Origin of the sequence: Corynebacterium sp. MSK122 (assembly GCF_030229435.2) — a bacterium.
Classification (GTDB): Bacteria; Actinomycetota; Actinomycetes; order Mycobacteriales; family Mycobacteriaceae; genus Corynebacterium; species Corynebacterium marquesiae.
The window spans coordinates 1-115,343 of the sequence record NZ_JASPHV020000006.1 but is presented as its reverse complement, the minus strand read 5'-3'; the positions used below and the strand labels follow the sequence as shown (position 1 = coordinate 115,343).

Genomic DNA, 115,343 nt, shown 5'->3' with positions numbered 1-115,343 from the left:
CCGCTTAGTTACGCCCAAAGTGGGGCGCCACCTTCCAACGGTTCTCGCTCCGGACCAGGCCGGCGAGCTTATGGGCAATGCGGTCTCAGCAGATGAGGTCCACTTCCTTCGCGATAGTGCCATCCTAGAGTTGCTCTATGCCTCCGGTATGCGCGTGGCGGAGTTGGTCCGGCTAGACCTAGGCGATATTGATTTTCAACGCGGTACCTTGCACGTCACCGGTAAGGGCAATAAGCAGCGCGTAGTGCCTTTCGGGCACGCAGCGGAAGACGCTTTAAAGCAGTGGATTGACAAAGGCCGTGGAGAAATCGCCACGGCTGAAACTGAAGCGGTTTTTGTTGGCAGCAGGGGAGGGCGAATCGATCAACGCCAGGTGCGCCGCATTGTAGAAAAGGCCGCCAAGGTCACTGGTGCACAGGGGCTTACCCCGCACGGGGTGCGCCACTCTGCCGCAACCCACCTTTTGGAAGGCGGGGCAGATTTGCGCGTAGTGCAAGAACTGCTGGGGCACTCCTCGCTTAATACCACGCAGATTTATACCCACGTATCCGCGCAGCGCTTGCAGCGCGTATACGACCAAGCCCATCCCCGGGCTTAAAGCGGTTTGAGACGAATTACCGGCATATCCAGCAGGGTTAAAGGATCGATGTAGGTATCTTTTGCGATGAGTGCACCCCAGTGCAGTCCGGGATAGCCATCGACCGGATTGCCTAAACGGCCTATCACTTGGCCCTCGCGGACTTCTTGGCCCTGCTTTACGGAGCCGTGCACGGGCTGATACGTCGTTCTCACTCCATCCGCGTGGGCAATGGAGACAACTGGTTTGCCGGCCACCGTGCCCACAAAGGCGACTTCGCCGTCTTCGGCGGCTACTACCGGCGAGCCTACTGATAGGGCCATGTCGACGCCGCGGTGGCCAGGGCTCCACTTTTGTTCTGGGGCGTCGAATCCACGCAACACCCGCGCCGGGCTAGGTTTGCCGGAAGCAGGGTCGACATAGGCCGTGCCCGGTGGGCAACACAGAATAAGAAGCGAAAGAAGGGTGAGGAAAGTGGTGGGGAGGAAGGTGGGGCGTCGGCAAGCAGGAAATGCGGAGGGGGAAAGGAACTGATTCATGGGCACAGTGTCAGCCGGAAAGAAGCGTTTCGGGAGTCCGTTCTCTTTTAGCTGTGGACAACTTGGGTTGCATGATGTGATTGAGCCGGATGTGACGATTGATGCAATGTGGCTGCGGCAAAGTTGTGGATAAGCTGTCTTCGGTTTGGAAAAACCAGCTTAAGGGGATTATTCTTTGGAGCAGCAGTGTGTCCACCTCGTGGAGGCATTGACTACGCGCGGCGAAGTTGTCGCTTCCTGCTGGAAGGAAGAGACAGCCTGACGGCTGACGTGGTCCTTGGAAACAAGGTGTCAGCGGGGCCTTCGTTGCTAGGGTGCGGAATAAAACACCGCACAATTGGAAAACCGAAAGACAAGATAAAAGAAAGCGAGCGAATCATGGCAGTTGTAACCATGCGCGAGCTCCTCGACGCTGGTGTGCACTTTGGCCACCAGACCCGTCGCTGGAATCCGAAGATGCGTCGTTTCATCTTCACCGACCGTAACGGCATCTACATCATCGACCTGCAGCAGACGCTGACCTACATTGACGAGGCTTATGAGTTCGTCAAGGAAACCGTTGCACACGGCGGCACCATCCTGTTCGTTGGTACCAAGAAGCAGGCTCAGGAAGCAGTTGCTGAGGAAGCAACCCGCGTCGGTATGCCTTACGTCAACCACCGCTGGTTGGGCGGCATGCTCACCAACTTCCAGACCGTTTCCAAGCGTCTGAAGCGCATGAAGGAGCTTCAGGCAATGGATGAGCGTGAGGACGGCTACAAGGGCCGCACCAAGAAGGAAGTTCTCATGCTCAACCGTGAGCGCGCCAAGCTCGAGCGCGTTCTGGGTGGCATCTCCGATATGGCCAAGACCCCATCCGCACTGTGGATTGTTGATACCAACAAGGAGCACATTGCGGTTAAGGAAGCTCGTAAGCTGAATATTCCGGTAGTCGCCATCTTGGACACCAACTGTGATCCGGATGAAGTTGACTTCCCGATCCCAGGCAACGACGACGCCATCCGCTCCACCAAGCTGCTTTCCGGCATCGTTGCTTCCGCTGTAGAGGAAGGCAAGAAGGCGCGCGAGGAGCGCCAGCTGGCTGCAGCTAAGGAAGCTGCCGGCGATTCCGCTGAGAAGGAAAAGCGCGATGCTGAGGCGGCTGCCGCAGCTTCCGACCCGGCTTCCGCGGAAAAGTCTGAGGAAGCATCCGCAGACAAGACCGAGAAGTAGTCTTAGCTTCTCGCTAGGAATTTTCCTCACCCGCGTTTAACTGAATACCCCACGCACTTTTGGTGTGGGGCAGCAAGGGAGTAATTCCTGCCCAAGGCTGTTTACCAACCCCCGCCACCGTGCTGTAACGGCGGCGGGGGTTGGTTTTATCTATGCTGGGTTCTGCTGAAACCAGCTCCACTTTCATGCATAGGTGGGAAGGGGTGGTTTCTGCCACCCTAAAGCGGCGCGATTTCACCGCGTCGACTACGCTGTTTGAACGAACACTGTTTGATTTTCAAGGAGGATCGCCCCAACTATGGCGAACTACACTGCTGCAGACGTCAAGGCACTGCGCGAAGCTACCGGCTCCGGCATGCTCGATTGCAAGAAGGCTCTGGAAGAGTCCAACGGCGACTACGATAAGGCCGTTGAGTACCTGCGCATCAAGGGCGCTAAGAACGTCTCCAAGCGCGCTGACCGTGAGGCTACCGAGGGCCTCATCGCCGTTTCTGGCAACACCATGGTCGAGATCAACTGTGAGACCGACTTCGTTGCTAAGAACGAGGCTTTCAAGACCTTCGCAGCCAAGATTGCTGACGCTGCTGCTGAGGCCAAGGCAAACTCCGCTGACGAGCTCAACAACATTGAGATCGACGGCAAGAAGGTCTCCGAGGTCGTGGACGAAGAGTCCGCAAAGACCGGTGAGAAGCTGCAGGCACGCCGTGCCGTTACCGTAGAGGGCGACAACGTTGCGGTTTACCTGCACCAGCGTTCTGCTGATCTGCCGCCAGCAGTGGGCGTGTTGGTTTCCTACGAGGGCAGCGAGGAAGGCGCTCACGCTGCAGCCCTGCAGATTGCTGCTATGAACGCTGAGTACCTCACCCGCGAGGACGTTCCTGCAGAGGTCGTTGAAAAGGAGCGCGAGATCGCTGAGGCCACCACTCGTGAGGAGGGCAAGCCAGAGGCAGCCCTGCCGAAGATCGTGGAAGGCCGACTGAACGGCTTCTTCAAGTCCATCGTTCTGCTGGAGCAGGCTTCCCTGTCTGATAACAAGAAGACCGTAAAGCAGGTTGCTGAAGAAGCTGGCACCACCATCACCGGCTTCGTTCGCTACGAGGTTGGCGCTTAAGCCCACCCCTGTTTTAACGACTAGCCCACGAAGGACTATCCTTCGTGGGCTTTGTCGTGCGCTCACCGTACCGACTAGTGCGGATTGTCTATCCGTAGGAGAGGGACCGGCACGTAGCAATTGCCTACTGGCTTGCACCGGCGGGCGGTGTGAGGAAGCGAAAGATATATGGGTAAGATAGGGCGGAGATTGAAACTGCCCCGCGTTAAGGAGACGAAGTAGGCGTGACTGCTGCAGATATTAAGCGAACCGGATACAAACGAGTAATGCTGAAGCTGGGCGGTGAGATGTTCGGCGGCGGCAAGGTCGGCATCGACCCAGATGTGGTTGAAAACGTAGCCCGCCAAATCGCCGAGGTTTCCCGCCAGGGAATCGAGATTGCAGTGGTTATCGGTGGCGGAAACTTCTTCCGCGGCGCCGAGCTTTCCCAGCGCGGCATGGATCGTGCTCGCTCGGACTACATGGGCATGCTGGGCACGGTAATGAATTCCCTCGCACTGCAGGACTTCCTCAAGCAGCAAGGCGTGGACTGCCGCGTGCAGACCTCCATCAACATGGCGCAGATTGCCGAGCCGTACCTGCCGCTGCGCGCTGACCGCCACCTGGAAAAGGGCCGTGTGGTTATCTTTGGCGCCGGCATGGGCATGCCGTACTTCTCCACGGATACCACTGCCGCGCAGCGCGCCCTGGAAATTGGTGCCGAGGTTCTTTTCTTGGCCAAGGCAGTCGACGGTGTCTACTCCGATGACCCACGCACCAACCCGGATGCGGAACTGTACTCTGAAATCACTCCGCGTGAGGTCATTGAAAAGGGCCTTAAGGTTGCGGATGCCACGGCCTTTAGCCTGTGCATGGACAATGATATGCCAATTTTGGTCTTTAACCTGCTGGAAGAGGGTAATATCGCCCGCGCCGCCGGCGGTGAAGTTATCGGCACGCTGGTGCAGTCCTAATACTGTAAGGGCTGCGAACCTGCTACCTTTTTATACAGCCACCCCTATTCGTTTAAGGATGATTTAACCTCATGATCGATGAGATTCAGCTCGAAGCAGAAGAGCACATGACCGCTTCCGTCGAGCACACCCGCGAGCAGCTGGTGACCATTCGTACCGGCCGCGCGAATCCCACTATGTTCAACGGCTTGGTAGCCGAATACTACGGTGTACCTACCCCGATTACCCAGATGGCTACCATTTCCGTACCGGAGCCGCGCATGCTGCTTATCAAGCCTTATGAGCAGTCCATGATTCATGAGATTGAAAACTCCATCCGCAACTCGGATTTGGGCGTGAATCCCACCAACGATGGTCAGGTTCTGCGCGTTACCGTTCCACAGCTGACGGAGGAGCGTCGTAAGGAAATGGTGAAGCTGGCCAAGAGCAAGGGCGAGGACGGCAAGATTGCTATCCGTAATATTCGCCGCAAGGCCATGGAGCAGTTGAAGAAGCTGCAGAAGGACGGCGACGCCGGCGAGGACGAGGTCATCGCAGCGGAAAAGGAAATGGAAAAGATTACTTCCGGCTACATCGAGCAGGTGGACAAGCTGGTAGAAAATAAGGAAAACGAGCTGATGGAGGTCTAAGACCTCACGTCATTGCCGCCGTGCCCGTCCCCGGCCGGCGGCGCTTTTTCTGTTCCGCGGCCTACAGTTCCGAAGTTTGGAGTAGGGGAGGTCGAGCAGTGGAAGTTAGCGAGGGGGCGCAATAGAAGCAGTGAAAGGAGCCGGTCACGGTGAGTGACGCCATTAACCGCCGATTGCCTCAGCCGAAGAATGGCGCAGGCCGCGATTTGCCGGCCGCTATCGGCGTCGGCGTAGGCCTCGGCGCACTTGTCGTGCTCGCCGTATGGGCCGGCCCACTCGCGTGGTACGCGGTCGTGGCCCTTGCAGTTGGCGTTGCTATGTGGGAGGTGCTCAGCCGCCTGCGGGAGCATTCCTACTATATTCCGCGGACGTTGCTCATTATTTTGGGCCAAGCTATGGTGTGGGTCTCGTGGCCACTGGGCGCGCCCGGCCTTGTCGCGGTCTATGTCACCGCTGTGCTGGCGCTTATGTTTGGTCGCCTCTTCCATAATGGTCGCCATCGCCCACCAATTAACTACCTGCGGGATATGTCCGTCGGCATTTTTGTGCTGACATGGATTCCGCTTTTTGCCACCTTCGCAGCAATGCTGTCGCTGGTGTCGACCCCATTTGCCAGTGGCGCCGCCTCCATCGTGGTCTTCATGTTGTGCGTGGTGGCCTCCGATACTGGTGGCTATATCGCTGGCGTGATGTTTGGCTCGCATCCCATGGCCCCTGCAGTAAGCCCCAAGAAATCGTGGGAGGGCTTTGCCGGGTCCATCCTCTTTGGCGTGGTCACCGGCGCGCTTACCGTTAAGTTCTTGCTCCATCACGATGCCTGGGTGGGCGGCCTGATGGGGCTTGGCCTTGTCATTTGCGCCACCTTGGGCGACTTAGTGGAATCACAGTTTAAGCGTGAGCTGGGAATCAAAGACATGTCGGCCCTGCTGCCAGGCCATGGGGGCCTGATGGACCGCCTAGATGGCATGCTGCCTTCCGCCATGGTCACCTGGGTGGCCATTAGCTTCCTGGCAACGTTCACGCCATAGAAGCAGTGGGTACGCAAAAGCCGCCTCTCCCCAATAGTCCGTCTCCTAAGAAGGCAGGACAGGGGGAGAGGCGGCTTTTAAGACCTATACCTGCTGAGCCTGCTTGCGCAGTTGGCGGCGCAACTCAAACATGCGCCAGCCACCCACTAGCGCCATGATGAGTGCTCCGCCAATGGCGAAGATGAGGAAAGCGATTCCAGCAGGGAACTCACCGGACCAGCCTAGGAAATTCATGGGGACCGCGTGCTGGTTTTGCATGATGAAAACAATGAGAACAATCAGTAGCAGGAAACCTACGATGAGCGCGATCCACGTGCTGGCTGCGAAAGATCCCTTCGCCTTGCCGGAAGGCTGGGTGGAGTGAGAAGTAGAGTCAGAGACCGTCGGCTCTAGGCTAGAACCGGTCTCCGGTGCAGAAGCGTTCATCTCCGTCGAGGAGAGGTCTGCGTCGGAAGAAGAAAAGTCATCTGCGGGGTAATTCGGATTTGTCATGTATCCATTATTTCTTTAAACCTGTCGATTATGCCACTTGGCACGGCTTTCAATTGGAAAAACCCACGCAGAGCGTGGAAAGATGGGCAACACTATGGCTCAACCAGTGAAACTTAACTTCTCCGCCCCGCGCCGCGGACTTCCCCCTAAGCACTTCGCCGACCTGACCGAAACTGAGCGCATTGATAAGCTCGCAGAAATTGGCCTACCTAAATTCCGTGCAAAGCAGCTGGCTAAGCACTATTACGAGCACTATACCGACAATGTGGAGGATATGACCGATATCCCCGCCGGCAAGCGCGAAGCAGTTAAGGAAGCCTTCTTCCCTGAGCTCATGAAGCCTATCCGGACTACTTCCACGGATGACGGCGAGACCACTAAGTCCCTGTGGCGTTTGCATGATGGCACGCTGCTGGAGTCGGTTCTGATGCGCTACCCAGGACGCGCTACGTTGTGTATTTCTTCCCAGGCCGGCTGCGGTATGGCCTGCCCGTTCTGCGCTACCGGCCAGGGCGGTCTGGACCGTAACTTGTCTACGGGCGAGATTGTTGAGCAGTTCCGCCATGCTGCAGCCGCAATGGCGGCAGAAGGTGGCCGCCTGTCCAACGTGGTCTTCATGGGGATGGGGGAGCCGCTGGCTAACTATAAGCGTGTGGTGCAGGCCGTGCGGCAGATTACCGGCCAGGATGGTGCCGGCTTTGGTCTTTCTCAGCGCAACGTGACTGTGTCCACCGTGGGCTTGGCTCCGGCAATCCGTAAGCTGGCGGACGAGGATTTGGCCTGCACTCTCGCCGTCTCCTTGCACACTCCGGATGATGAGCTGCGCGATGGCCTCGTTCCGGTCAATAACCGTTGGTCCGTCGATGAGGTGCTCGATGCTGCGCGTTATTACGCGGATAAGTCTGCTCGCCGCGTGTCTATTGAGTATGCCCTGATTCGCGATAAGAATGACCAAGATTTCCGCGCGGATATGCTGGGCCGCAAGCTGCATCAGAAGCTGGGCTCCAAGGTTCACGTCAATGTCATTCCGCTGAACCCCACACCGGGCTCGGAATGGGATGCGGCCCCGCAGGACCGCCAAGACGAGTTCGTGCGCCGCGTACAGGCCCAAGGCGTTCCTTGCACGGTGCGCGATACCAAGGGCGATGAGATTGCGGCAGCTTGTGGTCAGCTCGCAGCGGATGAACGGGAAGATAAGTCCGCCTAACTGATAAAATTGGCGGATATGATTATTCCGAATTATCCGCCGCTTGCAGATGATCCCACCGCGCAGGCCTTTGCCGTGCGCGGTCTGAATAAATCTTTCGCTGGACGCCCCGCGGTGTCGAATTTGAGCCTCGACATCCCGCGGGGCTCTATTTATGGCATCGTTGGCCCTAACGGCGCTGGCAAGACCACCATGTTGACCATGGCGTGTGGCCTGCTGCGCCCAGATAGCGGTGAGGCGTTCATCGCTGGGCACAATACGTGGCAGGAACCGATTGCGGCCAAGGCAGCGATGGGCCTGCTCATTGATGGCGCTCCCGTCTTTGACCGCTTGTCCGGCCCAGAGTACCTGTTTTATCTAGGCGCTTTGCGCAGCATGAACCAAACCGAGGTGGAGCGCCGCAGCGCACAGCTGCTAGATGCCTTGCAGCTTGCCGAAGCCGCCGATAAACCCATCGCGGACTATTCCGCCGGCATGACTAAGAAGATCCTTTTGGCAGGTGCGCTTTTGCATAATCCGGAAGTCGTGATCCTCGACGAGCCTTTGGAAGCGGTGGACCCAGTCTCGGGCCAGCTCATTCAGGAGCTCTTGCGCGCCTATGTCGCCCGCGGTGGCACCGTAATCCTGTCTTCACACGTTATGCAATTGGTAGAAGGATTGTGTGATCATGTAGCCATTATCGCGGGAGGACAGGTGTTATCTGCTGGTCACGTCGAGGAGGTGCGCCAAGGCGGCAGCCTGACGGATGCCTTCATCCACTTTGCCGGTGGGAGTGACTTTGATGCGCGCTCTTTCGACTGGCTGCGTCGTGAAAGCGGCGAGCCGCAGCGTGGGGAAGGGGAGGCGTAGGTTCAATGACTTCGACGCTCCTCAAGCTGCACCGCACACTGTGGGCGCGCAATCTCAAGGCGAATGCCGCGGCGGTCATGATCCCTATCTGCCTATTGCTCTACGGACTCTTAGGCCTTGCGTCGCTAGGAGCTCTTGCTGCGGCAGATATCTCCATCGGCACTGGAAAAATGCAAGCGCTGGCCGTGGCCCCCGCTGTAGGCACGCTTGCCTATATCGTTATCACCCTCATCATGCCCAGCGGGGAGAATAAGCTTTCTGCCCGTGAACTTTCCGCGTTGCCGGTGCGGTTAAAAGACATCACACCGGCACTAGCTATTGCCTCAATACTCAATCTGCGCGCTCCAGTATCTGTCTTGCTCTCCATCGCCTATGCGGTGGCGGGAAGTGTGATCTTGGCGGCCAATGGCAAAGCATTGTTCATCGTGCCCTTCTGCCTGGGTATGCTCTTTGCCCTAGTGCTGACGCTGGTTTTAGTGGACCTCGCGGTCTATGTCGGGGCTACTGTCGCGGAGCTAAGCTCGACCTCCCTTAAAGTTTTGGGTGCGCTGGCGGTGTTCTTACTCATCTTTGGTTCTAATCGGCTTGCTTTCCTTGCTGGCTCTGACTTCCCATTGGGAACTGTCGGCGAGGGGTTGGCATGGACGCCCGTAGGCGCACCAGTGGGCTGGGCGCTCGCGCTCGCCCAAGGCCAACTGGCGGTGGCACTTGCACAGGTCCTCATCGCCGCGGCGTCGTTGGGCGCAGCCGTGTGGGCGTGGCACCGGTTGCTGCGCCTGCAATTCGAGCGCCGCACACTCTCCTCTCCGGTGCACCAACGCCGCGAAAAGGCCAAAGGGGTAAGCCGCTTTTCCTTGGGCACCTTTTCCTATCGCGGTCCGGCTGCCATGGAATTTACGCGCTCGCTGCGCTACATCTTCCGTGACTCTCGCCTTATCGGCACCATCATCATGCAGCCGATTTTGGCAATCGTCTTTATCATTCAGGGCTTTACTACTGATTCCGACTTGCCGTCTATAGGAGTGCTATTTCTGGGACTCTTCGGCGGAATGGTAGCCACTAATGATTTTGGTTACGACGGTCCAAGCCTGTGGGTAAAGATGGCCGCCCCAGTTCGTCCGCGCACCTTGCTCTACGCGCGGCACTGGGCGCACTTGGCGCCCACAGCCATAACCTTCGTCCTCTCGGCGGCGGTGCTTTTCACAGTGAGCGCCGACAAAGCGCTTACCGGGTGCTTGATGGTGGTAGCACTGGGAATTTTCATTTCTTCTGCGGGATTGTCATTGCTGCTTTCCACCTTTAATCCCTTTGCCACCGCGCGGCCCGGTGGCAGTATGTGGGCGGATAAATCCGGCTACTCGGCCAGCGCGTTCTTAAGCGCAATCTTGAGCCTGTTTATTGGCTGGACGCCGATTATCCCTGGCGTAATCCCAATGGCCATCGGCTACGGCTCGAATATGGCGCTGGTTGTGCTGGGGTTTATCCTAGTCATCGCGGTTCCCGTTGCGTGCTATATCGTTGCCCTCCGGGTAAGCGGCAAACGCGTGGACAACTCCTTGCCTGAGATATACGCCAAGGTGGGGCACTGGGTGTCTTAACCCTCTGGTCCCCGCGGCAGTGGCCGCATCGCGGCCCTCGCAGGCGCGGTTGGGTTCGTCGGGCTGGGAGTGGGGCCTAAACGACAGAATGTGTTGGTGAGTAGGAGGGGCGTCGCCAAGCGGAGGCATAAAGAAACCGCCGGCCTTCGCGGGGAAGGGCGGCGGTAGCTAAAGCGTACTAAAAGCTTAGAGCGCGTGCTTGCCGGAGGTAACCGGGGTGGCGTTGTTGGTGCCTGGCTCAACGCGCAGGTGAGAAACGCGGGAAGGCTCAATGTTGAGGGCGCGCAGCTGGGAATCGGTCAGCTCGGCATATACGCCGGTGTTGGTCTTCTGGTCGTAGACCCAGTCCGGCTCCTGGTGGCCCACCGGCTGGTTGCGAGCGGTTACGGTGCGAACCTGGTGCAACTTAGGCTGGAAAGCGTGGATGAGCAGGCCAACGGCGAGCAAGATAGCCAAGGCAATGAGCCAGATGGTCTCAACGTGACCGTGGTGGTTACCAAAGTTGTAGGCAAGCAGGAACAGGACAGAGATCCAACCGGCGATCTGTACGCCAGAGCGGCTGATGCGGGACCAACCGAATCCTGCGGATGGAACGTCCTCAGTAGAAACACCGTCAAATACCTGCGGTACCGGCTTGTGGGAAGACACTTGCTCTCCTTCGCTTCTGCGTGTGTCCGTCTGTGCGATGGGCATGCGGGCACACCAATGCCATTTGTCTGCTACACATTCTAAAACATCGCACCTTAGATGGCGATTAAACACCCCCGTCGCAGTGCGACGTACCTGCCGCGCCCGCCCAATGGTGGTGGGCGCTAGGGTGGAAGCGTGACTACTCAGCGAATACTCATTCTTGGTTCCACCGGTTCAATCGGCACGCAGGCTCTGGAAGTCATTGCGGATAATCCCGATAAATTCGACGTCGTGGGAATCGCTGCGGGGGGCTCCAACCCGCAGCTCATCATCGAACAAGCCCGTAGCCTCAACCTTTTGTTTGACCACGTTGCCGTGGCCAACGAGGGCGCCGCGGCCGAGGTGTCGGCTGCTTTAGGCGGTTCGGTTTTGAGTGGCGCCGACGCTGCAGAGGACCTAGTGCGCTCAACCCCGGCCGATACGGTACTCAATGCCTTGGTGGGTTCTTTGGGGCTCAAGGCCACCTTGGCCACCTTGGAGATGGGCGAGTACCTAGCCTTGGCCAATAAGGAATCCCTCGTCGCGGGCGGCACGCTGGTTACGCAGAAGGCGCGCCCTGGCCAGATTATCCCTGTTGACTCAGAACACTCCGCCATGGCGCAGTGCCTGCGTGCCGGCGAGGAGGGGGAGCTGGATAAGCTCGTCCTTACCGCCTCTGGTGGCCCCTTCCGCGGTTGGTCGCGCGAAGAGATGTGGGATGTGACCCCTGAGCAGGCAGCGCAGCACCCTACGTGGTCCATGGGGCAGATGAATACCCTTAACTCTGCCACCCTCATTAACAAGGGCCTGGAGCTTATTGAAGCCACCCTGCTCTTTGACATCGCCCCAGAGCGCATCGACGTCACCGTGCACCCGCAGTCCATCATTCACTCCATGGCCACCTTCAAGGACGGCTGCACGATTGCTCAGGTCTCGCCACCGTCGATGAAGCTGCCCATTTCGCTAGCGCTGAATTGGCCGCACCGCGTACCAGGTGCCCAGCCAGCCTTGGACTTTGCGCAGGCGCATGATTGGCGTTTTGAGCCGCTTGACGATGCCGCCTTTCCCGCCGTCAACCTCGCCCGCAGGGCCGCGGCTGAGGGAACAGGGGTCATCTACAACGCCGCCAATGAGGAGGCAGCGGCCGCGTTCTTGTCCGGGCGCATCCATTTCCCGGAGATCGTGGACGTCGTGGGCAGGATCCTTGATTCCGCATCCGAGTTTGCTGGTGTAGTCTCTAGCCTCGATGAAATCCTCGCGGTGGAAGGCGAGGCGCGCAGGCGCGCGAATGCGCTGATTGATTCGCTGGCTGACTAGAAAGCTTTCACACCATGGCAAACTTGCTGGGCATTGTGTTTTTCGCCCTCGGCATCGGGCTTACCGTAGCGCTGCACGAAGCAGGCCATATGCTCACCGCGCGTGCCTTTGGCATGCGCGTGCGCCGCTATTTTATTGGCTTTGGGCCGCGCCTTTTTTCCTTCCGGAAGGGCCACACCGAATATGGACTTGCGGCCTTCCCAGTAGGCGGGTTTTGTGATATCGCTGGCATGACCGCGCAGGATGAATTCCTCACTGAGGAAGAAGAGCCCCATGCGATGTATAAAAAGCCGTGGTGGCAGCGCATAATCGTGATGGCCGGCGGCATCGCTGTCAACCTGATTTTGGGCTTTGTCATCCTCTATTTTGTGGCGATGACGGCTGGCCTGCCCAACCCGGATGCTGATGTGCGCCCGCGTGTGGGCGAGGTGACTTGCTCGGCCAATCAGAAGCCGAACCAAGAGCTAGAAACGTGCACGGGTAAAGGCCCTGCTGGAAAGGCCGGCGTGCAGGAGGGCGATATTATTGTGGCCCTCGATGGTCAGAAGCTGGATTCTTTTACCCAGCTGCGCGATGAGGTAATGCAGCGCCCTGGCGAGACCATCACGCTGACGGTCGAGCGCGGTGGGGAAGACAGGGACTTCTCAGTCCACCTCGATACGGTCAAGCGGTTGAACCAAGATGGCGAGTTAGTAGACGCTGGCTCAATCGGGCTGAGCAATCAACTTATCGATGTCGTCGAAAAGCACGACGCCGTCGACGCCCTACCGGCAACCTGGCGCTTTAGCACCTATTCGCTGGGCGCAACGGTCGATGGTCTCAAGCAATTCCCCGGCAAAATTCCGGGTGTGGTGGCCTCCATCTTCGGCCACGAACGCGAGGCCGATGGCCCGATGTCCGTCGTCGGCGCTTCTCGCGTGGGCGGCGAATTGGCGGAGCGCTCCCTGTGGTCAATGTTCTTTATGATGCTGGCTACACTGAACTTCTTCCTCGCACTCTTTAACCTGATTCCGCTGCCGCCTTTCGACGGCGGACATATCGCAGTCATCATCTATGAAAAGCTGCGCGATGGCATCCGCAAGCTGGCAGGTAAGCCCGCTCTGGGCCCGGCCGATTACACCAAGTTGATGCCGGTGACCTACGTTATAGCCGCGCTGCTAATGGGCGTTGGTGTCATCGTCATCGTCGCCGATGTGGTCAACCCCATACGGCTATTTGGCTAGCCGCCGTAGCCCCCGCTGCGTGCACTTCAGGCATAAAGCAAGCAGTGCTAGAGTGGGGGCGTTAATCACCCACCGTATGTACTTACTGTGCTTCAACAAGGAGAATTCATGTCGACCCCCATCGGTCTAGGGATCCCAGATGGCCCACCACCAGTCCTGCACCCACGCCGCAAGACTCGTCAGCTGCAGGTGGGCCCGGTCGGTGTCGGCTCTGACTCACCAATTTCGGTGCAGTCGATGACCAATACGAAGACGCACGACATCAATGGCACGCTGCAGCAGATCGCGCAGCTGACCGCTTCCGGCTGCGATATCGTGCGCGTGGCTTGCCCTAAGCCCATCGATGCGGAAGCGCTTCCGGCCATTGCCAAGAAATCTCCCATCCCGGTGATTGCGGATATCCACTTCCAGCCTAAGTACATCTTCCAGGCCATCGATGCTGGTTGCGCCGCCATCCGCGTGAACCCAGGCAATATCCGCGAGTTTGATGGCCGCGTGAAGGAAGTTGCTAAGGCAGCCGGCGATGCCGGCATTCCTATCCGCATCGGCGTGAATGGTGGTTCATTGGACAAGCGCTTGCTGGAAAAGTATGGCAAGGCCACCCCGGAGGCACTCGTCGAGTCCGCTATTTGGGAGGCTGGCCTGTTTGAGGAGCACGGTTATGGCGATATCGCTATTTCCGTTAAGCACTCTGATCCGGTTCTGATGGTGGAGGCCTACCGCCAGCTGGCGGAAAAGACTGATTACCCGCTGCACCTCGGCGTGACCGAGGCCGGTCCGAAGTTCATGGGCACCATCAAGTCTTCGGTTGCCTTTGGCGCACTGTTGGCAGAAGGCATTGGCGATACCATTCGCGTGTCCCTGTCCGCTCCGCCGGTAGAGGAAATCAAGGTGGGCGACCAGATTCTGCAGTCGCTCAACCTGCGCCCGCGCAAACTGGAAATCGTTTCCTGCCCGTCCTGCGGCCGCGCCCAGGTGGACGTTTACAAGCTAGCGGAGGAAGTTACCGCCGGCTTGGAGGGCATGGAGTTCCCGCTGCGCGTTGCCGTGATGGGTTGTGTTGTTAACGGTCCGGGTGAGGCCCGCGATGCCGACCTCGGCGTTGCCTCCGGCAATGGCAAGGGTCAGATCTTTGTTAAGGGCGAGGTCGTTCGTACCGTGCCGGAGGACAAGATTGTGGAAACCCTCATTGAAGAGGCCATGCGCATTGCCGATGAGCAAGGTATGGAAGCCGTGGAAGGCGCCAAGGCTGAGGTTCGCGTAACCCGGTAATTTACCCACTTTGAGCAGACTGCCCCGCACTTCGGTGTGGGGCAGTCTTTTTTGGCGCTTGCGCTGCTAGAGTGCCAAGACATGAAGAAGTTGGTCGCGCTGGTTGCAACTATCACGCTCGCCTCCACCAGCGTGGTTGCCTGTACACCGAAGCCGGTTTCTGCGGAACCGGTCGCGGAAGAATTCCTTCAGGGGATGGAATCCCGCAATAATGACGGCTTAGCCGCGCTTACCGATGCCCCCTCCGACGCCACCTCCGCCCTCGATGCCACCTACTCCGGCCTGCAGGCCGAGGGGCTCGACATTGAGCTTGAAGGCGTGGACCAAGATGAGAACCTCGCCACGGCGAACTACAAGGTCACCTGGGATCTGCCTAAGGATCGTACCTTGAGCTATGACACGCAGATGACGCTGACCAAGACTGAGGATGAGTGGACGGTGCGGTGGAAGCCAAGCCTTATCCACCCCGATCTGGGAGCAAATCAGCACCTAGAGCTGCGCGCATTGGAAGCAAAGCGTGCCAGCGTGGTTTCTTCCAACGGAGTGGAATTGATGAGCCCGGGGCTGAACTACCGGCTGGTGGTAGATACCAGTTCCTTGGAGGATGTGCGCCCTACCGCGTCAAAGATTAGCGGCGCGTTGGCAGCGGCCCATCGCCAGGATGATTCAATTGCAGAGATTGATGCCAAGGATTTGACCAAGAAATTGGAGGATGCAGACGGTTCTTACTCCGTAACTATGTTCACGGAGGACCAAGCCAAGGCGGTGCGCCCGAAGGTGGAGGGCATGGACGGCGTGCGCCTTAACGAGGAACCAGCCTTGGTTACCCGCGACCGCGGGTTAGCCCCCGATCTTATGTCGCGCGTGCGCTCTGCGGTCCAAGACGAGGTCGATGGTCAAACTGGCTGGTCCATCTCCGTGGTCAATGAGAATGGTGCGGCGCTTTCGGACGTCGAGAAGCATGCGCCTAATGCTGCGCCGTCGATTAAGGTGGGCCTTGATTACGACGTGCAGCGCGCCGCACAAGAAGCGGTAAACGAGCGCTCGGATTCGCAAGCTATGCTCGTAGCCATCCGGCCTTCTAATGGCGATATTTTGGCCGTCGCCCAAACCGAGAAGGCCGATGAGGACGGCGACGTAGCCCTCCAAGGCCAGTACCCACCCGGCTCAGTGTTCAAGATTCTCACTGCCGCGGCGGGTGTAGAAAACCAGGGCCTTAATACCGATTCCATCGTGCCGTGCCCGGGCACCATGGACATCTTTGGCCGCGTGGTGACCAACTATAATGCCTTCACCCTAGGCAGCGTTCCGCTCAGCCAAGCCTTTGCACAATCGTGCAACACTACTTTCGCGGATATCTCCACCAAGCTTAAGCCTGGTGAGTTGAAAGACATGGGAAAGAAGTTCGGCTTCGGAGTGGAATACGATATCCCAGGCCTTACTACCATTACCGGTTCCATTCCGGAGGGCAAAGAAGCACTGGAGCGCACTGAAGCTGGCTATGGACAGGGTTACGACTTGGCTAGCCCTTTCGGCATGGCGCTTGTCTCCGCAACGGTTGCCAATGGCAAGACGCCTACGCCCACGCTTATCGAAGGCCACGAAACCAAAGCCTCCGATAAGCCGCAGCAGATTTCGAAGCCCGTGCTAGATAACGTCCGCGGCATGATGCGCCAAGTAGTCACCAACGGTACTGCCCGCAGCATGGCAGCGGGTGGCACGATTTACGGCAAGACCGGTGAGGCCGAGATTAACGAGGGTTCGCACGCTTGGTTTACCGGCTACCGCGAGGAAGACGATATTGCCTTTGCCACCCTCGTGGTCTTGGGTGGCGGCTCCGATGTCTCGGTCAATATCACTAGCAACTTTTTGCAGAAGGTCGATGACTACCGGTCCGGACCGCACGAGGGTGCGGCTCCGCCGGCCGAAGGGTAGAAACCCCGCCTGTCCTCGTGACCCCGGCTGCTGCATTATGGGCGTGGAGGACTACCATGGGAAACCATGAGTAACCGAGGAAAGCTAAAGCCAGGCAAGCCCACTCCGATCCTTACCGTGCCGGAGAGCATCGAGCGCCCAGAGTACGTGTGGAAGGACGAGGTGCAGGAGGCCGTAGGCGAGCCCTACGTCCAGTCCCCAGAGGTCATTGAGAAGATGCGTGAGGCCTGCAAGATTGCAGCCAACGCCCTCAAGGAGGCAGGCAAGGCCGTGCAGCCGGGCGTAACTACCGATTATGTAGACCGCGTCGCGCACGAGTACATGTGTGACCACGGCGCTTACCCGTCTACGCTAGGCTACCGCGGCTTCCCCAAATCCAGCTGTGTTTCCCTCAATGAGATTGTTTGCCACGGCATCCCGGATACCACCGTGATTGAGGATGGCGACATCGTCAATATCGATATCACCGCTTATAAGAATGGCGTCCACGGCGATAATAACGCCACCTTCCTCGCCGGTAATGTTTCCGAGGAACACCGCCTGCTGGTAGAGCGCACCAAGGAGGCCACCATGCGCGGTATTAAGGCCGCAAAGCCCGGCCGTGAGATTAACGTCATCGGCCGCGTTATTGAGTCTTATGCCAAGCGCTTCGGCTACAACGTCGTGCGCGATTTCACCGGCCACGGAGTCGGCCCAACCTTCCACAACGGTCTTGTGGTCCTACACCATGACTCGACGGTGTACCGCGACATCCTTGAGCCTGGTATGACCCTGACTGTTGAGCCGATGATTAACCTAGGCTCCTTGGACTATGAAATTTGGGATGATGACTGGACGGTCCAAAACACCGACGGCAAGTTCACCGCCCAGTTTGAGCACACCCTTGTCATTACCGAGGATGGCAACGAAATTCTCACCATCCCCGACGAGGACTAAAACTATTTAACAAAGGCTGCCTCCACACGGCCCTTGGCAGGGAGGTGGAGTCGGCCTTGCGTATGCTTGCCGGCGCCTTGTGGAAACCAACCCGTCCTAAGTAGTGAACAGGCGCATAGTAAAAGGGTCTCCTTCTAAGAAGGCAACCGCGTGTAAGCCTTAGCTTTCTAGCCCCAACATGTCGCCAGCAATTAGCGGAGGATTATGCCCAGAACTTGTGGATAGATCCGTTGTTATGGCGAAGTTATAATCACCGGTCACATCTTCGAAGTGTGGAGTTTTGGCCGAGAAGAACCGGGCGTAGAACACGACTCGCTATCCACTTGGTGCAGGTGGCAGTTGCCGGTCACTTGCGAGTCTTTCGCTAACTGTTGAGCCGATTTTAGAGGACGAAGACGTGCACTCGAAGTCGCCAGCATTGAAGTCCTTGACAACTTAGAGTGGCCGAAAAACTGGGCTGATCTTGCCATTACGCAGAGCGCTGATCCCTGTATGGCGCTGGCCCTGGAAGACCATTTGCCCACGCAGGATCGCGGAAAAGTCCTTGGAGGAGCCAATGACGCCAACGCCTTTAACTGCTCATTGCCGTCGATCTAATTGTAAACCCTAGATTACAGGGAAGGGGAGCAGTTGCCCGGATTGGGTTTTGCTGCCTTTTCTGTCTTGAAACGGTTAGCCCGCTCCAAATGATCTGCTCTACTTGGGTCAATCGGTCAAGTCAGCGGAGACAATGACGGTGTCGCCGAATGCGAGGGCGACTGCGGTAGCTATATCAAGGTTGGATATTTCAAAACTACCTTTAAGGGTATTAGCAATGTTTTGCAGTGGGGGAACCAAAATGCAATTGAGAATCTGGCAGAATTAGTAAAAGCGATGACGCGTGCCTATCGGCTTGGGCCGGTATTTCGAGTGAATTTAGTAAAACTCCCGTCCTTTTGCGCGTCAAAGACTGGAATTTCAGCGATTAGATTAATTTGGGCCCCTTTGTGGTGGTGAATTGCCTGTAATTGTGAATGGGGCTTCCTTGGTGTGAAGTGAAAAACGACCTAAAACCTGGGAAGAAACTGGAAGAATATGAGAAAGCTTACGTAACGGTTCACTTATTCCACTCCAGTCCCAAAAGGGCATTTTCCACTACTTCGGGCAGCGCAGGGTGGATCCAATATTGGTTGCGAGTGAACTCCCGCATGTCCAACTTGTAGGCCATCGCGGTAATCAATTGCTGGATTAGGGTAGAGGCCTGCGGACCCATGAGGTGAGCGCCGAGAAGCTGCCCAGTGGAGCGGTCTGCTACTAGCTTGCAGATGCCTGTGTGATCTTCCATAGCCCAGCCGTAGGCAACGTCGCCAAAGTTCTGTACCTTGACGGTGACGTCGAAGCCCTTCTGGCGCGCCTGCTTCTCAGTTAGGCCCACTGTGGCGATTTGTGGATGGGTAAAGATCGCAGCGGGGACATTGTCGTGGGGAAGTGGGCGGAGATCCTCTGGGTGGAGCATGTTGTGCTGCACGGCGCGGGTCTCGGCATTAGCAACGTGCTTGAGCATGTACGGCGAGGAGACGTCGCCAAGCGCCCAAACGCCCTCGGCGGTGGTGCGGCCGAACTCGTCGGTGCTTACGCGGGCGTCGGCAAGCAGCTCAATGCCTGCCTTGTCCAGATCCATCTGATCGCCGTTTGGGGTGCGCCCGGTTGCAACGAGAATCGCTTCTGCTTCCACGGACCCACCATTGTCGAGCTCCAACCGCACTCCATTGCCGGTCTTTTCGAGCTTGGTGCCATTGGCTATGCACACGTCGAAGCGATCGCGAGCAATCTGGTTGAAGCGGCTGGACACGTCATCATCCAAGTGGCGCAGCAAGGTCTCGGAGCGATTGACCACGGTCACCTTGGTGCCGAGGCCGTCAAAGACATGGGCAAACTCCATGGCGATATAGCCACCGCCTACCACAATGAGGCTTTCTGGCTGGTGGTCCATGCGCATGATGTCTTCATTGGTGTAGTACTTCACGCCCGAGTTGGCATAGACCTCCGGAATCACCGGACGGGAGCCGGCGGCAATGACGATCTGGTCGCCGCTGATGACATGTTCGCCGGTCTGAATGGTCTTCGGACCGACAAAACGTGCGTGCTCGTCGTACACGGTGATATTTGGCGTTTCCTCACCGCGGCGGTACTGCTCGCCGCCCTTGGCAATTTGGTCAATGCGGTTGGTAAAGACCCGGTCCACGATGGAATCCCAATCCACGCTATTGACCTGAGCATCTAGGCCTAGACGGCCGGCCTCGCGCGCCGCTAGGGCAATATCGGCGGCATAGACATACATCTTGGTGGGAATGCAGCCTACGTTGAGACAGGTGCCGCCGAAGGTGCCCTCTTCAATGATGGCGATTTTCTGGTCGTCAAAATCCGGGCTAGGGATGGAGTTTCCGGAGCCGGTGCCGATGATGATGAGGTCGAAATGTTCCTCGGCAGCGGGCGTGTGGGACTGGTGTGAAGTAGTCACGTTTATTCCTTATATATAGGGACTAAATTACTGAGTGGATTGTGGAGTATCGAGGACGGTGGGCAGCCACTTATCACAGGTATCAAAAGCTTCTTGGAGCGGGTCCGGAAGCGATAGGAACACATCGTGCCTAGCACCCTTGATGGGATGCAAGGTGTAGTGAGCACTGAGTTCCTTTGCCCAGCGTCGCGTTTGCGCAACGTCGATGATGACATCCGCGTGGTTCACGCCGTCGGAGTACGGCTGACCCAATAGGGTTCGGGTGGACTGCAGCGTCAAGATGGGGACGCCGGCATCAACGCGGCCGCTGTGGATAGCATCAAAGCCATGGAACACCGCGGCTATCCAGCCGACATATTTCTTATGGCCGGCCAATGGCTTGAAGCGAAGATCAAAATCCCAGTCGCCGTAGAAATCCTTGTGTACGGACTCGCCATAGGCGGTGAGGTTGCCACCGGGCAGGGGAGTCATGGGCGCTATGCGGCCTAGCGCATAGAGCAACGGCTTGAGGGGGGTGAGAATCTGGCCAGGCACGCCCATCATGTCGAGCCATGGACTATTAAGGATGAGGCCCGCTAAGCGCTGGTGGCGTTCTTGGTCGGTTCGGCGCAGATGATCCATCCACAGCGGGGCGATCAAGCCACCGGTGGAGTGGGCGATGAAGACGACCTCATCATTGGGGATGGCATCGAGTGCGGCGGTGAGGTCAGCGAAATAGAACGCCAAATCCGATACATAGTGCCACGACTGGCCCGAGCGGCGCGAGCGGCCGCACTTGCGCAGATCGATGGCATAAAAGTCATAACCCTTGGCGGCAAAGTGCTCCGCTACGTGGGTGTGGAAGAAATAATCGGTCATGCCGTGTAGCCACACCAGCGCCGGGCGTGACGGGGTGGCTGACTGACGTGCAGTACCTTCCGCCTGCTTCGGCGCGTAGTGCACCAGCGTGGTGACCACGTCGCCCTCGCCATCGGGGTCCGCGCCTAAGTCAATGGTGGCAGCTTCATAGTCAGGGCCAAGTTTGTCTGGGCCCCATACCGGAGAGTGTGTAACCATGCCTCGATTCTAGGTGCAATTAAGAATTTATGGTGCTGCCGGTGGGGGTTAAATACTGGGGGCAGAAATTCCCACATTGTTGTCACTGGTCTGGGGGAGGAATCCCAAATTGGATGAGAAAAGCGTAGAGTAAGGCCTTAATGCGTGACGCACTACCAGGTTGTCATAGTGCAGCGATGGTGGCGCGGGGCGCTAAGCGCTAAAAATCAAGGCGTAGACCGCGCCGATGGATATCTATTTTCAATTCGAAGAGGTAATAACACAGTGTCCTCCGCTAAGAAGACAGCACAGGTTGTAGACGAGGTCGATGTAGCACTTATCGGTGCTGGCATCATGAGCGCCACCCTGGGTGCTATGCTCCGCGAGTTGGAGCCCAGCTGGACTCAGATGGTCTTTGAGCGCCTCGATGGCCCCGCATTGGAGTCCTCCTCCCCATGGAATAACGCCGGTACCGGTCACTCCGCGCTGTGCGAGCTGAACTACACCCCGGAGAAGAATGGCCGCATTGATATCTCCAAGGCTCTGGGCATCAACGAGAAGTTCCAGAAGTCTCGCCAGTTCTGGTCCCACCAGCTCAACAACGGTATTCTCACCGACCCGAGCGAATTCATTAACCCGGTTCCGCACGTGTCCTTCGCACAGGGTGAAATCCAGGTAGATTACCTCAAGCGCCGCTATGATGTGCTGAGCGAGAAGCACATGTTCCCGGGCATGCAGTTCTCCGCAGATGATTCCGACTTTGCTGAGAAGCTGCCGCTGATGGCGAAGGGCCGTGACTTCTCCAATAAGGTGGCCATTTCCTGGACCGACGCTGGTACTGACGTCAACTTTGGCGCGCTGACCAAGCAATTCCTGACCGCAGCTAAGGCCTCCGGCACCGAGATCCGCTACGGACATGAAGTCATCGATATCAAGCGTGATGGCTCCGCGTGGAAGGTGTACTCCAAGAACAAGCACACCGGTGACATCACTGTAGTTAAGGCAAAGTTCGTCTTCGTTGGTGCCGGCGGTTACGCCCTGGACCTGCTGCGCAAGGCAAAGGTGAAGGAAGTTGCCGGTTACGCAGGCTTCCCAGTATCCGGTCTGTGGCTGCGTTCCAAGAACCCTGAACTTATTGAGCAGCACCAGGCAAAGGTCTACGGCAAGGCCGCTGTGGGCGCCCCGCCAATGTCCGTGCCGCACCTGGATACCCGCGTTATCGACGGCGAGAAGGGCCTGCTTTTCGGTCCTTACGGTGGTTGGAGCCCGAAGTTCCTGAAGAAGGGCACCTACCTGGACCTGTTCAAGTCCATCCGCCCAGACAACATCACCTCTTACCTCGGCGTTGCCGTGCAGGAGTTCGGCCTGACCAAGTACCTGGTGGATGAGGTGCGCAAGAGCTTCTCGGACCGTGTGGAGGCCCTGCGCGAGTACGTACCGGAAGCAAAGGAAAGCGACTGGGAGACCGTTATCGCTGGCCAGCGCGTCCAGGTGATTAAGCCTGCTGGTGCTCCGCAGTTCGGCTCCCTCGAGTTTGGCACCACCTTGGTGAATAACCAGGAGGGCAATATCGCCGGCCTGCTCGGCGCTTCCCCGGGTGCATCCATTGCCCCGGCCGTCATGCTGGAGCTGCTGGAGCGTTGCTTCGGCGAGCGCATGATTGATTGGGCAGACAAGATCCGCGAGATGGTTCCGTCTTATGGCGTCAAGCTGCGCAACGATGAGAAGCTGTACGACGAGATGTGGGAGTACACCCAGAAGACCCTGAAGCTGGACCGCTAAAGCCGGCTTCTGTCTCGTTAGCCCCTGCACCGCTGCCGTTGTGGTGCAGGGGTTTCGTGCGCTTTGGGCAAGGTGGGGATTAGGTGCCGCAGTAGGTGAGGTAGCCCTCGAGACCATTAGGATCCGGCGATTCGAACGTTGGATTGGGCTCCCACGGGTGGGTGACCGCGTGGAGAAGCTCCTGATACGGGCCCAACTCCCCGCGTTCGGCAGCATCCAGCGCGGATTCTACGGCGAGGTTGCGCGGGATGACCCGCGGCATGGCCCTATCAACACGGGAAGGATCGGGAGAGGACGCAAGGTAGTCGTCCAAGAAGTCTCCCTCAGCAAAGAGCTCGCGGGCGTGGGTGGGGTGACCGGCGGCGGCGTCGGCAAGAGCGCGGTGAGCCAGCGTGATATCTGGGCCGTTGAGCTGCATGGCAGCCGCATAAGAAGAAGCGACTTCTTGAGAGGTATCCAAAGCCTTTGCTAAATCTTCCCTGTGCTGGTCCTCAAAGCGCTCGGTAAAGCCGTTGATGGATTCTTGGGCAAAGTCCATGGCCTTATTCATGTCTATATCAAAAAGCGGCAGGAGGGATTCCGCCAAGCGGGCCAGGTTCCATCCCAGGATGGAAGGTTGATTGCCAAAGGCATAACGGCCTTGCCTATCGATGCTGGAAAAGACCGTCGCGGGCGAATAGGCCTCCATGAAGGCGCAGGGGCCATAGTCAATGGTTTCGCCAGAGATGGTGGTGTTATCCGTATTCATCACGCCGTGGATAAAGCCCAAGCGCATCCAGCGGGACACTGTGCGGATCTGCGCATCCATCACCTGGGTGAAAAATTCCTGGTAGTCCGCGCCAGGGCAGTGGCGCGCAATGGCATAGTCGGCCAACTGCCGGGTGTAATCCGTCTGCGCGGCTAGGTGAAAGGTGCCGACGCGGATATGGCTGGCTGCCACGCGTACCACAATCCCGGCCGGTTGCACGTGCCCGCGCTGAATGGGCCGTCCGGTGGAGATAACCGCCAGCGCCCGGGTGGTGGGAACACCCAAGGCATGCATAGCCTCAGAGACTAGGTACTCGCGCAGCATGGAAGACAGCGTTCCGCGGCCATCGGACCCGAGGCGGGAAAAGGGAGTAAGTCCAGTTCCCTTGGCATGGAGATCCCATAGCCGCCCGTCCTTATCCACCTCGCCCAAAAGCATGGCTCGGCCGTCTCCCATCTGCGGGTTAAACGCACCGAATTGGAAGCCGGAATAGGCCATGGCGTGGCCGCCCGCGCGGCCGGTAAGGAAATCCATGCCCTCGGAGGAGCGCAGCCAGTCCGGGTCGAGTCCTAACTCCATGGCGAGTTCCTCGTTTAAGATGACCATCTCTGGGTTCGGCTGCTCCTCACCCTCGGTGGGGCGAACCAAGTGGGGAAGCTTCTGGGCAAAATCGTGATGGAGCTGCATCTAAACCTCCAGTGCTCCGCGCACGCGAATCTGGGCGCGACCGCCCACCCAAATATCCGTGCCGTCATCGTTGATAAATACTTCGCCCGCCCGGCCTATTTGGCTGCCTTGTGTTGCGGTATAGCGTGCCGGCACCAAGTTGCGCGAGCGCATAAACTGTGCGGCGCCGCCATTGAAAGAACCGGTGACTGGGTCTTCGAATTGGGTGGTAAAGGCCCGCACCTCGTAGGCCGGCTCGCTCTCTGCGGCGTTGGGATTAAGGCCCACAACGCCGACCTTGGGGCGCTTGCCCTGGGGCTTAACCGCACGCACCGCCTCGGCATCGCGTAATTGGAGTAGGCGCCAGCCCGGGCCATTGTCCACCCAGCCATGGTCCACAATATCCGACCCATCTAGCCCCAGCCCACCGCAGGCCTCCTTCAGATCCGCTGGGCTTAGCGGTTCTTCGCGGCGCAGCGGCGGGGTAGCAAAGGACAAGACTTCGCCCTCTTCGCGGACGGTCACCAACCCCGCGCCGCACTCCTGGACGATACGTCCCTCCGTCCCCGGCTTGTTGCCCAGCGCCCGCCACGCGGCAGCGCTGCCCAAGGTTGGATGGCCAGCAAAATCAAACTCTTCATAGGGGGTGAAAATGCGCACGCGGTAGTCGGCGCGGGCGTCACTGGGCTCTAACAGGAAAGTGGTCTCAGAAAAGTTAGTCCAGTTCGCGATTGCCTGCATCTGCTCGGTACTTAGGCTATCGGCGCCCGCAACCACCGCCAAGGCATTACCGTTAAAGGCACCCGTGGCAAAAACATCAACCTCAAAGAACTCGTGCTGCATGCCCGCCAGTCTAGTCAGCCCTAGGGATGAGGACTATGGCCTAGAGCCTGCGCTAGCCTAGAAAGCCATGAAGAAGCTATGGCCGGATGCGGTTCGTGCCTGGGTAGGCCCGCCGTGGAGAATTATTATTCCATTATTCTTCTGGATATCTGCCTTTCCTTATGCTTCCGATGTGATGGACAGGAATTCCTTTTATCACAAGGGCGTCCTTGTTCTTTATGGCACGGTTGTCCCATTGGCGTTGTGGCTGCATCCTAAATTAAAGGAGAAGGCAATAGGCGCACTCGCCATAGTTTTTACCTTGTGCCTTTTTACTCCACTGGCCGCGTTGAGTAACGTCCATGCTTTTCCCTTGGCGTATTGCGTCTTTCTCATTGGAGCGCATTCCCCGAAACGCTTGCGCCGTGTATGGATCGCCTGGATAGGCGTAGGCACCCTTTTCTCTGTGTGGGCGCAGCACTTTGGCAATCTGATCTTTAGTGATATTGATTTTGGGCTCGAGGGGGCAGAGATTGAGCCCCTAACGTCCTTAGCCTCCGTCGTTATCTTCGCGTGGCCGGTTATGGGCTTTTTCTACTTGCTTGGCACCAATGACCGTAAAAAGCGTGAGGACCAGCAGCTGCTGGTTGAACGTGCGGAGATGGCTGGCGCGGTAGAGCGCAACCGCATTGCTCGCGAGATGCATGACATTGTGGCGCATAATTTAGCGGGCGTTATCGCTCTTGCCGACGGCGCCCGGTTCGCCGCTGCCAAAAATCCTGCAGCGGCCACAGAAGCCTTGGAAACCATCGCCTCTACCTCCCGCGATTCCCTCAAGCAGATGCGCGGTTTGCTCTCCGTGCTGCGAGATGGTGATTCCCGCGCCGATACCAAGGCGCCTGGTGCAAGCGATATTGCAGGACTTATTTCGGAAGCGCGCCGGACCGGTTTCGATATCACTGTGCACGGGCTGGAGGATCTGCCGACCGAAAGTGACGAGCTATACCAGTTCACCGTCTACCGCGTGGTGCAAGAAATTTTGACCAATATGATCAAGCATTCGCGCGATAAAAGGGGAGTACTGCGCTTCCGCTCTACTGGAAACGGCTTAGTATTGAGCGCCAATAACCCGGCCGCACGCATGCCGGATACTCACAAGCCCGGCTACGGACTTATTGGAATGAGCGAGCGTGTCAAGGCCTATGGTGGCAGCGTTGCTACCCGCACCGAGGATGGACACTTCTTTATTACCGTGGAGGTACCCAATGACTAACCCTGAGCAGCCAACAGGTGCGCCCGCTGGCCCCATCCGTATCGGCCTAGTCGATGATCAGCCCCTCGTGCGCGCCGGGTTCGCCATGCTCCTTGGCTCCCAAGAGGATTTGGACGTTGCCTGGCAGGCATCCGATGGCGATGAAGTCCTCGACCTCGCCCGCGCGCAACCTGCCGATATTGTGCTCATGGATGTCCAGATGGCCCGCGTTAATGGCATCGCCGCCACAGAAAGGCTGCTGCCGGAATTCCCGGACACCCAGGTCATTATGTTAACCACCTTCGATGACCAGAATTTTGTCCACGGAGCAATTTCCGCTGGGGCCTCCGGATTCCTGCTCAAAGACGTCGAACCGGAGGAACTCCTCGCCGCTATTCGTACCGTACATTCCGGCGAGGCCGTCCTATCACCGCGCATTACTGCCCAGGTGCTGCAGCAACTACGCAGCGAGCAGTCTGCAGCACAGCCCGATTCACATGCCACCTCCGTTGCGACAGCAGCTACCGCCCCTCCAGCCGAAGATCTCACGCCACGCGAGCTGGACGTCCTCAAGCTGATTGCACTGGGGTATTCGAATACCGAAATCGCGGAGTGCGAGTTCGTCTCCATGGCCACGGTCAAGACCCATGTACGCCATATCTTGACGAAAACCGGCTCGCGCGACCGCGTGCATGCTGTGCTCTACGCCCTTACTCATGGCGTGGTTTCGGTGGAGGAGCTGCTGTCTCATCCCTAGGTATGACCTGCTAAATCACTCTCGAGGATGGTTACTTCGTGCTGGTCAGGCGGCACGATGGAAACCATGCTCAAAGTTTCACACCTTTCCAAGAATTTCCGTTCCTTTAAAGCAGTAGATGACCTCTCCTTTGAGGTCCCAGACGGCCAAGTCACCGGTTTCCTCGGACCGAATGGTTCTGGCAAATCCACCACCATGCGCATGTGCGTGGGGTTGGAGAATCCGACTTCCGGGACCGCGACTTTTGATGGCACGCCCTTCCGCGGGCTGTCCAATCCCGCTACCACGGTGGGCACCTTGTTGGACGCCAACTGGTTCCACCCGGGCCGCAGCGCCCGTGCTCACCTGGGCTACATGGCCGCGTTGCAGGGCGTGTCCATGAACCACGTGGATGACACCCTGGACCGCGTTGGCCTTACCCAGGTAGCCACCAAGCGAGTGGGCGGCTATTCGCTAGGCATGAAGCAGCGCCTGGGCCTTGCTTGTGCGCTCATCGGCGAGCCGAAGCACTTGCTTCTTGACGAACCCGTCAACGGCCTCGACCCCGAAGGTGTGCACTGGATGCGTGCCCGTATCCGCGAATTTGCTGAGGCTGGTTGCTCCGTGCTGGTTTCCTCCCACCTGCTTTCGGAAATGCAGCTCACCGCAGACCGCCTCGTGGTCATCGGCAAAGGCAAGCTGCTGGGTGAGGGCACCGTGGAGGAGTTTGTCAACGGCACGGGAGGCGCAAGCCTCGAAGTGATTGTGGACCAGCCCGATGAGCTCCTGCGCCTGTTGCACGGCACCGATGCGGAGACCTCCTTTGACGGTGAGATCCTGCGCGTGCGCGGCCTAGAAGGCTCTGACATTGGCCGAATCTGCCTGGATAACCGCATCCTCATCTCCAGCTTGGAACGCAAGCAGCCATCCCTGGAAGAGGCCTACCTCGGCGCGACAGCCGACCACGTGGCCTACCGCTCTGCCTAAACGCACAACCCAACCTTAAGGACAGATTTCTATGAATACTGTGGTTTCAGAATCCCGCAAACTCTTTTCCCTGCGCTCTACCTGGGTCTACCTCGCCATCGTGGCACTCGGTATCGCCGCCGGCGGCGTGCTCATGGCTTGGGGCTATGACTTTAATGGCAGCGTGGATGGCAAATTTCAATCTAGCGATATAGCTATTGCTAGTGAACTCGCTGTTGTAGTCATGATTTTCGCATCCGCGATGATGGTCGGCGGTGACTTAGGAAAAGGAACCGTTGCATGGTCTTATCTTTCTTCCAACCGCCGTGTTGGTATAGTGCTCAGCCAATTTGCAGTCATCCTGGTAGCACTCTTGCTCGCAGCAACATTTGGCATGGCCGTGGGCGCCCTGCTGATTGCGGCATTCGGCGGCGATATTAACTTTGCTAGCTTCACCCAATGGCCGGATTGCAACCAGATTGTGCTGGCTTATGTTGAATGGACCGGTTTCACCTTACTTGCTATGGGGCTGGCATATTTGCTGCGCAGTGGCACCTTCGCTGCGATGATCTTGGTAGTGGAATTCTTCGTGGTAGAAACGGCACTTATCGCCTTCAATACCTCGTGGGCTCAATCCATCTTGAACGTCATGCCATTTGTCAATATGCAAACCTTGGTCCTTGGCAGCGAGTTAGGCGGCTTGGACCATTCCCGCGGTGTGTGCGCATTGATTCTCGGCGTGATGCTCGCGGTCTGCGTCGGGGGTGCATGCGTGGTATCCCGCCGCCGGTCCGTCGCCAAATAGTGCCCAGAAATAACTACGCTGGTGGGCATGAGTGATGCACTTTTTGCCCGCATAGAACCCATCCAGACCATGCGGGATGGCACGGTCAAGCAGGTCAACCCGTTCTCCGGGACCGAGGTGTGGACCGTGCCGGGCCGGGGCAACCGCCCCTTGTCCACACCGGTGGCTAACCCGCAGCCCTTGCACGAAGAAGACTTCACCCACCGCTGCGCCTTTTGCTCAGGTCGCATGACTGATACCCCGCCGGAAAAGGCTCGCATCCTGCCTTCCGGCGGGATTGTGCGTGGATTACCTTTGAGCGAATACAGCCACACCGTGCCGGCCTTTCGTCGCATCCCCAATCTGTTTGAAATCGTCTCCTATGACTACTGGCACGCCAACTACGGCTTCGACATGGATGCTGAGACCCGACAGCGCATGGACAACTATCTTGCCGATCCTGCCGGCCGGGAACATGTGCTCAATATCGTGCGCACGAAGCGGAAGGCGGCGCACCTGCCTGAGGCAAGCGAAGAGGAACTTATAGAACAGGCGGCGGGCTTCTTCGCAGGAGGCCACGACGTCATCGTGGCCGGCCGCCATTTTGAGCGCGGTGCACAGGATGATTCGCACGTGGTATCTTCCGGCACCCTAAGTGCCGAAGAGCACCTGCTTTTTATGCAGCTGACTATCGATGCCATGCGGGATCTCTACGAGCGCAACCGCTACGCTCCCTATGTGGTGGCCTTCCAAAACTGGCTGCAGCCAGCCGGCGCCTCCTTTGAGCACTTGCACAAGCAACTCGTTGCCATCGATGACCGCGGCATGGCTTCCCACCGGGAGGTACAGATGCTGCGCAGCAATATGAACATGTACAACGAGTGGGCGGTGGACTATGCCGCTAGCCGCAACCTCATCGTCGCGGAAAATGACCATGCCGTTCTCTTCGCCGGCTTTGGGCACCGCTATCCCACCTTGGAGGTCTACTCCAAGTCGGCGACCTGTGAGCCGTGGCGGCAGTCAGAAGAGGAAATCCGCGCCATGAGCGACCTTGTTCATGCCGCCCACGCCGCAGTAGGCCGCGAGGTGCCCTGCAATGAGGAGTGGCACCACAAGCCTGCCGACGTCGACGTCGCTCAGCCATGGCGCATCCTCATCAAGCTCCGCATTTCCACCCTTGCCGGATTCGAAGGCGGAACCAAAATTTACCTCAACACCATCTCGCCCTGGGATCTGCGCGATAGGGTAGTAAGCCAGCTTTATCCCCTGCGCGAGTCCGGGCATGTTGCCCGCTCGGTCCGCGTGGCTACCGAATGTTCGGTACAGCGCAACAGCCTGCTGTATAACCCACAGCTGCGTTAGGCAAGCTGTGCTGAGTAGTTTGCGGTGGGCTTAGCGCTTGACGACGAGCGTGAGCTCACTCGACCCAGGCCCCGGCTCCTCAACTGTCATACCCGCGGCGCGCGCAATGGCGGCAACGTCGGCGGCGCAATAGGCGTCAGCAGGCGAGAGCGCTAACTCGCGGGCTAAAAGGCCCTTGTAGTGCTTATTGAAGTGGCTGACCACCTTGCGCGATCCATCGTCCTGCACGCTTTCCACCCGTACCGTTACCGCATCCTTTACGCGGCCGAGCTGCTGGTAGGTGCCCGAGCGCAGATCCACAAGAAGCTCGTCTACCCCCTCGAGCGCCTGCGTGATCTGTGTGCCCCAGCGTGACTTCATGGTGCGGCCGCCTAGCTTCGAGCCTCCCGAAAGCCGGTAATGCGGAATGGGGTCGCTGGCGCGGAGGACTCCAAAGAGGGCGTCGCCAATAGCAAGGCGATCCCACGTGGGCAGGGAAGGGGCATCCAAGGCATCAAAAAGCACGCCGGTATAGCGCAACACGGCTGGCATGGTGGGGGTGGTGAAAAGCCCCTGGTTGGATTCGGCCTCACCGCGCAGCTTTTCCGAAAGCTTGAGTACCTCCATGGCCTCGTCTACCGGAAGAGACTGCAGTTCAGCAGCAATTTCTTGCCGGGTGGCATGCAATTGCGGAAAGGACAGCTGGCTGAAGTCAAGGGGCTGTCCCGTACCGCCATGAGCTTTAGTTTCTGAAGGAGGGAGGATAATGAGCATATATACAGGGTAGCGGGGTATATTTTGGTGCATGATTACCCGCCTTTCTGAACTATTTCTCCGTACCCTTCGTGAGGACCCCGCCGATGCCGAGGTTCCTAGCCACAAGCTGCTCGTACGCGCCGGTTATGTACGCCGCGTCGCGCCGGGCGTTTATACCTGGCTGCCGTTAGGGCTGCGCACCCTGCGCAAGATTGAAGATGTAGTCCGTCAGGAAATGGACGCCATTGGCGGCCAGGAAATGCTATTTCCTGCCCTGCTGCCGCGCGAGCCTTATGAAAAGACCAACCGCTGGGTGGAATACGGCGATAACCTCTTCCGCCTGAAGGACCGCAAGAACGCAGATATGCTGCTTGGACCTACCCACGAGGAAATGTTTGCCAGCGCGGTCAAGGATATGTATTCCTCCTATAAGGATTTTCCGGTCACGCTGTACCAGATTCAGACCAAGTACCGCGATGAGGAGCGCCCTCGCGCTGGTGTGCTGCGTGGCCGCGAATTCACGATGAAGGATTCCTACTCCTTCGACATGACCGATGAGGGCTTGGACGAGTCCTACGGCCGCCACCGCAAGGCGTATCAGAATATCTTCAACCGTCTAGAGATTGACTACGCCATCTGTAAGGCCACCTCTGGTGCCATGGGAGGCTCTGCCTCCGAGGAATTCCTCGCCGTCTCTGAGGTGGGAGAGGATACTTTTGTGCGTTCCACCGAGGGTGACTACGCAGCCAACGTCGAGGCCGTGGTGACCCCAGCACCGGCGGAGAAGGATATTGAGGGCCAGCCAGAGGCACAGGAGTATGACACCCCGAGAGCAGAGACCATTGAGAAGCTGGTCGAATGGGCCCAGGGCGCAGGCATTACTGTCGACGGCCGCGAGGCCACCGCTGCAGATACCCTCAAGTGCATGATGGTCAAGCTTTTCCACCCGGCCGCGGAGAGCGAAGAGCGCGAGTCGGAGTTGGCGGCCGTTCTCATCCCTGGCGATCGCGAGCTGGATGAAAAGCGCCTTGAGGCCGCACTCGAGCCGGTGGAGTTTGAGTTGGCCGGGGACAAGGACTTTGCTGACAATGCCTTCTTGGTCAAGGGTTATGTTGGCCCGCGCGCCTTGAACGCCAATGGCATTAAGGTCTTGGCCGATCCGCGCGTGGTCAAGGGTACGGCGTGGATTACCGGCGCCGATGCGAGCGAGCGCCACGTGGTTGGCTGCGTGGCCGGCCGCGATTTCACCGTGGATGAGTTCATTGAGGCCGCAGAGGTTAAAGAAGGAGACCTGGCTCCTGATAACCAAGGCACCTTGACCTTGGAGCGCGGCATTGAGCTCGGCCATATCTTCCAGCTGGGCCGCAAATACACCGAGGCCTTTGACGTGCAAATCTTGGATGAGAACGGCAAGCGTGCCGTTCCTACCATGGGGTCCTATGGCATTGGTATTACCCGCATGCTGGCCGTCCTGGCCGAGCAGCGCCATGACGACAAGGGCCTCAATTGGCCGGTTGCCGTCGCTCCTTACCAGGTACACGTAGCCGTGGCCAATAAGGACGCCGCCGCCATGGAGGCCGGCGACAAGCTGGTAGAGGAGCTCTCTGCCAAGGGGCTCGAGGTGCTTTTCGATGACCGTCCAAAGGTCTCCCCAGGTGTGAAGTTCAAGGATGCAGAGCTCCTTGGCATGCCCTTCGTGGCCATCTTGGGCCGTGCCTTCAAGGAAGGGAAAATCGAGTTGCGCATCCGCGGTGGTGAGACCCTCGAGGTTCCAGCCGAGGACATCGTGGACAAGATCCTCGAGCTCGTGCGTGGTTAAATAAGACCAACCTCTGCGCGGCGGGGTACCGTGGAAGGCATGAACTTTCAAAAGAATGGGCTTTCCACCGTGCTTTCAGCAATGGGCGTACTGCACTTTGTGAAGGCGAAGACTTTCGAATCCATTGTTCCGCCGCAACTGCCAGGCCCTGCGCGCTTCTATAACTTTGCTTCGGGTCTGTGGGAGATTGCCACCGGTGCTTTGCTTCGCCGCCGCGCCACCCGCGGCTTCGGCGGTGCTTCCGCACTCGCACTCTTTGCTGCGGTGTGGCCGGCTAATATGTACCACGCTTGGATTGAGCGTAAGGCAGGGTGGCCAAAGAAGATCTACCACATTATCCGCCAGCCGCTACAAGTGCTGTTGATGATGTATGCCTGGAATATCGCCAAGCACGAGGCCTAAAGTCACCATGGCTGCATGTTAGCCATTTAGATGAAGCACATAAAGCCGGCCTCCTCCCCATCCCGCGAAACCCCGCGGAGTAAGGGAGGAGGCCGGCTTCGTGTTAAATGCCGAGGCTAGAAACTAGCCGGCGACGGGACCGCCGCAGTTGGGCCAGGCGCCAGCACCCTGGGTGGCTAGGACGCTTTCGGCCACGGCAATCTGCTGCTCGCGGGTTGCCTGGTCAGCGGTTGCGGCGTACTGGGTGCCGCCATTGGCGGCCCAGGTCTGCGGGTTAAACTGCAGGCCGCCCTGGTAACCATTTCCGGTATTGATGTGCCAATCGCCGCCGGACTCGCAGGCGGCTACCTGGTCCCAGGCGCTAGCCGGTGCGGCGGTAGCGGCAGGCGCGGCCAAGCCAGCAAGGCCGAGTGCTGCGGCGGATACGGTCAACATGGTCTTCTTAGAACGCATTGAGAGGAAACTCCTTCTCTTTGTGTCTGTTTAGCTTGCGGAATCTCCTGCAAGCTCATGGTGACCCAACCTACGCACGCTAGAGGAACCGAGGCAATGCATAGGGCCGTAGAGGTAGCTGTCATTTCGCTGGCCCATTGCCAGGGGATGGACAGGTGGGGCTGGCTGGGGGCGGCTGTGGTCTAGCGCATGCCGTGGGACTCCGCCGCGATGCCAATGAGCCAAGTAACCCATTCCTGATCTGGGGACTCTTCTTGCGCTGCACCCGTAGCGGCCGCGGACCACTTGCGGCCGTCGTGGTCGGCAAGGCCATCGATAAAGGCCAGGGCGGAAGCAGCATCGTGGGGCAGTTCTTGCTCTCCGGAGGTATAGGCCGGCTCCGGCTGCGGCGTGTTGCCGTAGCGGGCTAGTGCGTCCTGGAGGGCGTCGATGCGGCGATGATGAACGGCTAGGCGATGATCCACCTTGTCCTCGTGTTCGGGGCCAACGTAGGCGCGGGCGAAATCTAGGCCGTATACCTGCTCATACTCCCAACTCAAGAGATCAGCAGCGCTCTTTTGCTCCGGTTGAGAAAGCTCGGGAATATCGGGGGCATCGCCAGGCAGCCAAGCATTGAGCGCGATGGCCTGCTCGGTAACTAGGGTGCGCGATTCGACGGTGACTTCATCGGCCGCCTCTGTTGTAGCGGAGGCGGCATTTTCCATAATTTCGCCAGAGTCTGCGGCGTGATTGGCCTCGGTAGGACGCTCTACCTCGCAGGAGCGTGGGGGATTGCCAGCATCATCCGTGCCACATAGCCGTGTAATTTCGGCATAAAGGGCGTCCGCCTGGGAGTTGCGCAGCTCTGCGGCATGGTCATCGACGCCGCTGAGGGACAAGGCGTCGGTGGCGGCGGCGTCGGCAAGCGCCAGTAGCCTGCTTTCTGGCCGCGGGCCAAAATAGTCGACGACGGAATCAACCGCTTGGCACCCAGCCAAGGCGGGCAGGGCGGCGGTTGTGGCTACGAGGGTTAAAGCTATTCGTCGGCGGTTCACGCAAAAGACTGTACCCCGTAGCACGTAGGCTAGTGCACATGGCTTTCCCAGATGCACAACAATTGACCGATCTCCTACAACCCAAACTGGCTGAGCGGGGATTGGACGTAGAAGACATTAAAACCACCAGGGCGGGAAAGAAATCCCAGGTCATTATCCGTATTGATGGCGATAAGCGTCCTAGCTCCGATGTGCTGGAGGAAGTATCCAACGAGATTTCTGCCTTCTTTGATGACAAGGAAGCGCAAGGAGAGCTGAACTTCGGCGCAGGCTATACCTTGGAGGTCTCCACCCCCGGCGTGGACTTGCCGTTAACCGCCCCGCGCCACTGGCGCCGCAATCGGGGGCGCAAAGTCTCCTTTGACCTTGGCGATGGCAAGACTCACTCGGCGCGCATTGGCGCGCTTAACGACGCCGCCGATGCCGTAATCCTCATCACGGCAAGCAAAAAGGACGTGCAGGCGCGCGCCGAACGATTGGAAAACATTGCCCGGGCAGTGGTAGAAATTGAGTTTGCACAGCCGTCCGAACAAGAGTTAGAGGCAGTGCGCAAGACGTTTGAAGAAGCCGAGAATTAACCGGCAACCGAGAGGAATGACAAGTGAATATTGATCTACAGGCACTTCGTACCATCGAGTCCGAGCGCAACGTCCCCGTAAAGGACTTGCTGGAAGCGATTGCGGGTGCCTTGTTGTATTCCTACCTGGATTACCGCGAGTCTAATGCTGGCGGCAAGGTAGAAGGCGCCAAGTCCCGCGTCGATATCGACGCCACCACCGGTGCGGTCAGCGTCATTGTCTCGGAGCGCGACCCAGAAACTGGGGAAGTAACCACCGAATATGATGACACCCCGGAAAACTTTGGACGTGTGGGCGCGCAGGCCGTGCGCGAGGCCATCCTGCGCAAGCTGCGCGAGGCCGAGGCAGAGCGCACCTACGATTCCTACTCGGAGCTTACCGGTCGCGTTGTCAGCGGCATCGTCCAGCGCGATGCGCGCGCTAATGCCCGCGGCATCGTCGTGGTCCAGCTGGGCTCTGAGCTGGAGTCCCAAGACGGCATCTTGCTGCCGGCCGAGCAGATTCCGGGAGAAAAGCTCGAGCATGGTGACCGCATTAAGGCCTATGTCGTAGGCGTTAACCGCAACGGCGCCCAAGTACAGATCAATCTCTCCCGCACCCACCCGGAGCTGGTGCGTGGCCTTTTCGAGCTCGAAGTTCCAGAAGTTGCTGATGGCACCGTAGAAATGATTGCCATCGCCCGCGAGGCAGGCCACCGTTCCAAGGTGGCCGTTGTGGGCCATGCCAAGGGCCTGAACGCCAAGGGAGCCTGCATCGGACCGCGCGGGCAGCGCGTCAACAACATCATGCGCCAGCTCGGCGGTGAGAAAATTGACATCATTGACTTCAGCGAGGATCCAACGGTCTACGTAGGCAACGCATTGGCTCCCTCGAAGGTGGTCAAGGTCACCGTTGTAGACAATGAGGCGCAAATCGCGCGCGTGGTGGTACCGGATTACCAGCTGTCCCTGGCTATTGGTAAAGAGGGGCAGAATGCCCGTCTAGCTGCCCGTTTGACCGGTTGGAAGATCGATATTCACTCGGACGCTGACGCTAATTAAGGATCTGCGCTTTTGTAGCGTAGGCTAGTAAACGGCCCAGTTGCAGATTGGGGCATATTGGCGACGCGAAAAGTAAGGAGTTGAATGTCTGAGAGACTAAGACTCCGGACCTGCATCGCTACTCGCCGCCGCCTGCCAGATACGGACTTGCTACGGGTGGTCATTGACCACGATGATCCGCACGGCCGCCGTCTGGTAGCAGATCCACACCGCCGGCTTCCCGGCCGCGGGGCGTGGATTAGCCCCACTCTTTCTGCACTCGAGCTAGCGGAGCGCAAACGCGCCTTCAAGCGCGCGCTTCGCACGTCCGCACCCGTGGACACAGGTCAGGTACGGCAGTACTTGGAAGCGCATAGCGGACAGGTACCTAGCGCGGAATACGCCGCGTTGGATTCGTACGAACCAGAGTTACAAAGGAAGACCGAACACTGATGAGCGCACAACGATGAAGCATCAGCGATGAAAGTCCTACACACCTAACTAGGGGTCAGGCCAGTTTCCGCGGCCTTGACTCCTAGTCGATACCAAGAGGAGACAAGTGCCCGGAAAGCTACGTGTTCACGAGCTCGCAAAGCAGCTCGGAGTAACCAGCAAGGAACTGCTCGCCACCCTGAAAGAACAGGGTGAGTTTGTAAAGACTGCTTCTTCCACCATCGAACCGCCGGTGGTTAAGAAGATGCGAGCTCATTATGAAGCACAGTCCGGCGGCGATGACGCCGCCGAAAAGAAGCAAGACAATAAGGCTGCCAAAGGCGCCGCTAAGAGCACCGCAAAGGCGAGCGCCCCTAAGCCGGTTGCGAAGTCTGCTGCCCCCAAGCCAGGCGCAGAGGCGCCAAAACCAGGCGCGAAGGCCGCTGCACCGAAGCCTGGCCAAGGTGCAACGAAGCCGGGACAGGGTGCTGCTGCTAAGCCCGGCGCAAAGCCAGCTGCCCCGAAGCCGGGTGCTCAGGCGCCGAAGCCTGGTGCTAAGCCTGCTGCACCGAAGCCTGGCCAGGGCGCACCGAAGCCAGACCAGACTGGCGGCAAGAAGTCGGGCGAGCGCCCGACCCCAGGCAATTCCATGCCTCGTCCAATGCCGAAGCCAGGCGGTTCCCGTCGCGTAGCCAATAACCCGTTCTCCACGGGTGGCGGCGACAACCGTCCGGGCCCCCGCCCAGGCGGTTCCAAGGGTCAGCGTGGCGGCAATAAGCCAGGCGATAACCGCGGTAAGCGCGGTGGCCAGAACGAGGGCGGAAATAACCGCCAGGGTGGCAATAACCAGGGTGGCGGCGGTCGTCGTCCATCCCCGGCCATGATGCCGTCCCACCCGAACCCTGCGTCGATGCCGTCTAAGGCACCGAGCGGCGGTGGACGTGGTGGTCGCGGTCGCGGCGGTCGCGGCGGTCCGGGTCACGGTGGCCCAGGTGGTGGCCGTCCAGGTGGTTTCCGCGGAGGCGGACGCGGCGGACGTCGCGGCGGCACCGCGGGTGCATTCGGCCGTCCAGGTGGCGCTCCACGTAAGGGCAAGAAGTCCAAGCGTCAGAAGCGCCATGAGTACGAGGAGCAGCAAAAGCATGTCGTAGGCGGCGTGCGCTTGCCAGATGGCAAGGGCCAGACCGTCCGCCTGCGTCGTGGCGCATCCCTGTCTGACTTCGCCGAGAAGATCGGCGCGGATCCAGCAGCACTGGTGCAGGCACTGTTCAACCTCGGTGAAATGGTGACGGCAACCGCTTCCGTATCGGAAGATACGCTGCAGCTGCTTGGCTCCGAGATCAACTACAACGTTGAGGTCGTCTCCCCTGAGGACGAGGACCGCGAGCTGCTCGAGTCCTTCGACCTGAAGTTCGGCGAGGACGAAGGCGGCGAGGAAGCACTGGAGAATCGTCCTCCAGTCGTCTCCGTTATGGGTCACGTTGACCACGGTAAGACCCGCCTGTTGGACGCCATCCGTAAGACCAACGAGGGCGCCCGCGAGGAAGGCGGCATTACCCAGGGCATTGGTGCCTACCAAACCACGGTGGACGTGGACGGCGAGCGCACCATCACCTTCCTGGATACCCCGGGCCACGAGGCCTTTACCGCCATGCGTGCCCGTGGTGCTAAGTCCACCGACTTGGCCATCCTCGTGGTTGCCGCCGATGACGGCGTTATGCCACAGACCGTGGAGGCCATCAACCACGCCAAGGCTGCCGATATTCCGGTCGTCGTGGCTGTGAACAAGGTGGATAAGCCGGAAGCTCAGCCGGATAAGATCCGTGGCCAGCTTACCGAGTACGGCCTAGTTCCGGAAGAGTACGGCGGTGACACCATGTTCGTGGATATTTCCGCGAAGCAGGGCAAGAACATTGACCAATTGCTTGAGTCGGTCATCTTGACCGCGGATGCCGCCTTGGAGCTGACCGCTAACCCAGACATGGACGCACAGGGCGTGGCCATTGAGTCGCACCTGGATCGCGGCCGTGGTCCGGTGGCAACGGTCATCATTCAGCGCGGTACCTTGCATGTGGGTGACTCCATCGTCGTCGGTGATGCGCACGGTCGTGTCCGCCGCATGCTCGATGAGTTTGGCGAAGATGTCGAAGAGGCTGGCCCATCCCGTCCGGTACAGGTCCAGGGTCTGTCCGGTGTGCCGGGTGCAGGCGATAACCTGCTCGTGGTGGAAGACGACCGCGTTGCCCGCCAGATTGCTAACCAGCGTGATGCTCGCAAGCGCTCTGCCCTGCAGGCCAAGCAGCGCAAGCGCGTCTCCCTGGAGGATCTGGACAAGGTATTGCAGGAGACTTCGACCCTCAACCTCATCCTCAAGGGCGACAACGCCGGTTCCGTCGAGGCACTGGAAGATGCCCTGCTGGATATCAAGACCGAGGACGAAGTTGAGCTCAACATCATCGACCGTGGTGTTGGTGCTGTGACCGAGACCAACGTATCTCTTGCAGCGGCTTCCGACGCCGTCATTATTGCCTTCAACACCCGTGCGGAAGGCAAGGCGACCGAGATGGCCACCCAAGAGGGCGTGGATATTCGCTACTACACGATCATCTACAAGGCCATCGAAGAGGTCGAGGCTGCGCTCAAGGGCATGCTCAAGCCGATTTACGAGGAACGCGACACCGGTGCGGCCGAAATCCGCGCCCTGTTCAAGTCCTCCGCGGTGGGTACCATCGCCGGCTGCATGGTTACCGAGGGCAAGGTTGTCCGCAACGGCAAGGTTCGCCTGCTGCGCGATAACAACGTCATCACTGCCGATGCCAAGATTGAGTCTCTGCGTCACGAAAAGGACGACGCAACCGAGATCAAGGCCGGCTACGAGTGCGGTATGGTGCTCTCTTACCCGGATATTCAGGTAGGCGACATCATCCAGGCCTACGAAGAGGTCGAGGTTCCGCGCGACTAAACGTCGCCGTCTCAAGGCCCGCTTCCGCTCCCGCCGTCCCCACTGCATGTGCTGCCAGCACACAGTAGGGAAGGCCCGGGGAGATGGGAAGCGGGCCTTGTGCTATTTCTGCGTCTGTGAGTTGAGGGCGCCGTGGGTGCCGCTGCCTACAGGCGCTGCCGCCACGGGTTTTCATTGTCCGCGATTCGGCACTAAACTGGTGGTTTCTTCTACCGGTTGGCGGTAATTTTAGAGATAGATTCTTTTTGAGCTGGGAGGTTCACATGGTCGATCACGCACGCGCAGCGCGCATGGCCAAGCGCATTCAGGAAATCGTGGCAAGCGCCATCGAACGCCAGATTAAGGATCGCCGCCTTGAGTTGGTGACCATTACGGATACTCGAGTGACGGGCGATCTGCACGATGCCACCGTTTTTTATACCGTGCGCGGAAAAGACATCGACTCCGAGCCAGACTTCGCACAAGCAGAAGAAGCCCTCAAGCGCGCTAAAGGTCAGCTGCGCAAGATTGTGGGCGATCAACTCTCGGTGCGGTTTACCCCGACGCTAACCTTCGAGGTCGATACCGTTCCGGAGGCCTCTGCTCATATGGAAGAACTTCTGGCCCGTGCTCGCGCCCGCGATGAAGAACTGGCAAAGCTGAAGGAAAACGCCCAGCCGGCAGGGGATGCGAACCCGTATAAGACCTCCGATGAAGACGAGGCTTAAGTGACCAAGAAGCAATACGAGCCGGCAGTTGCCGCTTTGCACGATGCTCATAGCATCTGTATTGTGACGCACCTGCGGCCGGATGCCGATGCCATCGGCTCTGCTGCGGCGTTGCTGCTCGCGCTGCGTCAACGGGGCAAAGACGTGTGCGCCGTTGTGGGCCAGGAGCGGGAAATTTCCCGTAACCTTTACACCATTCCTGCCGCCGACGACGTCACCACTAGTCGTAAGCTGCCGGAAGGCTATGACCTCTACGTCACCGTTGATTGTGGTTCTTTGGACCGAACGGGGTTCTTTGCGGATCGGATTGAACAGCTAGCCCAGCAGGGCCGGGTTCTGTGCATTGACCATCATTCTTCTAACCCAGGGTTTGGTGCCATCAATGTGGTGGACACTGAATGTGAATCCACCACCGTGGTATTGCTGAGAATCCTGGATTCACTGGAGATTCAGATTGACCGTCATATTGCGCACTGCTTATATGCCGGTTTGATGACCGATACTGGCAGCTTCCGCTGGGGTAGGCCGGCTATGCACGATATTGCCACCCGCCTCATGCACTACAATCTTGATACCAAGCAGATCGCAGCTGACCTTTTAGATTCCACCACTCCGGACGATCTTCAGATGATCGGTAGGGTATTGGCCGGTTTGCGCCTCGAAGAAGCAGGGGAGCACACCCTAGGCATTCTCGTCGCGCGGCTGGAAGATATCCAGGGGCACTCCGATTCGGCTGTCGAATCACTAGTGGAGTTCGTTCGCGCGCTTGAAGGAACCACCGTCGGCGTGGTGTTTAAGGAACAAGCTCCGGAGGTGTGGGCGGTTTCTTTGCGTTCTTCTTGCATTGATTGTTCTTCGGTGGCGCTAACCTTCGGCGGCGGCGGTCATGTACCGGCTGCGGGCTATACCGCCCACGGGGCCCCAGAAGAGATTATTAAGGAATTGGTGGCCGCTATCCAATGAGAAATAGGCAGACGGATGGAATGAACGCTCAGGATCGCTCCACCGCCGGCACGGTAACCGCACGCGAGGTCTTTGGCCTCGCGTTTCCCGCGCTTGGCGTACTTGCGGCCATGCCGCTCTACCTTTTGCTAGATACCGCGGTTGTCGGTCGTCTTGGTGCCCAAGAGCTCGCCTCGCTTGCTGCAGCCACCACAATTCACTCCGTGGTGACGACGCAGTTGACTTTCTTGTCCTACGGCACGACCGCTCGCTCTGCTCGGCTTTTTGGCTCCGGCAAGCGCGAAGCTGCGGTTGCTGAAGGCGTGCAAGCCACCTATGTGGCTCTAGGAGTTGGCGGGCTGCTCGCGGTAATCATGTGGATTTTCGGCGGAGTATTTGCCCGTGCTCTAACTGGTGATCCCACTACAGCCGCCGGGACGGCCTTGTGGCTGCGTATCGCAGCTCTGGCTATTCCCGTTACTTTGGTGGAAATGGCCGGAAACGGCTGGATGCGCGGTGTCCAAGATACGAAGAAGCCACTGTACTTTACTTTGTCTGGCATGATTCCCGGCGCTATTGCGGTGCCTATTTTCGTCCATTTTTGGGGGCTGGCAGGCTCGGCCATTGCCACGGTATTAGGCATGAGCATTATTGCTGCGCTATTCGTCCGCGAATTGCACAGGGAACATACCGGCTCCTGGCAATTTCAGTGGCATGTGGTACGCGAACAGCTCATCTTAGGCCGCGATCTTATTTTGCGTTCGGCTAGCTTCCAGGTGGCGTTTCTTACCGCCACGGCTGTGGTTTCCCGCGTTGGTACCGCTTCTTTGGCCGGTCACCAGATCATGATGCAGCTGTGGAACTTCATGTCCCTCATTTTGGATTCGTTGGCCATTGCCGCGCAATCATTGACTGGTGCTGCACTAGGTGCTGGCTCTGCGCGGCACGCACGAAGTGTAGGCAGCAAGGTGGCGTTGTACTCTACGATTTTCTCTGGCCTCTTGGCTGTCATATTTGCTGCTGGTGCAGGGATTATTCCGCGCATCTTCACCTCCGCTCCGGAAGTGCTCGATGCCATCTCCCAGCCGTGGTGGATCCTGGTAGCCATGGTTATCGGTGGTGGCGTGGTCTTCGCCTTCGATGGTGTCTTGCTGGGCGCGGGCGATGCTGCGTTCCTGCGCACGCTGACCATTTCTTCGGTCCTGGTGGGATTTTTGCCGGGCGTTATCTTGGCGCACTTCATGGGTACAGGCTTAACCGGCGTGTGGTGTGGCCTCGCCGCTTTCATTGCTTTCCGCATGGTGGGTGTGGTCTACCGGTTCCGTTCGATGAAATGGGCCGTAGTACAGGAGCGCTAGCTGCGCTAAAGTGGGCGTGTTCATACTCTCGCGCGGTGCTCGGCTCCGTGCAGCGCGCAGATTCTAGGAAGGCGGGTGAGAAACCTATGCCAACAGTGTGGGCGGTTTCTGACCTGCATGGAGCGGTCAAAACCAATAGCGAGCGCATTGATCAGCTCACCCCGCCCGATCCCGCAGATTGGCTCATCGTGGCCGGGGACGTTGCAGAACGCACCGATCTCATTATTCGTATTTTGCGCCAGCTCAATGATCGCTATGCCAGGGTCATCTGGGTGCCGGGTAACCATGAGCTATTCTCCCGCTCCCAGGACCGGTATCAAGGCCGAGAAAAGTATGCGCACCTGGTGGAAAGGTGCAGGGAAATTGGAATTATTACTCCCGAAGACCCGTATCCGGTATTCCACGGGACCACTATCGTTCCGCTATTTACTTTGTATGATTACAGTTTCCGTCCGCATGGCCTTACCGTGGACGAAGCTATTGACGCGGCGCGCGCAAAACAACTGATGATGACCGATGAGTTCGCCATCGCCCCCTTCGTAGACGTGCGGGCGTGGTGTTGGGACAGGTTGGCCTATTCCATCAAGCGCCTTTCCCGAGTACATGGTCCTACCGTGTTGGTTAACCATTGGCCGTTGGTCCAAGAGCCGACAATGTTATTGCGCTTTCCTGAAATTGCCTTGTGGTGCGGAACCAGGCATACGCGGTCATGGCCGCGGCGCTATAACGCGCAGTCCGTCATCTATGGGCACCTGCATATGCCGTCTCGTATGAATGTGGACGGCGTTGACCACATCGAGACGTCATTGGGATATCCGCGTGAATGGCAGGGGCGTGAGAGCGCCCAGGCGTGGCCCTATCCGGTACTGCGTTCCTTTGTAGAGGAGGGAACACGATGATGTATCCAGAGCTATTTCCAGAAAGTGCGCGCTATTGCTACGTACGCACGGACTCTAGCTATACGGATTTGGCCAATTTTGAAGAACTCGCGGCCGAAGAAAAGTCTCTGGTTTCCCAGGCAGTTGATGTCCGCAAGGCCGAGTTCGGAGATGCTCGGTGGTGTGCGCACCGAGCCTTGCAGGAATTGGGGGCCAGCCCGGCGACGCCGATTCTGCGCGGCGAGCGGGGCATGCCGCTGTGGCCCGAGGGTTTTGTAGGCTCGATGACGCATACCGAGGGCATGCGGGCTGCGGTGGTTGCCCCTACCTCAGCCTTAAAATCCGTAGGCCTGGATGCAGAACCCGCCGAACCGCTGCCGGATCATGTGCTCACCATGATCGCCCGAGCGGGGGAGATGCAGCAGCTTTTGCGGCTTCGTGAGGCGGGGATTACCTGCCCGGACCGATTGCTTTTTTGTGCCAAGGAGGCCACATATAAGTCGTGGTTTCCCATGACCTTTCGCTGGCTGGACTTTGACCAAGCAGAAATTGACCTGCGCGAGGATGGCACGCTTATTTCCTATATTTTAGCTAGGCCCACACCGGTGCCTTTTATCACTGGGCGCTGGGTAATTCGAGACGGCTACGTTATCGTCTCCACCTCGGTTCCGGCTTTAGACTTTAGCCACTAAAGGGTAGAGGGCCGTGCCACAAATACGGTGGCCAGGCGCTTGCCTTTTTCTTTAATGAGCGCCACGGCCTGGCCATTAGGGGCCACAGCAGCGTGGACGCCCTTGAGTCCGCGGGGCTCAAGCCACTTGCCCATGGCGAGGGCGGCTGCCTCCTCCTCCGTGACGGAAAGGACGGGGAAGCAGCGAGCCAAGGCCTCATCCAAGCTGAGGGAAAGGCGAGGGGATTCGGCAAGGGCGTCGAGCGAGAGGGCGTCGGCAAGTGCAAAAGGGCCCACCTTAGTGCGGCGCAAGGCGGTCAGGTGTCCGCCCACCTGCAGGGCCTCGCCCAGATCGCGGGCCAGGGAGCGAATATAGGTACCGGAAGAACAATCCACCGTGACGTCTAGATCGATGTAGTCACCCTCGCAGCGCTCTGCCAGAACGTCAAACCTATCTACCGTTACTGGGCGGGCGGGAATGTCTACCTCCTGGCCCTCGCGTACTAGCTCATGGGCGCGGCGGCCGTTAATTTTAATAGCGGATACGGCCGCGGGCTTTTGCATAATATCGCCGGTGAGCTTGGCAATCTCTGCCTCGATTGCGGTGCGGTCAATGGCCGCAGCGCTAGCGCCCCAGCAGTGTTCTCCCTCGGCGTCATCGGTTGTGGTGGCGGCGCCGAGGCGAATGGTGGCGTCATAGGACTTAGTGGAGGCAACCATGTGGGCCAAGAACTTGGTGCCACGCTCCACGCCAAGGACAAGCACGCCGGTGGCCATGGGGTCGAGAGTGCCGGCGTGGCCTACCTTCTTGGTGTGAAAGTACCTGCGTAGGCGGCCGACAATATCGTGGGAGGTCATGCCGGCGGGTTTGTCTACGATGACGAGTCCGGAGTTTGCGAGCACATCAGTCATAGCCTCTAAGTCTATGCTCTACGATGGTCTGCGTGGATATTTGGTACGGAATCGATGACATCCCCGCGGAAATGGGCCCAACGTCAGTAACCATCGGCGTCTTTGACGGCCTGCACCGGGGCCATCAGCAGCTCATCTCCGCCTGCGTGGAGCATGCACGCGCTCATGGTGAGCGCCCTGTCATGGTGACCTTTGACCCGCATCCGGTGTCGGTATTCCTCCCGGAGCGTGCGCCCTTGGCGGTGCTGAGCTTTGAACGCCGACTGGAATTGGCCGAAGAGATGGGCATTGCAGCCGTGCTCGTTATTGACTTCACCCGAGACCTTGCTGGGGTGGAGCCACGGCCCTACGTAGAGGATTTATTGGTAGGAAAGCTCGCAGCACAGCACATCGTGGTAGGCGAGAACTTCACCTTTGGTGCCGGCGCCACCGGAACCGCCCAGGCTATGCAGGACTTTGGTGCCGAGTTCGGCTTTAGTGTCGAAATCGTCCCACTGCTGGATGATGAGGGCGTGCGCATTTGCTCCACCCACATCCGTGAGTGCCTTGCGCAGGGGGACATCGAATCCGCAAACTGGGCTCTCGGTCGCCATTTCACCGTGACCGGCCCCGTAGTGCGCGGCGCAGGCCGTGGCGGCAAGGAGCTCGGATTCCCCACTGCCAATCAGTATTTCCCGGATACGGTGGCCATCCCGGCCGATGGTGTGTACGCGGGCTGGTTCATCGTGCACTCTGATTTCTCTATCGAAGGGGATATGCGCCCTGGCGTGGCCTATGCGGCCGCTATTTCCGTAGGCACTAACCCCACCTTCGGCGATGAGGAGCGCTCTATCGAGTCCTTTGTGCTCGACCGCGACGCTGACCTGTACGGCTACGAGGCCACGGTGCACTTTGTGGGCCACCTCCGCGATATGGTGAAGTTCAATTCCGTAGACGAGCTGCTAGAAGCGATGGCCAATGACGTAGCCGAGGCCCGCGAGGTGCTCGCTGCCGATGCTAAGGCACAGGGCTGGACCGCGAAAGACTACTTCCTGCGGGAGAAATAAATGAAGGCGATTCTCGATCTTGATACCGGCATTGATGATGCCCTAGCGCTGGCGTACGCCATCGCCCATCCGAACCTGGACCTAATCGGCGTGACCTGCACGTACGGCAACGTGACCGTGCCCTTAGCCGTGCGCAATACACTGGCCCTTCTAGAGCTATTGGGTCAAGACGATATCCCAGTCTTTGCCGGGCTTAGCCCGGATGGTTTTCGGCCAAGCGAGATTTCTTCTTTTATCCACGGTCACAACGGCGTGGGGGAGGTCCTTCTTCCGCCGGCAACTACCCAGGCGCAGCCACAACCTGCGGCCGATTTCCTTATCGAGGCTGTGCACGAGCACGGCGATGATGTAGTAATCATTCCGACCGGCCCGTCCACCACGATTGCTGCCGCCATGCAGCAGGATTCTTCCTTTGCCACGGCCGCACACCTGGTGATGATGGGTGGGGCTCTCACCGTTCCTGGCAACGTCACGCCGTGGTCTGAGGCCAATATCTCCCAGGATCCGGAAGCTACCGATTACCTCTTCCGCCACACTAGCGATACCACCATGGTTGGTTTGGATGTCACCTTGCGCACGCTTTTGACCACGGCGGAGTCGGCTCGTTGGCGCGCTACCGGTACCCGCGCCGGCCGCATCTTTGCGGATATGGTGGACTATTATATCCGCGCTTATGCCACCACATCGCCCCACTTGGGCGGGTGCGGCCTGCACGATCCATTGGCCGTTGCGGTGGCGGCAGATGCCTCGCTTGTCGACGTCCTTTCGATAAATCTCAAGACTGACACCTCCGGCCCTACCCGTGGACGGACAATCGCGGATGAAACGCGATTGGATGCGCCGCCCACCGCCCGTGTGGCTGTGGGTGTGGATAGTGAGCGCTTTGTGCGAGAGTTTGTCGAACGCCTTGAGGCGCTCTTCAGTGAGCTCTAAAAGCACAGCCTAGAAGCCATGTGGTTTTGATTTTTTCTGCCTGGGCGCTGTAAGGTGTTTGTTTGGCTTAGCGACTGCGGTTCACAGCAGTTGCGGCACGCACAAGTACTGCGCGCAGCGCAGGCTTAAGCGTCACGATAATGTGGACTGAAATAAAGGAGAAATACTCATGGCATTGACCACTGAGAAGAAGGCCGAAATCCTCAAGGAGTACGGCCTGCACGAAACCGATACCGGTTCCCCTGAGGCACAGGTTGCCCTGCTGACCTCCCGCATCAATACTTTGACCGAGCACCTGAAGTTCCACAAGCACGATCACCACTCCCGTCGTGGTCTGCTGCTGATGGTTGGTCGCCGTCGTGGCCTGCTGAAGTACCTGGCTGAGAACAACGTCGATCGCTACCGTGATCTGATCTCTCGCCTGGGTCTGCGCCGTTAAGTTCGGCCCAGCTTCGGCTACCTCGCCCCGCCCTTTGGCGGGGCTTTTGTGGTTTTTCTGTTAGAATTTGACAGCGTTGTCATAGACAAAATCGACCAGGCGGCATCGACGATCGCCCAAACCACTCAAGGAGACATTTTTTAATGAGCGTTCAGAACTCCGTCGAGTTCAATATTGACGAGGACTTTGGCATTACCGAGGCCATTGCCACGCTAGACAATGGTGACTTTGGCACCCGCACCCTGCGCTTTGAAACCGGCCAGCTGGCCCGGCAGGCAGACGGCTCCGTGACCACCTACTTGGACGATGACACCATGTTGTTGGCCACGACTACCGCGTCCAACCAGCCGCGTGAGGGATTTGACTTCTTCCCGCTGACTGTGGATGTAGAAGAGCGCATGTACGCGGCCGGCAAGATTCCAGGCTCCTTTTTCCGCCGTGAGGGACGTCCTTCTTCTGAAGCCATCCTGGCATGCCGCCTTATCGACCGCCCGCTGCGCCCAACCTTTGTCAAGGGCCTGCGCAACGAGGTCCAGGTCGTTGTCACCGTGATGTCCCAGGATCCGGAAGAGTACTACGACGTCGTTGCTATCAATGGCGCTTCCGCCGCCACCCAGCTGTCTGGCTTGCCCGTTTCCGGCGCTGTCGGCGGTGTCCGCATGGCACTGATCGCTGATGATAAGCACCCCGAGGGCCAGTGGGTGGCCTTCCCTAACCACGAGCAGCACGAGCGCGCTCTCTTTGAGATGGTCGTTGCCGGCCGCATTGTCAAAAAGGGCCGCAAGGACGACGTAGCCATCATGATGGTCGAGGCCGGTGCCGGCACCAACGTTGCTGAGCGCATTGCCGACGGCGCTCCTGCACCGCAGGAAGCAACTGTTGCTGAAGGCTTGGAAGCAGCAAAGCCATTCATTAAGACCTTGTGCGAAGCCCAGAACGGTCTCGCGGAGCGTGCCGCCAAGGAAACCCAGGAGTTCCCACTCTTCCCGGCATACGGCGACGATGTCTTCGCTGCAGTGGAAAAGGCTGCTAGCAAGAAGCTAGAGAAGCTGCTGACCATTCCGGGCAAGCAGGAACGTGACGACGCCACCAATGAATACATGGAGCAGGTCGAAGAAAAGCTCTTGGGCCAGTTCGAGGACTTGGAAGAGGCCGATGCGTCTAAGCAGATTCGCGGCGCTTATAACGCTTTGATGAAGCAGATCGTACGCCAGAAGATCCTCTCCGAGGGCTTCCGTATCGATGGCCGCGGCGTTACCGATATCCGTGACCTTTCCGTTGAGGTGGACCTGGTTCCGCGTGCTCACGGTTCCTCCCTGTTCGAGCGCGGTGAGACCCAGATTCTGGGTGTTACCACCCTGGACATGCTCAAGATGGAGCAGCAGATTGATTCCCTGACCCCGGTGGAATCCAAGCGCTACATGCACCACTACAACTTCCCGCCATTCTCTACTGGTGAGACTGGCCGCGTGGGCTCCCCGAAGCGCCGCGAGATCGGCCACGGTGCATTGGCCGAGCGCGCTCTGCTTCCGGTCATCCCATCCCGCGAGGACTTCCCGTACGCCATCCGCCAGGTCTCTGAGGCCTTGGGCTCTAATGGCTCGACTTCTATGGGCTCTGTGTGTGCCTCCACCTTGTCCCTCTACAATGCCGGTGTTCCGCTGAAGGCTCCGGTAGCTGGCATCGCTATGGGCCTGGTCTCTGGCGAGGTAAATGGCAAGGAAAAGTTCGTCGCCCTGACGGATATCCTCGGTGCCGAGGATGCCTTTGGCGATATGGACTTTAAGGTTGCCGGTACCTCTGAGTACATCACCGCCCTGCAACTGGACACCAAGTTGGATGGCATCCCGTCTAAGGTCCTGGCCCAGGCTCTGGAGCAGGCTCGCGATGCTCGTTCTACTATCCTGGAAACCATGGCTGAGGTCATTGATACCCCGGATGAGATGTCCGGCCTTGCTCCGAAGATTACCTCCGTCAAGATCCCGGTTAATAAGATCGGCGAGCTTATCGGACCAAAGGGCAAGACCATTAACCAGATCACCGAGGAAACCGGCGCCGATGTCTCCATTGAGGATGATGGAACCGTCTACGTTTCCGCTGCTACCGGTGAGGCTGCGGATGCTGCCATCGATAAGGTGAACTCCATTGCAAACCCACAGCTGCCGAAGGTTGGAGAGCGCTTCCTGGGCACCGTGGTAAAAACCGTGCCGTTCGGCGCATTCGTTTCCTTGACCCCGGGTCGCGATGGCTTGATCCACATTTCTAACCTGGGTGGCGACGAGCGCATCGAGAAGGTAGAAGACGTCATCAACGTTGGCGATAAGGTTCAGGTAGAAATCGCGGATATCGATAACCGCGGCAAGATTTCCCTGGTTCCGGTGGAGGACTAATTCCTAAACCCAAAGAAGGCTCTGCCTTCCAGCTCACTCGCTGGATGGTAGAGCCTTTCTTCGTAGATGTGCACCATTTAGAGGCGCCGCTAAACGTTAGTTCTGGAAGTCGATGACCACGCGCGAGGGGTCCTTCAGATACGTCACGGAGTAGGCAGTCTTCTTCTCTAGCCCAATAATAAGCTGTGTTTGTGCCTCAAAGGTGGTGGTGTAGTTGACTGCGCTGACCACCCCGGCACCAGGGGTAGTGCCTGGCTGCATGTACTTTTCTTTTAGCTCTGGGGTAGAAGGCCACGGCGTTCCCTCAATGCCTAGGTTGAGGAAGGTATTTCCTTGGACCTCAACCGGCTTTCCGGATGCCTGTTGGGCAGGGCTATCAGTATAGGAAGTAAACCACCCCGGTTCACCTTCGCCCTCCATGTCAATGACGACGCGGGTGAACCCATCGTGCGCCCCCACCCGCACACCCGTGGGGACGAAGTTTCCGAGACTCTTTGGCATATGCTGTTGGTCCTCGAGAGAGGCCGTGCCCATACCGGCGAACGCCATTGAGGCAGAGTCTTGGGGGAGTTTTTGCTTTTCTGCATCCGCCGTTGAGGTATTGCGCGGTGCAGAAGTGGTGGCAGGGGTAGGGGAGCTGTTCTGAACTTCAGCAGTGTCGGTAGTTGACTGAACCTCACTGAAAGCCGGCGTGCCTGCCTGCGTAGTGTCCTCATCGGAACAAGCGGCAAGTGCTAACGCGCATCCTGCACTGATGGCCACGGCGATAGTGCGAGAGAAAATTGAGGGAGACATATTCATCACTTCCTTGGTGCTTACCGTGTTGCTACACCCATTCTACTGGGGCAGATGGGACAACCATTAGGAAGTGATGCAATTGTTAATCCGTGTGATGAGGGGAGGGTGTGACTACTTCTTCAGTTTCACGAGCTGAATAAGGTTGCCCACGGTGTCATCAAAAACAGCGATGATGGACGGCCCGACATCGGTGGGCTCCATGGTGAACTTCACGCCCTTGTCACTGAGCTCCTTATATTCGGTTTCCACATCGGCGGACAGGAACTGCGTGACCGGAATACCGTCCGCCTTGAGCGCTGCGGCATAGTCTTTGGCGGCGGGATGGCCCTTCGGTTCCAGAAGCAGTTCGGTATTTCCCTCACCTTCAGCATTGGTAACAGTAAGCCACCGAAAATCGCCGTGAGTTACGTCATCCTTGACTCGGAAGCCAAGGGTGTTGACGTAAAAATCGTGAGCGCGGGCAACGTCGTCTACAGGGACGGAAGCGATATATATCTGCATGCTCGCCATCCTAGTGAGACTCAGGGCATCGTCGAAGAGCGCAAGTCCATTCCAAGGCAGGCGAGGAATTGTGCAACCCCCATGCGCGTTAGGATGGGGAGAAAAGTACTACCGATGTGGCTGAAGAAGGAGAACACACCATGGCTATCAAGGTTGGCGTACTGGGCGCGCATGGACGCGTAGGCCAGGCAATCGTTGAAGGTGTCAACGCGGAAGATGACCTCGATCTGGTAGCGGAAATTGACCGCGGTGATGACTTGCAGCAGCTTATCGACGCCCACGCTGAGGTTATTGTGGACTTTACCCAGCCAGATTCCGTAATGGGAAACCTTGAATTCTGTATCGCAAACGGAATTCACTGTGTGGTCGGAACCACCGGCTTTGATAAGGAGCGCTTGGCTCAGGTAGAGGAGTGGACCAAGCAAGACGGTGCTGGAAATGTCCTCATCGCGCCGAACTTTGCCATTTCCGCAGTGCTTACGATGGTGCTAGCTAAGCAGGCTGCTAAGTTCTTTGAGACTGCAGAGGTTATCGAATTCCACCACCCAACCAAGTTGGATGCACCGTCCGGTACTGCGATCCATACTGCCGAAGGAATTGCCGCCGCCCGCAAGGAGGCTGGTCTGGGTGACATGCCGGATGCTACGGAAAAGCAGCTCGATGGTGCCCGCGGCGCCACCGTCGACGGCATTCCGGTTCACGCGGTTCGCACCCGTGGCATGGTGGCACACGAAGAGGTTGTCTTTGGTGCTCAAGGTCAGTCGCTGACCATCCGTCAGGATTCTTATGACCGCGCGTCCTTTACACCGGGCGTACTGGTGGGCGTGCGCCAAATTGCGGACCACCCGGGCCTAGTCGTAGGCCTTGATAAGTACCTGGGGCTTTAAACCATGGCTAAAGCAAGTGAGCTAGACATTCAGCTCATTGCCGCAACGCAGTTCCACGCCCCCCAGGGCGTGGAGTGGCACGTGGATGACTCGGCCTCTGATGGCGAGGCGCTTGTCGAGTTTGCAGGACGGGCTTGCTACGAGTCCTTTGATAAGCCAAATCCTCGCACGGCAACTAATGAAGCCTACCTGCACCACATCATGGAGGTAGGCCATACTGCGTTGCTCGAGCATGCCACGGCCACCATGTACATCACAGGGCTGTCGCGGTCGGCGAGCCATGAGCTCGTGCGCCACCGGCACTTTTCCTTCTCGCAGCTCTCCCAGCGCTTTGTGCACCCGGAGGAGACGGAGGTGGTCCTGCCTAAATTGGTGGCTGAGGACGAGCAACTTAGCCGATTAGTAACGCAAGCGGTAGATGAGACTCGCTTTGTCTACGATGAACTGCTTAGCGCACTAGAAGAGAAGCTGGATGAACCTAACGCGCTCCTGCGCAAGAAGCAGGCCCGTCAGGCGGCGCGTGCCGTGCTGCCAAACGCGACAGAAACGCGCATTGTTGTTACTGGCAACTATCGCGCGTGGCGGCACTTTATTGGTGCGCGGGCGGCCGAACAGGCCGACGAGGAACTCCGCCACGTTGCGGTGGAGTGCCTGAAACTGCTGCAAAGCAAGGCGCCAGTGCTCTTTGACGATTTCAATATCACCACTCTGGCTGATGGAACCCAGATGGCAGCGAGCCCCTACGCCTAACACGCGCGGGACCCCGATGCGGCTAATTGCAAGCCAAAAGGGTAATCTTGACGGCTATGAGCACAGGTATGACAGCAAAGACTGGCGTCGACACCTTTGGACGCATCGGCGTCGCCATGGTCACCCCATTTGACCGCGACGGTGCGCTGGACGTTGCAGCAGGTCGTCGCCTAGCAGCTCATCTCGTTGACAATGGCGTTGATTCGCTCATCCTAGGTGGAACCACGGGTGAATCGCCGACCACTTCGGTCGAAGAGAAGCTGGAGCTGCTCAAAGCCGTAAAGGAAGAAGTAGGAGACCGCGCAAAGCTTTGCGCCGGTGCCGGAACGAATGACACCGCAACCTCTATTAAGTTGGCTCAGGCCACCGCGGAAGCGGGGGCAGATAGCCTGCTGGTGGTAACTCCGTACTACTCCAAACCTTCTCAGAAGGGCGTTTACGAGCACTTTGCCGCAGTCGCGCAAGCCACGGATCTGCCGATCTGTGTCTATGACATCCCTGGCCGCTCGGGCATCCCAGTGGCGCCGGATACCCTCCGCCGCCTTGCGGATTTGCCGACCATCCAAGCCGTAAAGGACGCTAAGGGCGACCTTCCTGCGGCCGCAGAACTCATCCAAGAAACCGGTTTGGCCTGGTATTCCGGTGATGATCCGATTAACCTGCCGTGGCTTTCCCTCGGCGCTTCTGGTTTCATCTCCGTCATCGGCCATGTTGCACCGCGTGCCTTGGTAGAACTTTATGAAGCTTTCGACGCGGGCGATATGGCCCGCGCCCGAGAAATCAATGTCACTACGCTCCTTCCGCTCACCCATGCACAAGCTCGGTTGGGCGGAGCGACGTTTGCAAAGGAAGCCCTGCGCCTGCAGGGCATCGAAGTTGGCGATACCCGTCTTCCCGTCACCGCTGCGAGTGAGGAGGAACGCGAGGTGCTTCGCCGTGATCTGGAACAATCTGGAGTCCTCTAAGAATGAATGAACCCCGTAACCGTTCCCGCAAGGTGACCCGCAAGGCGGGCCCACCGGCGGAAAACGAAACCGCCTCCAACGAGGCGGCTTCGCCAGTTTTCCAAGCCCCAGCAACTGACGCAGGCAATTCCGCGCAGGATAATTCCGCTAAGGGCGACAAAGATAATTCTGGCAAGAAGAATTCCTCTGACAACAACACTGATGGCGGCAGCAACAACCGTCGCTCCCGTTCCCGTGGCAGCCGCGGCCGTGGCCGTGGTGGCAACGGCAATGGCAATGGCAATAACCACGGTGGAAACAATAACCACGGCGGCAAGAACGGCAACGGCAACGGAAAGAACGGTAAGGGCCGCGGCCGCAATAACCGTGGCCGCCGCAACGTGCCCAAGTCTATGCAGGGCGCGGATCTGACCAAGCGCCTGCCAGAGCCACCGAAGCAGCCGAAGGATGCCCTGCGCATTTACGCTCTGGGCGGTATCTCGGAGATCGGCCGTAATATGACCGTCTTCGAGTACGGCGACGACCTCATCATCATTGACTGCGGTGTGCTCTTCCCATCCTCTGGTGAGCCAGGCGTGGACCTTATCCTGCCTGACTTCGGCCCCATTGAGAAGAAGATCCACAAGGTCAAGGCCCTCGTCGTTACCCACGCGCACGAGGATCACATTGGTGCAATCCCGTGGCTGCTCAAGCTGCGTCCGGATATCCCCATCGTTGCTTCCCGCTTCACCATCGCGCTCATTGCTGCAAAGTGTAAGGAGCACCGCCAGAAGCCGAAGTTCGTCGAGGTTAATGAAAAGTCTGACTTAACCTACGGTCCGTTCCGCGTGCGCTTCTGGGCAGTCAACCACTCCGTGCCGGATGCTTTGGGCATCATGCTGGGAACCCCAGCCGGCAACATCATCCACACCGGTGACATCAAGCTGGACCAGACCCCGCTGGATAACCGTCCAACGGATCTCCCAGCCCTGTCCCGTTATGGTGACGAGGGTGTTGACCTCATGCTGTGTGATTCCACCAACGCCACGGTCCCTGGTGTATCGGCGTCTGAGGGCGATATTCCCGCCAACTTCAAGCGGCTCGTCGCCGGCGCTAAGCAGCGCGTAATCTTGGCGTCCTTCGCCTCCAATGTTTACCGTGTCCAGGCCGCTATCGACGCCGCTGTCGCTAACGGGCGCAAGGTAGCTTTTAACGGCCGATCGATGATGCGCAACATGGAAATCGCGGAGAAGATGGGCTTTTTGAAGGTTCCACGCGGCACTATTATCCCCATCGATGAGGCAGCCAAGATGGCTCCGCATAAGACCATGCTGATTACCACCGGTACTCAGGGTGAGCCTATGGCAGCTCTGTCGCGTATGGCTCGCCGTGAGCACCGCCAGATTACCGTCCGCGATGGCGATACCATCATCTTCTCTTCCTCGCTCATCCCGGGCAACGAGGAGGCCGTCTATGGCGTCATCAACATGCTGTCCCAAATCGGTGCCAACGTCATTACTAACCAAGATGTAAAGGTGCATGCTTCCGGTCACGGTTACGCTGGCGAGCTACTCTTCCTGTACAACGCAGCGCGCCCGCGCAACGCGATGCCGGTGCACGGCGAGTGGCGCCACCTGCGCGCCAATAAGGAACTGGCTATCTCCACCGGTGTGGACCGCGACCGTACCGTGCTGGCACAAAACGGTGTCGTCGTGGACCTGCGCAAGGGCCGCGCCGAGGTCGTAGGTCAGATGCAGGTAGGCAACCTATACGTCGACGGCGTATCCATGGGCGATGTGGATGCCGATACCTTGGCTGATCGCACCAACCTGGGTGCCGGCGGCGTGGTTTCTATCACCTGCGTGATTGATAACCGCACCTCGCGCCTGCTGGAGCACCCAACTGTATCTACCACAGGCTTCTCCGATGATGACCGCGGCATTGTGCCGGAGGTTGCGGAGATGGTGGAAAACACCATGAACGATCTCGCCGCGGAGGGTGAGAACGATACCTACCGCATGGTGCAGAAGCTTCGCCGCAAGGTATCCAAGCTTATGGATTCTAAGTACAAGCGCGAGCCGGTTATTCTCCCGACCATCGTGCCGACTAATTCCGGTCCTTTGATTACCGATGAAGAAGACGTTGACGCTTCTCGTGAGTCCCTGTAAATAACACGGGGTCCTTGCGCTAAGTAAAAGCAAGCCCCAGCATGCCAGTTAGCTCGGTATGCTGGGGCTTATGTCGTTTTCTTCTGCTGAGCGCGCCAAGATGGTAGCGCTATTTCATAAGCTTGGTCCCGATGCCCCCACCTTATGTGAGGGCTGGACAACCCGCGACTTAGCGGTGCATCTGTGGGTGCGGGAAAATCGCCCCGATGCGGCCGCCGGTATCTTCGTTAAAGCACTGTCTGGCCGTCTGGAAAAGGAATCACGCAAGGTGGCCGAGCGCGACTTTGCTGAGTTGGTTGATGACTGGGGGAGGGGACCTGCTTCCTATAACCCCGTCCGGTTCGTGGATGCACAGCAAAACTTTGTGGAGCACTTTGTTCACCACGAAGATATTCGCCGGGCTAACGGCATGGCCCCACGCGACTTTTCGGCACGCATCAAGCAGCAGATGCATAGCTACCTAAAGCCCTTGGCTAAGCTGGCTCTGCGCAAATCTGAACGTCCGGTTATTCTGCAGCCGGAAGGTTTGCCGCGAATCGTGGCCGCCGATTCGCATGGCGTGGCGGATAAGGGTGATGCCGTCGTCCGCGTTTCAGGCGAGGTAGGCGAGCTCATCCTCTGGTCCTTCGGGCGTGATGCTGCTGAAGTTAAGGTCGAAGGGGATGCCGCAGGCATCGTAAAGTCAATTATCTAAACTTGATTTACGTGTTTATCCTTAACTGTGGGCTGTGACTGAGGCGTATGCCGATAGATTGAGGTCTAGGAGTTAAAGAAACGCGTGTGGCTAATGTTATTTATGGGGTGGCCCGGTTAAAGTAGAGGCATGTCTGTCAAAAATGCCTCTTCGCGCGGAACGCGCCGAAAGTCGAATCGTTCACGGCCGTCGGGCCGCAGCAGGTCCGGTGCTGGCATGCCGGAAAACCTGGCTATGACGTCTTCGCATCGGCGCGCGGCGGCGACCTCGCAGGAGCGTACGGGCAGTGCGTTCCGGGCCGTCGGCAAGGGCTTGGGTGTTGCTTTTGGTGCCACGGCCCGCGGCATGGGAAATATGGCGCGGGGCGTAAGCCATGGCGTGGCCGGGCTCAAGCCCAGCGAAGACATATATGACACCGAGGAGTACGAGACGACGAGGGAGCCGGGAGAAATTTCTGCACGCGGGGAGAAAAAGAAGAAAAACAAGGTTACTCGGGCGCGCGATGTAGCTGCGGAAGAAGAGCTTTCTACCAGGGAAGTAAGCGAGGAAGAATCACGCGGTATTCAGGTGAAAAATCCTGATGCGGTGGCACTCGTTTTGATCGGCATTGCCATCGTGCTTGCGGCTACCGTCTGGTTTGGCGTTGCCGGCCAGGTAGGCGCTTGGGTGGGCAATATCGTTCGCTATGTCATTGGTGCAGGCGCCTGGGTGCTGCCGGTTGCACTAGTGGTCTTGGCCATTGCCTTGATGATGGACATCTCTGGTCCAGCGGGACACTTTAAGCCGCGCATTGTGGGCGGTATTAGCATTATCGTCCTTGCCATGCTCAGCTTGATCCATATCTTTGCTGGTACCCCTGAGCTCGGCTTTATCCCGGACAGCGCCGGTGGTGCCGGCGGTGTTATCGGCTACGCCATCGGCGGCCTTCTGGAGACGGCCTTCACCTCTTTCGTCGCTGTGCCGTTGCTTTTTCTCGTCATTATCTACGGCGCCCTATTGGTCACCGGCATTACTATCCGCGAGGCCTATGAGTTGGTGGCTGATGCCATTGCTGTGGCCTTCTCCCGCTTTGGCGGCGCGGACGAAGATTATTACGACGAAGAGGGCGATGACCTCTACGGCCACGTGACTGGCGATATTGATGACATCGCGGAAGGACGCGAGCGCAGCGAGCGCCCAGCACGACCTGTGGCCAAGCGTCGTTCCTCTGAGCGTGGTGGAAGCCTGCGCGCTTTCCGACGCCCCACTGAAGACCCCGCCCCGCGTGGTTCTTCTTATCCGGTGGATTCCCCTGCTGCAGCAGAGGAGGAACATGCCACCCGCGCCTTTAGTGCACCAACCCGAGGCGGGTTCCAGTCCGTGTCTAACGCGGCTGAGAAGCCGGTCTCTCGTGACATCGGCGATACCGATGAGATCCCGGTGGTAGACGACGCCGCTGCGTCGTCGCCGCAACAACCGGCTTCCGGGGACCCGGAACCGACCCGAGTGTTGGGCACTATTCGTCAACGTCCCACTTCTCCTTCCACTCGCTCGGCTACGTCAGCGGGTGCTGATGCTGGCACCGCCGCCGGTACCGCCATTGGCTCGGCCGCTGGTGCGGCTGCGGGCGCCGCGGGTGCTGCGGGAGCTGCCAGTGGCGCAGCAAAGACTGCTGCTACGGGTGCTGCCGGTGCCGCTGGCGCTGCAGCAGGCGGTGCAGCTGCAGGCGCTGCTGGATCTGTGGTGGAAGGAGGCGCTGATGCAGTATCGTCCGCGCACGAGAAGGCCCGCCAACTCTTCCGCGAGCGCTCCGGACGTGACGCTACGACCGGTGCACAGGTGGACTCCACCGAGCCTGCGGCCGAGGCCGCAGGGGAAACGGGTACTTCTGCAGCTCCTGCGCCGTCCGCGCAGTTTGGCAATGAGAATTACGCGGTTCCCACCACGGACCTGCTGACCCCGGGTACTCCAGCAAAGGAGCGCACGGAGATTAATGACCGCATCATTGAGGCCATCACCGATGTCTTCGAAGAGTTTAAGGTCGATGCCCAAGTAACCGGCTTTAGCCGTGGCCCAACAGTTACCCGTTATGAAATCGAGCTGGGACCGGGCGTCAAGGTATCGAAGATTACGAACCTGCAGTCCAATCTGGCCTACGCCGTGGCCACGGATAATCTACGTTTGCTTACGCCCATCCCCGGCAAGTCGGCCGTCGGCATTGAGGTCCCGAACCCGGACCGCGAGATGGTGCACCTGCGCGAGGTGCTTGATGCGCCGAGCATGACCAGCTCACCGGATCCCATGCTCATCGGTTTGGGCAAGGACATCGAAGGCGAATACACCTCGTTCTCGGTACAAAAGATGCCGCACTTGCTGGTCGCCGGTGCTACCGGTTCCGGTAAGTCCGCTTTCGTCAACTCCATGTTGGTCTCGCTGCTAACCCGAGCTACCCCTGAGCAGGTTCGCCTCATCCTGGTGGACCCGAAGATGGTGGAACTTACCCCGTACGAGGGCATTCCGCACTTGATCACGCCCATCATTACCCAGCCGAAGAAGGCCGCAGCAGCCCTGCAGTGGCTGGTGGAGGAGATGGAGCAGCGCTACATGGATATGAAGGCTGCTCGCGTGCGCAAGATTGAGGACTATAACCGCAAGGTGGTCTCCGGCGAATACCAGGCACCGGCAGGCTCCGAGCGCGAGGTACGCCCGTACCCGTACATCGTCTGTGTCGTTGACGAGTTGGCGGACCTGATGATGACTGCGCCAAAGGAGATTGAGGACTCCATCGTCCGCATCACCCAGAAGGCGCGTGCCGCCGGAATTCACTTGGTGCTGGCAACCCAGCGCCCGTCCGTTGACGTGGTGACCGGTCTGATTAAGACCAATGTGCCTTCACGCTTGGCCTTCGCGACGTCCTCACTGACGGACTCTCGCGTTATCTTGGACCAGGGTGGCGCGGAAAAGCTCATTGGTATGGGCGATGGCCTCTTCATTCCGCAGGGCAAGCGTCCTGTGCGTATGCAGGGCGCATTCGTCTCGGATGATGAAGTCATGGCGGTTGTCGATGCCGCCAAGTCGCAGGCCGCGCCGAACTACACCGAGGGCGTGACTGAAGAGAAGCAATCCGAGGCCAAGCAGGAAATCGATGAGGAGATTGGCAAGGACATGGACGATCTCCTCGAAGCCGTGGAGCTGGTGGTCACCGCCCAGTTGGGCTCGACCTCGATGCTGCAGCGCAAGCTCCGTATCGGCTTTGCCAAGGCCGGTCGCCTCATGGACCTCATGGAATCCCGAGGCGTCGTCGGTCCATCAGAAGGCTCCAAGGCCCGTGAGGTACTGGTAAAGCCAGAAGAGCTGGATACCATCATCTGGATGATCAAGGGCGCTGATCCTGCCGAGGCGCCGAAGGAAATTCAGGAGGAGATGCAACAGCAGGAGCAGGATGATGCCGCCGCTACTTCCGATGCCGACTCTTCTCCACGCCCCGATTCTTCCCCGCAGGGCGATGCCGAGGACACCCGTACCGTCCAGGCAACGTATAACCCTTCGACAGGCGCCTTCTAAGATCGTGTAGAGTTGGACGGGTCCTGGAGGGGAGTACCCCATCCTTCGGCATTGATCGTCAGCACGGAAGCTTTTCGCTCCCGGTCGTGCCGGCCCGGCTGCAGCTATCTAGCCGGGCGGGGGAGACCTCCGGTCACTTTGTTGTATCTTCGACCGGAGGGATGTACCAATGCATGTGCCATTGTGGATCTGGGCGATTTCCATCGTCGTCATTCTTGGATTCTTTGTTTTTGATTTCTACTCCCACGTACGCACCCCGCACGAGCCGACGCTGAAGGAATCCGGGTTCTGGACCCTATTCTATGTCGGCCTCGCTTTACTTTTTGGTGCCGGCGTGTGGGCCATATGGGACCACGAGCACGGCATCCAATACCTCACGGGTTACGTGACAGAGAAAGCGCTATCCGTAGATAACCTCTTTGTTTTCGCGCTTATCATGGGTGCCTTCAAGATCCCGCGTAAGTACCAGCAAAAAGTATTGCTCATCGGTATCGTTATTGCCTTGGCATGCCGCCTGGTGTTTATCCTTTTGGGTGCTGCGGTCATCGCGGCATGGTCCGATATCTTCTACCTGTTCGCGATATTTCTCATCTACACAGCGATCAAGCTCATCGTCGATGAGATTCGGGATGCCCCCGAAACCGATCCCAATGACATGGCCATCATCAAGCTGATCCGCAAGGTAGTCCACGTCACCCCGCGCTACCACGGCGATAAGCTCACGCACCGCGTGGAAGATTCCTCGGGCAAGCGGAAATTTGCGTTCACCCCGCTATTTATTGCGTTGGTGTCCATTGGCCTTATCGACGTGATGTTTGCCTTCGACTCCATCCCAGCCATTTACGGCATTACCTCAGAAGCGTTCTTGGTCTTTACCACGAATGCTTTCTCCCTCATGGGATTGCGCCAGATGTACTTCCTGCTGGATGGCCTACTGGATCGTTTGGTGTACCTGCCCTATGGTTTGGGCATCATCTTGGGCTTCATCGGTGTAAAGCTCATGTTCCATGCGCTGCATGAGAATAACTTGCCGTTTGTAAACGGCGGCGAGAACGTGGAGTCGATCCCAGAATTTTCCACCATCACCTCACTTATCGTGATTGTGGGTGTCTTGGTTATTACGGTTATCGCCTCGATTATTAAGAACAAACGCGATGAGAACCAAGGCGGAGTGCCGGTATCGCACAATCACTTCGACTGGGACGAGGAAGGCAATAAGATCGTCCGGAACAAGAGGGGCGAATTCTTGGGCAAGGCCAAAGACCTGCCCAAGGAAGAGCTACCACACTAGAAGCGGGCGTTTACGGGATTCCACTCGCGGAAGCTGCGGCCGGTGATGCAGCCCGCCTGGTAGAAGGGGTCGTTGTCCATGAGGGCGATGGCGTCGGCGACCACGGCGCCGTCGGCAAGCCCCACGATGATGAGTGCGCCGCCCTTGGAATCCGTCAAGGGGCCTGTGGCAATGATGGTGCCCTCCTCAAAAAGTTGCGCGGTAAACTCGCGGTGCGCGGGGCGAGCCTTAGCAATCTCAGGATTATTGGGGTTGTAGTCGTAGCTAACAGCAAAATACTTCATGCTTCGCATTTTAAAATGCAGGGGCATCCAAGCGCAGGTGCTTGGTGCTAACAGGTAGTATGTATAACGTGAATCAACCCGGAACACAGTCAGCGCAATCCTCGGATGTGAATCCACAGGTATCCAATTGGAACCTGCCAAATCTTCTCACCAGCCTGCGCATTCTTTTCATTCCGGTTTTCGCATGGCTAGTTATTGCCGGCCATGAATGGTGGGCTTTTGGCCTATTCGCCGCCTTAATGCTCACAGATAAGCTCGACGGGGACATCGCACGTGCCCGTGGCCTTATCACCAATTTTGGCAAGATTGCTGATCCCATCGCAGATAAAGCGCTTATGACTACCGCACTGGTATGCCTCAACATCATTGGGGTACTACCAGTGTGGATTACTGTGGTCATTCTCATCCGTGAGTTTGGTATCACCATCTGGCGTATGGTGTTGTTGCGCCGCGGCAAGGTGGTACCTGCTTCGAAGGGCGGCAAACTGAAGACTGTATTGCAATCCTTGGCAGTCGGGCTGTATCTGTGGCCGTTGCCAGAGTGGATGAACGTTCCTACCTTCCTAGTGATGCTCTTGGCCGCAGTGGTGACCGTAGTTACCGGCGTGCAGTACCTCATCGACGGCAAGAAGCAGAATAGCTAGGTAGTTCATGAGCACCATGGCGGCCCGCCTCGTATCCGAGCTCACCGAGCGCGGCGAGACTTTGTCCTTTTGCGAGTCACTTACTGCTGGGTTGGCCAGCGCCACGGTGGCTTCTGTCCCTGGAGCCTCGGCTGTATTGCGCGGAGGGCTTATAACATATGCCACCGAGGTGAAATCCCACTTTTTGCACCAACCGGTAGCCGATATCGAAGCAGCCGGAGTGGTTTCTGGGGAGACCGCCCTTGCAATGGCCCGCGCGGCAGTGGCAGAAACCGCTGCGGACTGGGGGATAGGCCTTACCGGAGTGGCAGGACCAGACCTACAAGAAGGCAAGCCGGCGGGCACCGTATATATCGGCATCTATTCTCCTGACAGAGTCGCTTTCTCCCAGCTGCTATCCGGATTGGGCAAGGAGCGCAACGAAATTAGAGAGGCCACGGTCGCAGCCGCCTTGCGTCTATTGCGCGCAACTGTGGAAGAAAATCCGGCACTGCGGGAACAATAGCGAGACAAGGAGCGTTGACCATAGTGATGAACACTTCTACTGCAGTCCTCGAACACTCGGTAAACAGCGCTACTGCACCAGCGGCGCCCGCCACTGCTCGTACCCCTGAGCCGCTTTTGCGTGAGGCTCTTGGGTTGACGCTGCGCGCCTTCCGCGCGGACAAAGGAGTGACCCTACGCGAATTGGCCGGAGTGGCCCGCGTATCGCCGGGTTACCTTTCAGAGCTCGAACGCGGTCGCAAGGAGGTCTCCTCTGAGCTCCTTGCGTCTGTGTGCCACGCGCTGGATTGCTCGGTCTCTGACGTATTGATTGAAGCAGCCGGTTACATGGCCCTGCCCTCCATGGATGAGGAGCTAGCCCATACGGCACCTGCCGCATCAGAGCTTTAGCCCACAGCGGTATACGTCAACAGCCGGCCTATTCTCTCGCGAGGAGGGTCGGTTGTGGTGGTTAAAGGGGGCGTCGGCAAGCGCCCGCGACCGCGGGGAGTGCAAGCGGTGGAAACAGCGCTTCGCTAGTATAAACAGCAGAACATTAAGCACATTTTTAACCTAGAAAGGTGTGAAGCACACCATGGCGAACCCATTTGTTAAGGGCTGGAAGTACCTGATGGCACTCTTCGATAATAAGATCGAGGAAAACGCCGATCCGAAAGTGCAGATCGAGCAGGCTATTGAGGATGCTCAGCGTCAGCATCAGGAGCTGTCTCAGCAGGCGGCCGCCGTGATTGGTAACCAGCGGCAGCTGGAAATGCAGCTTAACCGCCGTTTGGCAGAGGTAGAAAAACTGCAGGGCAATGCTCGCCAGGCTCTGGAATTGGCTGATCAGGCCCGTGCCAAGGGCGATGAGAATAAGGCCGTGGAGTACGAGAACGCAGCAGAGGCCTTCGCCGCCCAGCTGGTTACGGCTGAGGAGTCCGTGGAGGATACCAAGAAGCTGCACGACCAGGCGCTGCAGCAGGCAGAAAAGGCCAAGAAAGCGGTTCAGCGTAATAACGCCGCGCTGCGCGAAAAGGTCAATGAGCGCTCCAAGCTGCTTTCCCAGCTGGAGCAGGCAAAGATGCAGGAAAAGGTCTCTGAGTCTTTGAACTCCATGAACGAGCTGACTGCCAATGGCAATACGCCGTCTCTGGATGCTGTGCGCGATAAGATTGAGCGCCGTTACTCCAAGGCGCTAGGCCAGGCTGAGCTTGCTGAGAACTCTGTGGAAAACCGCATGGCCGAGGTTCAGCAGGCGGGCATACAGATGGCCGGTCATTCCCGCTTGGAGCAGATCCGCAGTGAAATGAACTCTTCTAAGTCCGTGGAAGGCAATAAGGCTCAGGCCATTGAGGGCAATAAAGCTTCTGGCTCTGCTGCCGACAGCGCTGCCCAGCCAGGCAGTGCCAACAACGATGCTGTACAGGCCCGTCTGCGTGAGTTGCGTGGGGAGTAAAACCCTCGCTGTCTTTTAAAACGTTATCGCCTCTCTTGGCCATCATGTGGTGGTGCAAGGGAGGCGATAACTTATGCTGCTAGTCGCCGACGCCGCGGGCCTGCAACGCTTCCCCCATCGCGCGCGCTCGCCGGATGGAGCGAATAATAACGGGGGTGCCAAACGCCAGCGGGGACATCCCGGCACCGCGCGCTTTGCGGGCATCGAGGACTTCATAGACGGTTTCAAACATCAGCGGGATGAGCCGAATAGTCAGTGACATAGCCAAGCTGATGTTTTCTACCGGTATTCCTAGTCGCTTTAAGGGCTGCAGCGACTCTTCCAGTGACTCCATGATTTCATCTACCGTGGAGGTCAGCGTGAGCAAGAAGGCAGCCATCATAGCGGCGAAGACATTGAGGAACATCACCGCCGCATAGTCGAAGTCCTTTGCCCACCATTGAAAGCCTGCCAAGGGGACTAGGAAAAAGAGAGGCGGCCAGATTTGACTCCACGCAATGCCCAGCGGAATCTGAGCGCAAGCATAGAGAAAGACGACGAAAATGACGCCGCCTGCTGCCCACGGAATGGACTTGAAAAAGATGCTGGTGACCAGGATAAAGACTAAGAGGAATGCGATCTTCCAACTAGGTTTGATGCGATGAACAAAACCGGTGCCATCAACATAGACGGAAAGTGGGAGATTCGTGCGTCGTTGCATGAGAATTCTCCCTACAGTGGCCGCTGGGCCATGAGGTCTTGGTAAAAATCTATGACCTCCGCCGGCCGGCCATCCGCGGCGATGCGGTGGTCATCGATGCAAATGATCCGATCAAAATCGCGCAGAAAGTCCAGATCGTGCGTCACCACAATTAGTTGCTGTTCTAATCGCGCGAATTCTCTTTTGATTCGATCGCGGTTGCGCAGATCCAGCAGGGTAGTGGGCTCATCAGCGATGATGAGAATCGGGTCGATGACCATGACCGCTGCCAGCGCGAGGAGCTGCTTTTGTCCGCCGGAGAGCGTATGCGGTGAGCGCTCAGCAAATTCGGCGAGTCCGAAGCGCTCGAGGGCAGCATCCACGCGGGCGAGGCGCTCGTGTTTCGGCAGCTTAAAGCGGCGGAGCGAAAAGGCGACGTCATCGCGCACATTGGGCATGACAATCTGGTTTTCGGCATCCGAAAAGACAAACCCCACCTTTTCGCGCACCTTTTTGCCCTGCTTGGCGACGTCCATCTGGTCTACCGTCACCGTACCTTCACTAGGCTCGCCCAACCCATTAATGAGCCTGGTCAAGGTGGATTTCCCGCCACCATTCTGGCCGATGATGCCAATGCGTTGTTCGGTGAGGGTGAGGTTGATGTCCTCGAGCACCACGGTGTCATCAAAAGCCACCGAGACCGAGGTAAATTCGATCGTGGGCACTAGGCGGCCTTTCGTCCCATTAGATCGGGGAAGGCCGTGTGAACACCGAGAGCGATGATGACGGCAACGACAAGCTTTCCGGCATCGACGGGGATGAAGGGCAATTGGGCTGCGAAGGCTGGGCCAATTTCCAAGCCAGAGCGGATCATGAGACCAAAGGCGCCGCAGATGTATTGGACGGCGAGGCCGACAATGGCAGCAATGGCAAGTATGACCGCCATGCCACCCTTGTTTTTAGGGGAGCGGTAGGCAATTGCACCTGCAACCGCTGGCGAGAGAACATAGCCGATGATGTAGCCCGCGGTTGGGCCTGCCAAGGCACGCAGTGTGGTACCGCCACCTGCTAAAACTGGGAGGGCAAGGCCCAGGAACAAAAAGAGGAATCCCACGTAACCGCCGCGCTTGCTACCCAAAATAAGGCCGGCGAGGATCAGCGCTGCGTTTTGCAACACGATGGGCACGCCGGCTGAACCGATGGGGATGGACACGAAGGCAAGGACGATGACGAGAGCGGTAAACACAGCAACATAGGCAATGGTGGTTGCCAGAGAGTTCTTTTTCATGTTCAAGAGGTTAGCATTGCACGAAAACTGCAGACAATTGAGGGTTTTGAACGGTGTTCATTCGAGGCTGATAATTGTGAGGTAGGGCCATTGCGGTGGGCTCCCAATCGACGCTTTCTGGTCCGCTGGCGCCCGTGCTTTGGTGCTGAGTAGGATGGCGCGCATGCGATTGACCGAGTATCACCAGCTCATTGTGGACGAATTTGGCGAGTCTAAGGGAAAGTGGATTAGCCACTCCCATGTCTTGCCCGACCTCGGGGCAACGCCCGATGAGCTTATCGAACGCGGCGTCGATCCGCGTCGCGTCTGGCTGAGCCTGTGCGATGACTTTGATGTACCGAAGGAGCGCAGGTTGGGAGTCGATTACCCAACTTTATAGCGTCGTTGAATTTGGCGGACTGGCGTGTTCACTTTCAAAATTCGAACAGATGTATGTAATATGGCGGAGGTGTCGATGCAGTCGTCTACAGTGGGATGGCGTTGACGGAGGGAACCGTTTGAGTTCCACGGCAGTCTAATAATGCGTTAGTACATCGTCGTTAAAGATAAGGATGAAAGTTAATGGCAACCAAAAAGAAGTCTTCTTCTGCCGCCTCTAAGGGAGATGACCGCCAAAAGGCCCTCGATGCCGCAATGGCCATGATTGAGAAGGATTACGGCAAAGGCGCTGTGATGCGCCTGGGTGATGACAACCGTCCACCGATTAAGGCCATTTCTTCCGGTAATACCGCAATCGATGTTGCTCTGGGTATTGGTGGTTTCCCGCGCGGGCGCATCGTAGAAATCTATGGCCCGGAGTCTTCTGGTAAGACCACTGTTGCGCTGCACGCCATTGCATCTGCACAAAAGGACGGCGGCATTGCCGCGTTTATTGACGCCGAGCACGCGCTCGACCCGCAGTATGCTCGCCTGCTTGGCGTGGATACCGATAACCTTTTGGTTTCCCAGCCAGATACCGGCGAACAGGCCTTGGAGATCGCCGATATGCTGGTACGCTCTGGCGCAATTGACATCATTGTCGTTGACTCTGTGGCTGCCCTTACCCCGAAGGCGGAAATTGAAGGTGAGATGGGTGATAGTCACGTCGGCCTCCAAGCCCGCCTGATGTCGCAGGCGCTGCGCAAGATGACCGGTGCCCTGTACAACTCCGGTACCACCGCTATCTTCATTAACCAGCTGCGCGAAAAGATTGGCGTGATGTTCGGCTCGCCAGAGACCACCACCGGTGGCAAGGCGCTCAAGTTCTACTCTTCCGTGCGCTGCGATATCCGCCGCATCCAAACCTTAAAAGATGGCCAGGATGCCATCGGTAACCGCACCAAGCTCAAGGTAGTAAAAAACAAGGTCTCACCGCCATTTAAGATTGCCGAGTTCGACATCATGTATGGCGAAGGCATCTCTCGCGAGTCGTCCATCATCGACCTTGGCGTCGAAAACGGCTTCATCCGCAAGTCCGGCTCCTGGTTTACCTACGAAGGCGACCAGCTGGGCCAGGGTAAGGAGAAGGCGCGTAATTTCCTGAAGGATAACCCGGATCTAGCCAATGAAATCGAGCAGAAGATTTTCCAGAAGCTCGGTATCGGCGAGGCCGCGGCCGAAGGCGAAGAGGGCGCCGCGATGGACGTTCCTGGTGCCGATGACCCATTGACCGATGAGTCCGTCGATCTCGTTCCAAACGTCGATTTTGACGACGACTAGGATGGTCTAACCCGTATCCACACACCCCGCCTACCATTTGAATCTGCATCATGAATCAGCCCGCCCCCGAAAAGCTCGCCCAACTCCGCCAGGCCCTCGAGGCATATGAGAATGGAGCAGCTGGGGGTGGGCTTTTTGATCGAGAGGCAGAGGAAGCTAAGGCCAAGGTCCGCGCTCGGGCGCTGGGCCTTTTGGATCAGCGTTCTAGGTCCCGGAAAGAGCTCTATGATCGTCTAGTAAAGGCCGAGTTTGAGCCAGATGTCGTTGAGGACGTGCTAGATGATTTAGCCCACGCAGGGCTGGTGAATGACGCCGCTTTTGCACACGAGTGGGTGCGCCAACGGCATAAGCGGCGCGGCAAGTCCAGCTCGGTTCTCAACAGGGAATTGCGGGAAAAGGGCGTAAGCGAGGCCGACCGTGCTGAGGCCCTCGAGCAAATTGACCCTGCCGATGAACAGGCCATGGCACAGGCCCTTGCGGAAAAGAAGGCTCGCTCCATTAAGACCGTCCCGCCGGATCGCAAGGAGCGCGACAAGGCCCTACGCCGCATCGTGGGTGTGCTGGCACGCCGCGGCTTCAATGAAGGAATGTCATTGCAGATCGCAATCGCAGCGCTTGACGCGCGGTGCGCGGAACTGCGCGCAGAGGACTGATACGGCCAAGGTAGGGTAGCGCCTGAGTGACCAAGTCCGACAGTTATGAGATGCCTAGCTTCATGGCTAAACTATGCCGACGTGGAGCAGACAATCGCAGATAACCGTACTTATGAAGTCCGAACTTTCGGCTGCCAGATGAATGTGCACGATTCAGAGCGCATCTCTGGCCTCTTGGAGGAGGCCGGCTACGCGGCCGCCGGCGAAGGCGTGGAGCCAGATCTCATCGTCTTTAATACCTGCGCCGTGCGCGAAAACGCCGATAAGCGGCTCTACGGCACCTTGGGTGCCTTGAAGAAGACAAAGGAAAATCATCCCGGCATGCAAATTGCCGTGGGTGGTTGCTTGGCGCAGAAAGACAAGGACACCGTCCTAGATAATGCCCCGTGGGTTGATGCTGTCTTTGGCACTCACAATATGGCGGCCCTGCCGACGCTGTTGGAGCGCGCCCGACACAACGATGAAGCCCAGGTGGAAATCGTTGATTCCCTCGAGGCTTTTCCGTCGGTCTTGCCAGCCAAGCGTGAGTCTGCCTATGCCGGCTGGGTTTCTGTTTCTGTAGGCTGCAATAACACCTGCACCTTCTGCATTGTTCCTTCCTTGCGCGGCAAGGAAGAGGACCGTCGGCCCGGCGATATCCTGGCCGAGGTCAAAGCCCTAGTAGACCAGGGCGTATCCGAGGTCACCCTGCTGGGACAAAACGTCAATGCTTATGGCGTCAATTTCGCCGATCCCGATATGCCACGCGACCGTTTCGCCTTTTCTAAGCTGCTGCGCGAGGTCGGCAAGATCGAAGGCCTTGAACGCCTGCGCTTTACCTCTCCGCACCCGGCGGAGTTTACTTCCGACGTCATCGATGCCATGGCCGAGACCCCAGCTGTGTGCCCGCAGTTGCATATGCCGCTGCAATCTGGCTCCGACAAGATCCTTAAGGACATGCGTCGTTCCTACCGTACTAAGAAGTTCCTGCGGATTTTGGACGAGGTACGGGAGAAAATTCCGCACGCCGCAATCACGACCGATATCATCGTGGGCTTCCCAGGCGAGACCGAGGAAGACTTCCAAGACACCATGGAGCTTGTGCGCCGCGCTCGCTTTGCCTCGGCCTTTACCTTCCAGTATTCGCCGCGTCCGGGAACCCCGGCTGCGGAAATGGAGGATCAGATTCCCAAAGAAGTCGTCCAGGATCGTTTCGAGCGTCTCGTTGCCCTGCAAGATAGCATCCAGGCCGAGGAAAACAAGAAGCTCATCGGCACGGATGTGGAGCTTTTGGTGCAGGCCGAAGGCGGCCGCAAAAACGATGAAACCCACCGCATGACCGGCCGTGCGCGCGATGGCCGCCTAGTGCATTTCACCCCGGTTGATTCGGATGGCACGGATATTTCGGCGGAGATTCGCCCTGGCGATGTGGTGCATACCCAGGTCACCGGTGCGGGCTCCTTCTTCTTGCTTGCCGACGCCGCCGTTACCTCCCACACCCGTACTAAGGCCGGGGACATGTCTGCTGCCGGCGAAACGCCTACCACCACACCCATCGGCGTCGGTCTGGGATTGCCGTCGATTGGCAAGCCCGCAGCGGCCGAATCTGGCGATTCCTGCGGTTGCTAGCAGGGGAGTAGGCTAGGGAGCCATGACTGAGGAACATTCGACCACCGTAGCCCATAATGCAGCTAACGCTGAGCGTAGAGCAGCACAAACAATGGACCTCGGCGGTCACAAAGTCACGCTGTGCATTGCAGTGGTGGCCTATCTCCTCTACCTGATTTTGCCCTACGCCGGTCCAGCCCACGGCTGGGAGGCATTGACGTTCGGCACCACGTCAAGTGGTGTCAGGATTTCCATCGTGGAAACCGTCTCTGCGTGGCTCGCGCTCATTGGGTTGGGCATTCTTACTCCGGTGACACTGTTCACCCGCCGTGCCACGCCTGGGCTGGTTGCATGGATGCTGGTGACGGTGTCCTTTTTTGCCAACCTATGGGGCTTTTGGCTCCGTGGTTCTACCGCCGACGGGGCGTCGCTGGGAATGTGGGTGGGAATGCTGGCTACTTTCCTAGCATTTCTGGCCTATAGCATGGTGGCGCTGCGCCGCAGCCCAGAGCAGAAGGCCGCCGAAGCTCGCGTGCGCGCCACCGCCGGACAGCTCGATGAGGTGGGCGAATTCCAATCTAGGATTGATGCGGCACCGCAGCAGGAGCCACTGGAGGACAATCGCCGCAAGCAAGCCGCCGAACGCCACCGCGCCCAGCGCGGCGAGCAGTAGGCCTACCGCCACTAGTCCCGCAGCCGCAACTCCCACGCAGAAGAGCGGGAGAGTTCCCGGGCGCCTAGGCTGCGGTAAATAGCATTCATGGCCGCATCCTTGGCCGCAACGGAACAATAGCAGCGTCGCACTCGCGGCCAATAGCTTGCCACCTCATGCAGCGCTGTGAGCTTGGCCAGCTGCGCAAGTCCGCGGCGGCGGTGGGGGCGATCGGTCACAGTCAGGGTCCACTCACATACCTCAGGATTCGCGTCCTCGTGACGCGCCATCTCAGTCAGCGCGAGTATGCTCCCGTCCTCGGCGGTGAGTGCGATAAGAAGCGTGTGCCCGCGACGAGAACGCAGGCGGCTGTGCGCTTCGCGCAATCGAGCACGCGTCCACACGATGGGCTCCACCGTCAGATCACCAGTTTCCGCATCTGTGGACGCTAGGCTAAGCAGCCGCATGACCTCGTCGAGATAGCCCTCAGGGATGTCGTAATCTGGCCAGACTCGGGCGGTGATCCCTGCCGGGAGCAGTGCTGCGACAGGGCTTTCGGGGATGTCCATTACCAGCTGGTGCTCCGCATGCCTTTGCGTAAATCCCAGATGGCGGTAGATGCTTCCCATAGCGTCGTAGTCTGGGTCCGCGCCCGGCGGGTGCAATAGTCCCACGTGCGCTACGGTGCGGCCGAGTTTCCGGGCCAACTCCAGTGCCTTCGCCCCCATCCACTCGGCTACTTGGCGTCCCTTCTCATCGAGCTGTTCGCCAGGGAGGGGCAAATCGCACAGCACGCATTCAATCTCTGCTGCCTCGCGCTCTTCTAAAAGCGGCAGGCTAATGTGGATGAACCCGAGGTAATCCAGCTCCGGGCTGGGTTCTATTGCGGGAATCTGCGGCAGTCCTAGCTCAGAAACCTCACCAAGGGTGGAGTCGCCGTCCACTACGGCAAAAAGATGGGTCTGTGATTCGCTAGAACCTTGCAGACGCTGGACCACGCGGCCCGGCGACGTCGATGCCGCGGCATCGCCACTTGCTTCTTGGGCCGCCAAGTTGGCCCAAAAGACGAAGCTGCGAATGCAGTCCGCAGGTTCGCTGGGCCGGGCGTGAGCGGTAGGCGAGTGCGGCCGCGCAATGTGGACGAGGTGCACTACTTATCGTTGACGGCATTAGCGGCGGCGTCGGCAAAAGCCTGCCACTGCTCGGCCTGTGCACGCAGATCAGCGGCCTTTTTCGCATTGCCCTTGGCCTCAGCTGCCTCGGCCTGAGAGTTAAACTCATCGACCTTAGCTTGGAACTGCGCCACGCGTGCTTGCGCCTCTGGGTCGGTGCGGCGCCACTCGGATTTTTCTGCCTCGGTGACGCGCTGCTCCAGCGCTTCAATCTTGGACTCGTACTCGCGCACTTGCTTGCGGGGAACGAAGCCTACCTCTTCCCATTTTTCCTGCAGCTCGCGCAGCTTGGCCTTCGCACCTTCGATGCTCTTGGACGGGTCGATCTGGCCGTCGTATTCCGCAATCAAGGCGTCCTTGGCCTTGGCATTTTCTGCAAACTCACGGTCTCGCTCGTCATTGACGGCATTGCGGGCATTGAAGAACTTGTCCTGGGCGGCGCGGAAGCGGGCCCAAAGCTTATCGTCCACGTCGCGCGGGGCGCGGCCGGCGGCCTTCCACTCGGTCATCAAATCGCGATAGGCGCGGGCGGTGGGGCCCCACTCGGTGGAATCCTGGATGGCCTCGGCACGCTCGACGAGTTCTTCCTTCTTCTTGCGGGCAACCGCACGGGCGCGGTCCAGCTCGGCAAAGTGGGAGCCTCGACGGCGGTTGAAGGAGTCGCGGGCGCGGGAGTAGCGCTTCCACAGGGCATCGTCGGTCTTGCGATCAATGCCCTTAATCTGCTTCCACTCCTCCAAGATCGCGCGGATGCGGTCTCCAGCGGCCTTCCACTCGGTGGAGTTTTCGGCGATCTCTTCTGTTTCCGCCGCCAGCTTCTCCTTGGCAGCAATAGCTTCCTCGCGGCGACGCTCCTTATCGGCCTGCGCCTGCTCGCCGGCTTCTACCGAGTGCTCAATGACGGCAACAAGGCGGCGGTCAAGGGCCGCGATATCACCGATAACCGCAGCGGTAGGCAGGGTTTCGCGTAATTGCGCTGCGGTCTTCTTGATGCCAGCGGCCTCACTGGGGTTGGCGCGCAGGCGGGCCTCGAGCAATTCAATTTCGGTGGAGAGATCGTCGTAGCGCGCGCCATAGTGCTGTAGCCCCTCCTCGGGAGTGCCGGCCTGCCATTCGCCAATCTTGCGCTCGCCCTCCGGAGCGGAAACGAAGACGGAACCATCCGCGTCGACGCGGCCCCATTTGGCAGGGTCATTCTTGCTTGGTGCCTGCACGGGAACAGGCTTTGCGGTGGGGCGAGGGCCCTTCTTGGGCATGGAACCTGGGGTAGGGATGGGAGACATGACAAGCCCTCCTATGCATAGATCGCCGCGCGTCACGGCTGCCGAATAAAATCACTCGATACATTACCGCGAATATCCCGCGCGTGCCCAGATTCTATTTAATTACCTCCACTTGGGTAGATAGTATGGAGGAATAATGTTCAATCTCATGGTAATGCCAGCGTCACCGGCGTTGGCCGTGGAGCTTTCCGCTCATGACGCCGCCTCCCGCGCACTACTTGCCGCTGCCCGTACGCTCGCAGTGGAGGCTGCGGCCGCCGGAATAGCGGAAGTAGATATCGTCGGCAGCCAAGATAAGCGCTGGTATACCGCCCATACCGGTAGCTTACGGGCCTGGGGCGCGGCCACGGACCTAGGCGGCGGCAACTTTCTTCCGGAGATCATGGCCCGGTACGTGCTGCACAGCGTGCCACAGCTTAATGCCCGCGCTAGCCGGGAGCGCATCGGCCAGCCGGATCCGGCGGCGCTCACTATCGTTGTGGTAGATGGCAGCGCGGGTCTGACCGAGCGCGCCCCCTTGGCGCTCGTTCCCGGTGCCCAGGAAGCGCACGAGTGGTGCGAGGAGGTGCTAATGGGGGCGTCGGCAAGCAAGGCAGGCGAGTGGCTGTCCCAGCGCGGTGTGGTAGAGCCCGCGCTGTGGGAGGAGTTAGCAGGACTACAACCAAAGAAGGCGCGGTTGCTGGCCACCGACGCCACCCTGGGTGTTGGCCGCTACGTTGCAGGGTGGGAGGTCTAATGCGCCCAATTGCAGTGTTTGGACCTACCGCGTCTGGCAAATCCGCACTGGGGCTCGCACTTGCGCATGAACTAGACGGCGAGGTGGTCAACGTCGATTCGATGCAGCTCTACCGCGGTATGGACATTGGCACCGCCAAGCTCACCTCGGCCGAGCGCGAGGGAATCCCGCACCACCAGCTCGATGTGTGGCATGTGACCGAGACCGCTTCTGTGGCCCGCTACCAGCGCGATGCCATCGCGGACGTGGAAGGCATCATGGCCCGCGGCAAGACGCCAATCCTGGTCGGCGGCTCCATGCTTTATGCCCAAGCGCTTGTCGACGACTGGCAGTTCCCACCCACCGACCCCGCTGTCCGCGCCAAGTATGAGGCCCGGCGCGTAGAAATCGGTACCGATGCCCTGCACGAGGAGCTAGCGCAGGTGGATCCGGCCGCAGCCGCCATCATTGAAGATAAGGACCCACGTCGCACAGTGCGCGCCTTGGAGGTCATCGAACTGACCGGTAAACCTTATAAGGCTAGCCAACCGCCGAAGGACGCTCCGCCGCGGTGGGGCACCCGTTTGCTTGGCCTGCGCACTACCGCAGATTGGCTTAATCCGAGCATCGAGCTACGCACGCGCCAGATGTTTGATCGCGGGCTCATCGAGGAAGTCGAGCGCCTCCAATCCCAAGGCTTGGTGGCCGATTCCACGGCCGGGCGCGCCATAGGGTATGCGCAGGTATTCCAAGCCCAGCGCGGCGAACTTACGTGGGATGAGGCCGTCGAGCGCACAATTACCGGGACACGGCGCTACGTGCGCCGCCAACGTTCCTGGTTCAACCGCGATAAGCGGATCATGTGGCTGGATGCCGCGGGCGATACGACCGCCCAGGCGCTGCGCGCGCTAGGGTAGGGAGCATGAAATTTGCCAAGGGTCATGGAACTGAGAACGACTTTGTCATCGTCGAGGACCACGCGGCCGCCACGCCGCTTTCCCCCGAGCGCGTAGTGGCGCTGTGTGATCGCCGCGCCGGTATCGGCGGCGATGGTGTGCTGCGCGTCGTGCGCGCCGAGGCCTTGCTCGCGGCCGGGGAAATCGAGTCGCTGCCCGAGGGCATCGCGTCCAGTGACTGGTTCATGGATTACCGCAACGCCGACGGTTCCGTGGCCGAAATGTGCGGCAATGGCACCCGCGTTTTCGCCCACTGGCTGCGCTCGCGCGGCCTCGCGGAAGAAGACGAGTTCACCATCGGTACCCGCGCCGGGGCCAAGCGCGTGACGGTGCACTCGTGTGATGAGCATGCGGCTGAGGTCACCGTGGAGATGGGACCGGCCGAAGTAACGGGTGTATCTACCGCGTCTATGGCCGGGGAGAGCTACGCGGGTCTAGGCGTTGACATGGGCAACCCCCACCTCGCGGCCGTGGTGCCGGGGCTGGATGCCGAGGGCCTTGCAGCCAAGACTTTCGAGCAGCCCGTCATTGATGATTCTTTCTTCCCCGCCGGCGTGAATGTTGAGGTCGTGACCCCGCTGCGCGATGGCCACGTGCATATGCGCGTCTTTGAGCGCGGGGTAGGAGAGACCCGCTCCTGCGGCACCGGCACCGTGGCGGCCGCGACCGCCGCGCTTGCCGACGCCGCCGTTGACCACACCACCACCCCTCACGGCACCGTGCACGTACACGTCCCCGGCGGGGAAGTGACGGTGGACATCTACGAGGGTGGCTCGCGCCTGACCGGCCCGTCCGCCATCGTCGCCACCGGCGAGACCTCCCTTTAGACTGCGTCGGGCCCGACGCGCGCGGTGAGTACTTAGGCGCTGCGCCCTTCGCCTTCCTCTTTCTCGAATGCTTGCTCTTCGAGGGCTTGGCGGCGCAGGGCGCGATTTTTTACTTCGTTCTTTTCATACTTCGGCCCGAGCGCAAAAGCGGCGCGGCGGGCCGATAGCCATGTTTCCTTGAGCTCGCGAGCCCGTCCATCGGTCACCTTCAGCAAGGATTCCAGCTCGTTGGTGCTGACCTCTTCCGCGTTGACGCGCAGGTTCAACCGGCGCAGGAACCGTCGGGCGCCCGAAATTTCATAGTGGAAGGCTTCGATGGTGGGGTCGGAGCAATCCAGATCTAAAAGCGCCGGCCGGTAGAGCGTGCGGTCCGCGATCTTCTCGGCCGCCTCGGAGGACCGGAAGTCTTCGTACTCCGCCAAGACGTCCTCAATATCTTCGGCAGAGAGCCGAATAGAGCTGCGCAGCGCCGCCTGCTCCGAGGCATCCGGTCGTGCGTGGAGCATAAGCAGTGCCGCCGCGATAAGTAGTGCCGCGATGAAAACCCCGGGAAGTTTTAGGGTTGCCACAACCGCCACTGATCCGACCAGGATCAGCGCGAGAACCAGCATCCGCCGGTTTCTCGCATTTTCCGGAAAAGGCATCCACACAGCTATTCCACCAGACCCTTGCGTCAGTTTTTAGTGGCCGCCGCAGCCGCAGCCACCAGAGCCACAACCGCAGCCAGCGCCGTCGCCGCAGCCACCGCTGGGCATTTCAATAGAAGCCGTCAGCAGGGCGGTGCCGGCCACGATAGAGTCCTTGGCCGGTAGCTCGTCGCCCCCCGCAGGTAGGCAGAGATCAAAGGGGAAAAGGCCATCCATGACGAGGTGGGCGAATTTCTCGCCGGTTAGCTCATTGGTACGCCACTCGGATTCCATGACGCGGGCCGCAAAGGTAGCGGCTGGGGTAGGAACCTCCGCGCCAGAGCCGGAGGAGATAACCTTCGCTCCCGCGGACTCAAAGAGCGCCGGGAACTCGCCCTCGGCCGCCTCATAGGCAGCGGCAGACTCGTAGGTGCGGACATCAAGGCCCATGGCGGTGAGGGAGATTTGCTGCCATTGCTGCAAGGGTTCGTCGGCAAGCAAAGGCCCCTGCGCCAAGTTCGCGGTGGCCTGGGCGATGGTGGTGCCGAAAGGATCGATAATCTCCAGCAGGGCGAGGACATCGTTGACCATCTCCACGTGGGCGAACCCCTGCGTAACGGCATTGAAGCCAATGAAAGTAGCAAAAGGTTCCACCGCGAGGATATTGAGCTGCGCGCCCGATGGATCGGTGAACTGAATCAGCTGACCACCGCGTACCTCGCCGGTAACGGCCAAGCGATCGCTAGCGATAGCGGCCTCGACGGCATCCTGCCAACGTTCGAAATTGAGGCCGATGGCCTGCATTTCGGTATTCTGCTTCACCCCAGTGTCCTTAACGTTCATGCCCGCCATTGTATCTCCTTGCGCAGCCAGCTAAGAATCCGCAATTCCCGCTTTCAGCCGCAACATGCCAAAATGAAAGGTAGTATGACCGAATTTTCCCAGCACAATAACGACGATCTCCTTGCCCGCGCGTTCCGCGATAATGACGCCCCGGCCGCACCAGAGGCGACGCCCACCACCGGTGACCTTGACCTGGCAGAGCGCAACGCCTTCCGCCGCGTTACCCGTGAGACCACCATCCGCGCCGAAGACACCACCGATGGCTATGAGGTGGAGTACCGTAAGCTGCGCCTCGAGCGCGTCATCTTGGTTGGCGTGTGGACCGAAGGCACCGTGGCCGAAGTCGAAGCCACCATGGACGAGCTTGCGGCGCTGACCGAGACTGCCGGCGCCGAAGTAGTAGAGATGATCTACCAAAAACGTGATAAGCCTGATCCCGGCACCTTCATTGGCTCTGGCAAGGTCAAGGAATTGCGCGATATCGTCGAGGCCACCGGCGCCGATACCGTGGTATGCGATGGTGAGCTCAACCCCGGCCAGCTCACCGCTCTCGAGCGCGCGCTTAACACCAAGGTCATTGACCGCACGATGCTCATCCTTGACATTTTTGCCCAGCACGCCAAGTCCAAAGAGGGCAAGGCACAGGTATCCTTGGCGCAGCTGGAATACCTCTACACCCATACCCGTGGTTGGGGCGGCAATCTTTCGCGCCAGGCGGGCGGCCGCGCCGGCTCCAACGGCGGCGTGGGCCTGCGTGGTCCCGGTGAGACCAAGATCGAGACGGATCGCCGTCGCATCCGCACGGAGATGGCTCGGTTGCGCAGGGAGCTGCGCGCTATGAAGACCGCCCGTGAGGTCAAGCGTTCCAAGCGCCAGCGCTCAACCATCGCGCAGATAGCTATTGCCGGCTACACCAATGCTGGAAAGTCCTCGCTCATCAACGCCATGACCGGCGCCGGCGTGTTGGTGGAGGACGCACTCTTTGCCACGTTGGACCCTACCACTCGCCGTGCCACGCTTGCCGACGGCCGCCAGGTCGTCTTCACCGACACCGTCGGGTTTGTCCGCCACCTGCCCACGCAGCTGGTCGAGGCCTTCAAATCCACCCTGGAAGAGGTACTGGCCGCCGATATTATGCTGCACGTGGTCGATGGCTCTGACCCATTCCCGCTCAAGCAGATTGAGGCGGTCAACCAGGTCATCTATGACATTGTGTCCGAAACCGGCGAGCAGGCCCCGCCCGAGATCATCGTTATTAATAAAATCGACCAGGCCGATCCGCTGGTGCTCGCCGAGCTGCGTCACGTACTCGACCACGAGGACGTCGTCTACGTATCCGCGCGAACGGGCGAGGGAATCGACGAGCTTACCGCGCGCGTAGAACTCTTTCTCAACGCCCGCGATAGCCACGTCAAGCTGCAGGTTCCCTTCACCCGCGGCGATGTGGTGGCTCGCGTCCACGCCGAGGGCACGGTGCGCCACGAGGAGTACACGGCCGATGGCACGCTTGTCGACGTCCGCCTTCCCGCACCCACCGCCCGCGAACTCGCCGAATTCATCGTGGAGGAAGTTTCCTAAAACTAGCCCGGGTGATCCATAATTAAGGCTCGTGAGCTTAAAAGGTTGGACCGTCCACGGAGACGGTAAAAGGATTGCACCGGGCGCGGTCGTAGCGCCGGAAGAACGACTCAGCTGGGGCCGAACCATCGGCATCGGAATGCAGCACGTGGTGGCCATGTTCGGCGCTACGCTTTTGGTTCCCACCTTGACCGGATTCCCCGTCAATACGACGCTGCTCTTTTCCGGTCTCGGCACAATTTTGTTCCTGCTTATCACGCGCAATCGCTTACCGTCCTATCTCGGCTCCTCTTTCGCGTTCATCGCACCGCTATCTGCTTCGCAGCAGTACGGCATCGCCGCGCAAGCGGGATCCATTTTGGTCACCGGCCTCGTCTTGGCCGCGGTGGGTGTGGCAGTCAAAATCGCCGGCCGCCGCGTCCTGGACGCCGTCATGCCGCCGGCGGTGACCGGTTCGATTGTGGCCCTCATCGGGCTCAACTTGGCGCCGAATGCGGCCGAGAACTTCGCCTCCCAGCCGCTCGTGGCCGCCGTGACGCTACTCGTTATCCTGCTGGCCACCGTCGCCGGCCGCGGCATGGTCTCGCGCCTGTCCATCCTGCTCGGAGTGGTCGTCGGCTGGGTCTTCGCGGCGCTGACCGGCAACCTCGGCGATGACGCCGTGGCGGCCATCGATGCCGCCCCGTGGGTGGGCCTGCCGGAATTCCACGCGCCTTCTTTCAACGTCTCCGCCATTGCCGTGGCGCTTCCCGTGCTGGTAGTTCTCATCGCGGAAAACGTCGGCCACGTCAAGGCCGTCTCCGAGATGACAAAGCGCGATCTCGATGACCTGGCCGGTGACGCCCTGATTGCCGATGGCCTCGCGTCCACCCTTGCCGGCGGCTTCGGTGGCTCCGGTACCACGACCTACGCCGAAAATATCGGCGTGATGGCCGCAACGCGTGTGTATTCCACCGCCGCCTACTGGGTAGCAGCCTTTACCGCTATCCTTTTGGCCTTCGTGCCGAAGTTTGGTGCGCTGATCTTTACCATCCCTACCGGCGTTCTCGGCGGCGCCTGCATCGTGCTGTATGGACTCATCGGCATGCTGGGTGTGCGCATCTGGATGGATAATAAGGTTAATTTCAATAACCCGGTCAACCTGACTGCGGCCGCGGTGGCGCTGATCGCGGGCATCGGCAACCTGACCCTCACCGTGGGCGGGGTTTCCCTCGAGGGCATTGCGTGGGGCTCGGTTGGCATCATCGTGGCCTATCCGATTATGAAAAAGCTCTACGATTCCGTCGGCGAGGGACACGGCGCCAAGTACTAATTTTCAACCTGTGAATAACTGCCCGTCGCGCGCCCGCGGCGGGCAGTTTTGTTGACGGGCCAACGCGGGTTATCCACAGCGGGCCGATATGCGGCTCGCGTAGGCCTGCGGGTGCTGTTTAACTCAGCGGCATGACCGCATTAGACGCATACTTAAACGCTGTGGGCGCCGGCATGGACATTATCGCCGCCGTTCAGGGGCTCAGCGATCGTGAGCTGATCGCGCGAGGCGCCTCAGATATAGCCGCGCGCGACCTGCTGCGTCTATGCGATACCTACTTCGGCCGGTGCGGCTTTGCCGCCAAACAGCGAGCGGCGCGGCAGACTGGGCATTCCCTCGACGTGCTACTGCTGATTGAAAAGTATGCCCTGCGCTTGCCGACGCAGCGCGATGCCTGGACCCTACGCACCGAACTGTGTGCCTTTCGCGGCAGCGCCACCGCCTTGGAAAAGCGCGCCCGCGCCTTGGTACGCGAACTGCGACCGCGCCGCGAGCCCGAAAAGGGAGTACGAATTACCCGCCGCTCCGGCGGCCCGTGGTCACTGACCATTACCGGGGATTCGGCCGATGTGGCGGATATGCACGCTGCATTGGATGCCAATAAGCCGCTGGAATCTGCCAAAGACCTCTTCTTTGGCAAGGCGGATGCGTCGCGCACAACGGTGACGACGCAGGTGGTTCTCACTCTTGACGAGCTCGACCGCGTAGTAGATGGAGGCGGCGAGGAAATCACCCTCCAACTCACCAATGGCGCTCGAATCACCGGAGCCGAGCTTTTCGCGCGGACACTGAGCGACCACGGCTATGTCACGCTCGTCCATCCCCATGAGGGTCCGGTCAACCTCTACCGGACCTCGCGCGTAGCCAACGACAAGCAGCGGCTCATGGCGGCTGCGGTCAACCCGGTATGCCCGTGGGAGAGCTGTAACTATCCTGCCGACAAGTGCCAGATTCACCACCTCAAAGCCTGGAAGCATGGCGGCGAGACCAACGCTGCGAACCTTGCGACATGCTGTGCCTATCACAACGGCGTCAATGATGATGACCCCAACGCCCCGCCGCGACGAGGCCGGCTAGCCCGAGTGCGTGGGCAGGTGACGTGGGTGCCACCGTGGGGATAGGTGGCGTCGGCAAGCGAAAGGCTCCCCACCGCAAGGGTGGGGAGCCTAAAGTCGAACCGTTTTAGGACTTAGGAAGCGTCTAGGTCCTTCTCGATGAGAGCAGCAATCTTTTCCACTGCTTCTTCGTTTTCGGAGGTGACGGTAACCTCATCGCCCTGTTCTGCACCAAGAGCCATGATCATCAGGGAAGAGGCAGCGTCGGTCTCATCCTCATCATCGTCGCCGACCAGGTTAAGGAAGATATCCTCATCGAACTCGCCAGCAGCGTCCGCGATAATGGATGCGGGACGTGCGTGCAGGCCTACGGAGGAGCCAACCTTTACAGTCTTGGAAGCCATGGAAATTATCCTTTCTTACGGGGATTTTTACAATCCAGTGTACGAGTGTTTGGTTTATGCTGCCACGTTCTGGGCGGCTTCTTCGACGGCCTTGTTAGGCCAGAACTGTTTCATCGCCAGCACCGCCGCAGTGGAGACAACCACGCCGGCTGCAATGGCCACGAGGTAGCCCCAGAACGGGTCGATGGCGAAGAAGACGAACACGCCGCCGTGCGGGGCACGGGAACCGACCGACAGGGCCATCGAAATCGCGCCTGTCACCGCGCCGCCGGCCATCATCGAAGGGATGACGCGGAACGGATCGGCCGCCGCAAACGGGATGGCGCCCTCCGAGACGAAGGACAGACCCAGCAGCCAAGCAGACTTGCCGTTCTCCTGCTCGGCCGGGGTAAACAGAGATTTGCGGATAAACGTAGCCAGAGACAGCGCAATCGGTGCGACCATGCCGGAAGCCATGACGGCGGCCATGATCTGCATGGAGGATTCGTCACCGGTGGACAGCCCGGCCGTCGCGAAGAGGTAGGCAGCCTTATTGACTGGGCCGCCCAAGTCGAAGCACATCATCAAGCCGAGGATGATGCCAAGGAGCACGGCCGAGGAGCCGGACATGGACGATAGCCAATTTTGCAGGCCGTCCATGATGGCTGCCAACGGTGCACCCAGCAGCAGGTACATTGCAAGGCCGACGATTAGCGAGGTAAGCAGCGGGATAATGACGACCGGCATGAGCGAGCCCAGCCAGCGCGGCACTTTCCAATTGCCAATCCACATGGCGATAAAGCCCGCCAGAAGACCAGTTACCAGGCCACCGATGAACCCAGCGCCCAAGGTGACTGCGATCGCGCCGCCCGCGAAGCCCGGGGCGATGCCCGGACGGCCGGCGAGCGCGTAGGCGATATAGCCCGACAGCGCGGCGACAATAAAGCCCATAGCCGCTTGGCCGACGGCGAAGAGAACAGCGCCGAGATAGAGCAAGAACCCGGAGCGCTCGAAGTGCATGAGTTCGCCGTCAACGGTCACGTCATGGCCGGGGAGGTTGCCGAGCGAAAAGTCCGTCGATAGTGCTTGCCAACCATTTGCCATATCGGCACCACCGAAAAGAAAGCCGAGGGCGAGCAGCAGACCACCGGCCGCGACGAACGGGACCATATAAGACACGCCGGTCATAATGGCTTGCTGGATGCGCTTGCCCCAACCGAGAGACTTGCCTTCTTCTTCCGCATCGGCACGGGTAGCGGTGCCGGAGACTTTGTGCGCGTGGGGGTTGTGCGCGGCAGCGACGGCCTCATCGAGCATGGTGCCGGGCTCATTGATGGCGCGCTTGACGCCGGATTCGATTACCGGCTTGCCAGAGAAGCGCTCGCGATCGCGCACGCCGACGTCCGTGGCGAAGATAACTGCATCGGCCGCGTCGATGGTGGCTTGAGAGACAGACTCATTATTTGACGAGCCTTGGGTCTCTACGGTCAGCGAGACGTCGTCACGCTCGGCTGCGGTCTGGGTCAGCGCGTCGGCGGCCATGTAGGTGTGAGCGATGCCGGTGGGGCAGGCGGTGATGGCCACGATGCGGGTGACATCGGCCGAAGATTCCGAGTTAGTAGGGGTTGCGGCCGAGGGCGCGGCGGCGGAGGAGCCGGCGGCACTGGCACCGGCACCGGCGCCGGTTGCGGCAGTGCCGGCAGTAGCGCCCTGGGCGGCCGGTTCTTCGGCTGGCTTCTTCTTCGGCTTTTCGGCATTTACTACGTCCAGCACAAGCCGAACGATTTCTTCCTTGGTGGGTGCGTTGCGAAGTGCCTCGAGGAAGTCCTTGCGTACTAGGGCGCGGGCCAACTTGGACAAAATCTTCAAGTGGGCTTTGCCGCCGCCGGCCGGAGCGGCGATGAGGAAGACGAGCTGAGCGTCGCCGTCGGGCCCGGAGAAATCCACGCCGCGGCTCAGACGAGCGAATGCGAGGGTAGGTTCGGTCACGGCCTCGGAGCGGCAATGTGGAATGGCGACTCCGCCAGGGACGCCGGTACCGGCCTTGGCCTCGCGGTCAATGGCGGGCTGTGCCAAACCGGCGATGTCGGTGGCTCGGCCGGTGTCATGGACCAGCGTGGCCAGGTTGGTGATAACGGAGTCAACGCTGTCGCCGAAGTCGGCGTCGAGCGCGACTAGGTCGGTAGTGATGAGGTCGGAAGCCATGTTTAGGCACTCCTTAGGCTAGCGAGTTTACGGGGGTATGTGCGATATCGAGTTCTTCTGGGCGGGGGAATTGGGTGCCTTGTTTGGATGCAGCCGCAGTTCCGTAAGCCACCGACTGCGCGAGGCTATCGGCCGGCGACTTACCGGCGGTGCGGCCGAGGAGGTATCCGGCGAGCGCGGCGTCACCGGCGCCTACGGTGGATTTCACCGTTGTTGGCGGGGGAGTTGCAGCCCAAGCGCCGTCCGCGGTAACCAGCACCGCGCCGGCACCGCCAAGAGTGACGAGTACTTCTGCGATGCCCTGCTTGACGACGTCCCGGGCCGCCCGAACAACCCCCGAGTACTCGCCGCGTGCGGCCTGGTCTTCCAGTTCGCGGCCGTCGGTTCCGGTGAGCTGGCCGAGCTCTAATCCATTGGGCTTAATGAGATCCGGCGCAGCAGAATTGAGGCTTTCGCCAATGGCCTGCATTGGGGCATCTGACGTATCGACGGCAATGCGTGCCTGTGGTGCGGCCGCGCGGACCGCGGAGATGAGATCGCAATACCAATCGGTGTTAACGCCACGCGGCAGGGAGCCGGCTAGAACCACCCAGTCGGAGGCAAGGGCGCGGGCGGTGAGCTCGGAGGTAATGGCGTGGGAGTCGGCGTCGGAAAGCACAGGGCCTGGACCGTTGACCTTGGTGGTAGTGCCATCAGGCTCTGTGATGGTGGTATTGACGCGAATTGTGCCGTCCATGGGGATCGCAGAGGAAGGCAGCCCGGCCGAGTGGATGAGAGTTAGGAAAGAATCGGAGTCGTGGGCCGGGAAAAGAGCCAAGGATTGCTCGCCGGCCAAGTGCACGGCATGGGTGACGTTTACACCCTTGCCGCCAGCAACCTGTGTGACCTCGCTGGCGCGGTGGACATCACCGGAGGTCAATGGCTCGCTGAGCACAAGGGTGGCGTCGATACTGGGATTGGGGGTCAGCGTGAGAATCAAGTTGTCCCTTTCGCAGGTTGTATATTGGGGCCGAACGCCGTTGGAGAGAACCTCGCGGGCATGGCCCGCCCTTAAATGTTGATTCTTGTCCGATTATGTCCGAAAGTCAACAGAATTTCTGTGGTATACATTGCTTTTCTATCCGATTTGTGGTGTTCTGGAAGTTAATAAACCGCTATCTTCGAAGGAAGTACGCTCATGGAAAACGCGTCTGAGTCCACAATCAAAGGAACCGGTGTCGTTGCCGGCGTCGCCTACGCCGAAGCCGTGTGGGTCCGCCCTCGCCCGGCTCTGCCTACCGAGGGAAGCATTGACCCAGAGCAAGCGAGCGATTCTGAATACGACCGCTTCCTTGCGGCCGTAGATACTGTCGCTGGCCGCTTAGAGCAGCGAGCTGCTGCCGCGGAAGGTCAGGCTGCGGAAGTTCTGACCGCAACGGCCGGCATGGTCAAGGACCGTGGTTGGCATAAGGCGGTGCGCAAGAATATCCGCACCGGCCGGGATGCGGAATTTGCCACTGTCGGTGCCACCGATAAGTTTGTCACCATGTTCGAGGCCGCTGGCGGCGTGATGGCAGAGCGCACCACTGACTTGAAGGACGTGCGCGACCGCGTAATCGCAGAGCTGCGCGGCGAGGACGAGCCGGGCCTGCCGCTCGTAGACGGCGAGGCCGTGCTGTTCGCGGACGATTTGGCCCCGGCCGATACCGCGACGCTGGATACCAAGCACATCAAGGCCCTTGTCACCGAGCTTGGTGGACCTACCAGCCATACGGCCATCATCGCCCGTCAGTTGGATATTCCATGCATCGTTGCTGTGGGCGCCGCGCTTAGCGATATTGAAAGCGGCACGTTGGTATTCGTCGATGGTGCAGTGGGCGCCGTCACCCTTGGGGCCGATGAAGAGGCTTCCACAAAGGCAGTGGCCGAGTACCGCGAGCGTGCGGCACGCGTTGCCCAATGGCGCGGCCCGGCTGAAACCAAGGACGGTCACCGTGTGCAGCTGCTTGCCAACGTCGCTGATGGCAACGCCGCCCGTATTGCTTCGGATTCGCAGGCAGAGGGTATCGGCCTGTACCGCACGGAGCTGTCGTTCCTCTCGGCCAGTGAAGAGCCCAGCGTTGACGAGCAGGCAAAGATTTACGGCAAGGTCTTTAATGCCTTTCCTGAATCAAAAGTTGTCGTACGTACGCTGGATGCTGGATCCGATAAGCCTATCTCTTATGCCACGCTAAGCTCCGAGGAAAACCCAGCATTGGGTGTTCGTGGCCTGCGTATAGCACGCGATAATGAGGCTCTGCTGACCCGCCAGCTGGATGCGATTGCGCAAGCGGCTAAGGCTCGCGATGACAAAGCATCCACTTGGGTGATGGCTCCTATGGTTGCCACCTCTACCGAGGCCCAGTGGTTTGCTAGCCTGTGCCGCGAACGCGGCCTGACTGCCGGCGCCATGATCGAGGTTCCGGCCGCAGCGCTTATGGCGGATAAAATCATGCCGCACCTTGATTTCGTGTCCATCGGCACCAATGACCTGACTCAGTACACTATGGCTGCAGATCGCCTGTCGCCACAGCTGGCCTACCTGACCGACCCGTGGCAGCCGGCTGTGCTGCGGCTCATTCAGCACACCTGCATCGTGGGCCAGGCCAATAACGTCGCGGTAGGCGTGTGCGGTGAGGCAGCAGCCGACCCGATGTTGGCCTGCGTGCTTACCGGTTTGGGCGTAAATTCGCTATCCGCAGCGTCGACGGCGGTAGCAGGCGTCGGCGCGCAGCTGGCAGAAGTTACCTTGGAACAGTGCCAACAGCTGGCCGAGGTGGCACTGGATGCGGAAAGCCCTGACGCTGCCCGTACCGCAGTGGTAGAACGCATGGAGTCCTTCGCCTAAAGTAGGCGAAGGATCGGGGGATTATTCGCTGGCGAGCACGACCTCAATTTCGCGCTCGCGCAACGCTTCCACGAAAGAATCGGGGGCAGCGGCGTCCGTAATGACGACGTCAATATCGGCGGCAGACGCGAAACTTACCAAATAGTCATTGCCCAGCTTGCTGGAGTCACACATGACCACTACCTTGTGGGCATTGGTTACAAAGGCGGACTTGATGGCTGCCTCTTGGGAGTCGGCCGTCGACAAGCCATGGTCCAGGGTTAGGGCATTGGTGCCGATAAAGGCGACGTCGGCACGCATTAAAGCTATGGTGCGCAGCGCGGTATCGCCAACGACGGCTTGAGTAATCGCGCGGACCGTACCGCCAAGTAGCTGGACGTCAGGCACGCCATTGCCCGCTAGCGACAGGGCGATGGGCAGGCTATTGGAGACAATATTAAACTGCGCCTGCGGGTATTGCTGTCCAATGAGCTCCGCGAACGCGTTAATGGTGGTGCCTGCGTCCAAGAAAATGCTGCCGCCGCCCTGGGGGAGAAAATCTAGGGCCGCGCGGGCGATAGCCGCTTTTGCGCCGGAGGCGGACCGCTGGCGGGTATCCAGGGTAAGCTCCGCGGTCTGGAAGGATTGGGAGGCTACTGCGCCGCCATGCACGCGATGGACGATACCCTCACGGTCAAGCACCGCAAGGTCGCGGCGAATGGTCTCGGCCGTAACTTCGAAGCGTTCTGAGAGCTCAGTAACGTTAACGCGGCCTTCAACGGCGGTGAGGGAAGCGATTTGGCGACGCCGCTCTTCTGCGTACATGATTCCTCCTTGAATCTAGAGACATCGCGTCATGGCGTGGGGGTAAAAGTTGCCACTTTATGCGGAAATGAAAATCCGGCGATGTTGTTTTGCTTAGTCCATTGTCTCAAAAATCGGGAATAAACGGACTAAAGCAAAAATTTTCACAGCTGCATTGTAGATCTGACGCTCTAAAATGCCTGGTTAGAAGGAAAAGTGCGAAAGTGGGATTTTCGTCTCTTTTGGTGTCCGGGTCCGAATTGGAGCAAAAATGGGGGTAGCAGCAAACGGGCCGCGTCAACGAAGGGTGAACATAGATAGACCCCGCGAGGCCACGCTCGGCCCCTGCGGGGTTATAGAATCTGCGTCGGGTGAGTGCTTAAAGCTTACGGAATACCGATACAACCTTGCCCATGATTTCCGCATCATCGCCGTTGATGGGAGCGTAGGCCTCATTGTGGGGAAGCAGCCATACGCCGGAGGAATCGCGGTGGAACTCCTTGACGGTAGCTTCAGATCCTTCGAGCAGGGCGGCCACGAACTCGCCTTCCTCTGCAACTGACTGGGAACGAATAATTACCCAGTCGCCGTCAAGGATGCCGGCATCCTGCATCGAGTCGCCGACTACTTGCAGCATATAAAGATCGCCGCCACCGACCACCTCGTCAGGCATTGGGAAGTATGTGTCGACGTTTTCCTCTGCGGTAATGGGTGCTCCCGCAGCGATACGGCCGACCACAGGAATATAAGAAACGGCACCTGCATCCTCGGGAATTTGCTGCTCAGGCTTAGCCGGCTTGCGGCCGGGCTTTTTGGCGCCATCATCCGTATTAAGGTGACGAACATCTACGGCACGCGGCTTATTAGGGTCTCGGCGCAAAAACCCTTTCTCTTCCAATTGTTTTAGCTGATAGGCGACCGATGATGTGGACTGTAGACCCGCTGCGTCACCAATTTCGCGAATGCTTGGTGGGTAACCACGCAACATAACGGCGTCACTAATGACATTGAGAATGCGTCGCTGGCGGTCAGATAGGGAGGCGTAATCGGTTTTCTCGGTGGTCTTCTTTGGCTTGCGGCCCATTGCTGGCTCCTCGGAGGGGATCGGGTGGGTTTATAGGTGGTCTGTTAGCTGGCGGTGCTGAAATGTTGCCACACGTCATTTGTAGCACGAAAAGTACAGATGTTCGAGATTTTCGCGTTGGGGTGGACAAGTATTTGAAGCGATGCTATAAATCGAACGTACCAACTAAATCGAACATTATGGCGACTGGATATCATGGCGTGTCGCATGAGGTGCCTACGGTGGGTTCAGTCGTCGAAAGGAAAGTTATGTCTCTGCTGCTCAATTCTCGCAATAACCTGGTAACTCGCAACGCTAGCGAACCCGTAGTGGTGCCTTCTGCGGCCGTATGGGATGTGGAGCGTGGCTACGGTTCTGCGGTCCGCAGTACCGCAAACTCTTGGTATGTTCGAACTCTACGTGTGGAAGATTGCACGACCTATCGTTCGAACCGTACGCCGACCGGAAGGTCTGGGAATAGATCGAATAGGGGTCGAAACAGCGTAGGTGAGTCGAACACAGGTAACTACGCATTGGGCGCAGTGTTTGGTGTAGCGGTCTTTGTGGGCACTTTGTTAGGCGGACTAGCTAGCACTGAAGGAAACAGTGCACCGCAACCGCCGGCCTCTAATGTGCAACAAGTAGAGGCTGCAGTAACACGCTAGGGGAACGATGGGGCGAAGCCCAGTGGTCGAACGGAATTGAAGGTGAGTAAACTACTGGCGTAACAACGTCAGTGAAAGGACCACTGTGTATTGCCCCTTTTGTCACAATGAGCAATCCCGCGTCATCGACTCGCGTGTGGTCGATGCTGGAGCGTCGATTCGCCGCCGGCGCGAGTGTGCTTCGTGCAAGGGGCGCTTTACCACGGTTGAGAAGGCCGTGTTGCTTGTGGTGAAGAGAAACGGTTTGGCCGAGCCCTTCAGTAGAGATAAATTGATTCGCGGTGTGCGCCGTGCCTGCCAGGGGCGAGATGTAAGCGACGATGCCCTGAAGAAGCTGGCGCAAGAAGTAGAGGAGACCGTGCGCAGTCATGGCTCCTCGCAGGTCAACGCGAACGAGATTGGCCTGGCCATCCTGGAACCACTGCGGGACCTTGATGAGGTGGCCTATCTGCGCTTTGCCTCTGTATATAAATCTTTTGAAAGCGCAGATGACTTTGAATCCGAGATTCGGCTGATGCGAAGGCGCGATCGCGAGGACTTTTAACGCAGTTTGTCCACCGCCTTTTGGATACGGCGGAGTGAAACGGCGTGGGCTGTGCCAAGGCGCTGAGCGAAAAGAGAAACTCGAAGTTCTTCGATCATCCAGTGCACGTCCTTGACCTCGCGGGTCTTTTCACGGCCGGCCGGGAGGCTGCGAAGGCGGTTGGATAGGTAGGCCTTGGCGTTGTCTACCTCGGCTTGGCGGTCCGCATCGCGGTCCGGGTCAAGGTTCATGTCCTCTAGACGAATTCGCATGGCTTGGATATATCGCGGTAGATGACGCAGATGGGACATTCCGTGGACAGTGATGGCGTTTCGGGGTAGGAGGAAGTCCAGTTGTGCGCGCATGTCATCGATCGCTGGACCGTCCCAATGAGCGAGTTCCGCTCGCAGGTTGGAGTACTCGGCGAGTCCTGGGGCAATAGCTACTACTGCCTGGCGTACGCGGCCTGGGACTTGGGGCTTGACTGTGTCTTTAAGCTTCTGGAACGCTGCGGGGGTGCGGACGGGTCCGCCGGCTTCCATCATCAGGTCGCGGATCGCGGCGACGCGGGCGTCGTTGACAAGGCCCTCGGCGCCGCCGTGCGGATAGGAATCGACGGCGACGCGCTGTTGCAATGGCAGGCCCTTGACCATTTGGGAGGCGTTGACGGATATCTCACGCATGAGGAGCGTAAGTGTGGTCGTGACCATGGCGGCATCTGCGGCGGCCTTGGTGGGATGGACCTTGAGTTCGACGCCCTCCTTGGTAGCGACCAGGGCAGGGTAGGCGGTGACCTCGTGGCCGTCGACGGTGGTCTTGACCGTGTCATCGATGGTGCCGAGGGTGTCGTCGGTCCATTCGCTGACGGCGGTGGATTCGGAGGTGCGAGAGACGCGAGATACGGAGGACTTGATGTGTCCGGCCTGACGTCGGACGAGCGCCGCGAGGTCGCGGTCGGAGTCGACGATTTTGCCGCGCTTATCGATGGCCCCGTAATTCATCCGCAGGTGGGCGGGTAGCTTGCTGGCCTGGAAGTCGGTGGCGTTGATTCCTTGACCACCGAGTTCGCGGAGGACGTCGGCAAGCTGCTGGGTGATGGGTCCTTCATAAGGGATGAGGCGGTCGATTGCGCGCTCGGCAAACTCGGGCGCGGGTACGACGGTGCGGCGCAGGGCCTTGGGCAGGCTCCGGATAAGCTCGGTGACGAGCTCTAGGCGCAGACCTGGAACGAGCCAATCGAAGCCTTCGGTATCCAATCCGGCGAGCATAGGAATGGGAACCATTACGGTGACGCCGTCGAGAGGATCGCCGGGCTCGAACTTGTAGGTCAGTTCGTAATCGATAGAACCCTTGCGCCAGTGGTCGGGGAAGGATTCCTCGGTGACCTCATGGGAGTCATCGATGAGCTTAGTGGGATCGAAATCCAGCAGATCCGGGGTGCGGCGGCGCTCCTTTTTCCACCACGAGTCAAAGTGGCGGCCGGTGGTTACCTTGGCCGGAATGCGCTGGTCATAGAAATCGAAGAGCGTGTCTTCGTCCACGATAAGGCCGCGGCGGCGGGCCTTTTCTTCGTATGCGGCGGCGTCGTCAAGCGCTTGGGCGTTGGCCTTGAAGAAGGCATGGTGGGTGTTCCAGTGGCCGGCGATAAGGGCGTTGCGGATGAACATATCGCGGGCAGCGGAGGGATCGACGCGGTGGTAGGGCACGGTGCGGTCGGCCACGATGGGCACGCCGTAGAGCGTGGATTTCTGGTGCGCGATAGCGGCGGCGCGTTTGCGAGACCAGGTGGGCTCGGAGTAGTTGTGCTTGAGCAAGTCTGCACCGAGCTTTTCCACCCAGGCGGGATCGATGGCGGCGACATCGCGCGCCCAGAGGCGGGAAGTCTCTACCAGCTCGGCAGCCATGAGGAATTCGGGAGGCTTTTTAGCCAGGGCGGAGCCGGGAAATACCAGGAAGCGGGTGTTGCGCGCGCCCTGGAACTCCTTGGAATTGCCATCGCGGGCACCGATATTGGATAGCAGGCCCGAAAGGAGGGACATGTGTATGTCATCGGAGCGGCGCTCGGTGCCTTCCTGGTAGGTCCAACCCAGTTGCTTGGTGACGTCCTTGAGCTGGCGCACCAGGTCGAACCACTCGCGAATGCGCATGTAATGGAGGAACTCCTGTTTCATGCGCTTGCGGAATTTATTGCCGGATTGCTCGTTGCGGGTTTGCTTGATGTAATCCCATAGTTTGAGCATGGACAAGAAATCTGAGGTCTTGTCCTTGAAGCGGGCGTGGGCTTGGTCGGCCTGGGCTTGGAAGTCGAGGGGTCGTTCGCGCACATCCTGGATGGTCATGGCGGCAACGATGACCATGACATCATCGAGGCACCCGTTGGTATTGGCTTCAATGAGCATGCGAGCCATGCGCGGATCCAGTGGGATTCGGGCAAGATCTCGGCCGATGGTGGTGAGCGAGGGCTTGTCCTGCTTGTCGTGGAGGGCGCCGAGCTCGTGGAGGAGTGTGAGACCATCGCGGATGGCCTTGTGCTCGGGAGGTTGGATGAAGGGGAATTGTTCGATATCACCGAGCTTGAGCGAAACCATTTGGAGGATGACACTCGCGAGGTTGGTGCGCAGGATTTCTGGGTCGGTGAACTCGGGACGGCTTTCAAAATCCTGTTCGCTGTAGAGGCGGATGGCGATGCCGTCGGCAACGCGGCCGCAACGGCCGGAGCGCTGGTTGGCGGAGGCCTGCGAGATGGGCTCGATGGGCAACCGCTGGACCTTGGTGCGCGTGGAATACCGCGAGATGCGGGCGGTGCCGGTATCGACGACATAGCGGATGCCGGGCACGGTAAGCGAGGTTTCGGCGATATTGGTAGCCAAGACGATGCGGCGGCCGCGGTGCTCGCTAAACACGCGGTGCTGCTCTTGGTTAGATAGGCGGCCAAAGAGCGGAGTGACCTCGACATTTTTCCACTTTTTTCCTTCGATGGCCTCCATGGCATCGCGGATATCTCGCTCGCCAGGGAAGAAACACAGGATATCGCCGTCGCCTTCGCGCATGAGCTCTTCGATGGCCTCGGTCAAGCCGTCGAGCGGGTCTTGGTCCACGACTTTTCCGCCGGCCTCGAATTCGAGTGGCCGGTAGCGGATTTCTACGGGGTAGGTGCGTCCGGAGACCTCGATAATAGGGGCGGGGTTGCCGTCGGCGTCGGCAAAGTGGGCGGCGAAGCTTTCTGGGTCGATGGTTGCGGAGGTGATGATCACCTTGAGGTCGGGACGCTTGGGCAATAGGCGCTTCAAGTAGCCCAAGAGGAAGTCGATATTGAGCGAGCGTTCGTGGGCCTCATCGATGATGATGGTGTCGTACTTATTGAGGAAGCGGTCGCGTTGCATCTCGGCGAGCAGAATGCCGTCGGTCATAAGTTTGACGGCGGTGGTCTCAGAGACGCGGTCATCGAAGCGGATGGCGTAGCCAACGGACTCGCCGATTTTCTGGTCCAATTCAGCGGCGATGCGTTCGGCCACGGTGCGCGCTGCAATACGGCGCGGCTGGGTATGACCGATGAACCCGCGGCGGCCGCGACCTAGCTCGAGGCAGATTTTCGGGATCTGGGTGGTCTTACCAGAACCGGTCTCACCAGCGATGATGACGACCTGGTTGTCCCGAATTGCCTCGGCGATATCGTCCTTGCGGGCGGTGACGGGGAGGGCGTTGGGGTAGGTGATGGTGGGAACGGCGGCGTCGGTAAGTGCGACGCGCTCGGCCGCGTCATGGATTTCAGTGCCGATTTCTTGCAGCGCTTTAGGGGCGCGGGCCTTCTTGAGGCGGCGACGGAAGGACCGGGCTTCAGAGAGGGTGACATTGTCGAGTGCAGCGAAAAGTTCATCGCGGGAAGGGGTTTCATTCATAGTCATGACTAGGCACAGAGTTTACCTGCCCGCCAGAAATGAGGAAAAAGTTGTTAAAGTTAAAATACTTATTCATTTTTCAATGTGCATTCCTGAAGGAGGAGCACCGCTTATGACGAACCCGTATTCGGGTGGAAATGACGATTTTCCTCGCTACGAGCCGACCAACCATCCCGAGGATCGGCCGGACTACGGCCAGCTTCCGTCTTATGGCGGCGCCCACGAGGGCAACGCCCAAGGCTATGCCGGCTACCACGCGGGCCAGCCTCAACACACCGGAAGGGTTTCGGCCATAGATGCCGTTTCTTGGGCCTTTCGGGCGGTCTTTAGCAACTGGAAGCTATGGATTTTGGGAACGTTGCTTGCTGGCGTTCTCGGCGTAGTCTTTTTCGCCATTTCCGGCGGAGTCGGCGCTGCGACGGCGAGTGTCGATGGTGATATCTCTGCTAGTTCCACGATCATGCAAATCATTTCCTGGGTGATTGGCATCGTGCTCACTCTAATGCTTATGCGCCTGGCGCTTTTCCAGATTGATGATTCTCGCACCGGGTGGGGCTACCTGTTTAAGAATGTGCGCTGGTGGCAGCCACTAGTCATTATGGTCGTCATCGGCGTTGTGGCGGGACTGATTTCCTTCGTCGTTGTGCGCGGTTCTGCGGCGGGGCTAGCTGGCAATGCCGAGCAGCTTTCCGACGAAGAAGCGTTCACCGCCGTCATGGGCATGCTCGGTGTATTGGCTGTGATTTCACTGATTAGCTTCTTTGTGCAGCCGCTGTTCTCTCTGATGCAGTGGTTCGCGGCCGACGGCGATAGCGTTGGTGACGCCGTGAAGAAGGGCTTTCAGGCAGGTAAGAACAATTACGGTCAGCTGCTACTGCTTTCCATTTTGAACTTTTTCATCATTGTGGCCGGTTTCTTGCTTTTGGGCATCGGCCTCATTGTGGCGTATCCGGTTACGCTCTTGGCGCAGGCGCATATGTTCCGCCAGTGTGCTGGGCGCAATACGCTCCCGCAGGCGTAGCGCACCATAGTTAAAGGCCACCGTTCCAGTTAGGGGCGGTGGCCTTTGGTGTGCTTGGCGACGCCCCCGTGGGGCTTGCCGCAAGCGGCTACTGTCGGGAGCGCTCAATCGCCTTGTTATAGGCGGCGGTGATGAGTGTGCCGAATTCGCGGAACTCCTCGGCGCGAGCTGCGGAGGAACGGAACACGAGACCCACCTCGCGTTCGGCGGTGACATCGGAGGCAAAGTGGGCGATGGCGACGTCCTTGCCATGGCATTCGGTGGCGAGGGCGGATTCGGGGACGAGGGTGCAGCCCAGCCCGCCCATGACCAACTGCATGATGGTGGTCAGGGAGGAAGCACGGGTGACGGAATTGGTGGCCTCGGCGGGGTTGATATTGGCGTGGCGGCAAAGATCGACTACCTGGTCGCGCAAGCAGTGGCCGTCGTCAAGCAGCAGCAAATCCAGGTCCTTGAGTTCCGCAAGCTCGACATCCTCACGGCCAGCGATGGGGTGATCGGGCGGGCAGACAATGGAGAATTGCTCCGTGTAAAGCGGGCTATCGACCATGCCGGTGGCCTCGGATGGAAGGGCCATGATGGCAAGATCCAAGTTGCCGTTTCGCAGGCGGGTAATGAGGTGTTGGGTTTGCTCCTCGACGAAGCGCGGCTCGAGATCCGGGTAAGCCTCCGCAAGCATGGAGAGCAGATCGGGGAGGATGTAGGGAGCAATGGTGGGGATAACGCCGATGGTCAGTGGACCGGCAAGGGTGCCGTTGGCGCCGCGAGCGTGGGCGAGGAAGGTATCTGCTGCTTCAAGCGTTGCTTTGGCGTAGGGGAGGAGGGTCTCACCGGCCGAGGTGACGATGACCTTGCGGGTGGAGCGCTCGATAAGCTGCAAGCCCAATCCCTGTTCGAGGGCAACGAGGCCCTGGGAGAGGGAGGGTTGGGAAATCTCGAGTTTGGCGGCCGCGGTACCAAAGTGCTTGTTTTCTGCAACGGTGACGAAGGTACGCAGCTGAGCAAGTGTAGGGCGATACTCTTTATTATGCATGCCTATTACTCTAACACTTACCTATAGGATTTGCTATTGACGCGAGCGGAAAAGATGGTATAACTGATCGTGTTGGGCCGGATGCGGTCCGGCCCCGCTGCTTGTACGTCAAGCGGCAGGAAACTTAGAGGAAAAGCCTTTGCTAAAGGAGTTGAAGACTATGCCTATTTTGACCGTCGGCGAGAAGTTCCCAGAGTTCAACCTCACCGCCCTGACCGGTGGCGACCTGCACGACGTCAACGCTAACCAGCCGGAGGACTACTTCGAGCAGGTATCCCTGGACAAGTACGAGGGCAAGTGGAAGGTCGTCTTCTTCTACCCGAAGGACTTCACCTTCGTCTGCCCGACCGAGATCGCTGCCTTTGGCAAGCTGGACGAGGAGTTCCAGGACCGCGATACCCAGATCCTCGGCGGCTCCACCGATAACGAGTTCGCTCACTTCAACTGGCGCGCAACCCACCCAGAGCTGAAGGAAGTTCCTTTCCCGATGTTCTCTGACGTGCGCCACGACCTCATCCGTGCACTGGGTGTAGAAAACGCTGATGGCGTTGCTGACCGTGCTACCTTCATCATCGACCCGGATGGCGTTATCCAGTTCGTCTCCGTTACCCCGGATGCTGTTGGCCGTAACGTAGACGAGGTTCTGCGTGTGCTCGACGCCCTGCAGTCCGAAGAGGTTTGCGCTTGCAACTGGGAGAAGAACGACCCAACCAAGAACATCAACAAGATGGACGTCGTTCAGTCGGCACTCTAAATCTCACTGAGATGCAGGTTCACCCCGCTTTCGTGGCGGGGTTTCCTTTTAAATGCAGTGCAGAAAATTCCTATCAAAACCTTAAAGGAGAAAAGCTATGTCTATTGATAATCTGAAGTCTTCCCTGCCGGAGTACGCCAAGGACCAGAAGCTCAACCTGGGCGCGCTGACCCGTTCCAAGGACCTGGACGAGGAGCAGCTCTGGGGCTGCCTGCTGGCATCGGCTGCCGCAACCCGCAATGACACCGTGCTGTCTGAAATCGCGGAGGAAGCAAAGGAGCACCTGTCTGAGGAAGCTATCGAGGCAGCCTACGGCGCAGCCACCGTTATGGCTATGAACAACGTTGCCTATCGCGCCAAGGGTTGGTTGGGCGATGACTACGCACAGGTTAAGTTTGGCCTGCGCATGAACATCATCTCCAAGCCAGGCGTGGACAAGGCCAACTTCGAGCTGTGGAATACCGCAGTCTCCGCCATCAATGGCTGCGAGCACTGCCTGGGTGCTCACGCTCACGAGCTCAACGAGGCTGGTCTGAGCAAGGAGCAGGTCTGGGAGGCCGTTAAGGTTGCGGCCGTCGTCCAGGCTGTGGCACAGGCTGTCCAGATTGAGGCCGCACGCTAAAATAGTCGGCTTTTAGCCGCCCTCGCGCTTGCCGACGTCCCTCTTATTCTGGGGCGTGGCAGCCAGGGCGGCTTTGTCGTTTTCGCTGGCTAGTACTCCACGCGCAGGTCTGCTAGGCGGACTTCGCCGGCCTCATCGGAGGCATCGAGATCTACCGTAGCGACGAACTGGTAGGCGTGATCGCCGTCTGGGTCCTTGATGATCTGACGCACGGACCACGCACGCGAGTCAGTATCGCCTAGACGGAAAAACTCCGGACCGCGGGCCTCGGGGCCGGAATCGATGTCATCATACTCATCGAAGTAATCATCTAGGATAGCGCCGAAGTCCGGCACCTCGTCCAAGTAATCGAGCAGCTCCGCCAAGCGGTCTTCCTTTTCCAAAGCAAAGAGTTGCACCAAGCGGAACATGTAATTGCGCACCATGATGGTAAAGGCGCGGCGATTGGCCGTGAGCGCGGTGGGGTCCTCCACGCCAAAGGCCAGCTCGCGGTCCACCGTATCTTGGTCGATGGGGGAGTCTTCGCCGGCCATTTGCGCCCATTCGTCGACAAGCGAGGAATCCACCTGGCGGATAAGCTCACCTAGCCAGACAACGATATCTTCGAGCTCTGGAGTGTTGTACTCGTCCGGAATGGACTGCTTAAGAGTGCGCCAGGCGTCGGTCAGGTAGCGCAAAATCACGCCCTCGGAGCGGGCCAAGCCGTAGGTGGCGACCAGATCCGAGAAGGTCATCGCATTCTCGAGCATGTCGCGCACCACGGACTTGGGTCGCAGCTCAAACTCCTTGACCCACGCATTGGTCTCAGCGAAAGTATCGTAGGCCTGCTCCAATAGCTCCTCAAGCGGCTTCGGCCAAGTGATATCCTCCACGATATTCATGCGGTCGGTGTAGTGCACCCCGTCCGCCTTCAGCGCGGCGATTTCTTCGCCGCGGCGCTGCTTCTGCTGGGCAATGAGCACCTGGCGCGGGTCATCTAGGATGGCCTCAAAAACTGAAATAACGTCCAGGTTATAGGTCTCCGCTTCCGGGTCCAGCAGCGAGAGCGCCGCCAAGGCGAATGGGCCCAGCGGCTGATTGAGCGCAAAGTCACGCGGCAGCTCTCGCACCAAATGGTAGGGGCGGCCGTAGATATCCAATCCCTTGGTGGACTTTTGCACGACGCCGGAATCCACTAGCCCGCGGAAGAGATCGAGTGCGGTGAGGATGTCTTTATTCTGCTTGCTGCGGTTATCGTGGTTGTCTCGCAGCAGGTGGCGCATGTGGTCATAGCCATTGCCGTGGCGCGCCAAGACATTGAGCAGCATGGAATTAGAAACGCGGAACTGAGAGGTCAGCTGTTCCGGCTCAGCCTCAGTAAGGCGCGCGAAAGTCTTCTCGGACCAGGACACCTCGCCTTCTCGGGCGGACTTTTTCTTGAGCTTCTTCAAGCGTTTGGGGTCGTCGCCGATGCGGCGGCGTTCCTTGGCATTTTCGATCTCGTGCTCGGGCGCCTCGACCACTACAGTGCCCTCGGTGTCATAGCCGGCGCGGCCGGCCCTGCCGGCAATCTGGTGGAATTCGCGCGATTTGAGGATGCGTTGGCGCTGGCCGTCGAACTTGGCAAGCCCAGTCATCAGCACGGTGCGGATGGGAACGTTAATGCCCACACCCAGGGTATCGGTACCGCAAATGACCTTAAGCAGTCCCTTTTGTGCCAGGCGCTCTACCAATCGGCGGTATTTGGGCAGCATGCCCGCGTGGTGGATGCCGATGCCCTTGCGCAGCAGCTTGGATAGATCCTTGCCAAAGGCGGTAGTGAAGCGGAACCCACCGATTTCCTGGGCAATCGCTTCCTTTTCTTCCTTAGTGATAATCCCCGAAAGTGAGGTCAACGCCTGCGCGCGCTCGGCCGCTTCACGCTGCGAGAAGTGCACCACGTAGATGGGTGCCTTCTTATCGGCCAAGAGCTCCTCGATGGTCTCGTGCACCGCGCTAAAGACGTAGGAAAAGTCCAGTGGCACGGGCCGCGTGGTGCCGGCGACGAGGTTGGTGGCGCGGCCGGTGCGGCGGGTGAGATCCTCTTCTAGCCACTGAGTATCGCCCAGAGTGGCGGACATGAGCAGGAACTGCGCCTTGGACAACTCCAGCAGCGGCACCTGCCATGCCCATCCGCGGTCCGGTTCGGAGTAGTAGTGGAACTCGTCCATCACTACCTGGTCGATATTGGCCTCGGTGCCATCGCGCAGCGCAATATTGGCCACAATCTCGGCGGTGGCGGCGATGATGGGGGCATTGCCATTAACGGTGGCGTCGCCAGTCATCATGCCCACATTCTCGGCGCCGAAGATATCGCACAGGGCAAAGAACTTCTCGCTCACAAGGGCCTTGATCGGTGCGGTATAGAAACTGCGCTGGCCACGAGCTAGGGCAATGAAGTGCGCAGCATTAGCCACCATGGACTTTCCCGAGCCCGTAGGGGTAGCGAGGATAACATTATCGCCGGCCAAAATACCGAGCGAGGCTTCTTCCTGAGCTGGGTACAAATTGATACCCCGGCCGGTGGTCCACGAGGTAAAGGTATCCCAAATTGCCTCGTCTACGAGGGGCTCGGGTACTTCCGTTAAATCTGGCAGCAGCTGAGATAAGTTCACCCCCACCACCTTAGCGGCGATGGGGGCGGGTTAGTTAGATATCGTCACCTAAGTCGCCCTCGCCCGAAGCAGAATCAGGGCCATCTTTCCCACCATCGGACTGTGGGCCTTTCTCCTCGGCGGAATCTTCGCGGTCATCGATCTCGGTATTGATAATTTGCTGGCTTTCTTCTTCATCCAAGGAAGCCAAGAATGCCTGGAATTCCTCGCTGATTTCCTCACCGGTAGGCATGGGCTCCTCGCCAGGCATGATCGCCTGCGGATGCTCCTTGCGGTAGCGCTCCATATAAGCGTCATACTGCTGCTCGAGTTGTTGGACTACGCCTTCAATCTCATCCGAGCCACCAACTTGTTCCTCCAGTTGGTTTTCCACGCGAGAAATGTCGGCCTCAATGCTGCCCAAAGGAATATTGAGGCGCACCGCCCGGGCCACCGCATCCAGCAACTGGAACGTGGCCTGCGGATAAGGCGAAGCGGCCAAGTAATGCGGCACGTGGACGGTATATCCAGCCACCGTGCGGTGCTTATCCGCCAGAGCCTTTTCCAGATACAGCGCGGCGGAGCCTGGCACCATCATGGTGGAATCCATCGAGAGCATGTGCTCAGTCAAGCGGGAGGAGGTGCCATGAGCCGTAACCACCGTAGGGCGGGTATGCGGCACCGGCATCGGCGCGGCATAGAGCATGATGGTGTCTTCAATATTGAACTTTTCCACCAGCTTCACCACGGCGGTAGTAAACGCCTCCCAGCGCATGTCTGGCTCAGGGCCAGACAGTAGTAGGAAGGTCTTGCCGGAATTATCGCGCAGGACCTTAATACCAAGATCCATAGACTCGATTTCCAGCGCCCGATCCTTATCAATCGTGATGGCTGGGCGGCGCGAGCGGTAATCAATCAGCTCATCAGAGTTAAACGATGCCAGCTGACGGCCTTCCAAAGCGGCCTTCAGGTGGTCAGCACTTGCCTCAATGGCCTGGCCAGCGTCAGCATAACCGTGCATGGCAACAATCATGGTGGGGCCTTGTCCGTCACCGGAATCATCCCTAATCACCGGAGCCGGATATTCCAGCTCATACATGCGGCGATCTTCTTCGTGCATGTTGTGTTACCTCCTTGCTTTCTCACCTACCCCAACGCCGCGTGCGTGCGTACTATTCCCGCGCGCACCGCGAGGTTAAATAAACAATTGTGCCCCAAACCGCTGCGCATTGCCAGCGCAATCCCAGGCGGGGTGTGGAAAGCCGCTTGCCGACGCCCCCTTCACCCCCACCTATCCACAGATCCCCACCACCTAGCCCTTGGTGGCCTATGCATAGTTGCGCGCGTGGTTGAAGCTGGGGCTATGGACATCACAACACCAACTCAGCCCATCCGTACGCCCGGCGATATCCTCGCCAATATTCCAGGAATCCTCGGATTCTTTCCCACCGAATCAGTCATCCTCATCTCCATCCAACCCAGCCAACGCGGATACAGCATCGGACCAGTAGCCCGTCTCGATCTGCACGATGTGCCTGGTGCGCTTCACGAAGTGATGGATGCGTTTCACTGCGGAAGTCCCGAAATCATTTTCTGCTTCGTGCTCTCCCAGCGCGAGGAAGGAGAGCTCTGGGACATCCTGCAGTCCCTTTATCATTTCCAAGACCAGACAGGTATGGGCATCGATGCCTGCTGGCTGTCCGAAGAACTCTCCACCAATACCGCCTACGACCTCATCTTTGGCCACGTCACAGAAAGCGGCGAGGGCCCGCTGCAGAACTGGATAGAAGGAACCATACCCGCCATCTCGACGAGCCACACGATGCGCGCCTGCGTGAATAATGGCATGCTTCCGGAACTTAGCCGCCATGACTTGGTCCAGCGCTTTAAGGACCCGAACCCCTACTTTGGGGAAGAAGAGATTAGAGCCATGGAGCGATGCGCCGAAGAGATTGCCTGCCAATTGCGCGCCGGGCACGGGTATGGCACTACAGATCCAGTGCAGGTGGTCAAATCCCTTATTGCCGATGCCCGCTATGTGCTCAGCGAGGTCGAATCGCTGGAGGAAACCCTAGAAAATGAAGAATTGTTGTGTGTGACAGCCATGTGGATGTCTACCACCTGGACCCGCGACCTAGTCATTACGGAGCTCGTCTCCGCGCCGCAGGAAGCAGGTGACCTGTTATTGGCGGTAGCGCGTACATTCCAGGGGCCTATTCGCTATAACGCTCTAGCTTTGTATGCTGCTAGCCAGGTGTCCCACGAATTCGGAATTTATGCCGGTCCGGCGCTTTCCGTAGTCGTAGAAGAGGCGCCCCATCACAATTTGGGGCGCCTCATAGCGCAGGGATATCGCAGCGGCATGGGAAAGCGGTTGGTCTCCAGCCTATGCCATGGTTGCGAGCTAGCCCGCGAGGCAGCGGGGCTCCGCGTCGACAGCCCCGCTTAACACGCGCGGCGTTCTAGGAGCGCTTCGCCGAATGTGCCTTATCGCCGAGCTGTCGGGTGAAGTTCCACGCGTCGGTGACGATGGTTTCCAGGTCCGTACGGGTGGGATTCCACCCGAGTTCGCGCTGAATCTTCGCAGAGGAAGCGATGAGCGTAGCTGGGTCGCCTGCGCGGCGCGGGGCCACCTCAGCCGGAATGTCGTGGCCGGTGACCTTGCGGCACATTTCGATGACCTGCTTGACGGAGTACCCATCGCCAGAACCCAAGTTGTAAATGCGGTGGGCGCCAGATTCATTGGACTCGAGGGCAAGCACGTGGGCGTCGGCTAGATCGCGGATATGGATGTAGTCACGCACTGGGGTGCCGTCTGTGGTATCCCAGTCATCACCGAACATGAAAATCTTATCCCGGTGGCCCAAAGCAACTTGCAACACGATGGGGATGAGGTGGGTTTCTACCTCGCGGTTCTCGCCAATTTTTCCGTAGGCGCCAGCCACATTGAAATAGCGCAGCGAGGTGGCGCCCAGGCCGTAGGCGTGGGCAAAGGACGTGATCATGTAGTCGATGGCCAGCTTGGTCGCACCATACGGATTGGTGGGCTGGGTTGGCATGTCTTCCGTAATTGGGACCTGGTCAGGCTCACCGTAGGTTGCAGCGGTGGAGGAAAAGACGAGGTTTTTGACGTCGTTATCCCGCATGGCATTAAGCAGCATCAGGGTAGTAACTACGTTGTGCTGCCAGTACTCATCTGGTTTTTCCACGGATTCGCCCACCAAGGAGCGTGCAGCGAAGTGAATGACGCCTTCGAAGCCACCTTCGCCCAGGACATCGGCAGCCTTGTCTGCGACGTCGCCCTCGATGAGGCGGGCGGCTTCCGGAACGGCCTCACGGTTGCCGGTGGAGAAATTATCGATGATGGTTACGTCATGGCCCTGCTCGACTAATACTGCGGCGCAGACGCTGCCCACGTAGCCGGCGCCACCGGTGATGAGAAGTTTCATGGCTATACCTCCACGCGCACTGCGTGCGCCAAATCGTCGGAAAGCACGACGCTGCCGCCTTCCGGTGTCGACAGTGTAATCGTGCCGCTGTTATTGACTACAGACACCTTGGCGCCCACACGGATTCCAGCATCGGTGAGTTCTTGGAAGGTGCCATCATCAACCTGCAGAATTTCATTGACCTGGATGACGGTCGCGAAGACTTGCTCGCCATTGGGGAGATCGACCGCGCGGGTGCCCTGGTCCGGCTGAGTAACATCGAAGCCAAGTGCAGATAGCGCCGGAATAGGATTGCCAAAAGGCGACCGCGTCGGATCATCGAGAACGGCAACCATGCGCTTTTCCACCTCTTCGCTCATCACATGCTCCCACCGGCAGGCTTCGTCGTGAACCTTGGCAATGTCGAGCCCCAGGACGTCGGTAAGCAAACGCTCTGCCAACCGGTGCTTGCGCATGACTGCGGTAGCTAGGTCGCGGCCCTTGTCCGTGAGATCCAAGCTGCGGTCGGTGCGCACGTGCAAAAGGCCATCGCGCTCCATGCGAGCTACAGTCTGAGAAACCGTAGGCCCAGACTGCTCCAAACGCTCCGCAATGCGGGCGCGTAGGGGAGTAATGCCTTCTTCCTCTAGCTCGTAGATGGTCCGCAGATACATCTCCGTTGTATCAACTAGGTCCCTCACGTGGGCATACCTTTCTGTGTGAATACAGTTACGCGGCTATAGTCCCGCCCAAGAACGGGAAAGCGCTTTCTAGACTCTGCAGTCCAGATTAGCCTACCCAAGGCTTGGCTCGCCGCTAGGAACCAAGCCGATGTCTTATCAACGCCAAACCCCGAGCCCATGGCGGTACGTTGCCAAATGGGCCCGGGGAGAGGATGCGCTGCCAAATGCGGTAGGCGTGGATTACAAAGCGTACTCGCGCAGGCGATCGGCGCGGTTTCCATCGCGCAGCTTTGCCATGACTTCGCGCTCAATCTGGCGAACACGCTCGCGTGAAAGGCCGAAGCGGCGGCCTATCTGATCCAAGGTGCGCGGAACACCATCATCGAGGCCATAACGCAGGCGGATGACGTCCTGCTCGCGCTTCTCTAAGGTGTCAATCACACCGCGGATATCAGAGTGGCGCATAGATGCGACGACCGCAGTTTCAGCATCGGTAGCTTCTGCATCTTCAATGAAGTCGCCCAAAGGAGCTTCTTCATCGGTACCTACCGGCATATCGAGAGAGACCGGATCGCGTGACTGGCGCAGCAGCATTTCAATCTTGTTCTCATCAATACCGGATTCTTCCGAAAGCTCCTCGTTGGTAGCTTCGCGGCCCAATGATTGATACATCTCACGCTTAATACGAGAAAGCTTGTTAACCTGCTCAACCAAGTGGACCGGGAGGCGAATGGTGCGGGACTGGTCAGCCATGCCGCGGGTAATCGCCTGACGGATCCACCAAGTGGCGTAAGTGGAGAACTTGAAGCCCTTGGCGTAATCGAACTTCTCCATTGCGCGGATAAGGCCTAGGTTGCCCTCCTGGATGAGATCCAGCAGTGGCATACCGCGGCCAGTGTAGCGCTTGGCCAGCGAGACAACGAGGCGCAGGTTGGCTTCGAGCAGGTGGGAGCGTGCCTTCTTGCCTTCGCGGGCGAGGATCTTTAGGTCGCGCTTTTCCGCGCGGGTGAGCTTTTCTGCGTTATTGAGCTTGTACTCCGCGTACAGTCCAACCTCGATGGCCTGAGCGAGTTCTACCTCATCTTCCGCGCTGAGCAGTGCGGTCTTGCCGATGCCGTTGAGATAAACGCGGACGAGGTCGGCAGAAGGATTATCGTTGGTTTGGTTGCGGCGAGATCCGCGGTCTACTTCCTGTTCTTCATCAGTAGTGGCACTTGAAGTGCCCTTGGCGGTGGTGGCAGATGTCTTCGTCATAGTGAAGCCTCCTGAATTTGTCGCCGGTTTCACAAAGTACAACGGAGTCTTTAGCGATTTAGTTCCCAGTGCAGAGAGAATTAGTAAAAACAGTTGGTCCCCGTGGTACAACTCCACCTTTTCGGGGGAGAGGTACCACGGGGATCGGTTACGAGCTGCGAATAGCTTGGTATGTGGAACTACTATCCGCGCACCTGGACGAGGTAGCGGTAGATAGTCGGTTCAGATACGCCTAGGCGCGTCGCTGCCGCGGCAATTCCGCCTTTAAGAAGAAAGAATCCTGCATCCTCAAGGTCAGAGACCACTTCGAGTCGCTCCTCGCGCTGCATGCGAGGTACTGGCGTGCTCTGGTTAGAAATTGCGGAATTCAACATGGAATCTAGAAGGTTCTCCACGTTGGAGCGCAAGGACTCGCTGACTTCTTCCTTCTCTGGCGCCTCTTCCGCAGCCTCGTCTTCTGGAACCGGGTCTGGTACCGCGACGGGTCGCTGCGGCAGCTCTTCTGTACCGGGGTAGCCGCCGAAGGCCTTTGACTTATCAAGTGCGGGATCATCGGCGTTGCCGATAAGTGCGGCGGCAGCATCGCGAATGTGTACCAACTCAGAGACATCAACATTGATGCACAGCATGCCCCGCATATGGCCGGAGTCGTCTCGGATGAAATAACTAGAAGAGCGGCAAATTTTTCCTTCCGCATTGACGGCGCGGTAGCCGGTCATCATGGGGATTGCTGCGGCATCGCCTTGTTTCATAAACCACAGAGCGAAATCGGTCACTGGGCCGCCTAGCTGCCGGCCAGAGATGTGGCCGTTGGCGATGGCCATGATGGATTTATCGGGAACGTCGAGATCGTGCAGCACGATTTCGGTGTTGGGGCCCATTGCCTTACCGAGGAATTCGACGAGGGGAATGTACTGCTCGAGGAAGTTTTCTTCGGAGGCACTGCCGCTAGGGAAATTCATTAGCTGAAGCATGTCCTTTAATTCCTGTCAGGTTATAGAGAAGATATCACACGGAAGCGAATAGGCGGAAGGGGGAGTAGCGCCAAGAAAGCCGGATGAACACAAGCGGCTTAGCGCTGTGCTCACCCGGCTCGTCGCTTCTTTAGAGGGTGGTCTCTATCCACACACCGGAACTGGCGGGTGAACTGCTAGGGCCAGGCCACCTTGTGAGGTTTCCCTGTACTTGGCGTTCATATCCTTACCAGTCTTATACATGGTCCAGATGACTTCGTCCAAAGAGACGCATGGCTTGCTCTCGCGTTCCAGCGCCATGCGGGCGCTGGTGATGGAGTCAACGGCAGCGACAGCGTTGCGCTCAATGCAGGGTACCTGAACCTGCCCGAGTACTGGGTCACAGGTCAGGCCTAGCTTGTGCTCCATGCCAATCTCGGCTGCAATGCAAACCTGCTCTGGGGTAGCGCCCATGAGCTGGGCGAGACCGCCAGCAGCCATGGAGCACGCTACACCAACCTCACCCTGGCAGCCGACCTCAGCGCCAGAGATGGAAGCGTTCATCTTGTACAAGGAAGCAATCTGGTTGCAGGCGAAGATGTAATCAGCAAACATCTCGGTGGTAACGGGCTCAACGAACTTGTCGTAGTAAGCCAGTACTGCCGGGACAACGCCGCAGGCGCCGTTCGTAGGTGCGGTGACAACGCGGCCGCAGGATGCATTCTCTTCAGAGATAGCCAGTGCGAACATATTGACCCAGCTGAGGATGTTTAGACCATCGTGCGGTTCGGACTGCTCCAGGCGGCGCCTGAGGGCAGCGGCGCGGCGGGGGACAAGGAGGGAGCCTGGGAGCGGGCCGTCGGTAGCGGAGCCGCGCTCGATGCCGGTGTACATGACATCGCGAACCTTGCGCAGGTGCTCATTGACCTCTTCTTCGGAACGAAGTGCCAACTCGTTGGCAAGGCCTAGCTCTGGGAGAGTCATGTTGTTCTTCTCGCATAGCTCGAGCATTTCTGCGGCGCTGGCGTACGGGAAGGGGATATCAACCTTGGCGTCCGTGCGCTTGGCAAAGTCTTCCTGCTTGACGATGAAACCGCCGCCGACCGAGTAGTAGGTCTTGTGCAGGATGTCTTCCTCGCCGGCGAAGGCGATAAGACACATGCCGTTCTCGTGCATTGGGAGGTACTCATCGTGGAAGTAGAAGCCGCCGTCCTTGGGGAATTCCACCTCGCGGGAGCCGCCCAGCATGAGCTTCTCGCTGCTGCGGACATTCTTCATGAATTCGGAGATGCCGTCGATATCAACTGTCTCTGGCTCTTCACCGGCCAGGCCGAGGAGGATGGCCTTGTCTGTGGAGTGGCCGATGCCCGTGAGGGAGAGGGAGCCGTACACATTTGCCTGAACTCGAGTGACCTTGTCAAAGAGGTCCTTTTCCTTGAGCTCGTCCACGAAAGCCTTGCCGGCTTTCATTGGGCCAAGGGTGTGTGAGCTTGAGGGGCCGATGCCAATCTTGAACATATCGAAGATGCTGATGAACATTGTTCTTTCCTTGAATCCTCTGCGATTTTCTCGTCTGTGGCGGTGCTTAGAAAGCCTGGACGATGGAGTAGATGATGGTTGCTAGGGCGACGAGGCCCATGAAGAAGACGAAGTAGTTGGAAGCCTTGCCCTTGTAGCGCTTCAGCGCTGGGACCTTGTGGATGGCGACCATTGGGATGATGAAGAGCATGATGGCAATCGTCGGGCCACACAGGGTTTCAATCATGCCCAAGATGGATGGGTCAGCCCAGGCGACGAGCCAAGCGGTGACCAGCATGAAGATGAGGGTGATGGTATCGAGCTTGTGGGCGGACTCTGCGTCGTCCTTGCTTGCGTTCTTGCTGCCCTTGACGACGAGGCCTTCGAAGCCTTCGGCTGCGCCGAGGTAGTGGCCGAGGAAGGACTTAGCAACTGCAATCATGGCGATGATGGGGGCAATCCACTGGATAAGTGGGTTATCGAAGTGGTTGGCCAGGTAGGACAAGATGGTGATGTTTTGCGCCTTAGCGTCTGCCATGTCAGCCGGGGAGAGGCTCAGAGCGCAGGAGAAGACGAAGAACATAACCACGACGACCATGAGGATTTCTGCGCGGAGCAAGGTCTTGCGGGACTTGGCCTCAGCGAACTTGCCGTAGGTCTGGCGGCGGTCAACGGCGAAGGAGGAAATCATCGGGGAGTGGTTGAAGGAGAAGACCATAACCGGGACCAAGAGCATCAGGGTAACGCCCATGCTGTGGCCAGAAGCCTCGCGAGCAACGTTGAGGTCGAAGGAATCAAAGAGCGCGGTATTCCACTTCGGGATGAGGTAGAGGGAAAGCAGAACCAAGATGCCGATGAATGGGTATACCAAATAAGACATGACGTGAACTACGACGTCCTTGCCCATGCGGACGATTAGGATGAGGCCGCCTACCAGCAGGAGGGAGGTAAGCCAGCGTTCCGGAGGAGTAATTCCGAGCTGGTGCTCCAGGAAGGAGTTGACCGTGTTGGTGATGGTGACCGAGTAGACCAGCAGGATGGGGTAGACCGACAGGAAGTACAGGATGTTCATGAGCACACCAGCCTTCTTGCCAAAGTGCTCTTCCACGACGTCCGTGAGGTCGCCGTCTGGCTTGGAACTGGACAGTACCAAGCGGGTCATTCCGCGGTGAGCCCAGTAGGTCATAGGCAGTGCTACGACTGTCATGATGATAAGCGGGATGATGCCACCGATGCCGGCGTTAATGGGGAGGAAGAGGACACCAGCGCCGATTGCGGTGCCGAACAGGGAGAGCATCCATACGGTGTCTTCCTTATTCCACTTCGGTGCACCCTTCTGGCCATCGAACGGGGTGTCAATGCCAGGGGCTGGTGCTGATTCCTTGGAGGAGGGAGCTGCCTTGGAGGCCTTGAGATCCTCAGGCATCTCAGCCTGGTTTTCTGGGTGCTGGGCTTTGTTGCGCCGCGTGATTGAGTGGGACATTTTCTTTCCTACATCTAGTTGGTCGGCCGAAGCGTTTGGGCTTCTGCAACCATGATTGAGCAAATTTTCTCAATCAATTTTGCGTTTGTAGGATTTTGAGAATCTATCTCATATCCTGCATGTCCAGCCCTTTTGCTTCGCTGTGCCTTCAGTATAGAACAAAATCTTGCAGAGTGATAATAAATTATTGCACTGCGAGTAGGGCATTTATCACCCTCTGGGAATTTGCATTCCCCTGCGCTTTATGGCTTGCTCTACACAATATCTGGAAAAGTGGTTTGGCTCATAGAATCGTTGGTAATCGGGCCTGATTAACACGATTTTCAGATCTCGTGGGGCGGAAATTGAGGGTGCGGGCTAGGTCTCTACCAAGACAGTGAAAGGTCCTTCGTTCACAGAGGAAACGCGCATTTTAGCCCCGAATTGGCCTGTTTCTACTGACACGCCGCGTTCCCTGAGGTTCGCAATAATCGCTGCGATGACTGGTTCGGCCTCGGGTCCTGGAGCGGCATCCGCCCACGAAGGGCGTCGACCTTTGGCAGTGCGGCCGTACAAAGTAAATTGGCTCACCACAAGCACGGGCGCTCCGGCATCAATGACTGACACTTCGCCATCAAGAATGCGCAGTTCTGCAATCTTGCGTGCCATCTTCTTAGCGCGGGGTTGCCAATCACCCATATCCTCGCGTGAGAACCCAATTAGAGCGAGAAGGCCACCGGTTTCGGGACTAGTAATGGCCCCTACGGTCTCTCCATCGACGGTCACTGTGGCCTCCGATACCCGAGTCAAAACTGCGCGCATGGTTTACTTCTCCTTATATAACGAGTGGGGGAAAGTGCGGATCTAGCTGAGGTCCGGCGAATCGGTATCCAAGAGGAGATCAGCTGGGATAAGCAGGCCATGTCGGACCATATCGATCACGGCGGGTAGGGCAGCAGTAGTAAGTTCTGCTTCGTCGAATCCGTGCGCCGCCGCATACAGGCCAATGGTTTCTTCCAGGTTCAAGCCCTGTGGGTTGAGTCCGGCGACTATGGCAGCGATGTGTTCATCTACTTCGTGGCTCCAGCGCGGACCGTCGGTGCGAGTAAGACGTAGCGCGGCCCGTGTAAAGCCCTGGCCCAATTCCCCATCTGGGGTGCTGATATCTTCGCGTGCCAGCCCCGGGCGCACGTGGAAGTGCTTTCCCTGTAGCTCGCCGGGCACTAGGTCGCGCAACCACGCCACACGGGCAAAGTATTCTTCTACTTCAGGTCCAAGTGGGTCGCTAAAGGCCTGCGGCATATCTTCGGCCAAGATATCGGCAGGTTCATCGTCGCCGATGCGTTGGATAGCGACAAATCCAAAGCCAATGCCATTGACCTCATGTTGCTGAAAATGTTCCAGCCAGGCGCGTGAGCGCTCTTGTCCTTCAGAGGAGCGTACATCCAGGGATTCGTCTTCGAGCCAGGTGGACACATAGAGTGCGGGATCGGCTACGTCGCGCTGAATGATCCAGGCGGCAATCCCTTTGTCTGGCAGCCAGGAAGCAACGCGTTGCTGCCAGGTCTCGCCGCTGATGTGTACCCAAGCGGCCAGAAGGTGAGCCGTTCCGCCAGGGGTTAGGTGGTCGGTGGCCCGAGAGACAACCAGCTCGCTGGCACCATCCAGGTTTAACCCGGAATCGCGGTAGACGTGGCCAACTTCGGGAAGGCCAACGACAAAAGGTGGGTTAGCTACGAGGCGGTCAAAGCGGCGGCCGGCTACGGGGTCGAACCACGAACCTTGCAGCAATTCCACTTTCTCGCTATCGCCAGTAGCGGCAATGGTAGCCTCGGCCAATTCCAACGCGCGCTCATGCACGTCGGTGGCGGTAATCTTGTCAGCGCAATCGAGCTGCCCCAGCAATTGGACGCCCGAGCCAGTGCCTAGATCTAAGACGCTGCCCACTGGGCTTACTGGTGTGGATTGCAGTAGGGAGAGGCTTGCCGCGCCAACGCCAAGCACATGGTCTGGGCCAGGTACGTGGTCGACCAAGGAGGCGTCGACGTCGGAGAAGATGAGACGGTTGGCGCCAACGATGGTGTGGGGGCGGATATCGAGGGCAATGTATGCCTTGCCATGGGCGTCGGCAACCGCAACATTGGCATCCAGCAACTGGGTAGCCAGGCGCGCGCCTACCGCCTCGCCCAAAAGCGTGGCCGGCAGGTGTTGATGCAGGAGGAAGAAGCGGATCAAAAGATCCAATTGAGATTCGCTGTGCGCGGCGAGCGCAACTGGTGCGGGTTCGCCGCGGAAGAGGGCCTCGGTAACTTCCGGACCTAGGTGCCCGGCTACGCCATCGGTAGTAAAACCGGCGGCGGTAAAGACGTCGGAAAGCTCTGCGGCCAGCTTGGCTAGCGCGGGGGCATTAAAGTCGGGGCCAAAAGCGGTCGTCATGTAGGCAGGAATCCTTTACTCTTCTTCGTGATCGATGATGTCGTGGTGTGCCTCAATAGGCCGGGCGGTACCGCCGGATACCTGTGGGGCGTGGGCCTGGCTATAAAGCTGCCGGTTCATGGCTGGCTTGTACACGTTTTTCTCGCGCTTATCCTTCTTTTCACCCCGGCCGTTGCCAATCACCACGGCTATCCAGGGGAGGGGAAATGTCACGCCCACAATGATGGCGGCTAAAAGCCACCAATGCATATAAAGGAAATAGCCTGCGATGAGCAGGGAAGGAACGCGCAAAAACTGGAAGATTCCGTACCGAATTTCGCGGCGCTTGCGGTCCTGGCCAGGCGTGAGCTTGGCATCTGTGATGAGATAGCGCTCTTTTTTGCCAAACAACCTAGACTCGGCTCCCCTCGTGCGCGTCGGAGTTCCCTCGATAAGGGGAGTGGGGCGCAGTGGCCGGCGTGCATGACGTGTACATGTTCTCCAAGGGTAGCCGCCTGACTCGCAAAGTTCGATGCCGATGCGGCAAAATGGAGTGCGTGACTACGACTACGAAGACAATTGAACGGCCAGATATTCGTGAAGACACTTCGACGACGGATAATGACACGCCGAAGTTCTTCCACTACGTCAAAAAGGATCACATCCTCGATTCCGCGGTGAACGGCAAGTACGTCGTTGCGCTATGCGGCGAAACTTTCCCGGTGACCAAGCAGGCAAAGCCGGGTTCTCCGGTGTGCCCCGATTGTGAGCGTGTGTATAAGGGTCTGCGCCGCAAGTGAGGACTTTTAAAAAGACTAACCTTCGCGCTTGGCAGCAATCCGCCCTCGATAAATTCCTCGCCACTAAGCCGCAGGACTTCATGGCGGTGGCGACCCCGGGCGCCGGAAAGACTACCTTCGCACTGCGCATTGCCACCGAGCTCATGGAAGACCGCACGGTCGAGCGCGTCATCGTGGTGGTGCCTACCGAGCACCTTAAGACCCAGTGGTCTAGCGCTGCCGCGCGTGTAGGTCTAGCCCTAGATCCCGCGTTTAGCAATTCCTCTGCCGTTAATCCCTCCATGGACGGCATTGTGGTGACCTATGCGCAGGTGGGTATGCACCCCTTCAAGCACCGCGCGGTGGCCTCTGCTCGGCGCACTTTGGTGATCCTTGATGAGATTCACCATGCAGGCGACGCCAAGAGCTGGGGCGATGGCGTCAAGGAAGCCTATGATGATGTCAATCACCGCTTGGCTTTGACCGGTACCCCCTTCCGCTCCGATGACTCGCCCATTCCATTCGTTCAGTACGTAGACGATGGGGAGGGGCACAAGGTATCCCGCTCGGACCATACCTATGGCTATGGCGATGCGCTTGCCGATGGCGTTGTGCGCCCCGTTGTCTTTCTTTCTTACTCTGGCGAAGCCCGCTGGCGCGATTCGGCCGGTGAGGAGCATGCAGCCCGTTTGGGCGACATTATGAATGCGGAGCAAACCGCCCGAGCGTGGCGCACCGCCTTGGACCCCAAGGGCGAGTGGATCCCTGCGGTGCTGCAGGCGGCGCATACCCGCCTGATGCAAATGCGACGCAATATGCCGGATGCCGGCGGCCTGGTGCTGGCTTCGGATACGACGACCGCACGCGCCTATGCCAAGATCCTCAAGCAGCTTTCCAATACACCTGTGTCGGTGATTCTGTCTGATGATCCCGGCTCCTCGGACCGCATTCAGGAATTTTCGGAGTCCACCGATGAGTGGATGGTGGCAGTCCGCATGGTGTCCGAGGGCGTCGACGTCCCGCGCCTAGCGGTGGGCGTCTATGCTACCTCGGCATCGACCCCCCTCTTTTTCGCCCAGGCCATCGGCCGCTTCGTGCGCTCGCGCATGCCGGGTGAGACGGCGTCGGTTTTCCTTCCTTCGGTCCCTGTCTTGCTGGGTTTGGCCGAAAATATGGAAAAGTCCCGCGACCACGTCTTGGGTGAAGAAAAGCCCGACAAGGAAGGCTGGGACGATGAACTGCTAGAGCAGGCGAATCAGAAGAAGACCGAACCAGACATGCTGGAGAAGTCTTATGAGTCGCTTGGTGCCGAGGCAGAGTTCTCGGGCCTGCTCTACAACGGTTCGCAGTTCAATACCGGGGATATGACCACCGATGAGGAAGCGGACTTCCTTGGCATTCCCGGACTACTGGATGCGGACCAAGTAAAAGATTTGCTGCGCAAGAAGCAATCCGAAGAAATGGACCGCCGCGAAGCGGAGGAAAAGGCGCGACGCGCCGCTGAGGCGGAGGAAGCTCACCGCCGCAAGCTCTACGGCATGGACTATGCTCCGGCCTCACGGAAGAAGTCTATGGAATCTGAGCCCAGCGACACCGGAGTCGTCGATGAGCTAGGCCAGCTGCGCAAAGAGCTCAATACGGTCGTATCCATCGCTGCCCAGCGCTCCGGCCGCCCGCACGGTGCTATCCATACTGAGGTGCGCAAGGCCTGTGGCGGTCCGCCCACCGCGCTGTGTAGTGCCGAGCAGCTGCGCGAGCGCATCGAATACCTGCGCAAGTGGTAGAGGTAGAGCGGCCGACGGTGGATAGAAAGTAGTTACGCAAAAAGCCCGCACCGAAATTGGTGCGGGCTTTCTACGCTCCTGCAGCTGCAGCGATTAGTCGAGGTAATCGCGCAGAACCTGCGAACGGGACGGGTGGCGCAGCTTCGACATCGTCTTGGACTCGATCTGGCGAATGCGCTCGCGGGTAACTCCGTAGACCTGGCCAATCTCGTCTAAAGTGCGCGGCATGCCGTCGGTCAAACCAAAGCGGAGGCGAACCACGCCGGCCTCACGCTCGGACAGCGTTGTCAGCACGTCTTGGAGCTGATCCTGCAGCAAGGTGAAGGATACGGCGTCGACCGCGATGACGGCCTCAGAGTCCTCGATGAAGTCACCCAATTGGGAATCGCCTTCGTCACCGATGGTCTGATCCAAGGAAATGGGCTCGCGGGCGTACTGCTGGATTTCGAGCACCTTTTCCTCGGTGATATCCATCTCCTTCGCCAACTCCTGCGGGGTAGGCTCACGGCCCAAGTCCTGCAGCAGCTCGCGCTGGATGCGGCCCAGTTTGTTGATGACTTCCACCATGTGCACTGGGATACGGATGGTACGAGCCTGGTCAGCCATGGCGCGAGTAATGGCCTGGCGGATCCACCAGGTGGCGTAAGTGGAGAACTTATAGCCCTTGGTGTAATCGAACTTCTCCACCGCGCGGATAAGGCCCAAGTTGCCTTCCTGAATGAGGTCCAAGAAAGCCATGCCACGGCCGGTGTAGCGCTTGGCCAAGGAAACCACCAGACGCAGGTTGGCCTCCAGTAGGTGGTTCTTGGCCTTGCGGCCATCGCGGGAGATGCTGCGCAGGTCGCGCTTTTCCATGGGGGAGAGCTTGGCAGCCTTATCGCCTTCGGCGCGGGCTTTTTCCATCTCATCCATGCGGTGCTGTGCGTACAGGCCAGCCTCGATGCGCTTGGCTAGGGAAACCTCTTGCTCGGCGTTGAGCAGGGCGACCTTACCAATCTGCTTGAGGTAGGCACGAACGGAGTCAGCAGAGGCGGTTAACTGCGCATCCTTGCGTGCCTGGCGCAGCGCAGCGGATTCTTCCTCGTCCCAGACGGAAGAGGAGTCTTCCTCTTCTTCCTCATCGTCGTCGTCCAAGTCCTCTTCGAGGTCTTCGCCGGCGTCGAAGTCATCATCGTCTTCGATGTCCGCATTGGTGGGATCGAAGTCGACGTCTTCGTCGTGCTCGTCCTCCTCGAGCTCCTCTTCTGCTTCCGGCTGTGCCTGCTTTTCGGACTCGGCTGGGGATTCCTGTTTCTTTGCCGCGGATTTGCGGACCGTCTTCTTAGTGGCCTTTTTGGCAGACTTCTTAGTGGTCTTCTTGGC

Annotated in this window: 105 protein-coding genes (1 of these 105 running past the window's edge); 65 read left to right on the top strand and 40 right to left on the bottom strand. The window is 58.8% G+C overall.

Annotated features, from left to right (window positions below; translation table 11 throughout):
• Positions 1-598, top strand: the 3' portion of a protein-coding gene (locus QP934_RS04270; protein ID WP_340418778.1) for a tyrosine recombinase XerC. 320 nt of this gene lie to the left of the window's left edge; only the last 598 of its 918 coding nucleotides appear in the window; the start codon falls outside the window, past its left edge; it ends in the stop codon at positions 596-598.
• Here the strand turns inward: QP934_RS04270 and QP934_RS04265 are convergent.
• Positions 595-1,116: a M23 family metallopeptidase gene (locus QP934_RS04265; protein ID WP_337887372.1), complete on the bottom strand. Its 522-nt coding sequence runs from the start codon at positions 1,114-1,116 to the stop codon at positions 595-597. The genes QP934_RS04270 and QP934_RS04265 overlap by 4 nt on opposite strands.
• Before the next feature lie 378 nt (positions 1,117-1,494).
• On the opposite strand from QP934_RS04265, the gene rpsB reads away from it, so the two are divergent.
• The 5 genes from rpsB (at position 1,495) to QP934_RS04240 (ending at position 6,049) form a co-directional block, all read left to right on the top strand.
• Positions 1,495-2,328, top strand: a complete 834-nt coding sequence (gene rpsB / locus QP934_RS04260) for a 30S ribosomal protein S2 (RefSeq protein WP_337887373.1) — start codon at positions 1,495-1,497, stop codon at positions 2,326-2,328.
• Between the two features lie 298 nt (positions 2,329-2,626).
• On the top strand, positions 2,627-3,439 hold the full coding sequence (tsf, locus tag QP934_RS04255) for a translation elongation factor Ts (protein ID WP_239273102.1): 813 nt from the start codon (positions 2,627-2,629) through the stop codon (positions 3,437-3,439).
• A gap of 266 nt (positions 3,440-3,705) precedes the next feature.
• A complete protein-coding gene (gene pyrH, locus QP934_RS04250) occupies positions 3,706-4,392 on the top strand; it encodes a UMP kinase (protein WP_023027755.1) in 687 nt (228 codons plus the stop codon).
• Positions 4,393-4,463: 71 nt separating this feature from the next.
• The gene (frr, locus tag QP934_RS04245) at positions 4,464-5,021 is read left to right on the top strand and encodes a ribosome recycling factor (protein WP_005325221.1); all 558 of its coding nucleotides are present in this window, start codon (positions 4,464-4,466) and stop codon (positions 5,019-5,021) included.
• A 149-nt stretch (positions 5,022-5,170) separates the two neighbouring features.
• The gene (locus QP934_RS04240) at positions 5,171-6,049 is read left to right on the top strand and encodes a phosphatidate cytidylyltransferase (protein ID WP_005328723.1); all 879 of its coding nucleotides are present in this window, start codon (positions 5,171-5,173) and stop codon (positions 6,047-6,049) included.
• An 84-nt stretch (positions 6,050-6,133) separates the two neighbouring features.
• Here QP934_RS04240 and QP934_RS04235 read toward each other — a convergent pair whose 3' ends face one another.
• A complete protein-coding gene (locus QP934_RS04235) occupies positions 6,134-6,541 on the bottom strand; it encodes a LapA family protein (RefSeq protein ID WP_225746794.1) in 408 nt (135 codons plus the stop codon).
• 82 nt (positions 6,542-6,623) lie between these two features.
• Here QP934_RS04235 and rlmN point away from each other — a divergent pair, with 82 nt between their 5' ends.
• The 3 genes from rlmN to QP934_RS04220 are packed head-to-tail and all read left to right on the top strand — an operon-like array spanning position 6,624 to position 10,195.
• Positions 6,624-7,748 (top strand): 23S rRNA (adenine(2503)-C(2))-methyltransferase RlmN, encoded by a 1,125-nt coding sequence (gene rlmN / locus QP934_RS04230; protein ID WP_250410035.1) that lies wholly within the window; start codon positions 6,624-6,626, stop codon positions 7,746-7,748.
• Positions 7,749-7,766: 18 nt separating this feature from the next.
• Positions 7,767-8,597 (top strand): ABC transporter ATP-binding protein, encoded by an 831-nt coding sequence (locus QP934_RS04225; RefSeq protein ID WP_340418780.1) that lies wholly within the window; start codon positions 7,767-7,769, stop codon positions 8,595-8,597.
• 5 nt (positions 8,598-8,602) lie between these two features.
• A complete protein-coding gene (locus tag QP934_RS04220) occupies positions 8,603-10,195 on the top strand; it encodes a hypothetical protein (RefSeq protein ID WP_419126880.1) in 1,593 nt (530 codons plus the stop codon).
• 186 nt (positions 10,196-10,381) lie between these two features.
• Here QP934_RS04220 and QP934_RS04215 read toward each other — a convergent pair whose 3' ends face one another.
• Positions 10,382-10,888 (bottom strand): DUF2631 domain-containing protein, encoded by a 507-nt coding sequence (locus QP934_RS04215; protein ID WP_317026104.1) that lies wholly within the window; start codon positions 10,886-10,888, stop codon positions 10,382-10,384.
• Positions 10,889-11,020: 132 nt separating this feature from the next.
• On the opposite strand from QP934_RS04215, the gene dxr reads away from it, so the two are divergent.
• The 5 genes from dxr (at position 11,021) to map (ending at position 17,547) form a co-directional block, all read left to right on the top strand.
• On the top strand, positions 11,021-12,181 hold the full coding sequence (dxr, locus tag QP934_RS04210; RefSeq protein ID WP_419126879.1) for a 1-deoxy-D-xylulose-5-phosphate reductoisomerase: 1,161 nt from the start codon (positions 11,021-11,023) through the stop codon (positions 12,179-12,181).
• A 14-nt stretch (positions 12,182-12,195) separates the two neighbouring features.
• The gene (locus tag QP934_RS04205) at positions 12,196-13,404 is read left to right on the top strand and encodes a M50 family metallopeptidase (protein ID WP_340418783.1); all 1,209 of its coding nucleotides are present in this window, start codon (positions 12,196-12,198) and stop codon (positions 13,402-13,404) included.
• A gap of 108 nt (positions 13,405-13,512) precedes the next feature.
• Positions 13,513-14,676, top strand: coding sequence for a flavodoxin-dependent (E)-4-hydroxy-3-methylbut-2-enyl-diphosphate synthase (ispG, locus tag QP934_RS04200; protein WP_337887376.1), 1,164 nt, complete (start codon positions 13,513-13,515; stop codon positions 14,674-14,676).
• 81 nt (positions 14,677-14,757) lie between these two features.
• Positions 14,758-16,611 (top strand): penicillin-binding transpeptidase domain-containing protein, encoded by a 1,854-nt coding sequence (locus QP934_RS04195; protein ID WP_337887377.1) that lies wholly within the window; start codon positions 14,758-14,760, stop codon positions 16,609-16,611.
• A gap of 66 nt (positions 16,612-16,677) precedes the next feature.
• Positions 16,678-17,547 carry a type I methionyl aminopeptidase gene (map, locus tag QP934_RS04190; RefSeq protein WP_005325202.1) on the top strand — a complete coding sequence of 290 codons (870 nt, stop codon included), beginning with the start codon at positions 16,678-16,680 and terminating at the stop codon, positions 17,545-17,547.
• A gap of 1,096 nt (positions 17,548-18,643) precedes the next feature.
• Here map and mtr read toward each other — a convergent pair.
• On the bottom strand, positions 18,644-20,047 hold the full coding sequence (gene mtr, locus QP934_RS04185; RefSeq protein ID WP_419126878.1) for a mycothione reductase: 1,404 nt from the start codon (positions 20,045-20,047) through the stop codon (positions 18,644-18,646).
• A gap of 27 nt (positions 20,048-20,074) precedes the next feature.
• Entirely contained in the window at positions 20,075-21,103 is a 1,029-nt protein-coding gene (locus QP934_RS04180; RefSeq protein WP_419126877.1) for an alpha/beta hydrolase, read from the bottom strand.
• A 264-nt stretch (positions 21,104-21,367) separates the two neighbouring features.
• Between QP934_RS04180 and mqo the strand changes: the two genes are divergently transcribed.
• The gene (mqo, locus tag QP934_RS04175) at positions 21,368-22,864 is read left to right on the top strand and encodes a malate dehydrogenase (quinone) (protein WP_049377461.1); all 1,497 of its coding nucleotides are present in this window, start codon (positions 21,368-21,370) and stop codon (positions 22,862-22,864) included.
• A 79-nt stretch (positions 22,865-22,943) separates the two neighbouring features.
• On the opposite strand, the gene QP934_RS04170 is transcribed toward mqo, so the two are convergent.
• Positions 22,944-24,299 carry a protein adenylyltransferase SelO gene (locus QP934_RS04170; RefSeq protein WP_340418787.1) on the bottom strand — a complete coding sequence of 452 codons (1,356 nt, stop codon included), beginning with the start codon at positions 24,297-24,299 and terminating at the stop codon, positions 22,944-22,946.
• Entirely contained in the window at positions 24,300-25,121 is an 822-nt protein-coding gene (locus tag QP934_RS04165; RefSeq protein ID WP_419126876.1) for a PhzF family phenazine biosynthesis protein, read from the bottom strand.
• 67 nt (positions 25,122-25,188) lie between these two features.
• Here QP934_RS04165 and QP934_RS04160 point away from each other — a divergent pair, with 67 nt between their 5' ends.
• The 5 genes from QP934_RS04160 (at position 25,189) to QP934_RS04140 (ending at position 30,200) form a co-directional block, all read left to right on the top strand.
• Entirely contained in the window at positions 25,189-26,373 is a 1,185-nt protein-coding gene (locus tag QP934_RS04160; protein WP_419126875.1) for a sensor histidine kinase, read from the top strand.
• A complete protein-coding gene (locus QP934_RS04155; protein ID WP_419126874.1) occupies positions 26,366-27,109 on the top strand; it encodes a response regulator in 744 nt (247 codons plus the stop codon). The genes QP934_RS04160 and QP934_RS04155 overlap by 8 nt, the downstream gene beginning before the upstream one ends.
• A gap of 66 nt (positions 27,110-27,175) precedes the next feature.
• Positions 27,176-28,075, top strand: coding sequence for an ABC transporter ATP-binding protein (locus tag QP934_RS04150; protein WP_337887384.1), 900 nt, complete (start codon positions 27,176-27,178; stop codon positions 28,073-28,075).
• Positions 28,076-28,106: 31 nt separating this feature from the next.
• Complete coding sequence (locus tag QP934_RS04145; protein ID WP_419126873.1) at positions 28,107-28,859, top strand: ABC transporter permease; 753 nt, start codon at positions 28,107-28,109, stop codon at positions 28,857-28,859.
• A 27-nt stretch (positions 28,860-28,886) separates the two neighbouring features.
• On the top strand, positions 28,887-30,200 hold the full coding sequence (locus QP934_RS04140; RefSeq protein WP_269953077.1) for a DUF4921 family protein: 1,314 nt from the start codon (positions 28,887-28,889) through the stop codon (positions 30,198-30,200).
• Positions 30,201-30,230: 30 nt separating this feature from the next.
• Here the strand turns inward: QP934_RS04140 and yaaA are convergent, their stop codons facing one another.
• Positions 30,231-30,953: a peroxide stress protein YaaA gene (yaaA, locus tag QP934_RS04135; protein ID WP_198491612.1), complete on the bottom strand. Its 723-nt coding sequence runs from the start codon at positions 30,951-30,953 to the stop codon at positions 30,231-30,233.
• 31 nt (positions 30,954-30,984) lie between these two features.
• On the opposite strand from yaaA, the gene QP934_RS04130 reads away from it, so the two are divergent.
• Both QP934_RS04130 and QP934_RS04125 read left to right on the top strand, forming a co-directional pair.
• Positions 30,985-32,754 carry a proline--tRNA ligase gene (locus QP934_RS04130; RefSeq protein ID WP_419126872.1) on the top strand — a complete coding sequence of 590 codons (1,770 nt, stop codon included), beginning with the start codon at positions 30,985-30,987 and terminating at the stop codon, positions 32,752-32,754.
• Between the two features lie 39 nt (positions 32,755-32,793).
• Positions 32,794-33,156 (top strand): hypothetical protein, encoded by a 363-nt coding sequence (locus tag QP934_RS04125; protein ID WP_284836258.1) that lies wholly within the window; start codon positions 32,794-32,796, stop codon positions 33,154-33,156.
• 123 nt (positions 33,157-33,279) lie between these two features.
• Here QP934_RS04125 and QP934_RS04120 read toward each other — a convergent pair whose 3' ends face one another.
• Both QP934_RS04120 and QP934_RS04115 read right to left on the bottom strand, forming a co-directional pair.
• Entirely contained in the window at positions 33,280-33,609 is a 330-nt protein-coding gene (locus tag QP934_RS04120; protein ID WP_198491609.1) for a transglycosylase family protein, read from the bottom strand.
• Between the two features lie 182 nt (positions 33,610-33,791).
• Positions 33,792-34,643, bottom strand: coding sequence for a DUF4439 domain-containing protein (locus QP934_RS04115; protein WP_419126871.1), 852 nt, complete (start codon positions 34,641-34,643; stop codon positions 33,792-33,794).
• A 38-nt stretch (positions 34,644-34,681) separates the two neighbouring features.
• Here QP934_RS04115 and rimP point away from each other — a divergent pair, with 38 nt between their 5' ends.
• The 9 genes from rimP to QP934_RS04070 all read left to right on the top strand — a co-directional run bounded on the left by rimP (position 34,682) and on the right by QP934_RS04070 (position 44,211).
• Entirely contained in the window at positions 34,682-35,221 is a 540-nt protein-coding gene (gene rimP, locus QP934_RS04110) for a ribosome maturation factor RimP (RefSeq protein WP_340418793.1), read from the top strand.
• A 23-nt stretch (positions 35,222-35,244) separates the two neighbouring features.
• Complete coding sequence (gene nusA / locus QP934_RS04105) at positions 35,245-36,261, top strand: transcription termination factor NusA (RefSeq protein ID WP_198491606.1); 1,017 nt, start codon at positions 35,245-35,247, stop codon at positions 36,259-36,261.
• A gap of 84 nt (positions 36,262-36,345) precedes the next feature.
• A complete protein-coding gene (locus QP934_RS04100; RefSeq protein ID WP_419126870.1) occupies positions 36,346-36,693 on the top strand; it encodes a YlxR family protein in 348 nt (115 codons plus the stop codon).
• 106 nt (positions 36,694-36,799) lie between these two features.
• Complete coding sequence (gene infB, locus QP934_RS04095) at positions 36,800-39,634, top strand: translation initiation factor IF-2 (protein WP_419126869.1); 2,835 nt, start codon at positions 36,800-36,802, stop codon at positions 39,632-39,634.
• 263 nt (positions 39,635-39,897) lie between these two features.
• Positions 39,898-40,341 (top strand): 30S ribosome-binding factor RbfA, encoded by a 444-nt coding sequence (gene rbfA, locus QP934_RS04090; RefSeq protein WP_239194447.1) that lies wholly within the window; start codon positions 39,898-39,900, stop codon positions 40,339-40,341.
• Positions 40,342-41,304 (top strand): DHH family phosphoesterase, encoded by a 963-nt coding sequence (locus QP934_RS04085; protein ID WP_419126868.1) that lies wholly within the window; start codon positions 40,342-40,344, stop codon positions 41,302-41,304.
• A gap of 20 nt (positions 41,305-41,324) precedes the next feature.
• Positions 41,325-42,641 (top strand): MATE family efflux transporter, encoded by a 1,317-nt coding sequence (locus QP934_RS04080; protein WP_349822193.1) that lies wholly within the window; start codon positions 41,325-41,327, stop codon positions 42,639-42,641.
• Positions 42,642-42,727: 86 nt separating this feature from the next.
• Positions 42,728-43,540 carry a metallophosphoesterase gene (locus tag QP934_RS04075; RefSeq protein ID WP_337888119.1) on the top strand — a complete coding sequence of 271 codons (813 nt, stop codon included), beginning with the start codon at positions 42,728-42,730 and terminating at the stop codon, positions 43,538-43,540.
• A complete protein-coding gene (locus QP934_RS04070) occupies positions 43,537-44,211 on the top strand; it encodes a 4'-phosphopantetheinyl transferase family protein (RefSeq protein WP_419126867.1) in 675 nt (224 codons plus the stop codon). Before QP934_RS04075 ends, QP934_RS04070 begins: the two co-directional genes overlap by 4 nt.
• Here the strand turns inward: QP934_RS04070 and truB are convergent.
• Positions 44,208-45,101: a tRNA pseudouridine(55) synthase TruB gene (gene truB / locus QP934_RS04065; protein ID WP_340418799.1), complete on the bottom strand. Its 894-nt coding sequence runs from the start codon at positions 45,099-45,101 to the stop codon at positions 44,208-44,210. The genes QP934_RS04070 and truB overlap by 4 nt on opposite strands.
• 23 nt (positions 45,102-45,124) lie before the next feature.
• Here truB and QP934_RS04060 point away from each other — a divergent pair, with 23 nt between their 5' ends.
• The 4 genes from QP934_RS04060 to QP934_RS04045 all read left to right on the top strand — a co-directional run bounded on the left by QP934_RS04060 (position 45,125) and on the right by QP934_RS04045 (position 49,909).
• Positions 45,125-46,147: a bifunctional riboflavin kinase/FAD synthetase gene (locus tag QP934_RS04060; RefSeq protein ID WP_419126866.1), complete on the top strand. Its 1,023-nt coding sequence runs from the start codon at positions 45,125-45,127 to the stop codon at positions 46,145-46,147.
• Positions 46,148-47,080: a nucleoside hydrolase gene (locus QP934_RS04055; protein WP_340418801.1), complete on the top strand. Its 933-nt coding sequence runs from the start codon at positions 46,148-46,150 to the stop codon at positions 47,078-47,080.
• 169 nt (positions 47,081-47,249) lie between these two features.
• Complete coding sequence (gene rpsO, locus QP934_RS04050) at positions 47,250-47,519, top strand: 30S ribosomal protein S15 (protein WP_005278802.1); 270 nt, start codon at positions 47,250-47,252, stop codon at positions 47,517-47,519.
• A 143-nt stretch (positions 47,520-47,662) separates the two neighbouring features.
• Positions 47,663-49,909, top strand: a complete 2,247-nt coding sequence (locus tag QP934_RS04045; RefSeq protein ID WP_340418802.1) for a polyribonucleotide nucleotidyltransferase — start codon at positions 47,663-47,665, stop codon at positions 49,907-49,909.
• A gap of 96 nt (positions 49,910-50,005) precedes the next feature.
• On the opposite strand, the gene QP934_RS04040 is transcribed toward QP934_RS04045, so the two are convergent.
• Together QP934_RS04040 and QP934_RS04035 are read right to left on the bottom strand one after the other, a co-directional pair.
• Positions 50,006-50,704, bottom strand: a complete 699-nt coding sequence (locus QP934_RS04040; protein ID WP_340418803.1) for an AMIN-like domain-containing (lipo)protein — start codon at positions 50,702-50,704, stop codon at positions 50,006-50,008.
• A gap of 114 nt (positions 50,705-50,818) precedes the next feature.
• Positions 50,819-51,208, bottom strand: a complete 390-nt coding sequence (locus tag QP934_RS04035; protein WP_340418804.1) for a VOC family protein — start codon at positions 51,206-51,208, stop codon at positions 50,819-50,821.
• A 140-nt stretch (positions 51,209-51,348) separates the two neighbouring features.
• Between QP934_RS04035 and dapB the strand changes: the two genes are divergently transcribed.
• From dapB to QP934_RS04000, 7 genes are all read left to right on the top strand, one after another.
• Entirely contained in the window at positions 51,349-52,095 is a 747-nt protein-coding gene (gene dapB, locus QP934_RS04030) for a 4-hydroxy-tetrahydrodipicolinate reductase (RefSeq protein ID WP_049377438.1), read from the top strand.
• Between the two features lie 3 nt (positions 52,096-52,098).
• Positions 52,099-52,845, top strand: a complete 747-nt coding sequence (gene thyX, locus QP934_RS04025) for an FAD-dependent thymidylate synthase (protein ID WP_284791085.1) — start codon at positions 52,099-52,101, stop codon at positions 52,843-52,845.
• A 56-nt stretch (positions 52,846-52,901) separates the two neighbouring features.
• Positions 52,902-53,810 carry a 4-hydroxy-tetrahydrodipicolinate synthase gene (gene dapA / locus QP934_RS04020; protein ID WP_225746820.1) on the top strand — a complete coding sequence of 303 codons (909 nt, stop codon included), beginning with the start codon at positions 52,902-52,904 and terminating at the stop codon, positions 53,808-53,810.
• Between the two features lie 2 nt (positions 53,811-53,812).
• Positions 53,813-55,957 (top strand): ribonuclease J, encoded by a 2,145-nt coding sequence (locus QP934_RS04015; RefSeq protein ID WP_419126865.1) that lies wholly within the window; start codon positions 53,813-53,815, stop codon positions 55,955-55,957.
• A 58-nt stretch (positions 55,958-56,015) separates the two neighbouring features.
• A complete protein-coding gene (locus QP934_RS04010; protein ID WP_419126864.1) occupies positions 56,016-56,651 on the top strand; it encodes a TIGR03085 family metal-binding protein in 636 nt (211 codons plus the stop codon).
• A 216-nt stretch (positions 56,652-56,867) separates the two neighbouring features.
• Positions 56,868-60,194 (top strand): DNA translocase FtsK 4TM domain-containing protein, encoded by a 3,327-nt coding sequence (locus QP934_RS04005; RefSeq protein WP_419126883.1) that lies wholly within the window; start codon positions 56,868-56,870, stop codon positions 60,192-60,194.
• 169 nt (positions 60,195-60,363) lie between these two features.
• Complete coding sequence (locus QP934_RS04000) at positions 60,364-61,485, top strand: TerC family protein (protein WP_337887395.1); 1,122 nt, start codon at positions 60,364-60,366, stop codon at positions 61,483-61,485.
• On the opposite strand, the gene QP934_RS03995 is transcribed toward QP934_RS04000, so the two are convergent.
• Positions 61,482-61,769, bottom strand: a complete 288-nt coding sequence (locus QP934_RS03995) for a YciI family protein (protein ID WP_337887396.1) — start codon at positions 61,767-61,769, stop codon at positions 61,482-61,484. The two genes, QP934_RS04000 and QP934_RS03995, sit on opposite strands and share 4 nt — an antisense overlap.
• A gap of 59 nt (positions 61,770-61,828) precedes the next feature.
• On the opposite strand from QP934_RS03995, the gene pgsA reads away from it, so the two are divergent.
• The 4 genes from pgsA to QP934_RS03975 all read left to right on the top strand — a co-directional run bounded on the left by pgsA (position 61,829) and on the right by QP934_RS03975 (position 64,352).
• Positions 61,829-62,413 (top strand): CDP-diacylglycerol--glycerol-3-phosphate 3-phosphatidyltransferase, encoded by a 585-nt coding sequence (pgsA, locus tag QP934_RS03990; protein WP_198493212.1) that lies wholly within the window; start codon positions 61,829-61,831, stop codon positions 62,411-62,413.
• Between the two features lie 7 nt (positions 62,414-62,420).
• On the top strand, positions 62,421-62,918 hold the full coding sequence (locus QP934_RS03985; protein WP_340418808.1) for a nicotinamide-nucleotide amidohydrolase family protein: 498 nt from the start codon (positions 62,421-62,423) through the stop codon (positions 62,916-62,918).
• Between the two features lie 26 nt (positions 62,919-62,944).
• Entirely contained in the window at positions 62,945-63,307 is a 363-nt protein-coding gene (locus QP934_RS03980; protein WP_049377430.1) for a helix-turn-helix domain-containing protein, read from the top strand.
• A 184-nt stretch (positions 63,308-63,491) separates the two neighbouring features.
• Positions 63,492-64,352 (top strand): PspA/IM30 family protein, encoded by an 861-nt coding sequence (locus tag QP934_RS03975; protein WP_337887398.1) that lies wholly within the window; start codon positions 63,492-63,494, stop codon positions 64,350-64,352.
• Between the two features lie 79 nt (positions 64,353-64,431).
• Here the strand turns inward: QP934_RS03975 and QP934_RS03970 are convergent, their stop codons facing one another.
• The 3 genes from QP934_RS03970 to QP934_RS03960 are packed head-to-tail and all read right to left on the bottom strand — an operon-like array spanning position 64,432 to position 66,319.
• On the bottom strand, positions 64,432-65,052 hold the full coding sequence (locus QP934_RS03970) for an energy-coupling factor transporter transmembrane component T family protein (RefSeq protein ID WP_419126863.1): 621 nt from the start codon (positions 65,050-65,052) through the stop codon (positions 64,432-64,434).
• 11 nt (positions 65,053-65,063) lie between these two features.
• A complete protein-coding gene (locus QP934_RS03965; protein WP_419126862.1) occupies positions 65,064-65,756 on the bottom strand; it encodes an energy-coupling factor ABC transporter ATP-binding protein in 693 nt (230 codons plus the stop codon).
• Positions 65,756-66,319 (bottom strand): biotin transporter BioY, encoded by a 564-nt coding sequence (locus tag QP934_RS03960; protein WP_419126861.1) that lies wholly within the window; start codon positions 66,317-66,319, stop codon positions 65,756-65,758. The genes QP934_RS03965 and QP934_RS03960 overlap by 1 nt, the downstream gene beginning before the upstream one ends.
• Before the next feature lie 163 nt (positions 66,320-66,482).
• Between QP934_RS03960 and QP934_RS03955 the strand changes: the two genes are divergently transcribed.
• The 5 genes from QP934_RS03955 (at position 66,483) to QP934_RS03935 (ending at position 70,930) form a co-directional block, all read left to right on the top strand.
• Positions 66,483-66,698: a DUF3046 domain-containing protein gene (locus QP934_RS03955; RefSeq protein ID WP_005325117.1), complete on the top strand. Its 216-nt coding sequence runs from the start codon at positions 66,483-66,485 to the stop codon at positions 66,696-66,698.
• Positions 66,699-66,880: 182 nt separating this feature from the next.
• Positions 66,881-68,017 (top strand): recombinase RecA, encoded by a 1,137-nt coding sequence (recA, locus tag QP934_RS03950; RefSeq protein ID WP_005328639.1) that lies wholly within the window; start codon positions 66,881-66,883, stop codon positions 68,015-68,017.
• A gap of 50 nt (positions 68,018-68,067) precedes the next feature.
• Entirely contained in the window at positions 68,068-68,670 is a 603-nt protein-coding gene (gene recX, locus QP934_RS03945; RefSeq protein ID WP_337887402.1) for a recombination regulator RecX, read from the top strand.
• 45 nt (positions 68,671-68,715) lie between these two features.
• Entirely contained in the window at positions 68,716-70,278 is a 1,563-nt protein-coding gene (gene miaB / locus QP934_RS03940) for a tRNA (N6-isopentenyl adenosine(37)-C2)-methylthiotransferase MiaB (protein WP_419126860.1), read from the top strand.
• Between the two features lie 22 nt (positions 70,279-70,300).
• Positions 70,301-70,930, top strand: a complete 630-nt coding sequence (locus QP934_RS03935) for a hypothetical protein (protein WP_337887403.1) — start codon at positions 70,301-70,303, stop codon at positions 70,928-70,930.
• An 11-nt stretch (positions 70,931-70,941) separates the two neighbouring features.
• On the opposite strand, the gene QP934_RS03930 is transcribed toward QP934_RS03935, so the two are convergent.
• Positions 70,942-72,060: a GNAT family N-acetyltransferase gene (locus tag QP934_RS03930; protein WP_419126859.1), complete on the bottom strand. Its 1,119-nt coding sequence runs from the start codon at positions 72,058-72,060 to the stop codon at positions 70,942-70,944.
• Positions 72,060-73,364, bottom strand: a complete 1,305-nt coding sequence (locus QP934_RS03925; RefSeq protein WP_419126858.1) for a DUF349 domain-containing protein — start codon at positions 73,362-73,364, stop codon at positions 72,060-72,062. The genes QP934_RS03930 and QP934_RS03925 overlap by 1 nt, the downstream gene beginning before the upstream one ends.
• A 136-nt stretch (positions 73,365-73,500) precedes the next feature.
• Here QP934_RS03925 and QP934_RS03920 point away from each other — a divergent pair, with 136 nt between their 5' ends.
• Genes QP934_RS03920 through dapF form a run of 3 tightly spaced genes read left to right on the top strand, consistent with a single transcriptional unit; the run spans position 73,501 to position 75,862 of the window.
• Complete coding sequence (locus QP934_RS03920; RefSeq protein ID WP_419126857.1) at positions 73,501-74,100, top strand: hypothetical protein; 600 nt, start codon at positions 73,501-73,503, stop codon at positions 74,098-74,100.
• Positions 74,100-74,996: a tRNA (adenosine(37)-N6)-dimethylallyltransferase MiaA gene (gene miaA / locus QP934_RS03915; RefSeq protein WP_419126856.1), complete on the top strand. Its 897-nt coding sequence runs from the start codon at positions 74,100-74,102 to the stop codon at positions 74,994-74,996. Before QP934_RS03920 ends, miaA begins: the two co-directional genes overlap by 1 nt.
• A 5-nt stretch (positions 74,997-75,001) precedes the next feature.
• Positions 75,002-75,862 (top strand): diaminopimelate epimerase, encoded by an 861-nt coding sequence (gene dapF / locus QP934_RS03910; RefSeq protein WP_419126855.1) that lies wholly within the window; start codon positions 75,002-75,004, stop codon positions 75,860-75,862.
• 32 nt (positions 75,863-75,894) lie between these two features.
• Here the strand turns inward: dapF and QP934_RS03905 are convergent, their stop codons facing one another.
• Both QP934_RS03905 and QP934_RS03900 read right to left on the bottom strand, forming a co-directional pair.
• Complete coding sequence (locus QP934_RS03905; RefSeq protein ID WP_419126854.1) at positions 75,895-76,506, bottom strand: hypothetical protein; 612 nt, start codon at positions 76,504-76,506, stop codon at positions 75,895-75,897.
• Between the two features lie 36 nt (positions 76,507-76,542).
• The gene (locus tag QP934_RS03900) at positions 76,543-77,340 is read right to left on the bottom strand and encodes a hypothetical protein (protein WP_225746838.1); all 798 of its coding nucleotides are present in this window, start codon (positions 77,338-77,340) and stop codon (positions 76,543-76,545) included.
• 75 nt (positions 77,341-77,415) lie between these two features.
• On the opposite strand from QP934_RS03900, the gene hflX reads away from it, so the two are divergent.
• The 3 genes from hflX to QP934_RS03885 all read left to right on the top strand — a co-directional run bounded on the left by hflX (position 77,416) and on the right by QP934_RS03885 (position 81,342).
• Entirely contained in the window at positions 77,416-78,909 is a 1,494-nt protein-coding gene (hflX, locus tag QP934_RS03895; RefSeq protein ID WP_225746839.1) for a GTPase HflX, read from the top strand.
• A 31-nt stretch (positions 78,910-78,940) separates the two neighbouring features.
• Positions 78,941-80,221: a uracil-xanthine permease family protein gene (locus QP934_RS03890; protein ID WP_419126853.1), complete on the top strand. Its 1,281-nt coding sequence runs from the start codon at positions 78,941-78,943 to the stop codon at positions 80,219-80,221.
• Positions 80,222-80,352: 131 nt separating this feature from the next.
• Positions 80,353-81,342: an HNH endonuclease signature motif containing protein gene (locus QP934_RS03885; protein WP_419126852.1), complete on the top strand. Its 990-nt coding sequence runs from the start codon at positions 80,353-80,355 to the stop codon at positions 81,340-81,342.
• 68 nt (positions 81,343-81,410) lie between these two features.
• Here the strand turns inward: QP934_RS03885 and QP934_RS03880 are convergent, their stop codons facing one another.
• From QP934_RS03880 to QP934_RS03870, 3 genes are read right to left on the bottom strand one after another with little or no spacing between them, the layout of a single operon-like run.
• Positions 81,411-81,680 (bottom strand): HPr family phosphocarrier protein, encoded by a 270-nt coding sequence (locus QP934_RS03880; protein WP_005325102.1) that lies wholly within the window; start codon positions 81,678-81,680, stop codon positions 81,411-81,413.
• A 54-nt stretch (positions 81,681-81,734) separates the two neighbouring features.
• Positions 81,735-83,864: a PTS fructose transporter subunit IIABC gene (locus QP934_RS03875; RefSeq protein ID WP_419126851.1), complete on the bottom strand. Its 2,130-nt coding sequence runs from the start codon at positions 83,862-83,864 to the stop codon at positions 81,735-81,737.
• Between the two features lie 13 nt (positions 83,865-83,877).
• Positions 83,878-84,843: a 1-phosphofructokinase family hexose kinase gene (locus QP934_RS03870; RefSeq protein WP_284791062.1), complete on the bottom strand. Its 966-nt coding sequence runs from the start codon at positions 84,841-84,843 to the stop codon at positions 83,878-83,880.
• Between the two features lie 198 nt (positions 84,844-85,041).
• Here QP934_RS03870 and ptsP point away from each other — a divergent pair, with 198 nt between their 5' ends.
• A complete protein-coding gene (gene ptsP / locus QP934_RS03865; protein WP_284838840.1) occupies positions 85,042-86,730 on the top strand; it encodes a phosphoenolpyruvate--protein phosphotransferase in 1,689 nt (562 codons plus the stop codon).
• A 21-nt stretch (positions 86,731-86,751) separates the two neighbouring features.
• Here ptsP and QP934_RS03860 read toward each other — a convergent pair whose 3' ends face one another.
• On the bottom strand, positions 86,752-87,534 hold the full coding sequence (locus tag QP934_RS03860; RefSeq protein WP_049377410.1) for a DeoR/GlpR family DNA-binding transcription regulator: 783 nt from the start codon (positions 87,532-87,534) through the stop codon (positions 86,752-86,754).
• A gap of 358 nt (positions 87,535-87,892) precedes the next feature.
• Positions 87,893-88,597 (bottom strand): transcriptional repressor LexA, encoded by a 705-nt coding sequence (gene lexA, locus QP934_RS03855; protein WP_198493192.1) that lies wholly within the window; start codon positions 88,595-88,597, stop codon positions 87,893-87,895.
• 729 nt (positions 88,598-89,326) lie between these two features.
• Between lexA and nrdR the strand changes: the two genes are divergently transcribed.
• Positions 89,327-89,785: a transcriptional regulator NrdR gene (gene nrdR / locus QP934_RS03850; RefSeq protein WP_005328590.1), complete on the top strand. Its 459-nt coding sequence runs from the start codon at positions 89,327-89,329 to the stop codon at positions 89,783-89,785.
• Here the strand turns inward: nrdR and hrpA are convergent.
• Complete coding sequence (hrpA, locus tag QP934_RS03845) at positions 89,782-93,669, bottom strand: ATP-dependent RNA helicase HrpA (RefSeq protein ID WP_419126850.1); 3,888 nt, start codon at positions 93,667-93,669, stop codon at positions 89,782-89,784. The genes nrdR and hrpA overlap by 4 nt on opposite strands.
• A gap of 106 nt (positions 93,670-93,775) precedes the next feature.
• On the opposite strand from hrpA, the gene QP934_RS03840 reads away from it, so the two are divergent.
• On the top strand, positions 93,776-94,684 hold the full coding sequence (locus QP934_RS03840) for a hypothetical protein (protein WP_340418828.1): 909 nt from the start codon (positions 93,776-93,778) through the stop codon (positions 94,682-94,684).
• An 88-nt stretch (positions 94,685-94,772) separates the two neighbouring features.
• Here the strand turns inward: QP934_RS03840 and QP934_RS03835 are convergent, their stop codons facing one another.
• On the bottom strand, positions 94,773-95,717 hold the full coding sequence (locus tag QP934_RS03835; RefSeq protein WP_239273033.1) for a hydrogen peroxide-inducible genes activator: 945 nt from the start codon (positions 95,715-95,717) through the stop codon (positions 94,773-94,775).
• 160 nt (positions 95,718-95,877) lie between these two features.
• On the opposite strand from QP934_RS03835, the gene QP934_RS03830 reads away from it, so the two are divergent.
• A complete protein-coding gene (locus QP934_RS03830; protein ID WP_023021385.1) occupies positions 95,878-96,471 on the top strand; it encodes a peroxiredoxin in 594 nt (197 codons plus the stop codon).
• Between the two features lie 97 nt (positions 96,472-96,568).
• Positions 96,569-97,093, top strand: a complete 525-nt coding sequence (locus QP934_RS03825) for a carboxymuconolactone decarboxylase family protein (RefSeq protein WP_049377405.1) — start codon at positions 96,569-96,571, stop codon at positions 97,091-97,093.
• An 89-nt stretch (positions 97,094-97,182) separates the two neighbouring features.
• On the opposite strand, the gene QP934_RS03820 is transcribed toward QP934_RS03825, so the two are convergent.
• The gene (locus QP934_RS03820) at positions 97,183-99,726 is read right to left on the bottom strand and encodes a DEAD/DEAH box helicase (RefSeq protein ID WP_419126849.1); all 2,544 of its coding nucleotides are present in this window, start codon (positions 99,724-99,726) and stop codon (positions 97,183-97,185) included.
• A 34-nt stretch (positions 99,727-99,760) separates the two neighbouring features.
• Entirely contained in the window at positions 99,761-100,825 is a 1,065-nt protein-coding gene (locus tag QP934_RS03815) for a PAC2 family protein (protein ID WP_340418830.1), read from the bottom strand.
• A gap of 243 nt (positions 100,826-101,068) precedes the next feature.
• Here QP934_RS03815 and QP934_RS03810 point away from each other — a divergent pair, with 243 nt between their 5' ends.
• Positions 101,069-102,154, top strand: coding sequence for a DUF4192 domain-containing protein (locus QP934_RS03810; RefSeq protein ID WP_340418831.1), 1,086 nt, complete (start codon positions 101,069-101,071; stop codon positions 102,152-102,154).
• 13 nt (positions 102,155-102,167) lie between these two features.
• On the opposite strand, the gene galE is transcribed toward QP934_RS03810, so the two are convergent.
• From galE to QP934_RS03765, 9 genes are all read right to left on the bottom strand, one after another.
• Positions 102,168-103,154, bottom strand: coding sequence for a UDP-glucose 4-epimerase GalE (gene galE, locus QP934_RS03805; RefSeq protein ID WP_419126848.1), 987 nt, complete (start codon positions 103,152-103,154; stop codon positions 102,168-102,170).
• Positions 103,155-103,156: 2 nt separating this feature from the next.
• Positions 103,157-103,834, bottom strand: a complete 678-nt coding sequence (locus QP934_RS03800; RefSeq protein ID WP_337887420.1) for a metal-dependent transcriptional regulator — start codon at positions 103,832-103,834, stop codon at positions 103,157-103,159.
• A 222-nt stretch (positions 103,835-104,056) separates the two neighbouring features.
• Positions 104,057-105,070: a sigma-70 family RNA polymerase sigma factor gene (locus QP934_RS03795; protein ID WP_005325073.1), complete on the bottom strand. Its 1,014-nt coding sequence runs from the start codon at positions 105,068-105,070 to the stop codon at positions 104,057-104,059.
• Positions 105,071-105,252: 182 nt separating this feature from the next.
• On the bottom strand, positions 105,253-106,044 hold the full coding sequence (locus tag QP934_RS03790) for a helix-turn-helix transcriptional regulator (RefSeq protein WP_419126847.1): 792 nt from the start codon (positions 106,042-106,044) through the stop codon (positions 105,253-105,255).
• Positions 106,045-106,188: 144 nt separating this feature from the next.
• Positions 106,189-107,562 (bottom strand): L-serine ammonia-lyase, encoded by a 1,374-nt coding sequence (locus QP934_RS03785; protein ID WP_198493183.1) that lies wholly within the window; start codon positions 107,560-107,562, stop codon positions 106,189-106,191.
• A gap of 46 nt (positions 107,563-107,608) precedes the next feature.
• Positions 107,609-109,024, bottom strand: a complete 1,416-nt coding sequence (locus tag QP934_RS03780) for an HAAAP family serine/threonine permease (RefSeq protein ID WP_340418837.1) — start codon at positions 109,022-109,024, stop codon at positions 107,609-107,611.
• Between the two features lie 357 nt (positions 109,025-109,381).
• Positions 109,382-109,825: a D-aminoacyl-tRNA deacylase gene (gene dtd, locus QP934_RS03775; RefSeq protein ID WP_419126846.1), complete on the bottom strand. Its 444-nt coding sequence runs from the start codon at positions 109,823-109,825 to the stop codon at positions 109,382-109,384.
• Positions 109,826-109,867: 42 nt separating this feature from the next.
• Entirely contained in the window at positions 109,868-111,439 is a 1,572-nt protein-coding gene (locus tag QP934_RS03770) for a DUF7059 domain-containing protein (RefSeq protein ID WP_419126845.1), read from the bottom strand.
• A gap of 15 nt (positions 111,440-111,454) precedes the next feature.
• Positions 111,455-111,829 (bottom strand): DUF3099 domain-containing protein, encoded by a 375-nt coding sequence (locus QP934_RS03765; RefSeq protein ID WP_239281982.1) that lies wholly within the window; start codon positions 111,827-111,829, stop codon positions 111,455-111,457.
• A gap of 137 nt (positions 111,830-111,966) precedes the next feature.
• On the opposite strand from QP934_RS03765, the gene QP934_RS03760 reads away from it, so the two are divergent.
• Both QP934_RS03760 and QP934_RS03755 read left to right on the top strand, forming a co-directional pair.
• Positions 111,967-112,218 (top strand): DUF3039 domain-containing protein, encoded by a 252-nt coding sequence (locus tag QP934_RS03760; RefSeq protein WP_005325062.1) that lies wholly within the window; start codon positions 111,967-111,969, stop codon positions 112,216-112,218.
• The gene (locus QP934_RS03755; RefSeq protein WP_198493179.1) at positions 112,215-113,981 is read left to right on the top strand and encodes a DEAD/DEAH box helicase; all 1,767 of its coding nucleotides are present in this window, start codon (positions 112,215-112,217) and stop codon (positions 113,979-113,981) included. Before QP934_RS03760 ends, QP934_RS03755 begins: the two co-directional genes overlap by 4 nt.
• A gap of 93 nt (positions 113,982-114,074) precedes the next feature.
• On the opposite strand, the gene QP934_RS03750 is transcribed toward QP934_RS03755, so the two are convergent.
• Positions 114,075-115,343 (bottom strand): RNA polymerase sigma factor (locus QP934_RS03750; protein WP_419126844.1); only part of this gene is annotated, 1,269 nt, incomplete at its 5' end.

Bases quoted from the DNA above. Each gene is read 5' to 3' on its own strand.
- QP934_RS04265 (WP_337887372.1), bottom strand. From the start codon at position 1,116: ATGAATCAGTTCCTTTCCCCCTCCGCATTTCCTGCTTGCCGACGCCCC.
- rpsB (WP_337887373.1), top strand. From the start codon at position 1,495: ATGGCAGTTGTAACCATGCGCGAGCTCCTCGACGCTGGTGTGCACTTT.
- tsf (WP_239273102.1), top strand. From the start codon at position 2,627: ATGGCGAACTACACTGCTGCAGACGTCAAGGCACTGCGCGAAGCTACC.
- pyrH (WP_023027755.1), top strand. From the start codon at position 3,706: ATGCTGAAGCTGGGCGGTGAGATGTTCGGCGGCGGCAAGGTCGGCATC.
- frr (WP_005325221.1), top strand. From the start codon at position 4,464: ATGATCGATGAGATTCAGCTCGAAGCAGAAGAGCACATGACCGCTTCC.
- QP934_RS04235 (WP_225746794.1), bottom strand. From the start codon at position 6,541: ATGACAAATCCGAATTACCCCGCAGATGACTTTTCTTCTTCCGACGCA.
- rlmN (WP_250410035.1), top strand. From the start codon at position 6,624: ATGGGCAACACTATGGCTCAACCAGTGAAACTTAACTTCTCCGCCCCG.
- QP934_RS04225 (WP_340418780.1), top strand. From the start codon at position 7,767: ATGATTATTCCGAATTATCCGCCGCTTGCAGATGATCCCACCGCGCAG.
- QP934_RS04220 (WP_419126880.1), top strand. From the start codon at position 8,603: ATGACTTCGACGCTCCTCAAGCTGCACCGCACACTGTGGGCGCGCAAT.
- QP934_RS04215 (WP_317026104.1), bottom strand. From the start codon at position 10,888: ATGCCCATCGCACAGACGGACACACGCAGAAGCGAAGGAGAGCAAGTG.
- QP934_RS04205 (WP_340418783.1), top strand. From the start codon at position 12,196: ATGGCAAACTTGCTGGGCATTGTGTTTTTCGCCCTCGGCATCGGGCTT.
- ispG (WP_337887376.1), top strand. From the start codon at position 13,513: ATGTCGACCCCCATCGGTCTAGGGATCCCAGATGGCCCACCACCAGTC.
- QP934_RS04195 (WP_337887377.1), top strand. From the start codon at position 14,758: ATGAAGAAGTTGGTCGCGCTGGTTGCAACTATCACGCTCGCCTCCACC.
- map (WP_005325202.1), top strand. From the start codon at position 16,678: ATGAGTAACCGAGGAAAGCTAAAGCCAGGCAAGCCCACTCCGATCCTT.
- QP934_RS04180 (WP_419126877.1), bottom strand. From the start codon at position 21,103: ATGGTTACACACTCTCCGGTATGGGGCCCAGACAAACTTGGCCCTGAC.
- QP934_RS04170 (WP_340418787.1), bottom strand. From the start codon at position 24,299: ATGCAGCTCCATCACGATTTTGCCCAGAAGCTTCCCCACTTGGTTCGC.
- QP934_RS04165 (WP_419126876.1), bottom strand. From the start codon at position 25,121: ATGCAGCACGAGTTCTTTGAGGTTGATGTTTTTGCCACGGGTGCCTTT.
- QP934_RS04160 (WP_419126875.1), top strand. From the start codon at position 25,189: ATGAAGAAGCTATGGCCGGATGCGGTTCGTGCCTGGGTAGGCCCGCCG.
- QP934_RS04155 (WP_419126874.1), top strand. From the start codon at position 26,366: ATGACTAACCCTGAGCAGCCAACAGGTGCGCCCGCTGGCCCCATCCGT.
- QP934_RS04150 (WP_337887384.1), top strand. From the start codon at position 27,176: ATGCTCAAAGTTTCACACCTTTCCAAGAATTTCCGTTCCTTTAAAGCA.
- QP934_RS04145 (WP_419126873.1), top strand. From the start codon at position 28,107: ATGAATACTGTGGTTTCAGAATCCCGCAAACTCTTTTCCCTGCGCTCT.
- QP934_RS04140 (WP_269953077.1), top strand. From the start codon at position 28,887: ATGAGTGATGCACTTTTTGCCCGCATAGAACCCATCCAGACCATGCGG.
- yaaA (WP_198491612.1), bottom strand. From the start codon at position 30,953: ATGCTCATTATCCTCCCTCCTTCAGAAACTAAAGCTCATGGCGGTACG.
- QP934_RS04130 (WP_419126872.1), top strand. From the start codon at position 30,985: ATGATTACCCGCCTTTCTGAACTATTTCTCCGTACCCTTCGTGAGGAC.
- QP934_RS04125 (WP_284836258.1), top strand. From the start codon at position 32,794: ATGAACTTTCAAAAGAATGGGCTTTCCACCGTGCTTTCAGCAATGGGC.
- QP934_RS04120 (WP_198491609.1), bottom strand. From the start codon at position 33,609: ATGCGTTCTAAGAAGACCATGTTGACCGTATCCGCCGCAGCACTCGGC.
- rimP (WP_340418793.1), top strand. From the start codon at position 34,682: ATGGCTTTCCCAGATGCACAACAATTGACCGATCTCCTACAACCCAAA.
- QP934_RS04100 (WP_419126870.1), top strand. From the start codon at position 36,346: ATGTCTGAGAGACTAAGACTCCGGACCTGCATCGCTACTCGCCGCCGC.
- rbfA (WP_239194447.1), top strand. From the start codon at position 39,898: ATGGTCGATCACGCACGCGCAGCGCGCATGGCCAAGCGCATTCAGGAA.
- QP934_RS04080 (WP_349822193.1), top strand. From the start codon at position 41,325: ATGAACGCTCAGGATCGCTCCACCGCCGGCACGGTAACCGCACGCGAG.
- QP934_RS04075 (WP_337888119.1), top strand. From the start codon at position 42,728: ATGCCAACAGTGTGGGCGGTTTCTGACCTGCATGGAGCGGTCAAAACC.
- QP934_RS04070 (WP_419126867.1), top strand. From the start codon at position 43,537: ATGATGTATCCAGAGCTATTTCCAGAAAGTGCGCGCTATTGCTACGTA.
- truB (WP_340418799.1), bottom strand. From the start codon at position 45,101: ATGACTGATGTGCTCGCAAACTCCGGACTCGTCATCGTAGACAAACCC.
- QP934_RS04060 (WP_419126866.1), top strand. From the start codon at position 45,125: ATGGTCTGCGTGGATATTTGGTACGGAATCGATGACATCCCCGCGGAA.
- QP934_RS04055 (WP_340418801.1), top strand. From the start codon at position 46,148: ATGAAGGCGATTCTCGATCTTGATACCGGCATTGATGATGCCCTAGCG.
- rpsO (WP_005278802.1), top strand. From the start codon at position 47,250: ATGGCATTGACCACTGAGAAGAAGGCCGAAATCCTCAAGGAGTACGGC.
- QP934_RS04045 (WP_340418802.1), top strand. From the start codon at position 47,663: ATGAGCGTTCAGAACTCCGTCGAGTTCAATATTGACGAGGACTTTGGC.
- QP934_RS04040 (WP_340418803.1), bottom strand. From the start codon at position 50,704: ATGTCTCCCTCAATTTTCTCTCGCACTATCGCCGTGGCCATCAGTGCA.
- QP934_RS04035 (WP_340418804.1), bottom strand. From the start codon at position 51,208: ATGCAGATATATATCGCTTCCGTCCCTGTAGACGACGTTGCCCGCGCT.
- dapB (WP_049377438.1), top strand. From the start codon at position 51,349: ATGGCTATCAAGGTTGGCGTACTGGGCGCGCATGGACGCGTAGGCCAG.
- thyX (WP_284791085.1), top strand. From the start codon at position 52,099: ATGGCTAAAGCAAGTGAGCTAGACATTCAGCTCATTGCCGCAACGCAG.
- dapA (WP_225746820.1), top strand. From the start codon at position 52,902: ATGAGCACAGGTATGACAGCAAAGACTGGCGTCGACACCTTTGGACGC.
- QP934_RS04015 (WP_419126865.1), top strand. From the start codon at position 53,813: ATGAATGAACCCCGTAACCGTTCCCGCAAGGTGACCCGCAAGGCGGGC.
- QP934_RS04010 (WP_419126864.1), top strand. From the start codon at position 56,016: ATGCTGGGGCTTATGTCGTTTTCTTCTGCTGAGCGCGCCAAGATGGTA.
- QP934_RS04005 (WP_419126883.1), top strand. From the start codon at position 56,868: ATGCCGGAAAACCTGGCTATGACGTCTTCGCATCGGCGCGCGGCGGCG.
- QP934_RS04000 (WP_337887395.1), top strand. From the start codon at position 60,364: ATGCATGTGCCATTGTGGATCTGGGCGATTTCCATCGTCGTCATTCTT.
- QP934_RS03995 (WP_337887396.1), bottom strand. From the start codon at position 61,769: ATGAAGTATTTTGCTGTTAGCTACGACTACAACCCCAATAATCCTGAG.
- pgsA (WP_198493212.1), top strand. From the start codon at position 61,829: ATGTATAACGTGAATCAACCCGGAACACAGTCAGCGCAATCCTCGGAT.
- QP934_RS03985 (WP_340418808.1), top strand. From the start codon at position 62,421: ATGAGCACCATGGCGGCCCGCCTCGTATCCGAGCTCACCGAGCGCGGC.
- QP934_RS03980 (WP_049377430.1), top strand. From the start codon at position 62,945: ATGAACACTTCTACTGCAGTCCTCGAACACTCGGTAAACAGCGCTACT.
- QP934_RS03975 (WP_337887398.1), top strand. From the start codon at position 63,492: ATGGCGAACCCATTTGTTAAGGGCTGGAAGTACCTGATGGCACTCTTC.
- QP934_RS03970 (WP_419126863.1), bottom strand. From the start codon at position 65,052: ATGCAACGACGCACGAATCTCCCACTTTCCGTCTATGTTGATGGCACC.
- QP934_RS03960 (WP_419126861.1), bottom strand. From the start codon at position 66,319: ATGAAAAAGAACTCTCTGGCAACCACCATTGCCTATGTTGCTGTGTTT.
- QP934_RS03955 (WP_005325117.1), top strand. From the start codon at position 66,483: ATGCGATTGACCGAGTATCACCAGCTCATTGTGGACGAATTTGGCGAG.
- recA (WP_005328639.1), top strand. From the start codon at position 66,881: ATGGCAACCAAAAAGAAGTCTTCTTCTGCCGCCTCTAAGGGAGATGAC.
- recX (WP_337887402.1), top strand. From the start codon at position 68,068: ATGAATCAGCCCGCCCCCGAAAAGCTCGCCCAACTCCGCCAGGCCCTC.
- miaB (WP_419126860.1), top strand. From the start codon at position 68,716: ATGAGATGCCTAGCTTCATGGCTAAACTATGCCGACGTGGAGCAGACA.
- QP934_RS03935 (WP_337887403.1), top strand. From the start codon at position 70,301: ATGACTGAGGAACATTCGACCACCGTAGCCCATAATGCAGCTAACGCT.
- QP934_RS03925 (WP_419126858.1), bottom strand. From the start codon at position 73,364: ATGTCTCCCATCCCTACCCCAGGTTCCATGCCCAAGAAGGGCCCTCGC.
- QP934_RS03920 (WP_419126857.1), top strand. From the start codon at position 73,501: ATGTTCAATCTCATGGTAATGCCAGCGTCACCGGCGTTGGCCGTGGAG.
- miaA (WP_419126856.1), top strand. From the start codon at position 74,100: ATGCGCCCAATTGCAGTGTTTGGACCTACCGCGTCTGGCAAATCCGCA.
- dapF (WP_419126855.1), top strand. From the start codon at position 75,002: ATGAAATTTGCCAAGGGTCATGGAACTGAGAACGACTTTGTCATCGTC.
- QP934_RS03905 (WP_419126854.1), bottom strand. From the start codon at position 76,506: ATGCCTTTTCCGGAAAATGCGAGAAACCGGCGGATGCTGGTTCTCGCG.
- QP934_RS03900 (WP_225746838.1), bottom strand. From the start codon at position 77,340: ATGGCGGGCATGAACGTTAAGGACACTGGGGTGAAGCAGAATACCGAA.
- hflX (WP_225746839.1), top strand. From the start codon at position 77,416: ATGACCGAATTTTCCCAGCACAATAACGACGATCTCCTTGCCCGCGCG.
- QP934_RS03885 (WP_419126852.1), top strand. From the start codon at position 80,353: ATGACCGCATTAGACGCATACTTAAACGCTGTGGGCGCCGGCATGGAC.
- QP934_RS03880 (WP_005325102.1), bottom strand. From the start codon at position 81,680: ATGGCTTCCAAGACTGTAAAGGTTGGCTCCTCCGTAGGCCTGCACGCA.
- QP934_RS03875 (WP_419126851.1), bottom strand. From the start codon at position 83,864: ATGGCTTCCGACCTCATCACTACCGACCTAGTCGCGCTCGACGCCGAC.
- ptsP (WP_284838840.1), top strand. From the start codon at position 85,042: ATGGAAAACGCGTCTGAGTCCACAATCAAAGGAACCGGTGTCGTTGCC.
- QP934_RS03860 (WP_049377410.1), bottom strand. From the start codon at position 87,534: ATGTACGCAGAAGAGCGGCGTCGCCAAATCGCTTCCCTCACCGCCGTT.
- lexA (WP_198493192.1), bottom strand. From the start codon at position 88,597: ATGGGCCGCAAGCCAAAGAAGACCACCGAGAAAACCGATTACGCCTCC.
- hrpA (WP_419126850.1), bottom strand. From the start codon at position 93,669: ATGACTATGAATGAAACCCCTTCCCGCGATGAACTTTTCGCTGCACTC.
- QP934_RS03840 (WP_340418828.1), top strand. From the start codon at position 93,776: ATGACGAACCCGTATTCGGGTGGAAATGACGATTTTCCTCGCTACGAG.
- QP934_RS03835 (WP_239273033.1), bottom strand. From the start codon at position 95,717: ATGCATAATAAAGAGTATCGCCCTACACTTGCTCAGCTGCGTACCTTC.
- QP934_RS03830 (WP_023021385.1), top strand. From the start codon at position 95,878: ATGCCTATTTTGACCGTCGGCGAGAAGTTCCCAGAGTTCAACCTCACC.
- QP934_RS03825 (WP_049377405.1), top strand. From the start codon at position 96,569: ATGTCTATTGATAATCTGAAGTCTTCCCTGCCGGAGTACGCCAAGGAC.
- QP934_RS03815 (WP_340418830.1), bottom strand. From the start codon at position 100,825: ATGCACGAAGAAGATCGCCGCATGTATGAGCTGGAATATCCGGCTCCG.
- QP934_RS03810 (WP_340418831.1), top strand. From the start codon at position 101,069: ATGGACATCACAACACCAACTCAGCCCATCCGTACGCCCGGCGATATC.
- galE (WP_419126848.1), bottom strand. From the start codon at position 103,154: ATGAAACTTCTCATCACCGGTGGCGCCGGCTACGTGGGCAGCGTCTGC.
- QP934_RS03795 (WP_005325073.1), bottom strand. From the start codon at position 105,070: ATGACGAAGACATCTGCCACCACCGCCAAGGGCACTTCAAGTGCCACT.
- QP934_RS03790 (WP_419126847.1), bottom strand. From the start codon at position 106,044: ATGCTTCAGCTAATGAATTTCCCTAGCGGCAGTGCCTCCGAAGAAAAC.
- QP934_RS03785 (WP_198493183.1), bottom strand. From the start codon at position 107,562: ATGTTCATCAGCATCTTCGATATGTTCAAGATTGGCATCGGCCCCTCA.
- QP934_RS03780 (WP_340418837.1), bottom strand. From the start codon at position 109,024: ATGTCCCACTCAATCACGCGGCGCAACAAAGCCCAGCACCCAGAAAAC.
- dtd (WP_419126846.1), bottom strand. From the start codon at position 109,825: ATGCGCGCAGTTTTGACTCGGGTATCGGAGGCCACAGTGACCGTCGAT.
- QP934_RS03770 (WP_419126845.1), bottom strand. From the start codon at position 111,439: ATGACGACCGCTTTTGGCCCCGACTTTAATGCCCCCGCGCTAGCCAAG.
- QP934_RS03760 (WP_005325062.1), top strand. From the start codon at position 111,967: ATGGAGTGCGTGACTACGACTACGAAGACAATTGAACGGCCAGATATT.